General features: G+C 65.5%; 97 protein-coding genes and 4 tRNA genes (2 of these 101 cut by a window edge). 51 read left to right on the top strand and 50 right to left on the bottom strand.

Going from position 1 to position 115343, the window contains the following annotated elements:
• The 9 genes from API01S_RS01105 to API01S_RS01065 form a co-directional block, all read right to left on the bottom strand.
• Positions 1-113: the 5' portion of a CpaF family protein gene (locus tag API01S_RS01105; RefSeq protein ID WP_061302712.1), read on the bottom strand. It extends 1249 nt beyond the left edge of the window; only the first 113 of its 1362 coding nucleotides appear in the window; the start codon lies at positions 111-113; its stop codon lies off the left edge, out of view.
• 34 nt (positions 114-147) lie between these two features.
• Entirely contained in the window at positions 148-1488 is a 1341-nt protein-coding gene (locus API01S_RS01100; protein ID WP_061302710.1) for a MinD/ParA family protein, read from the bottom strand.
• Positions 1485-2861, bottom strand: a complete 1377-nt coding sequence (locus API01S_RS01095) for a type II and III secretion system protein family protein (protein ID WP_061302709.1) — start codon at positions 2859-2861, stop codon at positions 1485-1487. Before API01S_RS01095 ends, API01S_RS01100 begins: the two co-directional genes overlap by 4 nt.
• Positions 2862-2926: 65 nt before the next feature.
• Entirely contained in the window at positions 2927-3889 is a 963-nt protein-coding gene (gene cpaB, locus API01S_RS01090; protein ID WP_061302707.1) for a Flp pilus assembly protein CpaB, read from the bottom strand.
• A complete protein-coding gene (locus tag API01S_RS01085; RefSeq protein ID WP_006220548.1) occupies positions 3886-4368 on the bottom strand; it encodes a TadE/TadG family type IV pilus assembly protein in 483 nt (160 codons plus the stop codon). The genes cpaB and API01S_RS01085 overlap by 4 nt, the downstream gene beginning before the upstream one ends.
• Position 4369: 1 nt before the next feature.
• Positions 4370-4807: a TadE/TadG family type IV pilus assembly protein gene (locus tag API01S_RS01080; RefSeq protein WP_409360594.1), complete on the bottom strand. Its 438-nt coding sequence runs from the start codon at positions 4805-4807 to the stop codon at positions 4370-4372.
• Positions 4777-5298 carry an A24 family peptidase gene (locus API01S_RS01075; protein WP_039883383.1) on the bottom strand — a complete coding sequence of 174 codons (522 nt, stop codon included), beginning with the start codon at positions 5296-5298 and terminating at the stop codon, positions 4777-4779. Before API01S_RS01075 ends, API01S_RS01080 begins: the two co-directional genes overlap by 31 nt.
• Positions 5299-5462: 164 nt before the next feature.
• Positions 5463-5639 (bottom strand): Flp family type IVb pilin, encoded by a 177-nt coding sequence (locus tag API01S_RS01070; RefSeq protein ID WP_006220551.1) that lies wholly within the window; start codon positions 5637-5639, stop codon positions 5463-5465.
• A 116-nt stretch (positions 5640-5755) separates the two neighbouring features.
• A complete protein-coding gene (locus tag API01S_RS01065) occupies positions 5756-6586 on the bottom strand; it encodes an MHYT domain-containing protein (RefSeq protein WP_061302703.1) in 831 nt (276 codons plus the stop codon).
• A gap of 487 nt (positions 6587-7073) precedes the next feature.
• Between API01S_RS01065 and API01S_RS01060 the strand changes: the two genes are divergently transcribed.
• The 3 genes from API01S_RS01060 (at position 7074) to API01S_RS01050 (ending at position 11461) form a co-directional block, all read left to right on the top strand.
• Positions 7074-8783 carry a ShlB/FhaC/HecB family hemolysin secretion/activation protein gene (locus tag API01S_RS01060; RefSeq protein WP_050729940.1) on the top strand — a complete coding sequence of 570 codons (1710 nt, stop codon included), beginning with the start codon at positions 7074-7076 and terminating at the stop codon, positions 8781-8783.
• A gap of 368 nt (positions 8784-9151) precedes the next feature.
• Positions 9152-10888 (top strand): collagen-like triple helix repeat-containing protein, encoded by a 1737-nt coding sequence (locus API01S_RS01055; RefSeq protein WP_061302701.1) that lies wholly within the window; start codon positions 9152-9154, stop codon positions 10886-10888.
• 27 nt (positions 10889-10915) lie between these two features.
• Complete coding sequence (locus API01S_RS01050; protein WP_006220556.1) at positions 10916-11461, top strand: MarR family winged helix-turn-helix transcriptional regulator; 546 nt, start codon at positions 10916-10918, stop codon at positions 11459-11461.
• A 70-nt stretch (positions 11462-11531) separates the two neighbouring features.
• Here API01S_RS01050 and API01S_RS01045 read toward each other — a convergent pair whose 3' ends face one another.
• From API01S_RS01045 to API01S_RS01015, 7 genes are all read right to left on the bottom strand, one after another.
• On the bottom strand, positions 11532-13253 hold the full coding sequence (locus tag API01S_RS01045; protein WP_061302699.1) for an ABC transporter ATP-binding protein: 1722 nt from the start codon (positions 13251-13253) through the stop codon (positions 11532-11534).
• Entirely contained in the window at positions 13250-14758 is a 1509-nt protein-coding gene (locus API01S_RS01040; RefSeq protein WP_050729937.1) for an ABC transporter permease, read from the bottom strand. Before API01S_RS01040 ends, API01S_RS01045 begins: the two co-directional genes overlap by 4 nt.
• Before the next feature lie 5 nt (positions 14759-14763).
• A complete protein-coding gene (locus API01S_RS01035; RefSeq protein WP_006220559.1) occupies positions 14764-15741 on the bottom strand; it encodes an ABC transporter permease in 978 nt (325 codons plus the stop codon).
• A complete protein-coding gene (locus API01S_RS01030) occupies positions 15738-17972 on the bottom strand; it encodes an ABC transporter substrate-binding protein (RefSeq protein ID WP_061302697.1) in 2235 nt (744 codons plus the stop codon). The genes API01S_RS01035 and API01S_RS01030 overlap by 4 nt, the downstream gene beginning before the upstream one ends.
• Before the next feature lie 104 nt (positions 17973-18076).
• On the bottom strand, positions 18077-18778 hold the full coding sequence (locus API01S_RS01025) for a thermonuclease family protein (protein ID WP_061302696.1): 702 nt from the start codon (positions 18776-18778) through the stop codon (positions 18077-18079).
• Positions 18779-18925: 147 nt separating this feature from the next.
• Positions 18926-19954 carry a magnesium and cobalt transport protein CorA gene (locus API01S_RS01020; protein WP_006220562.1) on the bottom strand — a complete coding sequence of 343 codons (1029 nt, stop codon included), beginning with the start codon at positions 19952-19954 and terminating at the stop codon, positions 18926-18928.
• A gap of 67 nt (positions 19955-20021) precedes the next feature.
• A complete protein-coding gene (locus API01S_RS01015) occupies positions 20022-22121 on the bottom strand; it encodes an ATP-dependent helicase (protein WP_061302693.1) in 2100 nt (699 codons plus the stop codon).
• Positions 22122-22213: 92 nt separating this feature from the next.
• On the opposite strand from API01S_RS01015, the gene API01S_RS01010 reads away from it, so the two are divergent.
• Positions 22214-23110, top strand: coding sequence for a DUF72 domain-containing protein (locus API01S_RS01010; protein WP_061302691.1), 897 nt, complete (start codon positions 22214-22216; stop codon positions 23108-23110).
• Positions 23111-23149: 39 nt separating this feature from the next.
• Here API01S_RS01010 and pdxR read toward each other — a convergent pair whose 3' ends face one another.
• The gene (gene pdxR, locus API01S_RS01005; protein WP_006220565.1) at positions 23150-24643 is read right to left on the bottom strand and encodes a MocR-like pyridoxine biosynthesis transcription factor PdxR; all 1494 of its coding nucleotides are present in this window, start codon (positions 24641-24643) and stop codon (positions 23150-23152) included.
• A gap of 96 nt (positions 24644-24739) precedes the next feature.
• On the opposite strand from pdxR, the gene API01S_RS01000 reads away from it, so the two are divergent.
• From API01S_RS01000 to API01S_RS00990, 3 genes are all read left to right on the top strand, one after another.
• Complete coding sequence (locus tag API01S_RS01000) at positions 24740-26002, top strand: 4-aminobutyrate--2-oxoglutarate transaminase (protein WP_006220566.1); 1263 nt, start codon at positions 24740-24742, stop codon at positions 26000-26002.
• Between the two features lie 123 nt (positions 26003-26125).
• Entirely contained in the window at positions 26126-27595 is a 1470-nt protein-coding gene (locus API01S_RS00995) for an NAD-dependent succinate-semialdehyde dehydrogenase (protein WP_006220568.1), read from the top strand.
• A 209-nt stretch (positions 27596-27804) separates the two neighbouring features.
• Positions 27805-28659 (top strand): inositol monophosphatase family protein, encoded by an 855-nt coding sequence (locus tag API01S_RS00990; RefSeq protein WP_061302688.1) that lies wholly within the window; start codon positions 27805-27807, stop codon positions 28657-28659.
• A 141-nt stretch (positions 28660-28800) separates the two neighbouring features.
• On the opposite strand, the gene API01S_RS00985 is transcribed toward API01S_RS00990, so the two are convergent.
• From API01S_RS00985 to API01S_RS00955, 7 genes are all read right to left on the bottom strand, one after another.
• Positions 28801-29619 carry an NAD-dependent protein deacetylase gene (locus API01S_RS00985; RefSeq protein WP_061302685.1) on the bottom strand — a complete coding sequence of 273 codons (819 nt, stop codon included), beginning with the start codon at positions 29617-29619 and terminating at the stop codon, positions 28801-28803.
• A gap of 47 nt (positions 29620-29666) precedes the next feature.
• The gene (gene epsC / locus API01S_RS00980) at positions 29667-30614 is read right to left on the bottom strand and encodes a serine O-acetyltransferase EpsC (protein ID WP_006220571.1); all 948 of its coding nucleotides are present in this window, start codon (positions 30612-30614) and stop codon (positions 29667-29669) included.
• Positions 30615-30762: 148 nt separating this feature from the next.
• On the bottom strand, positions 30763-31827 hold the full coding sequence (gene galE, locus API01S_RS00975; RefSeq protein ID WP_061303785.1) for a UDP-glucose 4-epimerase GalE: 1065 nt from the start codon (positions 31825-31827) through the stop codon (positions 30763-30765).
• Between the two features lie 11 nt (positions 31828-31838).
• A complete protein-coding gene (pgi, locus tag API01S_RS00970) occupies positions 31839-33506 on the bottom strand; it encodes a glucose-6-phosphate isomerase (protein ID WP_006220573.1) in 1668 nt (555 codons plus the stop codon).
• A 13-nt stretch (positions 33507-33519) separates the two neighbouring features.
• Entirely contained in the window at positions 33520-34923 is a 1404-nt protein-coding gene (locus API01S_RS00965; RefSeq protein WP_006220574.1) for a phosphomannomutase/phosphoglucomutase, read from the bottom strand.
• 20 nt (positions 34924-34943) lie between these two features.
• Positions 34944-37205, bottom strand: a complete 2262-nt coding sequence (locus API01S_RS00960; protein ID WP_006220575.1) for a GNVR domain-containing protein — start codon at positions 37203-37205, stop codon at positions 34944-34946.
• Between the two features lie 82 nt (positions 37206-37287).
• The gene (locus tag API01S_RS00955; RefSeq protein ID WP_061302683.1) at positions 37288-38424 is read right to left on the bottom strand and encodes a polysaccharide biosynthesis/export family protein; all 1137 of its coding nucleotides are present in this window, start codon (positions 38422-38424) and stop codon (positions 37288-37290) included.
• Between the two features lie 242 nt (positions 38425-38666).
• Here API01S_RS00955 and API01S_RS00950 point away from each other — a divergent pair, with 242 nt between their 5' ends.
• The 13 genes from API01S_RS00950 (at position 38667) to API01S_RS00890 (ending at position 51953) form a co-directional block, all read left to right on the top strand.
• Positions 38667-40076, top strand: a complete 1410-nt coding sequence (locus tag API01S_RS00950) for an undecaprenyl-phosphate glucose phosphotransferase (RefSeq protein WP_050729929.1) — start codon at positions 38667-38669, stop codon at positions 40074-40076.
• Positions 40077-40167: 91 nt separating this feature from the next.
• A complete protein-coding gene (locus API01S_RS00945; RefSeq protein WP_061303782.1) occupies positions 40168-40584 on the top strand; it encodes a GDP-mannose mannosyl hydrolase in 417 nt (138 codons plus the stop codon).
• 5 nt (positions 40585-40589) lie between these two features.
• Positions 40590-42020, top strand: a complete 1431-nt coding sequence (locus API01S_RS00940) for a mannose-1-phosphate guanylyltransferase/mannose-6-phosphate isomerase (protein WP_006220579.1) — start codon at positions 40590-40592, stop codon at positions 42018-42020.
• Entirely contained in the window at positions 42007-42417 is a 411-nt protein-coding gene (locus API01S_RS00935; protein ID WP_006220580.1) for a VanZ family protein, read from the top strand. Before API01S_RS00940 ends, API01S_RS00935 begins: the two co-directional genes overlap by 14 nt.
• Before the next feature lie 10 nt (positions 42418-42427).
• Positions 42428-43537 carry a GDP-mannose 4,6-dehydratase gene (gmd, locus tag API01S_RS00930; RefSeq protein WP_006220581.1) on the top strand — a complete coding sequence of 370 codons (1110 nt, stop codon included), beginning with the start codon at positions 42428-42430 and terminating at the stop codon, positions 43535-43537.
• A 6-nt stretch (positions 43538-43543) separates the two neighbouring features.
• Positions 43544-44506 (top strand): GDP-L-fucose synthase family protein, encoded by a 963-nt coding sequence (locus API01S_RS00925; RefSeq protein WP_006220582.1) that lies wholly within the window; start codon positions 43544-43546, stop codon positions 44504-44506.
• Positions 44507-44539: 33 nt separating this feature from the next.
• On the top strand, positions 44540-45856 hold the full coding sequence (locus tag API01S_RS00920) for an oligosaccharide flippase family protein (protein WP_050729928.1): 1317 nt from the start codon (positions 44540-44542) through the stop codon (positions 45854-45856).
• Between the two features lie 22 nt (positions 45857-45878).
• Complete coding sequence (locus tag API01S_RS00915) at positions 45879-46781, top strand: glycosyltransferase family 2 protein (protein WP_039883386.1); 903 nt, start codon at positions 45879-45881, stop codon at positions 46779-46781.
• Between the two features lie 12 nt (positions 46782-46793).
• Positions 46794-48098, top strand: coding sequence for an O-antigen ligase family protein (locus API01S_RS00910; RefSeq protein WP_061302681.1), 1305 nt, complete (start codon positions 46794-46796; stop codon positions 48096-48098).
• Positions 48091-49221, top strand: coding sequence for a glycosyltransferase (locus tag API01S_RS00905; RefSeq protein WP_006220586.1), 1131 nt, complete (start codon positions 48091-48093; stop codon positions 49219-49221). Before API01S_RS00910 ends, API01S_RS00905 begins: the two co-directional genes overlap by 8 nt.
• 13 nt (positions 49222-49234) lie before the next feature.
• Entirely contained in the window at positions 49235-50122 is an 888-nt protein-coding gene (locus tag API01S_RS00900) for a glycosyltransferase family 2 protein (RefSeq protein WP_061302679.1), read from the top strand.
• Positions 50119-50679, top strand: coding sequence for a putative colanic acid biosynthesis acetyltransferase (locus API01S_RS00895; RefSeq protein ID WP_006220588.1), 561 nt, complete (start codon positions 50119-50121; stop codon positions 50677-50679). Before API01S_RS00900 ends, API01S_RS00895 begins: the two co-directional genes overlap by 4 nt.
• Complete coding sequence (locus tag API01S_RS00890) at positions 50676-51953, top strand: glycosyltransferase WbuB (RefSeq protein WP_061302678.1); 1278 nt, start codon at positions 50676-50678, stop codon at positions 51951-51953. The genes API01S_RS00895 and API01S_RS00890 overlap by 4 nt, the downstream gene beginning before the upstream one ends.
• Before the next feature lie 113 nt (positions 51954-52066).
• Here API01S_RS00890 and API01S_RS00885 read toward each other — a convergent pair whose 3' ends face one another.
• From API01S_RS00885 to API01S_RS00875, 3 genes are all read right to left on the bottom strand, one after another.
• Positions 52067-52729, bottom strand: coding sequence for a response regulator transcription factor (locus API01S_RS00885; RefSeq protein WP_039883387.1), 663 nt, complete (start codon positions 52727-52729; stop codon positions 52067-52069).
• Positions 52730-53083: 354 nt separating this feature from the next.
• Entirely contained in the window at positions 53084-53833 is a 750-nt protein-coding gene (locus API01S_RS00880; protein ID WP_006220592.1) for a response regulator transcription factor, read from the bottom strand.
• A gap of 562 nt (positions 53834-54395) precedes the next feature.
• A complete protein-coding gene (locus tag API01S_RS00875) occupies positions 54396-56000 on the bottom strand; it encodes a glucosamine inositolphosphorylceramide transferase family protein (protein ID WP_006220593.1) in 1605 nt (534 codons plus the stop codon).
• Between the two features lie 389 nt (positions 56001-56389).
• Here API01S_RS00875 and API01S_RS00870 point away from each other — a divergent pair, with 389 nt between their 5' ends.
• The 10 genes from API01S_RS00870 (at position 56390) to API01S_RS00825 (ending at position 70630) form a co-directional block, all read left to right on the top strand.
• Positions 56390-57061 carry a TetR/AcrR family transcriptional regulator gene (locus tag API01S_RS00870; RefSeq protein WP_039883389.1) on the top strand — a complete coding sequence of 224 codons (672 nt, stop codon included), beginning with the start codon at positions 56390-56392 and terminating at the stop codon, positions 57059-57061.
• Between the two features lie 50 nt (positions 57062-57111).
• Positions 57112-59460 carry an acyl-CoA dehydrogenase gene (locus API01S_RS00865; protein WP_061302676.1) on the top strand — a complete coding sequence of 783 codons (2349 nt, stop codon included), beginning with the start codon at positions 57112-57114 and terminating at the stop codon, positions 59458-59460.
• Positions 59461-59472: 12 nt separating this feature from the next.
• Positions 59473-60768, top strand: a complete 1296-nt coding sequence (locus tag API01S_RS00860) for an acetyl-CoA C-acetyltransferase (protein WP_061302674.1) — start codon at positions 59473-59475, stop codon at positions 60766-60768.
• Entirely contained in the window at positions 60765-62735 is a 1971-nt protein-coding gene (locus tag API01S_RS00855) for a 3-hydroxyacyl-CoA dehydrogenase NAD-binding domain-containing protein (protein WP_061302672.1), read from the top strand. The genes API01S_RS00860 and API01S_RS00855 overlap by 4 nt, the downstream gene beginning before the upstream one ends.
• A gap of 63 nt (positions 62736-62798) precedes the next feature.
• Entirely contained in the window at positions 62799-64121 is a 1323-nt protein-coding gene (locus API01S_RS00850) for an OmpP1/FadL family transporter (RefSeq protein WP_050729922.1), read from the top strand.
• Between the two features lie 56 nt (positions 64122-64177).
• Positions 64178-66568, top strand: coding sequence for a 3-hydroxyacyl-CoA dehydrogenase/enoyl-CoA hydratase family protein (locus API01S_RS00845; protein WP_061302670.1), 2391 nt, complete (start codon positions 64178-64180; stop codon positions 66566-66568).
• Positions 66569-66578: 10 nt separating this feature from the next.
• Complete coding sequence (locus tag API01S_RS00840) at positions 66579-67778, top strand: acetyl-CoA C-acyltransferase (protein WP_061302668.1); 1200 nt, start codon at positions 66579-66581, stop codon at positions 67776-67778.
• Between the two features lie 38 nt (positions 67779-67816).
• Positions 67817-68362, top strand: a complete 546-nt coding sequence (locus API01S_RS00835) for a DUF4442 domain-containing protein (protein ID WP_039884352.1) — start codon at positions 67817-67819, stop codon at positions 68360-68362.
• A complete protein-coding gene (locus tag API01S_RS00830) occupies positions 68326-68916 on the top strand; it encodes a chalcone isomerase family protein (protein WP_061302666.1) in 591 nt (196 codons plus the stop codon). Before API01S_RS00835 ends, API01S_RS00830 begins: the two co-directional genes overlap by 37 nt.
• A gap of 16 nt (positions 68917-68932) precedes the next feature.
• Positions 68933-70630 carry an AMP-binding protein gene (locus API01S_RS00825; RefSeq protein ID WP_061302664.1) on the top strand — a complete coding sequence of 566 codons (1698 nt, stop codon included), beginning with the start codon at positions 68933-68935 and terminating at the stop codon, positions 70628-70630.
• Between the two features lie 33 nt (positions 70631-70663).
• On the opposite strand, the gene API01S_RS00820 is transcribed toward API01S_RS00825, so the two are convergent.
• Positions 70664-72232, bottom strand: a complete 1569-nt coding sequence (locus tag API01S_RS00820; protein WP_061302662.1) for a sulfatase-like hydrolase/transferase — start codon at positions 72230-72232, stop codon at positions 70664-70666.
• Positions 72233-72241: 9 nt separating this feature from the next.
• A complete protein-coding gene (locus API01S_RS00815) occupies positions 72242-73216 on the bottom strand; it encodes a Bug family tripartite tricarboxylate transporter substrate binding protein (protein WP_050729917.1) in 975 nt (324 codons plus the stop codon).
• Between the two features lie 181 nt (positions 73217-73397).
• Here API01S_RS00815 and API01S_RS00810 point away from each other — a divergent pair, with 181 nt between their 5' ends.
• The 6 genes from API01S_RS00810 (at position 73398) to API01S_RS00785 (ending at position 80628) form a co-directional block, all read left to right on the top strand.
• Positions 73398-73922 (top strand): MarR family winged helix-turn-helix transcriptional regulator, encoded by a 525-nt coding sequence (locus API01S_RS00810; RefSeq protein WP_061302660.1) that lies wholly within the window; start codon positions 73398-73400, stop codon positions 73920-73922.
• Positions 73923-74177: 255 nt separating this feature from the next.
• A complete protein-coding gene (locus tag API01S_RS00805) occupies positions 74178-76292 on the top strand; it encodes a TonB-dependent siderophore receptor (RefSeq protein WP_061302659.1) in 2115 nt (704 codons plus the stop codon).
• A 178-nt stretch (positions 76293-76470) separates the two neighbouring features.
• On the top strand, positions 76471-77460 hold the full coding sequence (locus API01S_RS00800; protein WP_050730229.1) for a 2-keto-3-deoxygluconate permease: 990 nt from the start codon (positions 76471-76473) through the stop codon (positions 77458-77460).
• A complete protein-coding gene (gene dtnK, locus API01S_RS00795) occupies positions 77457-78674 on the top strand; it encodes a D-threonate kinase (RefSeq protein WP_061302657.1) in 1218 nt (405 codons plus the stop codon). Before API01S_RS00800 ends, dtnK begins: the two co-directional genes overlap by 4 nt.
• Complete coding sequence (gene pdxA, locus API01S_RS00790) at positions 78671-79723, top strand: 4-hydroxythreonine-4-phosphate dehydrogenase PdxA (RefSeq protein ID WP_050729914.1); 1053 nt, start codon at positions 78671-78673, stop codon at positions 79721-79723. Before dtnK ends, pdxA begins: the two co-directional genes overlap by 4 nt.
• A gap of 5 nt (positions 79724-79728) precedes the next feature.
• A complete protein-coding gene (locus tag API01S_RS00785) occupies positions 79729-80628 on the top strand; it encodes a GntR family transcriptional regulator (protein ID WP_084802331.1) in 900 nt (299 codons plus the stop codon).
• Positions 80629-80648: 20 nt separating this feature from the next.
• Here the strand turns inward: API01S_RS00785 and API01S_RS00780 are convergent, their stop codons facing one another.
• Positions 80649-81251 (bottom strand): TetR/AcrR family transcriptional regulator, encoded by a 603-nt coding sequence (locus tag API01S_RS00780; RefSeq protein ID WP_061302655.1) that lies wholly within the window; start codon positions 81249-81251, stop codon positions 80649-80651.
• Between the two features lie 433 nt (positions 81252-81684).
• On the opposite strand from API01S_RS00780, the gene API01S_RS00775 reads away from it, so the two are divergent.
• The 4 genes from API01S_RS00775 to API01S_RS00760 are packed head-to-tail and all read left to right on the top strand — an operon-like array spanning position 81685 to position 88181.
• Entirely contained in the window at positions 81685-83199 is a 1515-nt protein-coding gene (locus API01S_RS00775) for an efflux transporter outer membrane subunit (protein WP_061302653.1), read from the top strand.
• A 16-nt stretch (positions 83200-83215) separates the two neighbouring features.
• Entirely contained in the window at positions 83216-84283 is a 1068-nt protein-coding gene (locus tag API01S_RS00770; RefSeq protein ID WP_006220615.1) for an HlyD family secretion protein, read from the top strand.
• Positions 84283-87051: a ribosome-associated ATPase/putative transporter RbbA gene (rbbA, locus tag API01S_RS00765; protein WP_457912038.1), complete on the top strand. Its 2769-nt coding sequence runs from the start codon at positions 84283-84285 to the stop codon at positions 87049-87051. The genes API01S_RS00770 and rbbA overlap by 1 nt, the downstream gene beginning before the upstream one ends.
• Before the next feature lie 2 nt (positions 87052-87053).
• Entirely contained in the window at positions 87054-88181 is a 1128-nt protein-coding gene (locus API01S_RS00760) for an ABC transporter permease (protein WP_061302651.1), read from the top strand.
• A gap of 442 nt (positions 88182-88623) precedes the next feature.
• On the opposite strand, the gene API01S_RS00755 is transcribed toward API01S_RS00760, so the two are convergent.
• The 5 genes from API01S_RS00755 to API01S_RS00735 are packed head-to-tail and all read right to left on the bottom strand — an operon-like array spanning position 88624 to position 93650.
• A complete protein-coding gene (locus API01S_RS00755) occupies positions 88624-90159 on the bottom strand; it encodes a class I adenylate-forming enzyme family protein (RefSeq protein WP_061302649.1) in 1536 nt (511 codons plus the stop codon).
• 10 nt (positions 90160-90169) lie between these two features.
• Positions 90170-90904: a CoA-transferase subunit beta gene (locus API01S_RS00750; RefSeq protein ID WP_050729908.1), complete on the bottom strand. Its 735-nt coding sequence runs from the start codon at positions 90902-90904 to the stop codon at positions 90170-90172.
• Positions 90897-91730, bottom strand: a complete 834-nt coding sequence (locus API01S_RS00745) for a CoA transferase subunit A (RefSeq protein ID WP_050729907.1) — start codon at positions 91728-91730, stop codon at positions 90897-90899. The genes API01S_RS00750 and API01S_RS00745 overlap by 8 nt, the downstream gene beginning before the upstream one ends.
• A 31-nt stretch (positions 91731-91761) precedes the next feature.
• Entirely contained in the window at positions 91762-92484 is a 723-nt protein-coding gene (locus API01S_RS00740; RefSeq protein ID WP_061302647.1) for an enoyl-CoA hydratase/isomerase family protein, read from the bottom strand.
• Positions 92481-93650, bottom strand: coding sequence for a CaiB/BaiF CoA transferase family protein (locus API01S_RS00735; protein ID WP_006220622.1), 1170 nt, complete (start codon positions 93648-93650; stop codon positions 92481-92483). Before API01S_RS00735 ends, API01S_RS00740 begins: the two co-directional genes overlap by 4 nt.
• 311 nt (positions 93651-93961) lie before the next feature.
• Between API01S_RS00735 and API01S_RS00730 the strand changes: the two genes are divergently transcribed.
• Together API01S_RS00730 and API01S_RS00725 are read left to right on the top strand one after the other, a co-directional pair.
• Positions 93962-94927 (top strand): Bug family tripartite tricarboxylate transporter substrate binding protein, encoded by a 966-nt coding sequence (locus API01S_RS00730; RefSeq protein WP_050729904.1) that lies wholly within the window; start codon positions 93962-93964, stop codon positions 94925-94927.
• The gene (locus tag API01S_RS00725; RefSeq protein ID WP_061302645.1) at positions 94924-96555 is read left to right on the top strand and encodes an FAD/NAD(P)-binding protein; all 1632 of its coding nucleotides are present in this window, start codon (positions 94924-94926) and stop codon (positions 96553-96555) included. The genes API01S_RS00730 and API01S_RS00725 overlap by 4 nt, the downstream gene beginning before the upstream one ends.
• Here API01S_RS00725 and API01S_RS00720 read toward each other — a convergent pair.
• Positions 96464-97228: an IclR family transcriptional regulator gene (locus API01S_RS00720; protein WP_006220625.1), complete on the bottom strand. Its 765-nt coding sequence runs from the start codon at positions 97226-97228 to the stop codon at positions 96464-96466. The two genes, API01S_RS00725 and API01S_RS00720, sit on opposite strands and share 92 nt — an antisense overlap.
• 79 nt (positions 97229-97307) lie before the next feature.
• A complete protein-coding gene (locus API01S_RS00715) occupies positions 97308-97952 on the bottom strand; it encodes a cysteine dioxygenase family protein (RefSeq protein WP_254598521.1) in 645 nt (214 codons plus the stop codon).
• 176 nt (positions 97953-98128) lie between these two features.
• On the opposite strand from API01S_RS00715, the gene API01S_RS00710 reads away from it, so the two are divergent.
• From API01S_RS00710 to API01S_RS00700, 3 genes are all read left to right on the top strand, one after another.
• Complete coding sequence (locus API01S_RS00710; protein ID WP_061302643.1) at positions 98129-98989, top strand: SIR2 family NAD-dependent protein deacylase; 861 nt, start codon at positions 98129-98131, stop codon at positions 98987-98989.
• 105 nt (positions 98990-99094) lie between these two features.
• The gene (locus API01S_RS28660; RefSeq protein ID WP_084802330.1) at positions 99095-99727 is read left to right on the top strand and encodes a helix-turn-helix domain-containing protein; all 633 of its coding nucleotides are present in this window, start codon (positions 99095-99097) and stop codon (positions 99725-99727) included.
• 96 nt (positions 99728-99823) lie between these two features.
• Positions 99824-100078 (top strand): hypothetical protein, encoded by a 255-nt coding sequence (locus API01S_RS00700; protein ID WP_174544655.1) that lies wholly within the window; start codon positions 99824-99826, stop codon positions 100076-100078.
• Here API01S_RS00700 and API01S_RS00695 read toward each other — a convergent pair.
• The gene (locus tag API01S_RS00695) at positions 100069-100977 is read right to left on the bottom strand and encodes a LysR family transcriptional regulator (protein WP_061302641.1); all 909 of its coding nucleotides are present in this window, start codon (positions 100975-100977) and stop codon (positions 100069-100071) included. The genes API01S_RS00700 and API01S_RS00695 overlap by 10 nt on opposite strands.
• A 145-nt stretch (positions 100978-101122) precedes the next feature.
• Between API01S_RS00695 and API01S_RS00690 the strand changes: the two genes are divergently transcribed.
• Positions 101123-101719 (top strand): short chain dehydrogenase, encoded by a 597-nt coding sequence (locus API01S_RS00690; RefSeq protein WP_061302639.1) that lies wholly within the window; start codon positions 101123-101125, stop codon positions 101717-101719.
• 206 nt (positions 101720-101925) lie between these two features.
• On the opposite strand, the gene API01S_RS00685 is transcribed toward API01S_RS00690, so the two are convergent.
• Positions 101926-102002, bottom strand: a tRNA-Arg gene (locus tag API01S_RS00685).
• 196 nt (positions 102003-102198) lie between these two features.
• Here API01S_RS00685 and API01S_RS00680 point away from each other — a divergent pair.
• The gene (locus API01S_RS00680; RefSeq protein WP_061302637.1) at positions 102199-102414 is read left to right on the top strand and encodes a DUF3079 domain-containing protein; all 216 of its coding nucleotides are present in this window, start codon (positions 102199-102201) and stop codon (positions 102412-102414) included.
• Between the two features lie 127 nt (positions 102415-102541).
• Here the strand turns inward: API01S_RS00680 and API01S_RS00675 are convergent.
• From API01S_RS00675 to API01S_RS00660, 4 genes are all read right to left on the bottom strand, one after another.
• Positions 102542-102618, bottom strand: a tRNA-Arg gene (locus tag API01S_RS00675).
• 123 nt (positions 102619-102741) lie between these two features.
• Positions 102742-102818 (bottom strand) — tRNA-Arg (locus API01S_RS00670).
• A 110-nt stretch (positions 102819-102928) separates the two neighbouring features.
• On the bottom strand, positions 102929-103732 hold the full coding sequence (locus API01S_RS00665; RefSeq protein ID WP_061302635.1) for an ankyrin repeat domain-containing protein: 804 nt from the start codon (positions 103730-103732) through the stop codon (positions 102929-102931).
• Positions 103729-104262 carry a DUF2199 domain-containing protein gene (locus API01S_RS00660; protein WP_061302633.1) on the bottom strand — a complete coding sequence of 178 codons (534 nt, stop codon included), beginning with the start codon at positions 104260-104262 and terminating at the stop codon, positions 103729-103731. The genes API01S_RS00665 and API01S_RS00660 overlap by 4 nt, the downstream gene beginning before the upstream one ends.
• A gap of 119 nt (positions 104263-104381) precedes the next feature.
• On the opposite strand from API01S_RS00660, the gene mnmH reads away from it, so the two are divergent.
• Positions 104382-105428 carry a tRNA 2-selenouridine(34) synthase MnmH gene (gene mnmH / locus API01S_RS00655; protein WP_061302631.1) on the top strand — a complete coding sequence of 349 codons (1047 nt, stop codon included), beginning with the start codon at positions 104382-104384 and terminating at the stop codon, positions 105426-105428.
• A gap of 811 nt (positions 105429-106239) precedes the next feature.
• On the opposite strand, the gene API01S_RS00650 is transcribed toward mnmH, so the two are convergent.
• The 6 genes from API01S_RS00650 to cysS all read right to left on the bottom strand — a co-directional run bounded on the left by API01S_RS00650 (position 106240) and on the right by cysS (position 112115).
• Positions 106240-106332, bottom strand: a tRNA-Ser gene (locus API01S_RS00650).
• Positions 106333-106420: 88 nt separating this feature from the next.
• Complete coding sequence (locus API01S_RS00645) at positions 106421-107686, bottom strand: aspartate kinase (RefSeq protein ID WP_006220637.1); 1266 nt, start codon at positions 107684-107686, stop codon at positions 106421-106423.
• A 145-nt stretch (positions 107687-107831) separates the two neighbouring features.
• Positions 107832-108806 (bottom strand): tRNA lysidine(34) synthetase TilS, encoded by a 975-nt coding sequence (gene tilS, locus API01S_RS00640; RefSeq protein WP_254598536.1) that lies wholly within the window; start codon positions 108804-108806, stop codon positions 107832-107834.
• 187 nt (positions 108807-108993) lie between these two features.
• A complete protein-coding gene (locus tag API01S_RS00635) occupies positions 108994-109959 on the bottom strand; it encodes an acetyl-CoA carboxylase carboxyltransferase subunit alpha (protein WP_006220640.1) in 966 nt (321 codons plus the stop codon).
• Between the two features lie 36 nt (positions 109960-109995).
• The gene (locus tag API01S_RS00630) at positions 109996-110640 is read right to left on the bottom strand and encodes a DNA-3-methyladenine glycosylase family protein (protein WP_039883398.1); all 645 of its coding nucleotides are present in this window, start codon (positions 110638-110640) and stop codon (positions 109996-109998) included.
• A 20-nt stretch (positions 110641-110660) separates the two neighbouring features.
• A complete protein-coding gene (gene cysS, locus API01S_RS00625; protein WP_061302630.1) occupies positions 110661-112115 on the bottom strand; it encodes a cysteine--tRNA ligase in 1455 nt (484 codons plus the stop codon).
• Between the two features lie 432 nt (positions 112116-112547).
• On the opposite strand from cysS, the gene API01S_RS00620 reads away from it, so the two are divergent.
• The 3 genes from API01S_RS00620 (at position 112548) to API01S_RS00610 (ending at position 114641) form a co-directional block, all read left to right on the top strand.
• Positions 112548-113231: a tetratricopeptide repeat protein gene (locus tag API01S_RS00620; RefSeq protein ID WP_006220643.1), complete on the top strand. Its 684-nt coding sequence runs from the start codon at positions 112548-112550 to the stop codon at positions 113229-113231.
• Positions 113232-113365: 134 nt separating this feature from the next.
• Positions 113366-113875, top strand: a complete 510-nt coding sequence (locus tag API01S_RS00615; RefSeq protein ID WP_006225507.1) for a peptidylprolyl isomerase — start codon at positions 113366-113368, stop codon at positions 113873-113875.
• The gene (locus tag API01S_RS00610) at positions 113868-114641 is read left to right on the top strand and encodes a UDP-2,3-diacylglucosamine diphosphatase (protein WP_061302628.1); all 774 of its coding nucleotides are present in this window, start codon (positions 113868-113870) and stop codon (positions 114639-114641) included. The genes API01S_RS00615 and API01S_RS00610 overlap by 8 nt, the downstream gene beginning before the upstream one ends.
• 80 nt (positions 114642-114721) lie before the next feature.
• On the opposite strand, the gene API01S_RS00605 is transcribed toward API01S_RS00610, so the two are convergent.
• Positions 114722-115343, bottom strand: the 3' portion of a protein-coding gene (locus API01S_RS00605) for an undecaprenyl-diphosphate phosphatase (protein ID WP_006220646.1). Its footprint extends 242 nt past the window's final position; the window shows 622 of its 864 coding nt (coding positions 243-864); its start codon lies off the right edge, out of view — the gene reads right to left on this strand; the stop codon is at positions 114722-114724.

Raw genomic sequence — 115343 nt, 5'->3', positions numbered from 1 at the left:
ATGCGCGACAGCAGGTGTTCGTACGCCGCCGTCTTGACTTCCTGGAAGCGGTTGGACGACGCAAAACCGTTGTCGCCCTCGCCGCCGAATTCTATGGTCGCTGTCATGATCATGTCGGATTCCGCCGCCGTCCCGTGAATCTTGCCGTTAACCGACGATCATGCGACGGTGCACGCCGGGCAGCCACGTGGCCAGCCAGCTTGCCCGCCCGCCGGGGGTGTTCTCTTCCGCGCTGAGTTTTTCCGCCAGGGCCTGCACCGCGCGCACGTACACGTCGCGCTCGGCTTCTTCATGCAGCAGGTGGCCCTGGTTCGTACATACCATCAAGGCCAGCGTGCGATCGGGCAAGGTACCCACCAGATCCAGCTGGAAGCGATCGGCGATCTGCTGCGCGGTCATGCCATAACGTTCGTCGTAGCGATTGACGATCAGGCCCAGACTGCGTCGGTCCACATGCAGTTGTTCCAGCTCCTGCAACAGGCCCGCCAGCGAAACCAGCGCCCCGACGCTTTGGTCGGTCACGATCCAGTTCTGTTGAGACGATCGCGCCAGCCCCGCCACGAATTCGGGATTGGTGAAGCCGCCCGCATCCGCCACGACCACGCCGAAGTGTTGGCGCATGCGCTCGAACACCAGCAGGGAATCGGATTGGGACACGTCGCGCATCTGGGACAGGTTGCGCGGCAAGGCCAGCACGCTCAGGCCATTGGCGGTGTGCGCCATGGCCGAACCGAGCAAGGTGGAATCGAGCCGGCGCAGATTGCGCGCGGCCTCGGCAAAGTCGAAGTCGCTGCCGATGTTCAGATAGAGCTGGCAATCGCCCACGGGCCATCCCAGGTCCATCAATGCCACGCGGCTGGACAGCGGCAGCATCGCGCCGGTCTGATCGGCCGGCTTGACGGGCTTGGCGCCGTTGCCGCTGGCGCGGCTGGCATGCATCTGCTTCAAGCGGTCCTGCACCATGCCGGCCAGATGCACGGCCAGCGTGCTGGTGCCCACGCCCGGACGCGCGCCCAGCAGCAGCACGCTGCGCCGCGAGCCATCCATGCGGCCGCCACCGGCTGGCACGTCCAGCAGGCGCAGCACCACTTCCTTGACTTCCTCGGGCGCGACGGTGGGGTCCACGAAATCGCTGACGCCTGCCCGCAGCGCGGCGATCGCGCCTTCGGGCTGGCTCAGGAAACCAACCGCCACGCGCGGCACGGTCGGCGCGATACGCGCCAGCAAGCGCGCCAGTTCGGCGGATTTGAACAGCTTTCCGGGCTCATCTTCACTGAGGGTGAAGTCCAGGAAAACGACCTGCGGTCCGATCTCGGTCAAGCGCCGCGCCAGCTCTTCGATGCCGGGGGATTCCTGGGTCAGCATGCCCATGTCTCCCAAGGCCAGTCCTAGCTGCGCGGCGACGCCATCGCCTTTTGAGCAAAACAGGAACCGCTTGCCGTTTTGCAGGCCAACCCACTCGCTGGCATGTGTCTTCATATTGCTCACCGTGAAAAGCCCGGCATTTGTTGCCCGCCCACCGGGCCCATCAGGTAATAGCCCCAGGCATTGAAAGTTGAATCTGCTGCTTCTTGCCGCCCTCCCGGCAGCGGCAAGGTGACCCCGCGTGCGATCGGGCGCACCAGGCGCGGCGTGACCACGATCACCAGTTCGGTGTCCTCTTGCGAATAGTCCACGCTGCGAAAGAAGGCGCCGATGATCGGCAGGTCGCCCAGCATGGGCACCTTGTTGACCATGGCCTTGGTCTGGCGCGACACCAGACCGCTGATGACGAAGCTTTCGCCATCGCCCAATTCAACAGTGGTATCGGCCCGGCGCGTGCGCAGCGCCGGAATGATGGTGCTGGTGTCTGCGCTGGTATTGATGGCGATGCCGTTGCTGTAGTCCAGTTCGCTGGCTTCAGGCGCCACCTTCAACGAGATGCGGTCGCGCGACAGCACCGTGGGCGTGACCGTCAGGCCGATACCGAAGGGCTTGAAGGTCACGGTCGTGGTGCCCAGGCCGCCCGCCTCGGGAATCGGCAATTCGCCACCCGCCAGGAAGCTGGCGCTTTGGCCGGTCAGCGCCACCAGCGTGGGCTCGGCCAGCACGCGCGCCATGCCATTGCTTTGCAACAGGCGCAGACGCGCCGAGAAGTTGTTCGAGTCGTAGAACAGAGAGAAGCCCGAGGCGATGATGCCGCCCGGCGTGAAGCCCAGTGGTGCGCCCAACCCCGAAGGCGCCGTGGCGCTGGTGCTCGTCCACGGGCCATTGCTGGCCGCGAAGTTGATGCCGGCCTGCTTCATCACGGACCGCGACACTTCCACGACCTTGACCTCGACTTGCACTACCCCGCCCGCGCCGGCCGTGGACACATCGACCACGTTCTTATCGCCGACAGCCGCGGCGGCGGCCTGCGCGGCGGCAATCTGGGCAAGCGGGGTTTCGGCATTGCCGGACAGCACTGCCTTGTCGCCGGCAATGTCCACGTTGGGACCGCCCTGGATGCCCCGGCTGGCCAACGCCGCCTGCACCGAGCCCGCCACGCGCACGTTCCAGATCTGCGGCGTGGGGTTGTTGCCCGTCCAGATCTGCAACTGCGTGGTGCCGGCTTTTTTGCCGTACAGCAGCAGCGAGCCCGCGCGCTTGCCGGAAGCAGGAAGGATCTTCACGTCGGCCACCTCGGGATCGCCGATGGCGATGCGGCTGGGCGCGGCGCCATCAAGCATGAGGGACTGCTGGCCCTTGACGGCCACTGCGATATCTCGCACAGCCGCATTGGCCCCTGGCGCCGTGGTTTGCGCCAGGCTGACGACACCGTATGTCATCGCCACTGCGGCCGACAGGACGCAGATCATGGTGGTGCGGTGATATCTCTTCATTGTGCTGGATCTAGTTGCTTTGAAAGGTCCAGCCGCGGGCGGCACCTGGCCACGCGCAGCCATCGTCAGTAACGAACGCGCTCGGATTTGTCTCCCCGCACGATTTCCACGGTGCGGCCCCCGCCCCCACCGCCGTTGGGCGTCGCGACGCGGCTGGCGGGCGCCCGGGCCGCGGGCGTCGCGCCCTCAAGTTGCACGAGGCTGTCGCCCGCGTAGGCGCGGTTCGGGCCAGTCAGCAGCGCGTCGCGCTGCGCCGGGCTCAAATCAGCGCGCGTGGGCAATACGGTGCCGCGCTTGGCGAACAGCGTGGCGTCGGGCACGGCGTCGTCGCCGACGGGGCGCAACGCCAGTTGCAGACGGCCAGCGCGGCTGGCCAGGATCAGTTCGTTGATCTGTTCGACAGGCACCGCCAACACGGCGGTCCGCGCGGGCTGGCCCGGGCCTTGTTGCAGCACCGATTTTTCTTCGGGGCCGTCCACCGAACTTTTGCCGTAGGCCAGCACCCGCAGTTGCGATTGCAGCAGCCGGGCCTGGCCGCCCGAGATTTCCTGGCCCTTCTCGACCATGAAGAACACGTCCACCAAATCGCCGGGTGCAATGCGGTTGCCGCCGCCGATGACTTCGTCAACGGCGATGGCGACCGCGCGCTCGCCGGGCTTGAGCTGCTTGGCGAGCCCTTGGGCCAAGAGGCTGGGCACGATGGGGTCGCCCGCCGCGATGTCCACGCGCGCCACCGCGCCTTCAAGCGGGTCGGGCGTGTTGAAGCTGTTGGACAAGGCGGCTTGCCATTGCGCCACCGTCAGCATGTTCTGCGCATCGATGCGCGTGCCGGCGGGTATCGCCTGCTTGGCCACCACCACCGGGTGCAGCGTGACCGGCGCAGGGGCCGCAGGCGCGGGCGCGGTGGCCACGGGCGTCGGGCTGGCGGGCGGCGCACTGGAATGCGTGGCCAGCCGCCATGCGAGGAAGGCCAACACCAGCCCTGCCACCAACAAAACGCCCGCGATGATCTTGCTCAGACTGCTCATGGTGTCCCTTGCGATATCTGTACGATGGCTTTCGACGACAACCTGCTGGGCACCCAGTCCTTGTTCGTGCCTGGCAACAGGGCGATGAACGACTGCAAGGTGGCCAGCAGCGGCCAGGATTGGGTGTTGTAGGACATGGCGACGGTGGCGCAATTGGCCACTACGCCGCCCGATCCGGCCCAGGCGCACGGCGCGCGAGTGGTTGCACAAGCCACGGCTGAACCGGTCGAGAAGACGCTCATGGCGGCCGAGCAGGCGTCGCCTTGCACGTTGCTGCTGCCGGTGATCTGCGCGTACACGGCGGCGCGCGCGCCCTCGCCTGCGGCGGAGGCCAGTTGCTGCTGCATCCAGAACAGCACGCCGTAGCCCACCACCGCGCAGAGGAAGATCAACAGCATGGTCAGCGTCAGCGACAGCTCAAGGGCGGCGATGCCGCGTTGGCGCAGCGGGCGAGCGAGACGGCGTCGCGGCAAGTCCATGTCAGCCTCCCACGCCCAGCGTATTGCCCAGGTGGACCGTGGCGCGCGCGCTCAACACACTGCTGGAGGGCATCAGCACGGTCTGCAACAGCGGGAACGATGGAATGAGCGGGTGCGCGCCGTAGGCATACGACACGGTCACTTCGATCTGGTCGGCCGCCAGCGGCTGACCGCTGCACGTGCCGCCCGCGCTGCTGCTCAAGGCGCCGCCGCTGCCGCACACCGCAACCTTGATGGGCGCGGCGGACATCGTCGCCATCCAGGACGCGATATCCAGCGCCGCGTCGCGACCCGCAGCCGCGCGCGCCGGCAGCGATGACGTGCCGGCCTGCCATTGCAGCACCTTGCGAGCGCCATCCTGCGCCGCGAGCGTTACCGAATTCTGTGCAAGAAACACCAGCCCGTAGGTCAGGATGCCGTAGAGCACCAGGAAGAACACCACGAATACAAGGGCGAATTCAAGGGCATAAGCACCACGCTGAGCGCGCCGATTCCCAAGTACATGGCGTACGGAATCTGGCGCAGCCGGTGCGACACGGCCCAATAGTGGGAAGCGACCACATATACCAGCGCGTGCAGGCCGGCCAGCAGGCTCGCCAGCACCAGCACGGGCACGAGCGGCGCCAGGCCCAGCAACAATCCAAGAATCGCGATCGCCTTGACGTCGCCCGCGCCCATCAGGCGCCGGCCCCAAAGCGGCAGAAATAGAAAGGCGGCCAGAAAACCGGCGCCAGACATCAGCCATCCGGTGAAGCGTGGGGGATACATCCATCCAGGCACGAACGCGGCCGCTGCAAGCCAAAGCAGTTGCGCCACAAAGCCCAGCACAATCAACGTGTTGGGTACGCGGCGATAGCGCAGATCGTTGTAGATCAGCACCACATTCCAGCAGGCGAACAACAGCAGCCACAGCACTTCCCCTGGATACAAGGCAGGACCTTCTGATCAATCAGATTCAACGGCAGGTTCGCTCGTCCAGCCGAGCACAACCCCTGTCAAGCAATCGATACCAGCACTTGATGCACGTACCGCGATGACCCGCCACAGGGAGCCATCACGGTACGCGTCAGCACGTCAGGCGTTAACCGCTCGAGTTAAGTACGTGCGGCATCGAGCTTGGCGCCGAGCCCTGTGAACATATTGCTCAGGGCGTCGGTGAAAGTGCCCACGGCCGCGATGAGGGCCACTGCCACCAGGCCGGCGATCAACCCGTATTCCAGGGCGGTAATTCCGTCTTCGTCGTTCCAGAACTGCGCAAGTTTCGCTTTCATGTCGAGCTCCTAACACTCGATTGATAATTGAGCCGATCCGCAATGCGGCGCCGACCCCCTATTCCCGATATACGCGGCAAGATGCAAAAGCATCCTCTTGCGCATAACGGGTCTTGCTAACCCGGCCCCAGGGTGGAGCCCGGCGTCTTGCCTGGTTCGGCGACAGGCGCCGATTCAATGAACGAGTCGATCCGCTGCGCCATGCGCGTGCGGAACCTTGTGGACGCCCGCTGTAATTGCCAACGCATGATCAGCAACATCACGGCGGACAGCACGAATGCGATATAGGGCAACATCACCCCGCCAAGTTGCAGGCTGGTAGCCTCGCGTGGGGTGGAACAGATAACCGTGCCGGCCGCCGCGCCCGTGTAATGCATGCCGCATACGGCGATTGCCATCAAAATGGCTGCGCCGCCGCGCTGAAACTCGTTTTGAGTATTGAACGCGAGCCAGAGTGCGGCTGACGCGGCAATTACGGCGATAAGCACCGATAAAACGACAATCGGCAGATTCCAGAGAAGCACGGCGGGCATCCGCATCGCGCCCATGCCCAGATAATGCATGGCGGCCACGCCGAGACCTGCCGCCATTCCGCCTATCAGGCAGCGGCTGAACGTGAAACGCTCGCGCCCGACATACCAGAAGGCCCAACCGGAAAAGCCGGCGGCGACGATGAAGCTGAGTGCGGTCAAGCCCACCTGATAACCGACGTCGAAGGGCAGGTTCTGCGCCTGCATGCCGATAAAGTGCATGCTCCAGATACCCACGCCGCCCATGGCCACGGCGCCGATGATGATGTAACCGATGCGTATGTCGCCGTCCTCGGTTTCGGTACGGATGCTGGCGGCCGCCAACAGAGCGACGTATGAACCCAGCACCGCCGTGAGAAACGACAGGGCGACAAGCCCGCTATTGAACGACAGCGGAACGACGTCGCCCGGGTTCATGAACGACTCCGCACTAACTGACAAAGGTGAAGCGAGATCGGTTGATCGCGCCATGATGTTTGAGGGTGATGCGTGCCCATCTTGTGGACTCCCGGTGGCTCATAACCGATGTGTTTTCGATACATTTATATAGTCTTATCTATTAACATTTAATACACATCAGGGTTTATACCAATATTCGCAATACTGGCGCGGTAAACATGTAACCAATACGGCAAAACTAAGGTGAACTTAATAAAAAACCCCTAGTTAACCCTTATAAATCTTAAATATTTTCTTTCCTGAGAATTTCCATATGTTGTAATCGCGCCGTGCCCACTCGGTCACAATGAAATAATTTGTTATTAACACCATCCACTGGCACCATACTGCCTACGGCACACTGAAGCACTTTTTACCAATGCTATGTCCCTTTATATATTTGGTATTCCCGCAATATCGAATATTCATCGGATTGGCGTCGGCAGAAACAGAGACACACTAGGCAATGAGACGTACGTACCCGGCAAGTTCGCTCACCCTCGCCCTGATCTGTACCCTTTTCGTCAGCGCCCAGGCGCGCGCGGATGGCCCGCTTCGGGGCAATCCGGTCGATGCCGTGCCGCAGCTGGAAAGACCCCCAAGCGCCACACAACCGCCGCCCGTCGTGCAAACCGCCACGCCTGAGCAATTGGCCTTGCAGGCTCGGCTGGCGCAGCGCATCGTGCCCTTGAATTTCGATGTCAGCGGTGTGCACGCGATCCCCTTCGACGAGGTTTCCGCGATACTCAGCCCGCTGTCGGGCAAGGAAATCAGCCTGGGCGAACTCGTCCAGCAGGTCGATAAAATCACGCAGCTGTACCGTGACAAGGGTTATCCGCTGTCCTTCGCGCTGGTGCAAAACCAGACGTTCGCCAATGGCCTGGTCGTGGTGACCGTGGTCGAGGGCTATATCAGCAACGTGCGCATTGAAGGCGATATCGGCAACGCTCAGGACCGCCTGGACACCCTGGCGGGTCCGTTAAAAGAAGAGCGACCGCTTAAACAGGCCACGCTGGAACGCCAACTGAATTTGATGCGCACCGTGCCGGGCGTGAAGTTCACGCCCAATATGGATCTGCCGCGCCGCGCCGATGGCGCCACGGAATTGGTATTGACGGCGAGCCGGCACCCTTTCAGCCTGACGGGCGGCGTGGCTGACCTGGGCACCGGTATGCAGCCGCTGGTCAATGTGGGGACGAGCAGCCTGACGCCCCTGGGCGAACAGGTGAAACTGACCGCCGCCGTGCCATTCAATACCGACGACGTGAAATACGTCATGGGCGAGATCAGCGTGCCCATCGGGCCCGACGGTCTGGCGATCAAGGTGGACGGCTATCACTACGACGCGAAGCCGAAAGACGACGCCATTGAATATCTGGGTTTTGAACGACGCGTTAAAAACGACCGCATCGGAATTGGGGTCAGCTACCCTATCCTGCTGAATAACACCCGGTCCTTGACGGGCACCGTGGGCATGTACGCGGCCAATTCCAAGGACCGATACGACTCCCGCAACGCGGATCTCTGGCTGCAACAGGACTCCCGCGTGCGCGCTGCGAATATCGAATTACGATATATCCAGATATCTGAAAGCCAAACGACAGATGTGAGCGGCAGCGTATCGAAGGGATTCGACGCCGCCGGCGCCAAGAAGGACATCTCAAGCAATTACGGTTATTCCGCAACGCCCATTCTTGACCTGGATTTCACGCGTTATAACCTGAACGCCAAGCAAACCTTCGCCCTGCCCGCGCAATTTGGCCTGACCTTTTCCGGTGCGGCTCAATATTCGAGCAATATATTGCCCTCATCGGAGCAAGTATCTTTCGGTAGCTGGCGCTATGCCATGGGATACGCCCAGGGCGAGCAAAGCGGGGACAAAGGCGTAGGCGTGTCGGCCGAACTGAATCGCCGCTTCGGCACGGGTTGGGAATACCTGTCGGCTGTACAGCCCTACGCGCTGATCGACTATGCCCGCACTTGGTACAACAACAAGAGCCTCCAGCAATTAAACCAACGGCACCTGTCATCCGTCGCGCTCGGATTGCGCTTTACCGATGACAAATACTATCTGTTCGATTTCAACGTGGCCAAGCCGATCGGGTCGGCGACCGTCAACAATGACCGCGACGTGCGCTTCAACGCTAACTACTCTCTGTTTTACGACGCGTTCTGAAGTCTCGAACCTGACCCCCTTGGCGCCTGTTCCGACAGGCGCTTTTTTTTTGCAACGTGAATCCAACCGCAGCTTGTTTACGTATGTTCAGAACACGGCGTTACGTAACACCGCCCGTAACGTAACGTCGGATAACCGGCCATTCGTAACATTCACAAGGTTTTTATCGTCGCAAAACTGGTCATGTCGCGAGATTCGCGTAAACCCTGGATTTCAATCCAAGTCATTGAAAACAAATGATATTTCAAAGACTGAAATTATCCGATGGATGCAATGCCACGGCTTTTGAAAAATCTTGGCACGGATTATGCATGTGGAGTGGTATCGGGCGGTTTCCCACGCCTGACCTACCAACCCGAGGAGCCGCCATGATTTCCAAGATTGAAGCGAACCGCATCCAACGCATTCTGACCGCCACCGTCATGGCCGCCGCTGTCGTCAGCGCGCTGGCCGCTTGCGGTAGTAGTGGTGGTAGCAAGAAAACCGCCGGCCTGCCCGGCGTAGATATTCCGACCAACCCGGGCGGCACGAACCCCGGTGGCACCGACCCGACCAACCCGGGCGGCACCGACCCCACCAATCCGACCAATCCCACAAACCCCACGAACCCCACCAATCCGGTCACGGCCGGTCTGCTGCAAACGACGCTCGGCAATACCGGCAATGCCGTGGACAACACGCTGCCCCTGAATCTGGGTCCGACGCTGGGCGGCGTGGGCAAAGCGCTGGATCCGACCGTGGCTCCCGTGGTCAATACCGTTGTCGATCTGACGCAGCAAGTGGGCGCCATGACCGGCTTGGGCGCCCCCGTCGACGGCGTCACGACGCAAGTGGGCGGGCTGGTCAGCAATCTGGGCACCACCGTAAAGGGCGCTGGCCTGCCCGGCGGGTTGAGCACTGGCCTGGGCGGACTGGTTGATGGCTTGGGCAAGACCGTAGCTGGCACCGACGACCTGCTCAATGCGGACCCCGCCAACCCCATGCCGCTGACGAGCATGTTGGGCAACGCCACCAACGCCGTGGGCGCGCTGACGGCTGGCCTGTCGGGCCAGGGCGGCCTGCTGAATCCCGTTACCCAACTGGTCGGCGGCGTGACCGGCGGCGTGTTGGACGGCCCCGCCAGCCCCACCATGCAACCGGCGTTGGCCAATGTCGGCAAAACCGTGGACAACGTGTTGCCGCTGGGCCTGCAACCGACGCTGGGCGGCGTTGGCGCCGCGCTGGACATGAATGTGGCCCCGATTGCCGGCACGGTCACCAACCTGACGCAGCAAGTCGGCGCGAAGACGCAGCTGGGCGCGCCGGTCGCCGGCCTGTTGAACAGCCTGGGCGGCACGCTCGCTGGCGCGGGCGGCAATCTGCCGGGCAACGCGGCGGGCCTGAATGGCGTGCTGCAAGGCTTGGGCGGCGCGGTCGCCAGCGCGGGCGGGCTGGTCAATGCGACGCCGGGGAATCCGAACCCGCTGGGCGCGACCTTGACGCATGCGACGGGCGCGGTGGCTTCGGTGACCGGCGCGCTGGGCCTGGGTGGCGTGACGGGCGGAGTGACCGGAGGCAGCACGGGCGGCCTCCTCAGCCCCATCACCGGCATCCTGGGTGGCGTGGGCGGTGTCGGCGGCACGCCGGCGGCGGGCGGCGTGAATGGCCTGTTGGCGCCGGTGACCAGCTTGCTGGGCGGCGTGACGAGCGCAGTGGGTGGCGCAACGGGCGGCGCAACGGGGGGTACGACGGGCGGCGCGGCAAACGGCGGCCTGTTGGGCGGATTGCTGGGTGGCGTCACCGGCGCGGCGGCAGGCGGCACGACGGGCGGCGCTTCGGGCGGTGCTGCCAGTGGCGGGCTGCTGGGCGGCGTGTTGGGTGGCGTGGTCGGCGGTGTATCGGCAGGTGCGACGACGGGAACGGGTGCCAGCGCTGGTGTCAGCGCAGGTGGCGCGGCCGGCGGTGCGGCTGGTGCCGGCACAGCCAGCAACGGGGGTCTGTTGGGCGGGTTGCTGGGGGGGGTTACCAGCGGCGTGACTGGCGGAACGACGGCGGGCGGCACCTCGGGTGGCGCAGCCAACGGCGGGTTGCTGGGCGGTCTGCTCGGCGGTCTGGCCAAGAAGTAAAACATTGATCCGCTAAGGAGCGAAATCATGCTGCAACAAGAAACGATCGCCCACCATGAGCATGTGAACGTGATGCCTGAATCCAGCACGAGTGAATTGCGGCCGGGCATGCTCGACGATATCGCCCTGATGCTGGGCCGGCAGTTCTCGGTGTATAACGCCGCGTGCCAGTCGGCCCTGGCCGAAAAGCTGGGCATCCCCCTGGCGGATCTGAAAGCGTTGGAATTGGTGATGGAGTTCGACGCCCTGCCTACCGGGCAGCTCGCCCAGTTGATGGGCATCAGTTCGGGCGGCGCCACCGCCTTGATCAACCGGCTGGAGGCGGCCGGTTATGTCCAGCGTGGCCGCCACCCGCTGGATCGCCGGATGATCGTGATCCGGCCGGTCGAGGAACAGTGCCAGCACCTGGCGCAGGAACGCCAGTGGGTCGCCGACGCAGTGATGCTGATGGCGCGCCGCTACGACACCGCCGAACTGGAAACCGTGCATGCCTTCCTCGCGCAGTGCGTGCGCACGCTGCGGCACGACACGCTGGTCTGGCTGGAGACGCCTAGCTCGCATCACGACCTCTGACGCGGTTGGCGTCCCACCCGGGACGCCAACCTGCCACGCGCCCTGGATCGTCCGGATCAGGGCGCGCTTTTTATTGCGGCGAGGTAGGCGAATCCTTGTCAGACGTGCCAAATTGCAGGCGCGGCACCGCCGCCAGCAAACGGCGCGTCAAGTCCTGGCGAGGCGCATGCAGGACGGCATCGGCATCGCCCAGCTCGACGATGCGGCCGCCGTCCATCACGGCGATGCGGTCCGCCAGATACTCCACCACGCCGAAGTTGTGCGTGATGAACAGATACGCGATGCCCAATTCGTCCTGCAATTCGCGCAGCAGATCCAGAATCTGCGCCTGTACGGACACGTCCAGCGCCGAGGTGGGTTCGTCGCAGATCAGCACCTTGGGCTCCACCGCCAGCGCGCGCGCAATGGCGATGCGCTGGCGCTGGCCGCCCGAAAATTCGTGCGGATAGCGCGTCAGCGTGTTGGCGGGCAAGCCCACGCGTTCGATCAATTGCGCCGCATGGGCCGCGCGCGCCTGCGCGCTCATTGAGCGCCGTAGCGATGCCAGCCCTTCATCCAGGATGTCGCCCACGCGCATGCGCGGGTCGAGCGATGCGTAAGGGTCCTGGAACACGATCTGGATGTCTTGCCGCAGATCGCGCAGCGTGCGGCGGTCGGCCGTCAGCAGATCCTTGCCTTGCAGCATGGCGCGGCCCGAGATGCGCGCGCCGTCGATCAGCCGCAGCAGCGCCTTGCCGGTGGTGGTCTTGCCGCAGCCGGATTCGCCCAGCAAGGCCAGCGTCTCGCCCGCGCGCAGTGTGAACGTGACGCCGTCCACCGCCTTGACCCACGACACGACGCGCCGCAGCGGGCCCTTGCGCACGGGGTAATGCACTTTCAGGTCCTGCACATCCAGCACCACTTCACCCGCGCCGCGCGCCTCGCGCTGGCTGGCGCGCTTGCCTCCATCAGAGGCGATGGCCTGACGGCCCTGCTCGGTCAGCGGCGCGCCGCGCTTGTCGAAGGTGGGAATGGCTTCGAACAGCTGGCGCGCATACGGATGCTTGGGCGCGCGGAAAAATTCCTCGGCGCTGGCGCTTTCCACGATTTCCCCGCCGCGCATCAGCGCGACGTGATGCGCCACGTTCTTGACCACCGCCAGATCATGCGTGATCAGCATCACGGCCATGCCCATCTCGCGCTGGATATCGGCCAGCAGGTCCAGCACCTGGGCCTGCACCGTGACGTCCAGCGCCGTGGTGGGTTCGTCGGCGATCAGCAGCAGCGGTTCGGCCGCCAAGGCGATGGCGATCATGACGCGCTGCTTCTGCCCGCCCGAAAACTGGAACGGATAGTCGTCTACGCGCCGCTCGGGCTCGGGTATGCCCACGCGACGCAGCCAATCGATGGCGCGCGCCCGCGCCGCCGCGCCGCGCAAGGGCGTATGCGCCGTCAGCGTTTCGATGATCTGGTCGCCCACGCGCATGACGGGGTTCAGGCTGGTCGACGGTTCCTGGAAGATGATGCCGATGCGGCCGCCGCGCACGCCGCGCATCGCGCTTTCGGGCAGGCGGTTCAGGTCCTGGCCGTCCAGGTCGATCTGGCCGCCCACGATACGGCCGGCATCCGGCAGCAGCCGCAGCAGCGCCAGCGCCGTGATGCTCTTGCCGCAGCCCGATTCTCCGACCAGCGCGAAAGTCTGGCGCTGGGAAATGGCCAGCTCCAGCCGCTTGACCGCATGCGTCATGCCGGCTTCGCCGGCGATGTCCACGTCCAGGCCACGGACGTCCAGCAAGGGCGTGTCCTGGCTCATGGCGCGTCTCCCGATTTCGAAGGGCGCGGCTCGGCCACCAGCGTCTGGCGACGGCCGAACCAACCGCCCAGGCGCGCCATGCGGCTGGGCTTGTAGCGGCGCGTGCGCGGATCGAAGGCGTCGCGCACGGCGTCGGCAAACAGGTTGGCCGCCAGCACCAGCGCCAGCATGAAAAGAAAAGCGGTCATGAGGCTCCACCAGATCATCGGATCGCGGGACATTTCCAGGCGCGCCCCGTCAATCATCGAACCAAAGGAATTCATGCTGGGGTCCACGCCGATGCCCAGGTAGGACAGCACGGCTTCATACAGCACCAGCCCCGAGAATTCCAGCACCACCGTGATCAGCACCAGATGCGCCACGTTGGGCAACAGGTGCCGCGTCATGATGCGCCAGTGCGACACGCCGAACGCGCGCGCCGCCTGCACGTATTCCAGCTCGCGCAGCTTCAGTGTTTCGGCGCGCAGCAGGCGGCACAGGCCCGCCCAGCCGGTCAGGCCGAGAATCATGCACAGCAGGAACAGCCGCAGGTCCGCGCGCGCCACCGAGGTGTCGAACAGGTCGGCATGGTTGTCGATGTACACCTGCATCATCAACGCGCACGCCGCCACCAGCAGCACGCCGGGAATCGACGTGATGGTCGTGTACAGGTATTGGATGGCGTCGTCGACCTTGCCCTTGAAGTAGCCGGCGGCAATGCCGAAGATGATGGCAGGCGGCAGCATGGCCAGGGTGGTCAGGCTGCCGATGACGAGCGCCGTGCGGATGCTTTTCAGCGCCTGCCACAACACGTCGTTGCCGATGCGGTCCGTGCCCAGCGCGTGGTAGCCGCTGGACAGGCCGGCCAGCGCGCCCGCCGTCAGGCATAGCAGGGTGAAGGTGACGGCCATGGCGCGCCAGGGCACATCGGAATGTCCGCCCAACAGCATCTGCGCCGCCTGCGACGTCGAGCGCGCGCGGCGCGCCAGGCACGCGCCCAGCGCGACGATGGCCACCAGGGCCACGACCAGCCCGCCCGCCAGGCCCCACCCCAGGCGCTTGAGGACATCGGGCACGTGCTGGGTATCGGGGTCGGTCAGGTGCGTGGCCGCGCCGCGCAGGCGCGGAAAATCGCGTACCGGCTTGTCGTCCACCAGCATGGTTTCCTTCAGGAACAGCTTCACGGCCAGCGGCTGCGAGTAGTTTCTTTCAGGCTGGGTCAGCACCGTGCCGGCCAACAGGCCGTCCAGCGCGGACTTGACCACGGGCGCGTAGATGGGCGGCGCGTCGGCGGCTGCGCCCGGCGCGGGCGGCAACTGCGGCCGATAGTGCACGGAATCGAGCAGGCCCACCACCGTGAACGCGGCCAGAATGACGGCCGAACACATGGCGGGCGTGTCGCGCGCAACCCGCCCCCAGGTGGCGCGCAGGTTCGGGCTGCGGCGCGCGCGCCAGATGTAGGCCAGCGCACCCAGCACCATGAGCCACAGCGCGACGTCGGTCCAAAGCAAGACGATCTTGGGCATGGCGGCTACTCGAATCGGACGCGGGGGTCAGCCAGCGTGTAGGAAATGTCGGCCAGGATCAGCCCCACGATGTAGAGCGCCGCGCCCAGGAACACCATGGCGCGCACCACGGAAAAGTCCTGCGCGTTGATGGCGTCGATGGTGTAGCTGCCCAGGCCCGGAATGCCGAAGAAGGATTCCGCGATCAGGCTGCCCATGAACAGCAGCGGCAGCGCGGCGACGGTGCTGGTCAGGATGGGCAGCATCGCGTTGCGCAGCACGTGCCGAAACAGCACGATGCGTTCGGCCAGTCCCTTGGCGCGCGCGGTGCGCACGTAGTCCTTGCCGATTTCTTCCAGGAACAGCGTGCGGTAAAAGCGCGCCTCGGGCCCCAGGCGCGAGACGATGGCGATCAGCACCGGCAACGCCAGGAACTTGACCACGTCCAGCCCGCCCGCGAATCCCGAGAACGGCACCAGCCGCATCAGCTTGGCGAACACCCATTGGCCCGCGATGATGTAGAACAGGCTGGAGATGGACAGCAGCAGCACGCAGACCACCACGCCCCAGAAGTCCAGCCGCGTGGCGCGAAAATACACCAGCGTCAGTGAAAACACGATGCTGACGAACAGCCCCAGCACGAAGGTCGGCACGGCCAGCGCCAGGCTGGGCCCCATGCGCGTCTGGATCTCGCGGCCGATGTCGCGGCCGCTGTCGGACGCGCCGAACTCCATCGCCAGCAAGGGCACCGAACGCTGATAGAAAATCGTGTCGGTCAGTTGGGCGGTTCCCTGCGCCTGCTTGTTGTAGAACAGCGGCTTGTCGTAGCCGCGTTCGACCTTCCATTTTTCCACCGCGTCCTGGCTGGCGCGCTGCCCGCCGATAGCCAGGCGCGCCATGTCATCGGGCGTGTTGACCGCGAAGAACAGGATGAAGGTGAACAGGTTCACGCCGATCAGAATCAGCACGCCATACAGCAGCCGGCGGATCACGTAGCCGATCATGATTGATCCTCCTTGCGCGCCACCGGGCCAAAGGCGGTCTGGCGTTCGCGGCGCTTGAGCGCGATGTAGGACGGCCAGATCGCCAGCGCCAGCAGCAGCACGAACAGCCCGATCGGCCACCACTTTGGGACGTTCCATTCATCGATCTTCTGCTGCCGCAGGGCTGGATCGATCTTCATGTATTGCAGCGTATTGCGCACCATCTGCGTCGGCTTGGCGTTGCCCACCCACTGCTGATACGCCCCGCCCGACATCGGGAAGTAGCCGAACATCCACGGCGCGTCGCGTTGCACGATCGCTACCATCTTGGCGATCAGCTGCTCTTTCTCGGGACCGTCGTCCAGGAATTTCATTTGCTCGAACAGTTTGTCGAATTCAGGGCTGTCGTAGTTGGCCGCGTTCTCGCCGCCCCCGCGCGCCTTGGCGTTGGGGCCGTAGAGCAGAAACAGGAAGTTCTCGGCGTCGGGGTAATCGGCGTTCCAGCCCCACAGGAAGATCTGCGCGGCGCCGCGCTTCATCTTGTCCTGAAAGCGGTTGTAGTCGGTTGACCGCACATCCAGCTGCACGCCGATCTTGGCCATCTGCCGGCGCATCCAGTCAAAGCGCGGGTTCGATCCGCCACCCTGCATGGCGTCGTAATACAGCACCAGCGGCGCGCCGGTCTTGGCGTTGCGGCCGTCGGGGTAGCCTGCTTCGGCCAACAACCGCTTGGCCACGTCGACGGACTTGCGCACCGGCTTGCCATCGACCAGGTCATAGACCACCGGGTTCACGCCTTCGGGCGGTTCGCGGTAGCCCAGCACGCCGGGCGGCACGGGGCCTTGCGCCACTGATGCCTGATCGTTCTCGAAGACGGTGACGAATTCTTCCCAGTCGAACACGATGCTGATGGCCTGGCGCAGCTTGCGGTTCTTCTCGGCCTGTTCGGGCGTGTCGCCCTTGCCGACCACCGGATCCAGCCAGTTGAAGCCCATATACCAGTTGGCGGTTTCGACCGTAGTGGGCAGGCGGATGCCGTGTTCCCGATATTGCTTGGCCTTGTCCTGGCTATCGCCGGCCGCCACCAGCATCGCCACGCCGTATTCGCCGCGCTCGATCTGCGGCACGTCGTAATAGCCCTGCATGAACTTGCCGATCAGCGGAATGGCTTCTTTTTCCAGGCTGAATACCGCGCGGTCGATGAAGGGCGTGGGCTTGCCGCAATCGGCCAGCAGGCCCGCTTCCTTGTCGCCGGGTTCGCCCTCGCAGGGATAGGTTTCGCCATGGAAGTTGGGGTTGCGCACCAGCACGTGGCGGCGGTTCTGCAAGGACTCGGCCATCATGTACGGGCCGGTGCCGACGGGCCAGGTGTTCAGCGACAGGTCGTGCGCCGCCATACCCGGCTGGCTGTAGAAGCGGTCGGCCTCCCAGGGGATGGGCGCGGTGAACGTCATGGCCAGCCAGTATTTGAACTGGGGGTATTTGCCCTTGACCCGGATGCGCAGCGTGTGCGGGTCCAGGGCCTGGACGCCCGTGAAGCCGTCGGCTTCGCGCAAATCCAGCCAGGGCGCGGCGCCGCCGCCGGGGATATCGCGGCGCAGATCCTGGTCGCGCTTGCGCAGGCGGTCGCCATATTCCTGCATGCCGACCACGTAGTCGGCCATCACGGAATAGATGGGCGATACCACGCGCGGGCTGGCCAGCCGGCGAAACGCGTAGACGTAGTCATCCGCCGTCAGCTCGCGCGTTCCCGTGCGGGGGAAGTCGGGGATGTAGTACTTGTCCTTGAGTTCCTCTTCCTGGAGCGGGAAGTAGTCGTAGCTGCCATCGGTCTTGCGCGCAAACGCGGGGTGCGGCTGAAAGCGCACGCCAGGACGGATCTTGATGTCGTAGACACTTTGCGCGATCTGCTCGCCCGGCGCGTCGGCCGGCAAGGGCTTGCCCTGGGCGTCCAGATACTGCGGCGGGTCGATGGTTTGAGCGGCGCGCGGCACCAGTTCATAGGGCCGCTTCAGGTAGTGATAGCCGTACAGCGGTTCGTAGATGTTGTAGGTATAGGGCGTTTCGTCGCCGGAATACGAGCTTGCCGGATCCAGGTACTTGGGCGAGCGCTGCACGAACGCGGAGTAGAACGTGTTCTGGCTTTCGGCGCCGGACGGATACGGGCTGTTGATGGGGCTTTCTTGCGAGCAGCCCGCCAGCGCCAGCAACATCAGCATGGCTGTCGCCCTGAGCCGCTTCATTGCAAGCATGGAAACCTTCCCTTCAAAACGTTGCGACAGAGGATAGCAAACGCGGAACGCGGCCAGTACCCAGGCATGCCCTAGCGGATGCACGGGGCGGACTCCCCCGCTTGTCACCCGCACTGGCGCTGACGCCAGCAGTCGTAGCGCCACTTCCACGGTTGCACCGCGCCCTCTTGCGCCCATAGCCCACGCCGCGCTTGCTGCGCCTGCCGTTGCAGGCCGGTCATGGCCGTGTCGCGCAGGTAATCGCCGCGCCTGGCGGTGTAGGCCCAGGCGTAGCCGGCCTGCACCTGCATGCGATTGGCCGAGGACCCGTTATCGAGGATCAGCGCGCAGACGTCGCGGCCGTACTGGTCTTGTTCATAGCATTGCGCGGTCAGCGTCTTGCCCGCTACCAGGTCGGCCAGGTTCTTGCGGGACGCCTCGGCAAAGGGTTGGCCGGGTTGGTCGGCGCCATGGCCTTCTTCGGGCGCGTCGATGCTGTCCATGCGGATGCGCCGCTGGCCATCGCGCGCGCGCAGGGTGACGGTGTCGCCGTCCGCCACGTTGACGATCACGCCGGTCAGGGTGTAGCTGCCCTTTGGGACGCCATCGGCCAGCGCGGGGCCGGATTGCGGGGAGGACGGGGCGGAGGACGGCGGGGCCGACGAAGACGACCCGCTGCGGGACGAACCCGGGCGCGACGCGGAGGGCGAGTCACCTTGCCCGGCAGGTTGCAGCCAGTTCACGATGGCGCCCGCCGCCGCGAGGATCACGGCAACGATCAGGGCGGTCAGCTTGCCGCCGCCGCGAAATGGGGGTTTGCCACGCACCGGCCGGCTCCAGATGAGAAACGCGGCAAGTGTGCCACAGGCGACCTGCTTTTTTACAGGGAGCGTGCGGAAAAGGTCACGCCCGAGCCCGGCGCGGAGCCGGCGCGGGGTCGGCCTTATAGCCAGCCGGACTTGCGCGCCCCCTTCCTACAGCCAGCCGGACTTGCGGAAGCGCCAGTACAGGACCGAACAGATCGAGGCGATGACACCCAGCGTGATGGGATAGCCCCAGGGCGATTTCAGCTCCGGCATGAATTCGAAGTTCATGCCATAGATGCCGGCGATGGCCGTGGGCACCGCCAGGATGGCGGCCCAGGACGCCAGCTTGCGCGTCGTGTCGTTCTGCGCGGCCTGGCCGATCATCAGGCTGGCTTCAAAGGCAAACGCCAGCGATTCCCGCAAGGCGTTGAAGAGCTCGTCCACGCGCAGCACGCGGTCAGCGACCTCGCCAAAATACGGTCGAGCGTGTTCGTCCACCGCCGACATTTCAACGCGCGCCAGCCGTCGGCATATCTCAGCCATCGGCGAGACCACGGTGTGTATGCGCAGCAGGTCGCGGCGCTGGCGATACAGCCTGCGGATGTCGGCATCCTTGGCGCCACGGATCAGCAGTTTCTGTTCGGCGCCCTCGACCACGGTTTCGATCTTGCCGGCCGCCGCGACATAGCGGTCGACCAGCCAGTCCAGCACTTCCGAGGCGACGTAGTCGCTGCCCCGCTTGAGCAGGTCGGGCGAGGCTTCCAGCCGTTCGCGCAAGGGGCTGTGCGCCGCGGTCGCGCCGCGCCGCACGGTGACCAGAAAGCCGTCGCCGATCAGCAGCTGGGTTTCGCCGAAGACGGGCCGTTCGGCCTCGACCTCGACCGTGATGGTCACGATCAGGACCATGTTGCCGTAGTCGATGATCTTGGGCCGCCGATGCGGTTCAAGCATTTCTTCCTGGTTCTTGCCGCAGGCGCCAAGCTCGCCCGTGACGCGCGCCAGCAATTCGGGGGTGGGATTGCGCAGGCCGATCCACAACATGCCGGGCGGCTGACCCTGGGCCTGGCTGCTGTATCGGCCGATGTGCTGACCGACTTCATCGATAGGTACTTCGCGGTCGCGACGGCCGTTCACGTAGGCAATCGACGCCACGACCTCGCCTTTGTGGACGTCGGCGAAATTCTCTTCAGTGGACATGAACACCCTTTGGCAATGCGATCCCTACCGAACAACTTATGGCATTCGCCGATGATAGCCCAGCCGCTCAGAACAGGTTGCGCACCCGCCGCGTGACGTCGATGGCGGGCGCTTGCGGCTCTTTGGGCTGGCCGCCCACGGGCAGATCGGCAAGCGCTGGCGGACGCGGCAGGTGCTCGAACAGCGGCAGCATCGCGTTGGTGATGTAGCGCGTGCGCGAGCCGTAGACGTGGCGGTCGCCCATGCCGGTCTGCTGGTGCACGTAGAAGCGCTGCGGCACGATCAGTTGCAGCCGTTCCTTGGCGCGCGTCATGGCCACATACAGCAGCCGCCGTTCTTCTTCGATCTCTTCGGCGGTGCCGGTGCTCATGTCGGAGGGGATGCAGCCATCGACCACATTCAGCACGTAGACAGCCTTCCATTCCTGGCCCTTGGCCGAGTGGATGGTGGACAGGATCATGTAGTCTTCGTCGCGCGAGGGCGCGCCGGATTCGTCGCTGGTGGCGTCGGGCGGGTCCAGCGTCAGTTCGGTCAGGAAGCGCTCGCGCGTGGGGTAGCCGGCCGCCAGCCGCACCAGTTGATCCAGATCCGTCTTGCGCACCCGCGCGTCGTCGTACAGGCGTTCGAGCTGGGCCGCGTACCAGCGCAGCGCCAGGTCCACGTCGGCGGGCCAGCGCAGGCTCGGGTCGCACAGCGCTGCGTAGGTGTCGGCGAACGCGCCCCATTCCTGCTGCGCCGCCGCGCCCGGCTTGAATTCGCGCAGCGCGCGCAAGGGCTCGGGGCTGGCGGCCATGGCGTCCATCAGCTTGCCGGCCGTGGCCGGACCGATGCCCGGCATCAGCTGCGCCACCCGAAAGCCCGCCATGCGGCCGCGCGGGTTCTCGGCCCAGCGCAGCAAGGACAGCAGGTCCTTGACGTGCGCGGCTTCCAGGAAGCGCAGGCCGCCGAATTTCACGAAGGGAATATTGCGCCGGGTCAGCTCAAGTTCCAGCGCGGCGCTATGGCTGGACGTGCGGAACAGCGCGGCCTGCGACTTCAACGTGGCGCCGCCTTCGCGCTGCGCCAACACCTGATCGGCGACCCAGCGCGCCTGCCCTGCTTCATCGCTGACCGTGACCAGTTCGGGCAGTTGCGACGAGGCGCGGTCGGTCCAGAGGTCTTTGGCGAAGCGCTCGGTCGCCAGGCCGATCACCGCGTTGGACGCGGTCAGGATGGGCTGGGTCGAGCGGTAGTTGCGGTCCAGCGTGATGACGCGGGCGGGCTTGGGAAACTGCGCGGGAAAGTCCAGGATGTTGCGCACGGTGGCGGCGCGGAAGGAATAGATGGATTGCGCGTCGTCGCCCACCACGGTCAGGCCACGGCCGTCTGGCTTCATGGCCAGCAGGATGGCGGACTGCAAGCGGTTCGTGTCCTGATATTCGTCGACCAGCACGTGGTCGAAGCGCGCGCCGACATCGGCCGCGATGCCGGTGTCGGTCATCATCTCAGACCAATACAGCAGCAGATCGTCGTAATCGAGCACCTGCTGGTCCTGCTTGGCGGCCACATAGCCCCGAAACAGCGTTTTCAGTTCGTCTTCCCATTGCGCGCACCAGGGGAATGACGTTTTGAGCACGTCGGCCACCGGGCTCTGGCTATTGATGACGCGCGAGTAGATCGCCAGGCAGGTGCCTTTCAGCGGAAAACGCGACTTGGTCGATGACAGACCCTGCTCGTGCCGGACCATGCCCATCAGGTCTTCGGCGTCGCCCCGGTCGTGGATGGTGAAGGCTTCAGACAGCCCGATGCGCAAGGCGCAATCGCGCAGCAGCCGCGCGCCGATGGCGTGGAAGGTGCCCGCCCAGGGTAGCGACGGCGCTTGCTGCGAGCCGCGCAGGTTCATGACCCGTTGCAGCACGCTGCCCACGCGTCGATCCATTTCCTGGGCCGCGCGGCGCGAGAACGTCAGCAGCAGCATGCGTTGGGGGTCGGCGCCATTGAGGATCAGGTGCGCCACCCGATGCGCCAGCGTATTGGTCTTGCCCGAGCCGGCCCCGGCTATCACCAGCAAGGGGCCGTCGTCGCCCGCCGTCGCGCCCACGCCGAATTCGGCGGCTTCGCGCTGGGCGGGGTTCAGATCGGCTAGGGGATCGGGGCGGGTGTTGGGGGTGGATTCGTGGTCGGGCATGACGGCAAGTACGCCAAATGACTGGCTATTTATCCAGCTATCATAGCAGCGTAGCCGCCCCGCCCCGCGCGCCCCAATCTTGTCTTGTCGCCATGCGTATCCTGACCGGCACCGCCTCCTGGACCGATCCCACCCTGCTTGCCTGCGGGCGTTTTTACCCGCCCGATGCGCGCAGCGCCGAAGCGCGGCTGCGCTTTTATGCTTCGCGTTTTTCGCTGGCGGAAGTCGATTCCAGCTACTACGCCCTGCCCTCGGCCACCAACGCCTATGCCTGGGCGCAGCGCACGCCCGATGACTTCGTCTTCAACATCAAGGCCTTTCGCCTGTTCACGGGCCACCAGACGCCGCTGGCAGCGCTGCCCCAGGACATTGCGCGCGAACTCGAAGATTGGCCCGATCCCGTCATCTATCACCGCCAGATGCCCGAGGACCTGCGCGACGAACTCTGGCGCCGCTATCAACTGGCCCTGGAGCCGCTGCGCATGCCGGGCAAGCTGGGCGCGGTGCATTTCCAGTTTCCGCCCTGGATCCGGCGCGATGCGCGCGGGCGCGCCCATGTCGCCGACTGCGCGCAGCGCATGCAAGAGCATTTGATATCCGTGGAATTTCGCCATCGCAGCTGGTTCGACAGCCCCGCCGCCATCGCCGACACACTGGCCTTCGAACGCGATCTTGGCGTGGTGCATACGGTGGTCGACGCGCCGCAGGGCTTCGAGAACACGGTGCCCGCCATCTGGGAAAGCACGCATCCCGACCTGACGCTGCTGCGCCTGCACGGCCGCAATGCGGCCACGTGGAATGCATCGGGCAGCGCCTCGTCCGGGCGCTTCCAATATGAATACTCCGAACAGGAACTGGCCGAATTGGTTGAACGGTTTACGCGGCTGGCCGGGCAAAGCGCGCAGGCCCATGCCGTGTTCAACACCAATTTCGAAGACCAGGGTATGCGCAACGCCGCCGCGTTCGCCACGGCGCTGCTGCCCTTTTAGCTGCTGCCCTTTTAGCTGCTGCCCTTTTAATTGCCGGCATCAAGCCGCGGCGGGCTTGCGCGCCACTTCGGCCAGGCTTTCCAGCAGCACCTCGAATTTGCGCGCGATATCGTGTTCGGGCACGCAGGCGTATCCCAGCAGCAGCCCCGGCCGCCGCCCTTCGGCATTGACGTAGTAGCGCGACAACGCACGGGTCAGCACGCCCTTGCTGCGCGCCACGTCCACGACGCGCAGGTCGTCCATGTTCAGCGGCAAGGTCAGCACCAGATGCAGCCCCGCCATGCTGGCATCGCGGTGCAGCCATTCCGGGCCCAGCCGGCGTTCGATCAGGTTGACCAGCATCGCGCGGCGGCGTCCGTACAGCATACGCATGCGACGGATGTGCGCGGCGTAATGCCCTTCTGAAATGAACGTGGCCAGCGCCGCGTGCGTCATCAGGTGGCCTTCGCGATAAAGCTCCGCGTGCGCTGCCTGAAAAGCGGCGGTCAGCGGCTTGGGCAGCACCAGGTAGCCCACGCGCAGTCCGGGATACAGGGTCTTGCTGAAGGTGCCCATATAGATGACGGGCGCGTCGGGCTCCAGGCCCAGCAGGGAAGCGATGGGGCGGCCCGAGAAACGGAATTCGCTGTCGTAATCGTCTTCGATGATCCAGCTGCCGCTTTGCCGCGCCACGGCCAGCAACTGGCGCCGCCGCGCCAGCGACATCACCGGCCCCAGCGGATATTGGTGCGAGGGCGTGACGAAGATGAAGCGCGGCGGCGTGCCGCCCGGTTCGGGCAGCCGCATGCCCTCTTCGTCCACCGGCAGGTGCACCGTGTGCAGGCCATTGGCTTGCAGGATGGTGCGCGCGCCCCAGTAGCCGGGGTCTTCGACCCAGGCGGTTTCGCCAGCTTCGCCCAGGATGCGCGTGGTCAGGTCGATGGCCTGGTGCGAACCTTCGGTGATGATGATCTGGTCGGGGTCGCAATCGATGGAACGGGTCAACGCCAGATGTTGGGCGAGCGCTTCGCGCAGCGCCGGCAGGCCGCCGCCGTAGGCATAGGTCAGCAGGTCGGGCGACGGATTGCGCCACAGGTTGCTGACGATGCGGCCAAATTTCTTATGGGGGAATTCGGTCAGGTCGGGCACGCCGGGCATGAACGCGCCCCATTGATAGGGCGAAGCCGATACGCCGTCCACGATGGCCGCGCCGCGCGCCGACAGGGCTGCGCCGGGCTGGGCCGGCGCGGGCTGGCGCAGGCGTCGGCCGCTGGCCAGATAAGAGTCGGGAACCGAGGCGTTGACGAAGGTGCCATTGCCTTGCCGGCTGCGTGTATAGCCTTCGGCGAGCAGCTGGCTATAGACGTGAACCACGGTGTTGCGGGCAATGCCCAGCTCGGTGGCCAGGTCGCGCGTGGCGGGCAAACGCGAGTCGGCGGCGATGGCGCCATCCAGGATCGCTTCGCGGATTCCGCGATACAGCCGCTTGTTCATGGGCTCGCTGGATCCGTCGGCCAGACGCAGCAGCAGCAAGTCACCTACAATGGACCGCAATTGGTTCTACCTGTTTTATCAAAGTGGTTCCCACAAATGGGGCCATCGTAGCATTAAATAAGGTTTTTCCCGCCCACCCTGTTCATCGAGGCTGAGATGAAGAATCAAGACCTGAATACCCGCCGTTCCCTGGCCACGCCGCGCGGCGTTGGCGTCATGTGCGACTTCTATGCAGTGCGCGCCGAGAACGCCACGCTGTGGGACGCCAACGGCAAGGAATACATCGATTTCGCGGGCGGTATTGCAGTGCTCAATACCGGCCACCTGCACCCCAAGGTCAAGGCCGCCGTCGCCGCCCAGCTCGACAACTTCACGCACACGGCCTACCAGATCGTTCCCTACGAAAGCTATATTTCGCTGGCCGAACGCATCAACCGCCTGGCCCCCATCGACGGCCTGAAGAAGACCGCCTTCTTCACCACCGGCGTCGAAGCCGTTGAAAACGCAATCAAGATCGCGCGCTCGGCCACCGGCCGTTCGGGCGTCATCGCCTTCTCGGGTTCGTTCCACGGCCGCACCATGCTGGGCATGGCGCTGACCGGCAAGGTCGCCCCGTACAAGCTGTCCTTCGGCCCGATGCCGGGCGACATCTATCACGTGCCGTTCCCCAACGCCACGCAGTCGATCAGCATCGCCGATTCGCTCAAGGCGATTGATCTGCTGTTCAAGTGCGACATCGATCCCAAGCGCGTCGCCGCGATCATCATCGAACCGGTGCAAGGCGAAGGCGGCTTCAACATCACCCCGCCCGAACTGATGAGCGCGCTGCGCAAGATCTGCGACGAGCACGGCATCCTGTTGATCGCCGACGAAGTGCAGACGGGCTTTGGCCGCACCGGCAAGCTCTACGCCATGGAACACCATTCGGTGCAGGCCGACCTCATCACCATGGCCAAGAGCCTGGGCGGCGGCTTCCCGATTTCGGGCGTGGTCGGCCGCGCCGACGTCATGGACGGCCCGGCTGCTGGCGGCCTGGGCGGCACCTACGCCGGCAACCCGCTGGCGGTCGCCGCGGCCCATGCCGTGCTGGACGTGATCGCTGAAGAAAAGCTGTGCGATCGCGCCAACGTGCTGGGCGAGAAGCTGCGCAACCACCTGGAAGGCCTGCGCGCCAAGGTGCCGGGCATCGCCGACGTGCGCGGCCTGGGTTCGATGGTGGCGCTGGAACTGAACGACGCCAATGGCCGTCCGGACGCCGACGCGGTCAAGCGTGTTCAGGCCCGCGCGCTGGAACAAGGGCTTATCCTGTTGAGCTGCGGCGTCTATGGCAACGTGCTGCGTTTCCTGTACCCGCTGACCATCCCCGACGCGCAATTCGATCGCGCGCTGGCGATTCTGTCCGACGCACTGGCAGCGTAAGGTTCACGGCCTGAACCCTGTTCAAGGGCCACGGGCACGGAGTTTGCGGGCGTCGCGGATCTTTCCGCCGCGCCCGCAGCCGCTTCCTGGCCCCGCTGGAATCCATTCAAGGAGACTTCAATAATGACCGCTTTGACTCATCCCCTGTCGCGCCCCGAACTGCTGCGCGACGCCTGCTACATCGACGGCAAGTGGGTTGGCGCCGGCAACGGCGCCTCGATCCCCGTGGATAACCCGTCCACCGGCAAGACCATCGTGTCCGTGCCCAAGCTGGGCCGCAAGGAAACCGAACAGGCCATCGCCAGCGCGCAAGCCGCGTTGCCCGCCTGGAGCGCCAAGACGGGCAAGGAACGCGCCGCGATCCTGCTGAAGTGGTCGCAGCTGATGATGCAGAACCAGCAAGACCTGGCCGCCATCATGACGTCGGAACAAGGCAAGCCGGTCACCGAGGCCGCGGGTGAAATCGCCTACGCCGCCTCGTTCCTGGAATGGTTCGCCGAAGAAGCCAAGCGCATCGACGGCGACGTGCTGCAAAGCCCGAAGGCCGGCCAACGCCTGCTGGCGCTCAAGCAGCCCATCGGCGTCACCGCCGCCATCACGCCGTGGAACTTCCCGGCCGCCATGATCACCCGCAAGGTCGGCCCGGCGCTGGCCGCAGGCTGCACCATGGTCGTCAAGCCCGCCCAGCAGACCCCGCTGACCGCGCTGGCGCTGGCCGTGCTGGCCGAAGAAGCCGGCGTGCCGGCTGGCGTGTTCCACGTCATCACCGGCAGCTCGCGCGACATCGGCGCCGCGCTGTGCGAAAGCGACGTCGTGCGCAAGTTGAGCTTCACCGGCTCGACCGAAGTGGGCCGCACGCTGATGGAGCAATGCGCCCCCACCATCAAGAAGCTGTCGCTGGAACTGGGCGGCAACGCGCCGTTCATCGTGTTCGACGACGCCGACCTGGACCGCGCCGTTGACGGCATCCTGGCCTCGAAGTACCGCAATGCCGGCCAGACCTGCGTGTGCGCCAACCGCATCTACGTGCAAGCCGGCGTCTACGAAGAAATCGCCAAGCGCCTGGTCGCCAAGGTCAACGCCATGAAGGTCGGCGACGGCTTCGAAGACGGCGTGACGCAGGGCCCGCTGATCGACAAGAACGCGATCGAGAAGGTGCAGGAGCACATTGCCGACGCCACCTCGCATGGCGCCAAGGTCATTGCCGGCGGCAAGCCGCATGCGCTGGGCGGCACGTTCTTCGAACCGACCGTCGTGCGCGACGTGACGCAATCGATGCGTTTCGCCACCGAAGAAACCTTCGGCCCGGTCGCCCCGCTGTTCCGCTTCGAATCGGAAGAAGAAGTCATCCGCATGGCCAACGACACCATCTTCGGTCTGGCCGCGTACTTCTTCACGCGCGACTACGCCCGCATCTGGCGCGTGTCCGAATCGCTGGAATACGGCATCGTCGGCATCAACACCGGCCTGATCTCCAACGAAGTCGGCCCGTTCGGCGGCGTCAAGCAATCGGGCCTGGGCCGCGAAGGCTCCAAGTACGGCATCGAGGAATACCTCGAAATCAAGTACCTGTGCGTGGACCTGGGCGCTTAAGCCCTGCCCGGCGCGCGGCCCTCGCCGCGCGCCGCTTGCAGCACATGGGGACAAGCGGTTTTCAACGCCGCTTATCCCCAACTATTGTGGACAACCCGGCAGATAAGTCCTGCACAGCCCGGAAAAGTCCTTTCAAACCAGTCACTTGCGAAACGCGATCAAATGCCGCCCAGGCATGATAGATTTGCGCGTTCCCTGATTGGATGCGTATGAGCCGAACCTTTACCCTTGAGGACACCCGCAAGCTTGCCGCCGTGCTGGCCGAAACGGCCCAGGTGGAAGTCATGCCGCGCTTTCGCAACCTGCCCGAAGGCGCCGTGCGCGGCAAGAGCTCGCCGCGCGACCTCGTCACCGACGCGGACGAAGCCGCCGAACGCATGATCGGCGCCCGCCTGGCCAAGCTGCACCCCGGCGCCGTGCTCATCGGCGAAGAAGCCTCCGCGCGCAACCCCTCGCTGCTGAACATGCTGGTCGACGCGGACCTGGCCTTTCTGATCGATCCTATCGACGGCACGCGCAACTACGTGGCGGGCCTGCCCCTGTTCGGCATGATGATCGCGGCCTGTCATCGCGGCGATGTCATCGCCGGCGTCATCTACGACCCCGTCAACCGCGACAGCGCGCTGGCGGTGCGCGGCGAAGGGGCATGGATGGAATACGAGAACGGCCGACGCGTGCCCCTTTCCGTGGCCAGCCCCGCGCCCCTCGAAGACATGGACGGCCTGATCTCCACGGGCGCGCTGCCCGAGCCGCAGCGCACCACCGTCAACAGCCACCTGTCGCGCCTGGGCAGCACCGCGTCGCTGCGCTGCGCCGCGCATGAATACCGCATGCTGGCCGCGGGCCACTGCCACATCGCGCTGTACAACCAGCTGACCGCCTGGGACCACGCCGCCGGCTGGCTGCTGCACCGCGAAGCCGGCGGCTACGCCGCGCGCTTTGACGGATCGCCCTACAAGCCCACGCACCGCACGGGCGGCCTGTTGTACGCGCCCGACGCGGGCAGCTGGCATGCCGCTCGCAAGGCCCTGCTGGGAGAAGCGCTGGAAATCGCCGACGCCTGAGCGAAATACAGGGGTAATCCCTAGGAATTATCCACAGTTCCTGTGGACAACCCTATGGAAAGGTCTGTAACAGCGCAAAAAAACCCTGACAGGGCAAGCACTTGCTTAAACCGGTCAAAAACCGGCCGGTGAAAAGCGGTGTTACAGCGCCTCCAACGCCACCGCACAAGGCTGTTCCACCTTCAGGGTCAGAAGGTTGTCGGCGCGGGTCCGGCCCAGGTTGATGGCGGCGATCGGCATGCCGTTGCGCGACGCGGCGGTCACGAAGCGGTAACCCGAATACACCATCAGCGACGAGCCCACCACCAGCACCGCATCGGCGCTGGCTAGCCCGGCATTGGCGCGGTCCACGCGCTCGCGCGGCACCGTCTCGCCAAAGAACACCACATCCGGTTTAACGATGCCGCCGCAACGCGGGCACGGCGGCACCATGAATTGCGAGAAGTCTTCGCCCTCCAGGTCGGCGTCGCCGTCAGGGGCGTCGGTGGCATCCAGCAATACCCAGGCGGGGTTGCCGTTCTGCAATTGATCCTGCCAATCGGCACGCCCGCCCCGCCAGTCGCAATTCATGCAGCGCACCTGGTCCAGCCGGCCGTGCAGGTCCACCACATCGCGGCTGCCAGCAGCTTCGTGCAGGCCATCCACGTTCTGCGTGACCAGCACCGAGACCAGGCCGCGCGCCTGCATGCGCGCCAGGGCCAGATGCGACTCGTTGGGCTGGACCTGGCCAAAGCGGCGCCATCCCACCATGCTGCGCGCCCAATAGCGGGCGCGCGACAGCTCGTTGCCCATGAACGTCTGCAACGTCATGGGCGGGCTGCGCTTCCATTCGCCGTCGGTGTCGCGGTAGTCGGGGATGCCGGAATCGGTGCTGACACCCGCCCCCGTCAAGACGAACAGCCGCGGGTGGCGGTCCACGAAGCCGCGCAACGCGGCCAGATCCGAGACTTGGGTGTCCATCCTGGTTCCTATCGCCTGTAGCGGAGATTGGGGCGGGTGGCTGGCGTTCAGCCGCCCAGCCCGCAGTCGGGCATGTCGCTGACCAGGCTGGCCTGCGTGACGTTGCTGCCCGGCGGCACGCTGCGCGTAAGCCAGACGTTGCCGCCGATAGTCGAGCCCTTGCCGATCGTGACGCGGCCAAGAATTGTCGCGCCCGCGTAGATGACGACGTCGTCCTCGATCAGCGGATGGCGCGGCAAGCCTTTCTTGAGCTCGCCGTTTTCGCCGGGCGGGAAGCGCTTGGCGCCCAGCGTCACCATCTGATAGAGCCGCACGCGGTCGCCGATGATGGCGGTTTCGCCGATGACCACGCCCGTGCCGTGATCGATGAAAAAGCTGCGGCCGATGGTCGCGCCGGGATGGATGTCGATGCCGGTATCGGCGTGCGCGATTTCCGCCACGATGCGAGCCAGCATCGGCACGTTCAGCCGATACAGGACGTTGGCCAGCCGGTGGTGGATCATCGCGGCCACGCCCGGATAGCACAGCAGCACTTCGTCCACGCTATGGGCCGCCGGATCGCCCTGGTAGGCGGCGGTCACGTCGAGGTCAAGCGCTGCGCGCACGCGCGGAAGTTCGGCGCCGAACTGGCGCACGATCTCGATGGCGCGCCGCTGGGTGTCGGCCGGGTCGGCATGTTCATGCCGGCCCACGTATTGAAGTTCAAGACAGACCTGATGCAGCAGCGCATCCAGCGCGGCGCCGATGGTATGGCCGACGTAGAAGTCTTCGACTTCTTCGCGCAGGTCGATGGGACCCAGCCGCATCGGGAACAAGGCGCCACAGAGATCCTTGATGATCTGGCGCAGGCTTTCCTGGGACGGGAATTCACGCAGGCCCGCATCTTCGCGCAGGCGGCCGCGCGGGCCGCGCCAGGCGACGCGCGCTTCGCGCAGGCCGGACACGATGCTGTCCAGGTTCCAGTGGGCGGGCGGGATGTAGGTGGGCCCGCTCATTGCCGCTGCCCCTGGGCGGGGCGGGTAGGCCCGGGCTGAGTATGGATGTCGAACATGGGAGTGCCTCACAGACGGTGCTACGCAAAAGTCCCGTCAACTGTAACCGCTGGCGCCCCGTTTTCAATCCGCCTCCGACACGGCATAGGGGTTATGCGGCCACGGCGTGCTCGGCAGCGTCTGCCTCGTAGCCCTGGGGGTTGCCCTGCTGCCAGCGCCAGCCGTCGGCGCACATGGCGGCCACGTCGTAGGTGCTGCGCCAGCCCAGCAGCGACTCGGCCAGCGACGGGTCCGCCCAGGTACGCGCCACATCGCCCGGGCGGCGCGGCACGATCTGCACAGGGATGCGCAGGCCGCTGGCCTGCTCGAACGCGCGCACCAGCTCCAGCACGCTGGTGCCCCTGCCCGTGCCCAGATTCACCGCGACGAAGCCCGGATGGTCCGCGCCATACGTCAGGGCCCGCACATGGCCTTGCGCAAGATCCATGACGTGCAGGTAGTCGCGCACGCCCGTGCCATCGACCGTGTCGTAATCATCGCCAAACACCCGCAGATGCGGCTGCCGGCCCACCGCCACCTGGGTCAGGTACGGGAAAAGATTATTGGGCAGGTCGCGCGGGCTTTCGCCGATCTGCCCGCTGGGATGCGCGCCGATCGGGTTGAAGTAGCGCAACGTGACCGCGCTGAAGCCGGGCTGCGCCGTGCATACATCGCGCAGCATCTCCTCGACCATCAGCTTGGTGCGGCCATAGGGGTTGGCCGGCGCCAGCGGGTGCGTCTCGGTGAAGGGCAGGCATTGCGGCTCGCCGTAGACCGTGGCCGACGAGCTGAACACCAGCCGCGCCACGCCCGCCTCCTGCATGGCGCGCAGCAGCACCATCGAACCCGTGACGTTGTTGTCGTAGTACTTGAGCGGGTCGGCCACGGATTCACCGACCGCCTTGCAGCCCGCCAGATGCAGCACCGCCTGCACGGGCTCGCCGCGCCGGGCCGCGTCCGACAGCACGCGCTCGATCAGGCCGGGGGTGCGGATATCGCCTTCGATCAGCGCTATCGGTACGCCGCAAAGCTGCTCGACGCGGCGCACGGCCTCGCGGCTGCCGTTGCTGAAATTGTCCAGCACCAGCGGCCGCTGGCCGGCCGCCAGCATCGCAATCAGCGTGTGCGTGCCGATATAGCCGGCCCCGCCCGTCACCAGCACGTGCATGTCTGGCATCTCCATCCCCGTCAAAGATGCGCCGCCACGCCCGGCACCCACGCATGGCGCGGACGCGGCGCCTGCGTGTGGCTGCGATAGCGGTCGATCCAATACGAGGTGGACGCGTCATGGCCCCAATCGACCACGCCCGCCGACACCGGCACCGCCAGCTCACGCTCGATGCCCGAGGCCAGCCGCTTGCCCAGCTCAACGCCGAACTGGTCGAACGGGTTGATGCCCCAGACGACGCTTTGCACGAACACCTTGTGTTCATACAGGGCCAGCAATGCGCCCAGGCCGCGCGGATCCAGCTGGCGCAACACGATCAGCGTGGAAGGACGCCCGCCCGGATGCACCATGTGCTGCGCGAGACTGAGCGCGCGTTCCTGGTCATCGATGTGCGCGACGTCCTGCAGGGCTTGCTCCAGGCACTTGCCACGCAGCAGCGCCTGGCGCTGCGCCAGGCAGTTCGCCAGCAGCAGGCGATGGGCGTCAGGGCTGTCCGCATGGCCTTGCAGGCTGGCGATGAAATCGACCGGCGCGCCTTCCTCGCTTTGATGCAGCCATTGGAAGAAGGTGTGCTGGCCGTCGGTGCCCGGCATGCCCCAGATGATGGGCGCGGTAGGTACGCCCACCGACGTGCCATCGCCCGCGACGCGCTTGCCCAGCGATTCCATTTCCAGCTGCTGCAGGTACGTCACCAGATGCAGCAGACGCGCGCTGTAGGCGGCGACGTTCAGCGAGTTGTAGCCCAGCACGCTGCAATTGACCAAGCCGGCCAGGGCCAGCTGGATCGGTGCGTTCGCCGCGAAAGGCGCGTTCTGGAAATGCTGGTCCATGGCCTCGGCGCCCGCCCGCATGCCGATCAGCACGTCCGCGCCCACGGTCAGCGCGATCGACAAGCCGGCCACCGACCAGACGGAATAACGTCCGCCCACCCAGTCGCACATCTTGAAGGTCTGGCTGGCCGGCACGCCAAAGGCGCGCGCGGCCGACACGTTGGCGGTCACCGCCGCCAGGTGCTCGGACACGTCCGCCACCCCGCCCTGCTTGAGCCAGGCAACAGCGGCGCGCGCGTTGTGCAGCGTTTCCGTCGTCGTGAAGGACTTGGACGAAATCACCACCAGGCAACGGCGCGGGTCCAGGCCCGCGACCGCGTCATGGAATGCGTGGCCGTCGATGTTGGCGACGAAACGGATCTGGCGGCGTTGCGACGGACCGCCGAACGCCTGCACGGCCAGGCGCGGGCCCCAGTCGCTGCCGCCGATGCCGATATGAAGCACCGTTGAAAAATCTGCCGTCTGGTCCACCCGGCGCACGAAGTCGCTCATGCGCGAATATTCGCAGACCGAATCGGCGTCCAGGCCGTCCGGCTGCTCGGGCGTGCGCCCTGCGCGCACCGCCGTGTGCCAGGCGGGGCGGCCTTCCGTCCAATTGACGGGGTCGCCCGCGAACAGCGAGTGGCGGGCGTCCGCCAGCCCGCGCGCTTGCAGCAGGTTCAGCGCCGCCGCTTCCAGCGCGGGGGATTGGCGCTGCATGGTCAAGTCCACACACAAGCCGGCTGCTTCAATGACTTTCAGCGTATCGGCGTTCAGCTGGGCGGCTTCGGCCGCCTGCGCGAACGCCTGCCACTCAGGGCTCTGCGCAAGGCCGGAATCCGCCCTCAACGCCTCAATCGCATAATTGGCCTTTCCCATCGCGTGATGCTCCTTAGAACGGTAAACGAACGAGAGGTGCAATGCGCCGGAACGCGTTGCGGAAGTCCTCCTCGATACGGGCCAATGCGGCCACGGTGTCTCCTTCAAAACGCAAAACCACCGTCGGCGTCGTGTTCGATGGACGCGCCAGGCCAAAGCCATCGGCGTAGTCCACGCGTACGCCGTCCAGGTCGTTGATGGAGACCGCGCTGGGGAATTCCCCTTGTTCGCGCAGCAGCTTCACCAGTTCGAACTGTTCGCCTTCGGCGGTGTCCAGCTTGATTTCGGGGGTCGCGCAGGACTGCGGCAAGCCTTCAAGAAGCGCCGACGGGTCCGGCGCGGCGGAAAGGATCTCCAGCAGCCGGGCGGCGGCGTAGATCCCATCGTCGAAGCCGTACCAGCGCTCCTTGAAAAACATATGCCCACTCATCTCTCCAGCAAGTAGCGCTCCCGACTCGCGCATCTTGGCCTTGATGAGGGAATGCCCGGTCTTGCACATGGTCGGTTTGCCGCCCGCCTCGAAGATGGCGCGGGCCACGTGGCGGCTGCATTTGACGTCGTAGAGGATCTCGGCGCCCGGGTTGCGGGACAGCACATCGCGGGCGAACAGGATCAGTTGCCGATCCGGCCAGATGATCTGTCCCGATTTTGTGACCACGCCCAGCCGGTCTCCGTCCCCGTCGAATGCCAGGCCGACCTCGCAGTCGGAATAGCGCAGGCAATAGATCAGGTCTTGCAGGTTCTGAGGGTCGGCCGGGTCGGGATGGTGGCCGGGAAACGAACCGTCCACCTCGCAGAACAATTCGGTCACCTCGCATCCCAACGCGCGAAACAGCGCCGGCGCCACCGCACCGGCCACGCCGCTGCCGCAGTCGATGGCGATCTTCATCGGCCGCGCCATGCGGATGTCGCCCACCAGGCGCGCCGCGTAGCACGGCTGGATCTGCATCTGCGTGCGGCCGCCCGCCACGCTGGCCGATTCGATGGGCAGGCGCATGGCGTCGCGCAGCGCCGTAATGCCCTCGCCGTACAGCGAAGCGCCGTCCAGCACGATCTTGAAGCCGTTGTGGGCCGGCGGGTTGTGGCTGCCGGTGACCGCAATGCCCGCGCCTGTGTCCATCAGGCGCGTAGCGAAATACACCATCGGCGTGGTGGCCATGCCGATATCGATGACGTGCATGCCGGCCGAGCGCAGCCCGGCCTGCAATGCCGCCGCCAGTTCCACGCTGCTCAGGCGGCCGTCGCGTCCCACCACCATCGACCGGGCGCCCTGCTCGCGCGCCTTGGTGCCGGCCGCCATGCCCAGGCTGTGCGCGAATCGCGCGTCTATCTCGTCCGGCACGGTGCCGCGTATGTCGTAAGCCTTGAAAACCGCATCCAGAATTTGCGGGGTATCCCAGCCAAAAGTTCCGTGCATGCCAGTTTCTCCGGGTGGCGTTACTTGGGACCGTTCTGTTTGAAATCGCCGTAATACGCCGCGCGGGAGTATCGATAATTGCCATACTTGGAGCGGAAGCCGAAGCGTTCCGGCATCAGCTTCAGGCCGTTGAACAGCACGCCATCGACCGGCGCGCCGGCCTGGATCAGGCGCTTGGCCGTCTCGCGGATCTCGCCCACCGTGTTCATGCCTGAACGCACCACCACCATGACGGCGGCGGCGTGCGTGCCGACCACCGCGGCGTCCGGCGACGACAGCACGGGCGCCGTGTCCAGGATGACCATGTCGTACTGCGAGGACAGCTCGCGCAAGGTGGCGCCGAACACGGGCGAGGCCAGCAATTCGGAAGGATCGAAGGTGACCGCGCCGGTGGCGATGAAGTCCACGCCTTCGGACACGCTGTGCTTTCTGACGCGCTCAAGCGGAATCGTGCCCGACAGCACTTCGAACAGGCCGTCTTCCTTGGGCACGCCGAAATAGCGGTTCAACTGGCCCTTGCGGAAGTCGGCATCGATCAGCAGCACGCGCTTGCCCACGCCGCCTTGGATGAAGGCAAAGTTGGCCGACAGGAACGACTTGCCCACGCCCGCCACCGGGCCGGTGAACATGACCATGTTGTTGGCCGACTGGCGCAGCGATGCTTGCAGCACGTTGCGGAACGAACGCAAGCTCTCGATGGGTGGCGCGTTGCCCTGGCTTTGCGCCAGCAGCGCGGGCACGGTAGCGTTCTTGCGGCGGCTGCGGCGCCACAGCTTGTCCTGCATGTCGCTGTACGGAATGGCCGCCAGCACCGGCAGGCCCGTGTAGCGTTCCACGTCGTCCGGTTCCGACAAACCGCCGAACAGGGCGTTGCGCACGAACGCGCACAGCATGCCGAAGATCAGGCCGATGGCCGTGGCCACGCCGATGATGATCGCGGCCTTCGGACGCACGGGGCGGTCCGGCTGCACGGCGGCGTCCAGGATGCGCACGTTGCCCACCTTGCCGGCGCGGATCAGGCGCAGTTGCTGGGCGTTGTTGAGCAGGCCCGTGTACAGCTCGGTGTTCACGCGCACGTCACGCACCAGGCGCACCACGTCCTGCTCCAGGTCGGGCAGCGCCTTGATGTTGTTGCCGATGCGATTGACGTCGCCGGTCAGCGATGCAATCTGCCGATCGATCGCCACGATGCTCGGGTGCGTCGGCGCAAAGCGCGTGATCAGTTCCTGGCGCTTGGAACGCAGCTCCATCACCTTGGTCTGCGCATCCACGGACTGCGCCAAAATCAGCTTGGCTTCTTCGGACAAATCGATGGTGCCGCGCTTGTTGCGCAAGGCGTTGTACTTGGTTTCGGCCGCGTCCAGTTCGCCTTTCAGGATAGGCAGCTGCTGCTCAAGAAAGCCCAGCGACTTCTCCGCCTGCGCCGCCTTGCGATTCACGTTCTGCTGCACGTACTCCTGGCCGATCTGGTTGAGCACGGCCGTGGTCAGCGCCGGATCGTTGCCTTCCAGCGTGACGCCGATCACACCCGATGCGCGGCCTCGCTCGAAGATGCCCAGGTGCGATTGCACGTCTTCGATTGCCGCCAGGCGCGAGCTGCGCGAGATCGTGAACTCGGTGCCCGGGCGCCCCGTCAGCGCGTCGATGTGCACGTCCATCGCGCCGCCGCCCGGCAACAGGAAGCGTTCGGGCTTGCCCACCGCGCCGCTGAACGTGGCGCCGGTGAACTTGTCGGTCAGCGTGTAGCGCCCTTCGCCTTGCGTGGTCACGCGAAACGGCTTGCCCAGCCATTCGTTGGGCACGTCCAATTGCGAGATCGCAATGCGTTCGCCGCCCCACGCATAGCCGCCGCGCGGCAGGCTGGACGGATACGGCAGCGCCTCATAGCGCTGCGCGAGCCATTCGCCCACCACCGGGAAATAACGCGGCTTGGCGTGGATGTACAACAGGAATTTGTCGACGGCCGGCCCCACCACCATGCGCGAACGCAGCACTTCCATTTCGCCCGAGGTCTCTGCCTTGGTGTCGAACATGGCGGACACGTCGCCCAGCAGGCTGCGCGCCTGGCCGTTCGGCATTTCCTCTTCGACCTGCACGATGATGTCGGCCGAATACACGGACGGGGTCACCATCACATACGCAAGCGCGCCGAGGAAGGCGAACAAGGTGATCGCAAGAATCATCCAACGGTTTGAAATGATGGCGTCCACGTGCGAGGACAACGGGGTTTCCTGCTGGCGAGCCGGGACACTGGGCTCGAATGATTCGATGGGCAACGACATGCAGCTCTCCAGACGTGGGCGCCGCGCCGGATGCGGCGCCCCCAAAGGCGTTGTTTTGGGCCCGAGGGCCCGGAAAGGCGGACTAGTTGATCGACTTGACGGTCTGCACCGTTTGCGCGCTCGGGAACAGGTTGCTGATGAAGCGGTTCCACCGCACCAGCGCGGCCGTATCCACGAACACGACGTCTTTGGGTTCCAACTCAAACTTCGCGCCAACTGCCAGAGCCTGCGGCGACTTGGAGTTCAGATGGAACACCTGCGGCGTCGCTTGCTCGGTACTGCGCACCACAAACACCTGCGAGGCGTCGGCCGTCAACTGGTTCGGGCCTCCCGCCATGCCCAGCGCCTCGGTCAGCGACATGCGGCCATCGCGCATCACGACCGTGGTGGGCAGGAACACTTCACCCATCACGAAGACCTTGCTGTCGTCGCGCGGCGTGACACGCACGATGTCGCCCGACTTCAGCATGACCTGATTCAAGTCCTGGCCACGTTCGATCAGCGCGGGCAAGTTCACACGGGTGCGGCGGCCATCGCGAATGACATAGACGGCGCTGCGGTCGGCGGTGGGCAGCAAGCCACCCGCGCGGTTGACCGCTTCGAGCAGAGTCATCGGAATGTCGTTGATGGCAACCGTGCCCGGCAATTTCACTTCGCCTTCGACGTAGACACGCTTGCTTCGATAGCCCAGCACGCGCACCGTGATCTGCGGATCCTGGATGTACTTGCCGGAACTATTGACTATGAGATTGCGCGCCTGAAGTTCCGTCAACCCCGCCACTTTCAGCAGTCCGGTATAGGGAAATTGGATGTATCCAGTGGATGAGACGGTATACCCCGGTATGCCCGAGGCGGTATCCCCCATGATTAGTTCGGTGACCCCAGTCCCGATGGCATAGGTTTGCGTCGGAAGGACGAGTTCGGGGTGATCCCAAACGACGATGGAGAGAATGTCGCCTGGCCCGATGCGGTAGGGCTCGACGCTGCCGACGAGCTTTTCTACGCCATCGTTGTTGATCAACGCCTGGCGTGCGCGCAAGTCATCGACCACCAGCGACGGCGTGATTTCCTTGATCGGCGCCACGGAATTCGGATCCAGGGGATCGACGAGGTGGCTGGCATTAAAGGTCATACCGGGAGACAGGGCGCAAGCGCCCAGCGAGGACACGAGCGCGATAGCGGCGATGGCTCGGCTCAACGTTCCGAAAAATGTCGTCATGGCAAATCCACTGTGAATGACTTCGTTGCTTGGAATGGAGCCCGATGCGTAACGGGTTGCGACATTCCACTCTCTTTTCGAAGCCCCGCACATTCGACGGATGCCCTAAGCCTTCTCCTACATCGTTTGGAGGTTTCGGGTACGCCACGCACTCAATAAGATTTCGTCGGTAGCCACATGTTTTGCGGCAGTGCATCGTTTTTTTTTGCCGCAAGAAGACTCCCCCCGAACAGGAGTGCGCGATGGACCCGTCCCACTCGGACACGTCGGCAAGATTCAGTGGAGCAAGCTATCTATACCGCCTGCTCGATGCCGCGATCGTGATCGCCTGCGGCTTGACTGCCACCGGCTTGAAATTCTCGGAAGATGCATTGGCGGATCCACCGCAGATTCATCTGTTCCTGATCTATCTATGCGGCCTGGGCGTGATCGCCCTGTTCCCCGCATTCCGGCTGTATGTATCGTGGCGCGGACGGCTCCTGACCGATCTGGTCGTGCGCAGCCTGGCGGCGTGGGCGACGGTGTTCGCACTGGGCATCCTCGTCAGTTTTCTCATGCATCAGACCGCCGCGATATCGCGCATGTGGGCTGCTACCTGGTTTGGGATGACGGCGCTGGCGCTGGCGGGCGTGCGCCTGGCGGTCTACGCCGCGCTGGGCGCCGCGCGCGATCGCGGGCTGAACAAGAAGCACGTCCTGCTGGTGGGTTTTGGCGCGCTGGGCCATGACCTGTGGCGCCGCGTCGAACGCTACCGGGGCGCGGGCTACGAGGTCGCGGGCATCTACGCCGAGCCGCACGAGAGCCTGCCGCCGCAAGTGCGCCGCCTGCATGACCTGGATAACCTGCATGCCTTCGTGCACGAACACAACGTGCGCGAGATCTGGATCGTCCTTCCGATGGAGGCGGGGCAGGAATTGCGCGAGGTGCTGTATCACCTGCGCAACGACTTGGTGGATATCCGCTGGATTCCGGATGTGATGTCGATCCAGCTGCTGGGCCATCGCATCGGCGAATTCCTGGGGCTGCCCGCCATCCAGCTCAATAGCCTGCCCGCCGCCGGCGTGCGCGGCTGGGCCAAGGAAGTGTTCGACCGCAGCTTCGCGTTCTGCGCGCTGATCGGGCTGGCGCCGCTGATGTTGTCCATTGCGCTGGCGATCAAGCTGACTTCGCGCGGCCCCGTGTTCTTCACGCAGCCCCGCCTGGGCGTGGATGGCAAGGTCTTTCACGTCTACAAGTTCCGCACCATGACCGTGCATCAGGAACATGGCACGGTCACGCAGGCCACGCGCAACGATTCCCGCATTACGCGCATCGGCGGCTTCCTGCGGCGCACCAGCCTGGACGAGCTGCCGCAGTTCCTGAATGTATTGATGGGCGACATGTCGGTGGTGGGGCCGCGCCCGCACGCGCTGGAACACAACGAGATGTACAAGGACCTGGTGCAGCGCTACATGATGCGCCACCGCGTCAAGCCGGGCATCACGGGCTGGGCGCAGGTCAACGGTTTTCGTGGGCAGACGGACACGCTGCGCAAGATGAGCGACCGAGTCGAGCACGACATCTATTACATCCAGCACTGGACGTTCCGGATGGACCTGCTGATCATCGCCCGCACGGCCGTGTCGGGATGGACGGGCCGAAATGTCTACTAGCCCCTTGGGATGGCCCGCCGCCGCCACGGCCCCCGCCAGCAACGCGCCGGCAGGCGTATTGCCGCGCGCCGATTTCCGCCAGGCGGTCGAGATGCTGCCGCTGGTTTCCATCGACCTGTTGCTGCGCGATGGCGCCGGCCGCTACCTGACCGGGCTGCGCACGAACCCGCCGGCGCGCGGCGCCTGGTTCGTGCCGGGCGGACGCATCCGCAAGAACGAAGCGCTGCGCACCGCGCTGGACCGCATCGCCCGCGAGGAACTGGGGCTGGCCATCGCCCCCGACGCGTGGACGCCGCGCGGCGTGTACGAACACTTCTATGGCACCAATTTCGCGGGTGAAGCGGGACGCTCCACCCACTATGTCGTCCTCGCCTACGAGGCCGAGCTTTCGTTGGATACCGCAACCCTTCCGCGCGGCCAGCACCATGACTACCGCTGGCTGCAAGCGGAAGAGATCGCCGCCGATCCCGGCGTGCATCCGTACACCCAGGCCTACTTCAAGGAGTGAGCGCCATGACGAATCCCCCTCCCGCCTACCGGGCAGTCATTCTTTGCGGCGGTTCCGGCTCGCGCCTGTGGCCGCTGTCGCGCGAACTGTTGCCCAAGCAGTTCATCCGTTTGACCGATTCCCGCAGCCTGTTGCAGAACACGCTGCTGCGCCTTGGGTCGGCAGGCGCCAAGGCCAAGCCGATGCTGGTCTGCAACGATGCGCACCAGTACATCGCCGCCGAGCAGGCGCAGGAGCTGGGCATCAAGGACGCGGAAGTCATTCTTGAGCCCCACGCGCGCAACACCGCGCCGGCCATCGCCGCCGCCACGCTGCGCGCCATGCGCGATGGCGAAGACCCGATCATGCTGATCATGCCGTCGGACCACGTGCTGGAAGACGGCCCGGTGTTGCAGGAAGCGTTCGCCCAGGCCTACGAGGCAGCGCGTCAAGGCGCGCTGGTCACCTTCGGCATCACGCCTACTGCGCCGCTCAGTGGCTATGGCTACATCCAGTCGGACGAGCCCGGCGTGATGGCTCCGGCGCGCCGCGTGCGCCGCTTCGTGGAAAAGCCCTCGCCCGAGGTGGCGCAACGCCTGATCGACGACGGCGGCTACTACTGGAACAGCGGCATGTTCGCGTTCCAGGCGTCGGTGTTCCTGTCTGAAATGGCGCGGCTGGCGCCCAAGATGCTTGAGCAGGTGCAGGCGGCGGTAGCGACCGGCCATGGCGAGGACGGGCTGTTCCATCTGGATGCCCCCTCGTTCGAGGCCTGCCCCAGCGATTCGATGGACTACGCCATCATGGAGCGCACGGACAGCGCGGTGGTCATTCCGCTGGCGGCCTCGTGGAGCGACGTGGGCGCCTGGGACGCGGTCTGGGGCATCGCCCAGAAGACGGTGGAAGGCAATTCCACCACGGGCGATGTGATGGTGGAGGACTCGCGCAATTGCCTGATCCATTCCACCAGCCGGCTGGTGGCCTCGGTGGGGCTGGACGACATCGTGGTGATCGAGACCGCCGACGCGGTGCTGGTGGCGCACAAGTCGCGCTCGCAGGACGTCAAGCGGCTGGTCGAGATCTTCAAGACCCAGCATCGGTCGGAGCTGAATCATCACCGCGAGGTGCAACGCCCCTGGGGGTCGTATGACTCGGTAGGCCATGGCCCGCGCTATCAGGTCAAGCGGATCACGGTCAAGCCGGGCGCACGGCTGTCTTCGCAGATGCATCATCACCGCGCGGAGCACTGGATCGTGGTGTCGGGCACGGCGCGCATCTACAACGGCGACAAGCAATACCTGTTGACGGAGAACCAGTCGACCTACATCCCGCTGGGCGAAACCCATAGCCTGGAAAACCCGGGGAAGATCCCGCTGGAAATCATCGAAGTGCAGTCTGGCGCCTATTTGGGCGAAGACGACATCGTCCGCTTCCAGGATATGTATGGAAGGGTCTGAATCGTTTGATTCCGCCCCATTTTGGCGGCCCCGCTTCGCGCGTCTGTGCCTGCCTGCCGCGGGCGTGTTCTTCCTGGTGCTCGTCACCGTGGGGAACCTGCCCGGCCTGGCGGCCCAGATGTCCGACGCTTTCGGGGACAAGCGGCTGCATCTTGTGGCCTACGCCGTATTGACGGGATTGATCTACCTGTCGGTCAACCGGCGCCCTGCCCTGGTGGCCATGCTGGCCATCACCGCCCTGGGTGCGCTGGACGAATCAATCCAATCCCTTTTTCCCTATCGACAGGCTGAACTCTTAGACCTTTTGGCCGATATCTTGGCGGCGGGTGCAACAGTAATCTCATTGCAAATTGGTTCCGCAGCCTTCGGCTCCTTTCGTGCAGTCACTAAGTCTTAAGGATACAACCATGCCAAAACGGGCACTGATTACCGGCGTTACCGGACAAGACGGGGCCTATCTGGCCGAGTTCCTGTTGGCCAAGGGCTATGAGGTCCATGGCATCAAGCGACGCGCTTCGCTGTTCAACACCGCCCGCATCGACCATCTGTACCAGGATCCGCATGACAAGCCGCGCAACTTCGTGCTGCATCACGGCGACATGACCGACTCTTGCAGCCTGATCCGTATCGTGCAATCGGTGCAGCCGGACGAAATCTACAACCTGGCCGCGCAGAGCCACGTGGGGGTCTCGTTCGAAGAACCGGAATACACCGCCAATGCCGACGGCCTGGGCACCTTGCGCCTGCTGGAAGCGATCCGCATCCTGAAGCTGGAAAACAAGGCGCGCTTCTATCAGGCGTCCACATCGGAGCTGTACGGCCTGGTGCAAGAGACGCCGCAGAAGGAAACCACCCCCTTCTATCCGCGCAGCCCTTACGCCGCCGCCAAGCTCTACGCCTACTGGATCAGCGTGAACTACCGCGAAGCGTATGGGATGTACGCCTGCAACGGCATCCTGTTCAACCACGAATCGCCCAAGCGCGGCGAAACCTTCGTCACGCGCAAGATCACGCGCGGCCTGGCGCGCATCGTGCTGGGTTTGCAGGAATGCCTGTACCTGGGCAACCTGTCCGCGCTGCGCGATTGGGGTCATGCGCGCGACTACGTCGAAATGCAGTGGCTGATGCTGCAACAGGACACGCCGGAGGATTACGTCATCGCCACCGGCTTGCAGTACAGCGTGCGCGAATTCATCAATACGGCGGCCCGCGAGCTGGGCATCCTGCTGGCGTGGGAAGGCGAAGGCCTGGAAGAAACGGCCACCGTGCTGTTCTCGCCGGTGCATGACGTCAAGCCCGGCCAGGTCATCGTGCGTGTGGACCCGCGCTACTTCCGTCCGACCGAAGTGGAAACCCTGTTGGGCGACCCCACCAAGGCGCGCGAAAAGCTGGGCTGGTCGCCGCGCACCACGTTCGCGCAGCTGGTCAAGGAAATGGTGGAAGCCGACCTGAAGGATGCGCGCCGCGACGCGCTGGTCGAACAGAACGGCTACGAAATCTACGCCTACAAGGAGTAGCGCGCCATGACCCATCAGGACCAACGCGTATTCGTGGCGGGCCATCGCGGCATGGTGGGCGCCGCGATCACCCGCGAACTGCAACGCCGCGGCTATCCCGACGTGCTGACGCGCACCCGTGCCGAGCTGGACCTGGAAAACCAGAACCAGGTGCACCGCTTCTTCTCGACCACGCCGGTCGATGTGGTGTACCTGGCCGCCGCCAAAGTGGGCGGCATCCTGGCCAACCAGAACCATCCGGTCGACTTCCTCTACAAGAACCTGATGATCCAGTGCAACGTGATCCGCGCCGCGTATGCGGCCGGCGTGCGCAAGCTGCTGTTCCTGGGTTCGTCGTGCATCTACCCGCGCGAGGCGCCCCAGCCGATCCGCGAAGACGCGCTGCTGACCGGGCCGCTGGAAGCCACCAACGAGCCCTACGCCATCGCCAAGATCGCCGGCCTGAAGCTGTGCGAAGCCTACCAGCGGGAGTATGGCGCGCGCTTCATCTGCGCCATGCCCACCAACCTGTACGGCCCGCACGACAACTACGACCTGCATAGCAGCCACGTGCTGCCGGCGCTGATCCGCAAATTCCATGAAGGCCGCGAAGCCGGTCAGGAAAGCGTGACGATCTGGGGCACGGGCACGCCGCTGCGCGAATTCCTGTACGTGGATGATCTGGCCAAGGCCTGCGTCATGCTGATGGAGCATCCAGACGCCGAGGGCATCTACAACATCGGCGCGGGCAAGGACATCAGCATTGCGGACCTGGCGGCGCTGGTGGCGCGCGTGGTCGGCTACCAGGGACGCATCGTCTACGACACGGCCAAGCCGGACGGCACGCCGCGCAAGCTGATGGATTCGTCGCGGGTGACGGCGCTGGGCTGGCAGCCCGCCGTGTCGTTGACCGACGGCATCGCGCTGGCCTACCAGCACTTCCTGCGTGAACGCGCGGATCAATCCCAATCGGCGCTGCCCGTGGCCTGACGGCCGCGCCAGCACTAACCACAGGCTTCCCCGATGCTTGGATTCGTCAGGAAACACATCGCCGGCAATGCCTCCTTTTGGGGGCTGGTGGAATACGGCATCGGCCCGGTCGCGGCGCTGGTGGCCCTGCCCATTCTGTTCCGGCAGTTGGGCACGGTGGGCTTCGGCCAGTATTCGATGATCATCGCGCTGGCCGGGTTCGGCAACGCCGCCAACCTGGGCGCGGCCGTGACCGCCACCAAGCTGGTGTCCGAAAGGATGCACGAACCGGGCGGCGCTTACCGCGCGGCCGGCGTCAGCATGTCGCTGATCGGCTGCGCGCTGGGCGTGGTGACGCTGGCCGCCGTATTGCTGTGGGCCGTGGTGGGCCTGGCCTGGCCGGCCGCCACCTTTGGTGGCGTGGCGGTGACGCTGCTGGCGCTGCCCGCCCTGGCCATTTACCTGACGCAGCAATACGACCAATTGTTCTCGGGCTGCCTGAAAGGCCGAGAGGATTTTCGCGCCACCGCGCTGTGCGAGGTCTTCAGCCGCAGCGGCACCATGGCGCTGGCCTGCGCGACCGCCTGGATGACCGCCTCGCCCACCTACACGGGGCTGGCGCAGGCGCTGGGCCTGCTGGTGGCCGGCAGCGTCAAGATGCGTGTGTTCTCGCGCACCTATGGCCATGTGCTGGTGCGTCCGGTGCGCGACCGTGGCGCGATGATGGACGCCTTCAAATTTTCGCGCTGGTCGTGGCTGAACAGCCTGAGCGCGCTGGCTTTCGGATCGGTGGACCGCGTGCTGGTGGGCAGCATGATGGGCCCGGCCGCGCTGGCGATCTACACGGTAGGCGTGCAGGTCGGGCAGATCATCCACACCGCCGCCGTCGCCATCTTCCAGAAGGCGATGCCGCGCGTGACCCGCCTGTCGGTGTCGCCGCCCTACGCGGGGGCTGTCGAACGCGAGATCCGCCGCATGATGACGTGGAACCTGGCGCTGTCCGCGACCGCCACGCTGGCCGTGCTGGCCGTCAGCCACCCGCTGTTGAACCTGCTGCTGGGCGACAACGTGGCGGCGGGCCACCTGGGCACCTTCCAATTGTTGATCGTGGCCTCCGGGCTGCTGTCGTTGAACGCCGCGGCCCACTTTTCATTGCTGGGGCTGGGCAATTCGCGCGCCGTCGCCATCCTGAACGGGTTGGGCGGACTGGCGATGCTGTGTGTCATGGCGGGCCTGGTGCACGCGGCGGGCGAACACGCCGCGGCCTGGGGCCGCATGGCGTATGCGGCGATCACGCTTGCCGGCGTGGCGCTGGCCATCCGCCAATCCCGCCCCGAGTTTCCGGGCGCGCTGCCTGCGGCCACCCGATAACACCAACATGCTGAGGTCTTACATGCGCAAGCGTCATAACGAGTACTCACGTCAGCTCATCGACTTCGTCCGCGAGCTGCGTCCGCCCGCGCCGATCGCCAGCGGCCTGTTGCCGAAGGTGACCATCGTGACCCCCTCGTTCAACCAGGCCAAGTTCCTGGAGCGCACCATCCTGTCGGTGCTGAACCAGGGCTATCCGCGTCTGGAGTACATCATCATCGATGGCGGCTCGACCGATGGCAGCGTGGACATCATCCGCAAGTACGAGCGTTACCTGACGTATTGGGAAAGCACTCCAGACCGGGGTCAGTCCCACGCCATCAACAAGGGCTTCGAACGCGCCACGGGCGATTACGTCGGCTGGCAGAATTCGGATGACCTGTACTTCCCCGGCGCCCTGCGCAAGCTGGGCACGGCCGCCGCCCGAGGCCGCGCGCCGATCGTCAGCGGCAACCTGTTCGTGGCCGACGCCGACAACCACATCTTCCGCAAGATCCACTACACGCCGGTCAACCGGGGCACGCTGACGGTGGTGAAGGCGTCCATCCCGAACCAGTCCGCCATCTTCCGCCGCGACCTGCTGCGCAAGTATGGCCTGCTGCAAGAGAGCATGCGCTATTGCATGGACCTGGAACTGTGGAGCCGGCTGCTGCGCGAGGGCAAGAACCTGATCGTGCCCGATGCACTGGGCGTGTACACCGCGCACGACGAAACCAAGACGGCGCTGATGCAGGACGTGCTGCTCGAAGAGCGCGAGCAGATCGTCACGCGCATCCGCCGCACCGAGCCCGGCCTGGGCAAGCTGTTCGAACTGTCATGCCGCGCGTCCAAGGTGGCCGCCCACGCACGCCAGGGCGACCTGTCCTACCTGTTCGAGAAGCTGACCACGAAGATCTTCGGACGCGACGACTGGGCCGCTCACTAGGATGACGCCGACATGAGCACGCACCGCCGACTATCCACCCTGCATCTGCTGGGCCTGTTCGCCTTCACCGCGCTGGCCCTGAACGATGACCGCTTCATCCTGGGCGTGGGCAGCTTCAAGCTGTCGCCGTTCGACGTGCTGTTCGTGGCCATGCTGGCCGTGAAGGCGTTGCGGCTGGCCGAGCCCAGCGCCTACGCCCTGCCGCGCGGCCTGCTGGGTGCGCTGCTGGGCTTGCAGGCCATGTCGGTGATCTATCTGCTGCTGGTGTCCATGCACCATCCCGGCATCGAAACGGGCGACGTGGCGCGCGACCTGCGCATCGTCTTCTACTTTCTGTGCACGCCCTTCCTTTGCTACAAGGACATCGACAGCCCCGCCGCCTACGCCGTGCTGCAAAAGTACATCGTGGCGGCCTGCCTGGCGGTGGCCACGCTGATGCTGCTGGAACAGTTGCAGGGATTCAGCGTGTCCAACCCGCTGCGCAACGTGCGGCTGGGGGTGTGGGCCATTCCATTCGGCGTGGTGTCGCTACTGACCTTCCGGCGCACGCTGAACGTGTCGGGCCCCAAGGCCTATGCGTTGACGCTGTACATGCTGCTGGCGCTGGTGTTTTCGCTGAACCGCAGCCAGTACCTGCAACTGGCGGTCTCGGTGGTGATTGCGGTGCTGCTGGGCACGGGGCCGGAAATCCGCCGCCGCGCGGTGCTGATCTTCGCGCCGGCCGCCGTCGCGGGCGTGCTGGTGTTCGCCAGCATCGGCTACCTGGACGTCCTGACCAACCGCATCTTCAGCGTCGAAAAGCTGGACGAAGACTCCAGCTACGGCGCGCGCATCCAGGAGATGCAGGGGCAGATGGATTCCTTTGCCGAAAGCCCCGTGTTCGGCAAAGGCGCGGGATTCCGCAGCTGGGTGATGGGCGAGAACGGCTTTGAACTGAGCACCTTCGCGCACAATTCCTGGGCGTTCTACCTGATGAAGTTCGGCGTGGTCGGCACCTTCATGATCATGCTGCCGCCCTTGCTGATCCTGCTGCTGACGCTGCTGCGACGATACGCGCACCCCGGCCTGGAGATGCACCGACGCTACCTGCTGGCCACGGCGCCCATCTACATCTTCATCGATTCGCTGTCCGGCGGACTGGCGTATGCGCCCAAGACCGCGTTCACCGGATTCCTGTTGTGCTATTGCCTGTCGCTGATGCGCAATGCGCAGATCATGCCCGTGCCCAGGGCAGACACGCCACGCGCGCCGCTAACCCCCAGCCACCGTCCGGATGCCGTGCGCCGGTCGCCACCGCGAGTAATCCCACATGCCTGATGTCTTGTTTGTCGCGCCAGACTTGCACGGCGGCGTCGGAAGATGCGTTGCCTTCATCGTGGATGCCCTGCCGGAACAGGGCGTCGATTCGGCCCTGTTCCTGCTGCGCTCGCGCAATCGGGAGTATCCCGTCGCCAACCCGAAGGTGACGCGCGCGCTGCCCATCCTGGAATCGCCCACCCAGTTGCGGCTGATGCTGCCCGTGGCCTTCATGCGCCTGATGGCGCAGATCCGCCGCGACAAGCCGGCCATCGTGTGTTCGCATGGCCTGCTGTGCAACATGCTGGTCATCCTGGCCAAGAAGCTGTTGCGCGGCAAGTTCCGGACCGTGGCGTTCGAACACAGCAGCCCGGCCATCCACTACGGCGCATCGAAGATGCGGCGCCTGAAGTGCTGGCTGGTCAGCCAGACCTATCGCCGGCATGACGCCGTGGTGGGCGTGTCGCGCGGGGTCAAGGAAGACCTGGTCAGCATGTTTCCGCCGCTGCGCGGCAAGGTGCATACGATTTACAACGGCGTACCGCTGGACAACGTGCGCCGCCAGGGCGCGCAGCAGCGCCCGGCCCGCGACGGCGCGGCGCCGTATCACGTCGTAGCGGTCGGCCGGCTGGAAGCCGTGAAGGACTACGCCACCCTGGTGGACGCGGCCGCGCTGGTGGACGACCCCGGCATCACCTTCACCATCCTGGGCGAAGGCTCGGAACACGCCGCCTTGCAAAAGCGTATCGACGAGCGCCCCTCGCGCAGCCCCGTCACGCTGGCCGGCCACATCGACAACCCGTTTCCCGTCATCGCCAGCGCGGGCGCGTTCGTGTTGACGTCCATACGCGAGAGCTTTGGCAACGTACTGGTCGAAGCGCTGTGCCTGGGCGTGCCGGTGATTTCCACCGACTGTCCGCATGGTCCAGCCGAAATTCTCGATGCCGGCCGCTACGGCCTGCTGGTGCCGGTGGGCGACGCGGCGGCGTTGGCCGACGCAGTGCGCCGGCTGGCCTACGACGCGCAGATGCGCGAGCAACTGGCCGCGCAAGGCCCCGAGCGCGCAGACGCATTTTCCCTAGAGCGGCATTGCCGCAACGTCATCGCGCTATTCAAGCCGTTGATGCAACGCGGCACGCCCTGAACAGGACAGCATCATGCAGAAAATACCGGTTTCCGTGGTCGTCATGACGAAGAACGAAGAGCGCAACATCGCCAAGTGCCTGAAGGCGCTGGTGGAGTTCGACGAAGTCTTCGTGGTCGATTCAAACAGTACCGACGCCACCTGCGCGATGGCGATGGCGCTGGGCGCCCGCGTTTCCAACTTCCAATGGAATGGCAAGTATCCGAAGAAGAAGCAATGGTGCCTGGAACAACTGCCCTTCTCGCATCCGGTCGTGCTGTACGTGGACGCCGACGAAGAAATGACGCCGGCGCTGGCGGCCGAGATCCGCGAAGTGCTGCCGCGCTTTGCCGCGGGCGCGGGCGGCGCGTTCGTGCCCTTCGACTACGTGTTCTGCGGCAAGAAGCTGGAACACGGCCATCGCGTCTACAAGCTGGCGCTGCTGGCGCGCGACCAATCGCGCTTCCTGGACTACGACGACCTGGACGTGGCGCACATGTGGGAAGTGGAAGGCCACTACCAGCCGCAGGTCAAGGGCGAGACGTTCGCGCTGCGCCAGCGCATGGTGCACAACGATCACGATTCGCTGTTCCATTACTTCGACAAGCACAACCGCTATTCGGATTGGGAAGCCAACCTGCGCACCAAGGGCCTGATGAACGATCCGCGCGAAGCCAACGTGGGCGCGCGCGCCTTGCTCAAGCGCATCTTCCAGGCCATGCCGTTCAAGGCGCCGATCTCGTTCCTGCATTCCTATGTCTTCCGGCTGGGCTTTCTGGACGGCAAGGCCGGCTATGACTACGCGGTGGCGCGCGCCATGTATTACTGGCAGATCCGCATCAAGACCGAAGAATTGCAGAAGGCCCGGCTGGCGCGCGCCAGCGAATCGGAAGCTAGCGCCGTGACGGGGGCCGTCAAATGAGCGCGCTTCAGCAACTGGATCGATTTGCGCTGGCGCCTGGTCAGCGTGGCCGCTCCGCGCTGACGGTGCAGCTGTGGTGGATGGTGCAGGCCACGCTGTTTCGCTGGTCGCCCCAGGTGGCGTATGGCTTTCGGCGTTGGCTGTTGCGCTGCTTTGGCGCGCAGGTGGGCAAGAAGGTGTTGATCCGGCCGTCGGCCACGGTGACCTATCCGTGGAAAGTGCAGATTGGTGACTACGCCTGGATCGGTGACGACGCCGTCCTGTACAGCCTGGGACCCATCCATATCGGCGCGCACGCCGTGGTGTCGCAGCGCAGCTATCTGTGCGCGGCCGACCACGACGCGGGCCAGCCCGACTTTCCGCTGCGCGAACGCGCGGTGAGGGTCGAGGACGGAGCCTGGGTCGCCACCGATGTCTTTGTCGGACCGGGCGTGACCATCGGCCGCGAAGCCGTGGTGGGCGCGCGCAGTTCCGTGTTTCGCAACATGCCGGCGGCGATGGTCTGCCATGGCAATCCCTGCCGCCCGGTGCGCCCGCGCATGGCGACGGCGCCATGAAGATTCTGATCTACGGCATCAACTACGCGCCCGAGTTGACCGGTATCGGCAAGTACAGCGCCGAGCTGGCCGAGTGGCTGGCCGCGCATGGCCATCAGGTCAGCGTGGTGACCGCCCCGCCCTACTACCCGCAATGGCAGGTGCACGAGGGCTATCGCGCGGGACGCTATCGACGCGAGGAACGGCGCGGCGTCACCGTGCGCCGCGCGCCGCTGTGGGTGCCGAAGCGCCCGGGCGGGCTCAAGCGCCTGATCCACCTGGCCAGCTTCGCGGTATCCAGCCTGCCTTCCTTGCTGCGCGCGGCCGCGAGCCGGCCCGATCTGATCCTGGTCGTGGAACCGGCGCTGTTCTGCGCGCCCGCGGCCTGGCTCACGGCGCGTCTGTGCGGCGCGCGCGCGTGGCTGCACATCCAGGACTACGAGGTCGACGCGGCGTTCGAACTGGGCCTGCTCAAGGGAGCCGGCCTGCGGTCGATGGTCAAGCGGGCCGAGCGCTGGCTGATGCGCCGCTTCGATCGCGTGTCGACGATTTCGCATCGCATGCTGGACCTGGCCATCGCCAAGGGCGTGGAGCCCGAGCGCGCGGTGCTGCTGCCCAACTGGATCGACGTCAACGCCATCACGCCGCGCGCCGATGGCGGCGATTACCGCGCGGAACTGGGCATCCCGGACAACGCGATCGTGGCGCTGTACTCGGGCAACATGGGCGGCAAGCAAGGCTTGCAGACGCTGGCGGAAGTGGCGCGGCGACTGAGCCGCGAGAGCCGGCTATGGTTCGTGTTCTGTGGGCAGGGCCCCGAACGCGCGCCCCTGCAAGCGGCATGCCAGGGACTGGACCGCGTGGTGTTCCTGGACTTGCAGCCAGCCGATCGGCTGGGCGCCTTGCTCAACACCGCCGACATCCATCTGCTGCCGCAGCGCGCCGGCGCGGCCGACCTGGTCATGCCGTCCAAGCTGACCGGCATGCTGGCCAGCGGCCGGCCGGTAGTGTGCGGCGCGGCCCCTGGCACCGAGCTTGCCGGCGTCGTGGCGCGCTGCGGCCTGTTGACGCCGCCGGAAGACGCCGAGGCCATGGCCGAGGCCGTGCGCAAACTGAGCTACAACGCGCAGATCCGCGAAACGCTGGGCGCCGCCGCGCGCCTGTACGCCTTGAACAACCTGCACGTGGACGCCGTGCTGGCCGCGGCCGAACGGGAGTTCGCCAAGGTGATCGGCAGCCGCGCGACGCCCCCGGCCCCCGCCGTCGACGCCCGTCCGCGCGAAGGCGAACGCTAGCGCTCGTTGATCGTTGAGTCCTGGCGGCAAAAAAAACGGTAGAGATTTCTCTCTACCGTTTTTTTTTGGCGCGGCGGCGCCAAGCGCCGTCGTTGGATTCGGGGCAGGCGGCGTCAAGCGCCGTCCTTCTTGACGGGTGGCAGCGGGCCGCCTCCACGCACCAGACCCATCTGCACAGCGATATAAGCCGCCTCGGCCTGATTGCGCGCGTTCAGCTTCCAGTACAGCGTGCGCGCGTGGCTCTTGACCGTGGCGACCGATATGCCGACGTGCTGGCCGATTTCGCGCATGGTCTTGCCTTGCACCAGCAGTTGCAGGATCTCTTCCTGGCGCTGCGTCAGCTCACGCAGTTCCTGCATGGGCGCATGCGCCGCGCCTTGCGGCCGCCCTGCCGGTTGTGGATAGCATTCTCCGCCCGCCACCACCAGGCTTACGGCAGCGGCCAGCGCATCGGGACTGGACGCCTTGGGCAGATAGCCCGCCACGCCGGCGCGCGCGCACGCGCCCATGACGGCGGGGTCCAGCACCGAATACAGCACCAGCACCAGCCTGGGCATGAAGAAGGCCATGGCTTGCGAAACAAGCCCGATGTCCTGTTCCGCGATGCCGCTGCAACCAATCACCAGCAACTCAACTGGACGGTTGATCGAACTGGACATGTTAAGGAGATGAGCTGGCGAAATTGCCAGGATGTCGTCGGCGTTCCGTACACGCTCCAGCACATGCTGGATCGCGACGCGAAGCAGAGCGTAGTCTTCGATCAGTACGGTTGTCATCCCGGGGAGAACCTTGTGACACATGGCCCATTCACGGTTCCCATGACGTCGGCGCATCACGCTGCAATGGCAGGTTATGTGCGGCGCCAGCCCCAAGGGAATCTTGCCCGCGCTATTGGGTCACGGCGGCGAGCCGTTGTAATTCGCGCTCTTGACCCATGCTTGCGGACACAACCCATGCTATCAGCGGCTACGTTCGCTGAATCTCGTTCAGGAGGATGATTGGTGGAGGAAAGCCGCATCCGAATTGACTGCGGTTACTGATATAGATGACTTAGGCGGGATGGTGGTGGGGCGAACCCGGCACCAGAACAGACCTGTTCCTGGCAGCCGGGCAGGCGGCGCGCCTTGTTTCTACCCCAGCTTGCGCCCATAGATCTGCCCGGCGTCCGATTCCCTGCCATTGGGCTCATGCCATTCCAAGGTCGCACCGCGTTGCAGGGCCGCGTAGACGGCTTCTCCCTTGTTCTTGACATGCAGACGCTGGTAGAGCGTGCACGCATGCGTCTTCGCGGTAGCTACCGAGATGTTCAGCATGCGACTGACGGTCTTGATCGGATATCCCCTTGCCAGCAGCACCAGTACTTCGTATTGGCGCGGCGTGATCTGAAGCAGCTGCGCACCGGCGCTGACCGGCATGGAGCCCTTGCTGGAAGCGTCATCGCCATCGCGTGCCGGCAACGCGCAGACCGTGGAGGCAGGCGCTTGCAATGCCTGCTCGCTGGGAAAACACTGACCGCCGGCCATGACCAGGCGAATCGCCGCTTCGAGGATTTCGACCGAGGCCGTCTTCATCAAGCAGCCATACACACTGGCGCCAGGCAAGCCCTGCACCGGCATCGGCAAGGGCATCACATCCGTCAACAGCAGAATCCGCTTGGGCGTCAGAACGCGCTGAATTTCGTGCAGCGCGCTCCATGCTTCATCGGTATCCACCGGCAATCCGTAGATCAAGAGATCGGCGCCAGCGTGCGCGCCATCGGCCTTGGACAAATCTGCCAAGCCCATACCCTCGATTTCCCACACATCGTCCAACTTGCTGAGTATCTGCCACAACCCCAACCGCAGTAGCGGATGGGCTTCAATCAGGACCATCTTGGCCATGGTGTCCTCCCGGTTTTTCGACGGGCCTAGAAGGGATCTTCGCTGTGCTGAAGACTATTTTTTTTCCAGCTCCGCGGGGGTGGTCCGCAATATCCCGGAATATCTAATGACGCTGGACCGGGGCATTTGGGCTGGGCAACTTTGGTAGCCAACATAACGGATGGCATGGACCCATCTTATGGTTCGAAACCTTCAAAATCAAGACGTTTCAGGGCGATATAATCCGACAAAAACAGAAATCATTCGTTAGCCTTAAACAGCCTCGTAAATAAGGATGAGAACGTCGTCTCACCCTTTTTACCGCTAGGGTTTACACCAGCTTCCCCAGGGGCCAAGGGCATTCTCTCCTAGGGCGGCCTCGCCCAAGAGGCTTGATCCGTAACGATATCGAACGAACCACGGGCGAAAAAAAGCCGCGGTGCGGCGCTAGCCGTTCGCGGCGAAATGAGCCGAAATGTGGCCGAAAAACTTTCGATATGTTTCCGCGGACACACCGTGCCCGGGCGCGGTTCGCTCATAAGCAATATAGGTAACATTTTTATTTTGTCGCTTGAGCCTTCATTTACTCCATATAGGCGAAGTCAAATACGGTATGACCGCCCTGATGGTGCCAATGGTGCATTGAAGCATGACGCTTGCGCAAAAAGCTGGCGTAGTGGATTTCGCCATCCGTTTCCACATAAGTGGACGGCGTGAGCTCTTCAATGCGGTTCAGCGACACGCCCTTGCCGTAGTGGCAGAAGCCCTGGTACTGGGCACAGCGGATCACCTCTCCCCCAGGCGACACAACGATTCCCGCGTTGCGGGCGCGCATCGGGTTGCGCACGATGGGGTTGCAGGCATGGGGCGTCCATTCGGTCGAGCGCGGCGAATCCGAAAAAAACGCAAATAATTCATCGCAATGACTTTGGCCGTCCGTACGATCAATATTTGTTAATAGCCACCAATATTCGCCGTGTTTAAAAATAATGGTATCTACGGCGGATATATTCGTCATCAGCGTGACGTCCAGCTCCCATTTCAGCGGAAATTCGGTGCATTTCCACAACTCTATACTGCGATTTCCGCACGTCTCCGGAACCATGTAGGTCACGCCTTCGTGTTCAAAAATATACGGAAAAGATAAATGATAGGGCAGGTTCAGCGCCGTGCCCAACAGCCGGAAAGCCCCGTCGGAGTAGGTCGCGACGGAAATTGTGCCCTTGCGGGAAGTGAAGTCGTAATCTTCAAAAAATATATAGGGTTTTTTATCGTGCGTATAAACAAACGGATCTGCGAAGAACCTACCTTTGGGAGGTTGTAAAACCATGGCCTCCGAAACCACCGCCTGTTGCCTAGATGAGGGAAACATACCGATCCGCCATCGGATATTCCGCTTCATGATGCGCCGCACAATCAAATCCGAAATTAACCACGCCTGACGCGCGATATATGCGGCGCTATCCCACTGCCCAGGGTCGGCGCGGCGCGGGCCGCTCATGATCTGCATGTCGGGCGCCGGCTCGTTCTGGCGCGCACGCGCCAGGGCCTGCAAGGCGTCGTAGACCATGAAGTTGCCCAGGCTGAACGCGCGCGCCTGATTCTTCAACCAGAACACTTCGGTATTGAAACTGCGCTGGTCCAGCAATTCATCCTGCTCGGCCTTCTCGCCCACGCGCCAGAGTTTTACGGTGGTGTGGTCCTCGCGTTGAAAGACTTCCCAGAAACCCGCGTAGCGGCTGGTCGACACGGCGATATCGGAATAGCTCAACTGCCAGACGCCCAGGCGTGCCCAGCCGCTCATCTGCGCGCGCGAAGCACACGGAGCGCCCAGCGTGATGACCAGGTCCAGGCCCAACGCCGTCACCGCGTCCTGCGCGCCGGGAGTCGACTCGCCCGAGTCCAGGGGCAGCACCGGCACCGATGGCGACGGCATGCTTTTGCGCAGATCGGCGCACGCCAGCGTCTGACGTTGCTTGGCCGGCAGCATACGGGCTTCGAAGCGCGACAACGTGCCGAACAAAGCCTTCACGCCCAGTCGCGGCGCTTTCTCGCCGCCCTCGCCGCTCATCACCAGTAAGGCGGAGATGTCGAAGTCCTGACTATGGACGAGCCAATCCACCATCTCATGCATCCAGCCGGGTTGCTCATACCCGTCAACCAGCAGTCCTACTCGGTAGGTTTTCATATGTCCCGCTCCTGTGTCAGGGCGTCTAGGGCGAGCGCACCGGCCTGGCGCGCGGGCTTGCCTCTCTCATCGCCGGTACAACGCAATTAGGTCCTCGCGCTGATACTGCGGCGTTTTCTCCGCGGCTTCCAGACCGCAGACAACCTAGGCCGGCCGCCCGAGGACGAACGGCTCAAACTCCTGCTGGTGGGCGAGTTGCTGTCGTGCATCTGCGTGCGCGGGCTCATCCTTCTGGTCTAGCTGACCCGGTATAGCGAGCCCGCCGCCTAGTACTCAAGGGATGTTGCGTCCGTACGTTAGGGGTAAACCCTGTTGGGGATAGCCGAGGCTCGCTTCTCCTCCTGCCCTCACGCATAATGGCTTTTAAACGAACGTTTGAATTCAACACTATGCAAGAAATCAGAACTCCCACTACCCGCGAATCCATCCTGGACACCGCCGAAGCGCTTTTCGCGCAACAAGGCCACGAAGGCACATCGATGCGTCAAATCACCGGCGCGGCCGGTGTCAATCTGGCGTCGGTGAACTATCACTTCGGATCGAAAGAGTCACTCGTCCAGGCGGTGCTGAAACGGCGGCTGGAAGTCCTGAACCGCGAACGCATGCGCCTGTTGGACGAACTTGAGGCGCAATCCGAAGGCAAGCCCTTGAAGCCCTCCCAGATCGTCGACGCCTTCTTCGGCACGCTGCTGCGTTTGGCCGCTGACCCTGCCCAGGCCGGCAGCACCTTTCTGCCTCTGCTGGAACGCACCATGACGGACCCGTCGGATTTCATCCGCGCGCTGTTCGCCGAGGAATACGCCGACGTGCTGGAGCGTTACCGCAACGCCCTGTTCGCCGCCCTGCCCGACGTGCCCAAAGCCGAAATCGTCTGGCGTTTCCAATTCATGCTGGGCGCGACGTCCTACGCCATCATCGGCACCGACCTGCTGCGCTCCGTGACGGGCTGGCAGATCGACGAAGCCGAACAACCCGACAACCCCGAGCTGCTCTTGCCGCGCCTGATGAGCTTCCTGCTAGGCGGCCTGCGAGCGCCGCTGCCGCCCGTGGCCGGCGCCTGACCGGTATCCCGCCAGATCAGAACAAAACAGATTCCTACGGAGACAAAGACATGAACGCAGTCATCCTCACGCTCGTCGTCATCGCGGTGCTTGCCGCCATCGTGCTGGGCGTGCGGCCGCTGCGGCGGGCGCTGTTGTCGGCGCCCATCTTCAATCTGTATCGCAAGGTGCTGCCGCAGATGTCGGACACCGAACGCGACGCGCTCGAAGCCGGCACCGTCTGGTGGGAAGGCGAACTGTTTCGCGGCCGTCCCGACTGGAGCCGCCTGCTGGCCTACCCCCGCCCGCGCCTGACCGATGCCGAGCAACAGTTCCTGGACAACCAGGCCGAACAAGCGTGCCGCATGGTCAACGACTGGAGCGTCACGCAGGAACGCCATGATTTGCCGGCCGAGGTCTGGACCTACCTGAAGACCCAGGGCTTTCTGGGCATGATCATTCCGAAGGAATACGGCGGCCTGGGGTTCTCGGCCTACGCCCATTCCGAAATCGTGACCAAGCTGTCGACCCGTTCGTCCGCGCTGGCCGTCTCGGTCATGGTGCCCAACTCGCTGGGCCCCGCCGAACTGCTGCTGCACTACGGCACCGACGAACAGAAGAACCACTATCTGCCGCGACTGGCCCGAGGCGACGAAGTACCGGCCTTTGCGCTGACCAGCCCCTGGGCCGGCTCCGATGCTGCCGCCATTCCCGATAGCGGCATCGTGTGCAAGGGCGAATGGCAAGGCCGCGAAGTGATCGGCATGCGCGTCACCTGGGACAAGCGCTATATCACGCTGGCGCCTGTCTGCACGCTGCTTGGCTTGGCGTTCCGGCTGTACGATCCCGACGGCCTGCTGGGCGGCAAGAAAGACCTGGGCATCACCTGCGCGCTGGTGCCGCACGATCATCCCGGCGTGGACACCGGCCGCCGCCACTTCCCGCTGAACGCGATGTTCATGAACGGCCCCACGCGTGGCGAGGACGTCTTCATGCCGCTGGACTTCATCATCGGCGGCCCCGCCATGGCGGGCCAGGGCTGGCGCATGCTGATGGAATGCCTGGCCGCCGGCCGCTCCATTTCACTGCCCTCGTCCAACACCGGCATGTCCAAGCTGACGGCACGCGCCGTCGGCGGCTATGCACGCGTGCGCAGCCAGTTCCGCATGCCCGTGGGCAAGTTCGAAGGCGTTGAAGAAGCGCTGGCCCGCATCGGCGGCCACACCTACATGATGGACGCCGCGCGCAGCATGACGGCGGGCGCGGTGGACCTGGGCGAGAAGCCGTCTGTCGTATCCGCGATCGTCAAATACCACGTGACCGAACGCGCGCGCCAGGTCGTCAATGACGGCATGGACGTGATCGGCGGCAAGGGCATCTGCCTGGGCCCCAACAACTTCCTGGGCCGCGCCTACCAACAGATTCCCATCGGCATTACGGTCGAAGGCGCCAACATCCTGACGCGCAGCCTGATCATCTTCGGGCAGGGCGCGATCCGCTGCCATCCCTACGTGCTGGCCGAAATGCAGGCCGCCCAATCGCCCGACGCCAAGCAGGGGCTGGACGATTTCGACCGCGCATTCTGGGGCCACGTGCGCTTTGTGGCCAAGAACAAGCTGCGCACCCTGGGCACGGCCTTGACCGGCGCACGCTGGGTGAACGTCAACGCCGACGTCGCCCCCGACATGAAGCGCTATTACCAGCTGGTCAGCCGCTACTGCGCCGCCTTCGCGCTGCTGGCCGACACGTCGATGCTGGTGCTGGGCGGCAGCCTGAAACGTCGCGAACGGCTGTCGGCGCGGCTGGGCGACGTGCTCTCGCAGCTGTACCTGATCAGCGCCACGCTCAAGCGTTTCGAGGACGAAGGCCGTCAGGCCGCCGATGCGCCGCTGGCGCACTGGTCGATCCAGGACGCGCTGTTCAAGTTGCAGGAAGCGTTCGACGGCGTGCTGGCGAACTATCCGAACCGTTTCGTGGCCTGGAGCCTGGCGCGCCTGATCTTCCCCTGGGGCCGCACGCAGGCGCAACCGTCGGACAAGCTGGGCCAGGATGTGGCCCGGCTGTTGATCAACCCCAGCGCCACGCGCGACCGCCTGACCTCGGGCTGCCACCTGCCCGCCACCGCCGATGAACCGGTGGGAGCCATCGAACTGGCGCTGGCCGCCACGCTGGAGGCAGAACCCATCGAAGCCAAGATCCGCGAACTTGAAAAGCGCGGCGCGCTGCAAGGCAATCCGCAAGCCAACGTGCGCGACATCGCGGATGCGGCCTACGCGGTTGGCGGCATCACGGCGGAAGAATACGCGGTGGTCAAGCACCGCAACGACTTGCGCGATACGGTGGTGAAAGTAGATGATTTCCCCTTTGACCTGGGCGCGGCGCAGGCCGACCGGCCCGCCGCCGAACGCAAGGTCGCCTGACGGAGGGAACCGATGGCATTCAAACCGGTTTATGTAGTCGACGGCGCCCGCACGCCCTTCCTGAAAGCGCGCACGGGCCCGGGGCCATTCTCGGCGGGCGATCTGGCCGTACAGTCCGGCCGCGCCCTGTTGCTGCGCCAGCCCTATGCTCCTTCCGACCTGGACGAGGTGATCATCGGCTGCGCCGCCCCCTCGCCGGATGAAGTCAACATCGGCCGCGTGATCGCACTGCGGCTGGGTTGCGGCGACAAGGTGCCCGGCTGGACCGTGATGCGCAATTGCGCGTCGGGCATGCAGGCCTTGGATTCCGCCATCGCCAACATTCAGACCGGCCGATCGCAACTGGTGCTGGCGGGCGGCACGGACGCCCTGTCCCGCGCACCGCTATTGTTCTCCGACGACATGGTGCGCTGGCTGTCCGGCTGGTACGCCGCGCGCGGCCTGGGCGCCAAGCTGGCCGCGTTGCGCGGCTTCAAGCTCAAGAACCTGGCGCCCGTCATCGGGCTGCTCAAGGGCCTGACGGATCCGGTGGTGGGCCTGTCGATGGGCCAAACAGCGGAAAACGTCGCCACGCGCTTTGGCATCGACCGCGCCGCCATGGATGCCTACGCGGCCGGCAGCCACCAGCGCGTGCTGGCAGCGCGCGCGGCGGGTGCGCTAAACGAAATCACGCCGCTGATCGATCCGCAAGGCAAGCTCTACCCCGACGATGACGGCGTGCGCACCGACTCCACGCCCGAAAAACTCGCCAAGCTGCGACCCGTGTTCGACAAGCCCTGGGGCAACATCACGGCGGGCAACAGCTCGCAGGTAACGGACGGCGCGGCCATGCTGGTGCTGGCGTCCGAAGAAGCGGTGGCGCGATGGAACCTGCGTCCGCTCGGCCGCATCGTCGACAGCCAGTGGGCCGGCCTGGACCCGGCGCAGATGGGCCTGGGCCCCGTACACGCGGCCACGCCCATCCTGCAACGCCACGGCTTGGGCTTGAATGACATGGACTTGTGGGAGATCAACGAAGCCTTCGCCGCGCAGGTGCTAGGGTGCCTGGCGGCATGGCGCGACGATGCCTATTGCCAAGCGCACTTCGGCACGCCAGCATGGGGGCCGCTGGACCCGGACAAGCTCAACGTGGATGGCGGCGCCATCGCGATCGGCCACCCCGTGGGCGCATCCGGCGCCCGCATCGTGCTGCATCTGCTTGAAGCCCTGAAGCGCCGTGGCGCCAGGCGCGGCATGGCGGCCATCTGCATCGGCGGCGGCCAAGGCGGCGCGATGCTGGTTGAAACCCTGGACGAGGACCGCCCATGACGACAATGGACACGCTGTCCCACTGGCGCCTGGACCGCGAACCCGACGGTCTGGCCCGCCTGACCTTCGACCGCGCCGGCAGCGCGGTCAATGCGCTGTCGGCGGACACCATGGCCGAATTGGCGGTGGTGCTGGATGCGCTGGACGCCGCGCCCCCTGCGGGCCTCATCATCCAGTCCGGCAAGAGCACGGGCTTCATCGTGGGCGCGGACGTCAACGAATTCGCCAGCCTGGACACTCCCGAGCAGGCGCGCGGGCTGATCGCACGTGGCTGGAATCTGTTCAATCGCCTGGCGGCCGTGCGTTACCCCACGCTGGCGCTGATCCAGGGCCACTGCCTGGGCGGCGGCCTGGAACTGGCGCTGGCGTGCCGCTACCGGCTGGTCGCCGATCAACCCGGCACGTCGCTGGCGCTGCCCGAAGTCATGCTGGGCATTTTCCCCGGCTGGGGCGGCATGCTGCGCCTGCCAAAACTGATCGGCGCGCCCGCCGCGCTGGACATGATGCTGACCGGCCGAGGCGCGGATGCACGACGCGCTGCCGCGCTGGGGCTGGCCGACGCGCGCGTGCCGCCGCGTCTGCTGCAAGCCGCCGCGCGCCAATTGGTGTTGTCGAAAAAGCCGCCACGCCGCGCGCGCGGCGTGGGCGCATTGGCCAACCTCTGGCCATTCAAATTGCTGGTCGCCAAGCGCGCCCGCAAGCAGATCGCCGCCAAGGACCCGCTCGGCCACTACCCGGCCGCACCCGCCATCGTCACGTTATGGGAAAAGCACGGCGGCAACGCCCTGCAAGCGCCGGACCTGATCGACGCGATCATCTCGTCCGACACCGCACGCAACCTGTTGCGCGTGTTCCGCCTGCAGGAGCGGCTGAAGGCCAATGGCAAGCAGACCAGCGTCATGCCCGCGCGCCACGTGCACGTGGTCGGGGCGGGCACCATGGGCGGCGACATCGCCGCATGGTGCGCCTACAAGGGCCTGACCGTGACGTTGCAGGACCAGGACATGGCGCGCATCGCCCCCGCCATCGGCCGCGCCGCCGCGCTGTATGCGCGCCGCCTGAAAGATCCGCGCCTGGCGCGCGCCGCGCTGGACCGCTTGATTCCCGACCCTGACGGCGGCGGCGTCCCCCGCGCCGACATCATCATCGAAGCCATCAGCGAGCAGCCCGAAGCCAAACGCGCGCTCTACCAAGCGCTTGAACCTCGCATGAAGGCCGATGCCCTGCTCGCCACGAACACCTCCAGCCTGTCGCTGGAAACGCTGCGCAGCGGGCTCGCGCGGCCCGAGCGGCTGGTCGGCATCCACTTCTTCAACCCGGTGGCCAAGATGCCGCTGGTGGAAGTGGTGCATGCCGAGGGCGACGCGGACGAGGCTACCGCGCGCGCCTGCGCGTTCGTGGGCCAGATCGACAAGCTGGCGCTGCCCGTCAAGAGCGCGCCGGGATTTCTCGTGAACGCGGTGCTGGCGCCCTATATGCTGCAAGCCATGCGCAGCGTCGACGAAGGTATGTCGCCGGAAACCGTGGATGCCGCCATGGTCGCATTCGGCATGCCGATGGGTCCGCTGGAACTGGCCGATACCGTCGGGCTGGACATCGCCCGCGCGGCGGGCGAGGAACTTGCTGGCGGGGCCGAACCGCCACGCTGCCTGGCCGAGCGCCTGGCGCGCGGCGAGCTGGGTAAGAAAAGCGGCAAGGGCTTCTACACCTGGCGCGACGGCAAGCCCGTCAGGCAAGGCAAGAGCGGCGAGTCACACGCCACCGCTCCCGCCGGCCTGGCGCAACGCCTGATTCAACCCTTGGTGGACGCCACGCAGGGACGCGTGCAGTCGGGCGTGGTGGCCGATGCGGATTCGGCCGACGCCGGCGTGATTTTTGGAACGGGGTTCGCGCCATTCACGGGCGGACCCTTGCATTACCAGGCCAGCAATGCCTGGCGCAGCAGCAAACCGGCTCAGGCCGATTAGACCGGGTCACACGCAAGACCGGCAGTGCAAGAGAGACATACATCAACTCGAGGAGGCAGTACCATGCGCAGACGTTCATTGTCCCTGAGCACCTTGTCGGCCCTTGTGGTCGGCCTGGGCGCATCCGCAACGTCCTACGCCGCCGGCTTTCAGCTCTTGGAGCAGAACGCCAGTGGCCTGGGCAACGCTTATGCAGGCTCGGCGGCAAATCCGGAAAACGCCAGCATCATCTATTTCAACCCGGCAGGCATGACGTATTTGCCGGGTGTGAATTTTTCGGGCGGGGTCAACCTGATCAAGCCCTCGTTCAAGTTCAAGGACAACGGCGACAGCCGCAACCCCTCCGCTCCCGGCCTGCCCGGCTCCGGCCTGAACGGTTCAGTCCCCACGGGCGGCAATGGCGGCGACGCCGGCAACCTGGGCGTCGTGCCCAACCTGTACGCCTCCTGGCAGTTGAATGAGCAGTGGTACATCGGCCTGGGCGTCGGCGCGCCGTTCGGCCTGATGACGGAATACGACGACGGCTGGGTGGGCCAGTACCATTCCAACAAGTTCGAGATCAAGACGATCAACGTAAACCCGTCTATCGCCTACAAGGTCAACGAGAAGTTCTCGATGGGCTTCGGGCTGAACTGGCAGCACATCGACGCCAACTACAAAAAGAAGGCCGTGGTGCCAATCGCCGGCCTGCCGGTCGCCACCAACGGCGACGCGGACCTGAACCTGAAGGGCGACGCCTGGGGCTGGAACGTCGGCTTCATGCTGCAACCCACCGAAGACACGCGCATCGGCCTGTCGTATCGCTCGAAGATCAAGCACACCGCCAAGGGCGACACCGACATCACCAGCATCGGCCCGACCAAGCAGTCGGTATCGTTCGACGCCAAGGCCTCGGTGGACCTGCCCGATACGCTGATCCTGAGCGCCGCGCACCAGTTGAACGAACGCTGGGAACTGCTGGGCGATGTGTCGTGGACCGGCTGGAGCAGCATTCCCGACCTGAAGATCCGCAACTCGGGCCCCGGCGCGCGCGACGACGATCTGCCGCTGAACTTCCGCGACACCTGGCGCTTTGCGCTGGGCGCGAACTACAAGTTCGCCCCCGACTGGAAGTGGAAGTTCGGCCTGGCCTACGACCAATCGCCCGTGCACAAGGCGTCCGACCGCCCGACCTCCCTGCCCGACAACAACCGCTACTGGTTCTCGACGGGCGTGCAGTGGGCCGCCACCAAGAGCACCACGCTGGACCTGGGCTACACCTATCTGTACCTGCGCAAGACCGACATCGATACGACGTCCGGCAGCCAGGCGACCAAGGGCCGCGTGGCGGGCACCTATGACAGCAGCGGCCACATCCTGGGCCTGCAACTGTCGTCCCGCTTCTAGCCTTGCGCGGGCGGGCGGCCGCAAGCCGCACCGCCCGCTTTTTTAAGGAGAATCCCTTGAGCAAGTTCGTCGTCAAACACGTCGCCGTCCTGGGCGCCGGCGTCATGGGCGCGCAGATCGCCGCCCACCTGGCCAATGCCGGCGTGCCGGTCACGCTGTTCGATCTGGCCGCCCGCGAAGGCGACCGCAACGGCATCGTCAACAAGGCGCTGGCCGGACTGAAAAAGCTGGAACCCGCGCCGCTGGCCGGCGCCGCCCGCCTGGCGCTCATCACCCCCGCGAACTACGACGACCACCTGGACGCGCTGCGTGGCTGCGACCTGATCATCGAAGCCATCGCCGAACGCATGGACTGGAAGACGGCGCTCTACGAGCGCATCGCCCCGCATGTGTCGCCCGATGCCATCATCGCCTCGAATACGTCCGGGTTGTCGATCGACGCCCTGGCCAACGCCCTGCCTGACAGCCTGCGCGAGCGCTTCTGCGGCATCCATTTCTTCAATCCGCCCCGCTACATGCGGCTGGTGGAAATCATCGCCACGTCACATACGCAGCCGGCCGTGCTGGACCAGGTGGAAACCTGGCTGACGTCCACGCTGGGCAAGGGCGTGATCCGCGCGCTGGACACGCCCAACTTCGTGGCCAACCGCATCGGCGTGTTCTCCATCCTGGCCGCCATGCACCACACCGCACGGCTGGGCCTGGGCTTTGACGAGGTCGACGCGCTGACCGGTCCGAAGATCGGCCGCCCCAAGAGCGCCACCTACCGCACGGCGGACGTGGTCGGGCTGGATACGCTGGCGCACGTGGTCGGCACCATGGAAAAGAATCTGCCGGACGACCCCTGGCACCGCTATTTCGCGTTGCCCGAGTGGCTGTCGGCGCTGATCCAGAAGGGTGCGCTGGGCCAGAAGACGGGCGCGGGCGTCTACCGCAAGCAAGGCCGCGACATCCTGGTGCTGGACCTGAAGGCGCAAGACTACCGCCCCAGCGCCGGCAAGCTGGCCGATGAAGTGGCCGCGCTGTTGAAGGAACGCGATCCGGCCAAGCGCTTTGCCGCCTTGCGCGCCAGCGACCATCCGCAGGCGCAATTCCTGTGGAGCCTGTTCCGCGACATCTTCCACTACAGCGCCGTCCAGCTGGAACACGTCGCCGACAACGCGCGCGACCTGGACCTGGCCATGCGCTGGGGCTTTGGCTGGTCGCAAGGCCCGTTCGAAACCTGGCAAGCCGCTGGCTGGCAGGCGATTGCCGCCGCCGTGGCCGAGGACATCGCCGCTGGCCGCGCCATGAGTGACGCCCCCCTGCCCGCCTGGGCACTGGAACCCGAGCGCCAGGGCGTGCACGCGCCGCAGGGCTCGTATTCGGCGCGCACGGGCACGCTGCATCCGCGTTCGTCGCTGCCGGTCTATCGACGCCAGCAGTTCCCTGAACGCGTGTTTGGCGAAGGCCCCGATGACCGTGGCGTGACCGTCTGGGAAAACGAAGGCGTGCGCTTGTGGAACTTGCCGGACGTGGACGCGGGCATCGCCATCCTGTCTGTCACCTCGAAGAACCACACGCTGGGCGGCGAAGTGCTGGAAGGCGTGCTGCAAGCCGTGGCGCGCGCCGAACGCGATTTCGACGGGCTGGTCATCTGGCACGAACCGCCCTTCGCGGTGGGCGCCAACCTGCAACAGGTGGTGCAGGCTTGCGCCGACGGCAAGTTCGACATGCTGGAGGCCATGGTTGAGAAATTCCAGCGCACCTCGCAGTCGTTCAAGTACGCGCACATTCCTACCGTCGCCGCCGTGCAGGGCATGGCGCTGGGCGGCGGGTGCGAATTTTTGATGCACACCTCGCACCGCGTGCTGGCGCTGGAAAGCTATATCGGCCTGGTGGAAGCCGGCGTGGGCCTGATCCCCGCAGGCGGCGGCAGCAAGGAATTTGCCGGCCGCGCGGCCGCGCTGGCAGCCAAGACGGCAACGCCTGGCGAAGTGTTCCCCTACCTGCAACCGGTGTTCCAGACCATCGCCATGGCGCAGGTGGCCAAGAGCGCGCTGGAAGCCATCGACGCCGGCTTTGCGCGCGAGCACGACATCGTCCTGTTCCACCCCGACGAGCTGCTGTTCGTGGCCATCGGCCAGGCCCGCGCGGCCGCCGAAGCCGGCTACACGCCGCCGCCCCGCCTGGCCAACATTCCGGTCGCGGGCCGCAACGGCATCGCCAACTTCGAAATGGTGCTGGTCAACATGCGCGAAGGCGGCATGATCAGCGCGCACGATTATCGCGTGGCGCGCAGCGCCGCCGTGGCCTTGTGCGGCGGCGAAGTCGAAACCGGCACGAAGGTGGACGAAGAATGGCTGCTGGCCGTGGAGCGCCGCGAATTCGTGGCGCTGCTGCGCACGCCTGAAACCCAGGCCCGCATTCGCCACACGCTGGAAACCGGCAAGCCGCTGCGCAACTGAGGAAACGATCATGACCAAGCAGATTCAAGACGCTTACATCGTCGCCGCCACGCGCCTGCCGGTGGGCAAGCGCAACGGCGCCTACATCACCACGCGGCCCGACGACATGCTGGCCGCCGCGCTGAACGGCGCGCTGGCGCAGGTTCCCACGCTGGACGCCGTGCGCATCGAAGACGTGATTGCCGGCTGCGCCATGCCCGAAGCCGAACAGGGCATGAACGTGGCGCGCATCGGCCTGTTGCTGGCCGGCCTGCCGCAAAGCGTGGCGGGCGTCACCGTCAACCGCTTCTGCGCATCGGGCTTGCAGGCGGTGGCGGACGCCGCCGCGCGCATCCGCGTGGGCGAGGCCGACATCATGATCGGCGCGGGCACCGAATCCATGAGCGCGATGCCGCAGATCATGGGCAACAAGGTGTCGATGAACCCGGAAATATTCGCGCACGAAGAGAACATCGGCATGGCCTTCGGCATGGGGCTGACCGGCGAAAAAGTGGCCGAACGCTGGAAAGTGTCGCGCGAAGACCAGGACGCGTTTGCCCTCGCCTCGCACCAGAAGGCATGCGCCGCCATCGCGGCCGGCCACTTCCGCGCCGAGACCACGCCCTACGAAGTGGTGTCCCATCTGCCCGATGGCGCCAGCGGCGCGGTGCGCGTGGTGCGCCGCCTGGTTGAAGTGGACGAGGGCCCGCGCCCCGACAGCAGCGCCGAGGCCCTGGCGCGGCTGCGCCCCGTGTTCTCGACGCGCGGCAGCGTGACCGCCGGCAACAGTTCGCAGATGTCCGATGGCGCGGCCGCCGTGGTGCTGGTGTCCGACCGCATCCTGCGCGAATTCAATCTCAGCCCGCTGGCGCGCTTCGTCAGCTTCGCGGTGGCCGGCGTGCCGCCCGAAGTGATGGGCATCGGCCCCGTGGCCGCGATACCCAAGGTGCTGGAACGCGCCGGCATCACGCAGGACGCGCTGGACTGGATCGAACTGAACGAAGCATTCGCGGCGCAGTCGCTGGCCGTCATCCGCGAACTGAAGCTGGATCCGGCCAAGGTCAACCCGCTGGGTGGCGCCATCGCGCTGGGCCATCCGCTGGGCGCCACCGGGGCCATCCGCACCGCCACCATCACGCACGGCCTGCGCCGCACGGGCGGCAAGTACGGGCTGGTCACGATGTGCATCGGCACCGGCATGGGCGCGGCCGGCCTGTTCGAAGCCATGTAGAACGGCGCCACTTTGCGAAACGATCCGGCATGCCCAGCATGAAGCCCTATTGGTTCAAAAGCCTGTCGCCGCAATGGCGCGCGCGCCTGATGCGGGTGGGCTTCAACCTGCATCCGGCGTTTCGCGCCACCGGCGGCCGCGTGTTGTACGTGTCGCCGGATTTCCTGCACATCCGCATCAAGCTGCCGCTGTTGCGCCGCACCCGCAATATCGTGGGGTCGATGTATGGCGGGTCGCTGTTCGCCGTGACGGACGGCGCGCATCCCACGATGCTGATGTCCGCGCTGGGCCCCGATCACATCGTGTGGGACAAGGCGGCCTCGATCCGCTACCGCAAGCCCGCCTACACGACGCTTTACGTGGACTTCCGCCTGCCGCCCGACGAAATCGCGGACATCCGGCGCGTGCTCGCGCGCGAGCACGAAACCACCCGCAGCTATACGGTCGAATTGAAGGACAAGGACGGCGTGGTCTATGCCGTGGTCGAACGCACGATCTATATCGCAGACAAGAAGTTCTACAAGCGAAAAAACTCAGGAGGAGACACATGCAATGCATCCCTGGAGGGCGATCCACCGCCCTGAGCCTTATGCTTGTCGCCGCCCTGGCCGGCGCGCCGGTGCTCGCCGCCGACCGGGAAGTGGCGGGCACGCGCGTGCCGGAACAGCTGTCCGAAGGCGGCCACGCGCTGGTGCTCAATGGCGCCGGCCTGCGCACGAAATTCGTTGTGAAGGTGTACGTCGCCGCGCTGTACGTCACACACAAAAGCCATGATGCCGCCACGCTCGTCAACAGCACGGAACCTAGCCGCCTGCGCCTGCAATTGCTGCGCGACGTCGACAGCAAGAGCCTGGACGAAGCGTTGCAGGACGGCTTGCGCGACAATACGCCCAAATCTGAACTGGCTGCCATGAAAGCGCCCACCGACCAGCTGACCCGCCTGATGGCCGCTATCGGCACGGCCAAAGAAGGCGATGTGATCGATCTGTATTTCGACGCTGGCGGCGTCACCGGGACGCACAATGGCGTGCAACGGGGCCGCATCGACAACCCCGACTTCGCGCGCGCGCTGCTCCGCGTCTGGCTGGGCGACAAGCCGGCACAGGCCTCCCTGAAAAATGCCCTGCTGGGCAACTAGGCGGAACCCCGAGACGATGGAACCAATCTGGCACAAGAGCTACCCCGCTGGCGTTCCCGCGCGGATCGAGATGGATGGCGTGACCACGCTGGTGTCGGTCGTGCGCGAAAGCTGCCGCCGCTATGCGGACAAGACGGCGTACATCAGCATGGGCAAAGCGATGAGCTACGCCGAGCTGGACGCGCTGACGCGCGACTTCGCCGCGTGGCTGAACGCCCGCGGCCTGGGCCGTGGCGACCGTATCGCGCTCATGATGCCGAACCTGCTGCAATACCCCGTCTGCCTGTTCGGCGCCTTGCGCGCCGGTTGCGTCGTGGTCAATTGCAATCCGCTCTATACCTCGCACGAGCTCGAACACCAGTTGGTGGATTCGGGCGCGCGCGCCATCGTGGTCGCGGACAACTTCGCGGCCACGGTGCAAAAGGCCTTGCCCAAGAGCGCGGTGGAACAGGTGTTGGTCACGTCCATCGGCCAGATGCTGGGGCCGGTCAAGGGCCGGCTGGTGGACCTGGTGATCCGGCACGTCAAGCGCATGGTGCCGGCCTGGTCCCTGCCTGGCCACGTCAATCTGGCCGACGCGCTGCTCGCCGGCAGGCGCGAACCGTTCACCGAAGCGCAGTTGGACCAGCGCGACCTGGCCTGCCTGCAATACACGGGTGGCACCACGGGCGTCGCCAAAGCCGCGATGCTTTCGCATGGCAACCTGGTGGCCAACCTGAGCCAGGCGCACGCGTGGATCAAGCCGCTGGTCGCCGACGGGCAGGAATGCATCGTGACGGCCTTGCCGCTTTATCACATCTTCGCGCTGACGGCGAACTGCCTGACGTTCATGAAGATCGGCGCCAGCAACCTGCTCATCATCAACCCCCGCGACATTCCGGGCTTGATCAAGGAAATGAGCAAGGTGCCGTTTTCGGCCTTCACCGGCGTCAACACCTTGTTCAACGCGCTGCTGAACCATCCCGACTTCGCCAAGCTGGACTTCTCGCGCCTGCGCCTGACGATGGGCGGTGGCATGGCGGTGCAACGCGCCGTGGCCGACCGCTGGCGCGCCGTGACCGGCAAGTCGCTGGCGCAGGCCTACGGGCTGACCGAGACCTCGCCCGCCGTCACCGTCAACCCGCTGGACGTCAAGGTATTCACCGGCTCGGTCGGCCTGCCCGTGCCGTCCACGGAAATATCCATACGCAACGATGAGGGCGTGGAACAAGGCATCGGAGAAAGCGGGGAAATCTGCGTGCGCGGGCCGCAGGTCACGCAAGGCTATTGGAACCGGCCGGACGAAACGGCGCTGGTGATGTACCCCGACGGCTTTCTGCGCACGGGCGACATCGGCTACGTGGACGAAGACGGCTACGTGTTCCTTATCGACCGCAAGAAAGACATGATCCTCGTGTCGGGCTTCAACGTGTATCCCAACGAAGTCGAGGACGTCGCCGCGCTGCATCCTGGCGTGCGCGAAGTGGCGGCGGTCGGCGTACCGGACGAACGCTCGGGCGAAGCGGTCAAGCTGTATGTGATCCGCAAGGATCCGACGCTGGACGCCGACACGCTGATCGCCCATTGCCGCACGCAGCTGACGGGCTACAAGGTGCCGCGCTACGTGGAATTTCGCGATGACCTGCCGCGCACGAACGTGGGCAAGATCCTGCGGCGCGAACTGAAACCCGACGCCGCCGCGCCGCTTGAAAAACATAGCGCCGACCACGCGTGAACGTTGCTGGCGGGGCGCTGCCGCCCCGACCGGTTACCACTGTCCGAAGAAAACCCCTGCCCGCTTGTGCGCGTTCGTGGCCTTTTCGACCGCCTCGTCGCTCATGGTGGTGCGGCGCTTGCCGCGCAGCATCCAGTCCAGCAGGCGCTCGCGCAGTTCTTGCCGGATCGCGGCATGCGTCGCGCTGGTGCCCAGGTCCTGGAATTCGTCGGGGTCCGCATGCAGGTCGTACAGCTGTTCGGGCTCGTCCAGCCAGTACACATAGCGCCAGCGGTCCGTGCGCACGGACCAGGCGCGCGCGTTCTGCGGCGTCTTGCCGCGCAGGATGCGGGCCTGGCGGAAGCTGTAGTCCAACTCTGAGTACACGCAGTCGCGCCACGGCGTGGCGGCGTCGCGGCCATGCAGCAGCGTTTGCAATTCGCGGCCTTCGAGCCGATGCGCCGGTCCCGGCGTGCCCAGCGCGCGCAGCACGGTCGGCACGACGTCCACGCTTTCCACCATGTCGTCCAGCGCCTGCCCGCGCGTGGCGTCCGCCGCCGCCGACGGGTCCATCACGATGAACGGCACGCGTTGCACGGTGTCGTAGAACAGTTCCTTCTCGCCCAGCCAGTGGTCGCCCAGGAAATCACCGTGATCAGCCGTGAACACGATCAGCGTGTTCTTCATCAGTCCCGCGCCTTCCATGTAGTCGAACAACCGGCCCAGGTGGTCGTCCAGCTGCTGGATCAGGCCCTGGTAGGCGGGGCGCACGACGCGCACGCATTCATCGGTCGAGAAGCTCACGCTTTCTTCCTGCTGACGATACGCGGCCACCACGGGGTGCGCGCCGCGCAGCTCTTCGCGGTTGCGCCGCACGGGCAGGCATTGATCGGCGCGGTAGCGCTGGTGGTAAGGGGCGGGCGCCATGTACGGCCAGTGCGGCTTGACGTAGCTCAGGTGCAGCACCCAGGGCTGGCTGCCGCGCCGCTTCATGAAGTCCAGCGCTTGATCCGTCATGTAGGCGGTTTCGGAATGCGGCTCGGCCACGCGTGCAGGCAGATGGACGTTGCGCATGTTCCAGCCGCTTGCGATCTGTCCGTTCGCGTCCACGCCCGAAATGACGAAATCGGTCCAGGGGTCGGCGCTGTCGTATCCCTGGCGGCGCAGGTAGGCCGGGTAACCGCTTTCTTCGCCGGGCGGGTGGTGGCCGTCGTAGCGGTCCAGTTCAGTGAAGCCGCCTCGTTCAAGCAGCACGCCCAGCTCGGATGCGCCATCGATCGCCAGGCGCTCCATGCCGGCCTTGTCGGGGATGATGTGGGTCTTGCCCGCCAGCGCCAGATCGCGCCCCTGCCCCGCCAGGTATTCGCCCAGCGTGATCTCGTTGATGGACAGCGGCACGCGGTTCCAGGTCGCGCCATGCCGCGACGGATAGCGGCCGGTGTAGTAGCTCATGCGCGACGGGCCGCACACGCCGGAATTCACGAACGCGCGATCAAAGCGCACGCCGCGTGCGGCCAGCGCATCCAGGTTGGACGTTTGCAGATAGGGGTGGCCATAGCAGCTCAAGTGATCGGCACGCAGTTGATCCGCCATGATGAACAACACATTTTGCACGGTACTCATTGCCGCCCCTTATTGCGTGGCAGTGAAGCCGGAATCGCGCACGACGGGCTCCCATTGCTTGCGGTACGCGGCCAGCGCCTGGCCGGTGGCGGGCGCGTCCAGCGACACCGGTTCCAGGAACGCGTCGCGCACGGCTTGCTGCATGGCGGGTTCTTGCAGGATGGCGGCGATGTCGGCGCCCAGCCGGCGGATCTTGGCCTCGGGCATCGCGGCGGGCGCGAAAAAGGCGTTCCAGCCGTCCGCCGCAAGGTTCACGCCCCCTTCGCGGAAGGTGGGCACGTCTTTCAACTCGGCATCGCGCGCCTCGCCCGAGATGGCCAGGATGCGGATCTTGCCGGCGCGATGCTGCGGCAGCAAGGTGTCCAGCGTGTCGATGCCCTGCGGCAGGATGCCGCCAATCAGTTCCGTGATCAGCGGGGCCGATCCGCGATAGCCGACCACTTCGGGCTCCTGGCCGATTTCCCGGCCCAGCATCAACGCGAAAAAGTGCGGCAGGCTGCCGGTGGCCGGCACGCCTACGGTGAATTGTTTGGGATGGGCGCGCAGCCACTGGCGCAGGCCGGCCACGTCCTTGATGGACGAATCGGCCGGCACGGCCAGCGCAAACTTGTACTGGCTGACCAGCGACACCGGCTTGAAGTCGCGCTGGGCATCGTAGCCGGGCTGGGCATAGACCAGCGGCGCCACCACCATCACGGCGGGATTGGCCAGCATCAGCACATTCTGCGAGGCGGGCGCGGCGTGCAGGCCCTGCGCCGCGATACGGCCGCCTGCCCCCGTCTTGTTTTCGACGACGACCGGCACGCCCACCCGGTCTTTCAAGCGATCGGCGACCAGGCGCGCGATGCGGTCGGAACTGCCGCCCGGCGGATAGCCCACCACGATCGTCAACGCGCTATCAAGCGGCGGCTGCTGCGCCCCGGCCAGCGGCGCGGCCCCCGCCAAGGCGGCGACCAAGGCGGCGCCCGTCATCCATTTACGCATGGTGTTCTCCTGTCGACAGTGGCCCGCTGTCGGTTATGGTTCTTGCTGCCTGGCCGCACCGCAAATAGGCGGATTGAATGTAGCAACGGGGCCATTGCTTGATCTAATCCAGGACTTTCCATAACGATATGCAGACGCACCGCGCGCGACGCGGCAGGCGCTGCGGCAAGGAGGAGACGCCATGCCAACCGAATCATCCCCGGCCTCGCCGCATCTGGACGACATGCTGATGTATCGGCTGTACCAGGCGTGGTCGCAGTCCAACCCGGTCTTCGTGCGCTTGTGCGAGGGCCGCTTCGGCATCACGCGGCGTGAATGGCGGATCCTGGCCTGTGCCATCGAAGGCGGCATCATGAGCTCCGCCGAGCTGGCGGCGGCCGCCAAGCTGGATCTGGCGCGCACGTCTCGCACGCTGGGCGCGCTATGCGAAAAGGGCTGGCTGCGCCGCCTGCACGACAGCGCCGACCGCCGGGTCGTGCGCATCGAGGCCACCGCCGACGGCCTGGCCCGCTATCAGGCGCTGCTGCCCGAGGTCTCGCGGCTGAACGAGCTGCTGGTGCAGGATCTGAGCGCCGCCGAAATCACACAGCTGCGTGACTTCCTGGGCCGCATCGAACGGCGCGGCCGGCAGATGGGTCAGGACAACATCGTGGCCGACAAGGCCAGCCGGCGTGAAGGCGGAACGCGGCGGGCGCAGTACGCCTGATCCGGCCGGTGTCGCGTGGGCCCAACAGCGCCACATCTGCCGGGCCACGGGCGCGGACCGCGCGAGACGCGCGCCAAGCTGCTGAAAAAAAAGAAATTTGCATGGCCGCCTGCCCTCGCGCCTGCGTCGGCCGCAGGGCTTTTTTACATCTGGGATGGCTGCTGCGGCTAGGCGAAGCGCAGCAACGCAATTAATAATAATTATCGTTGCCATTTCTATATGTAATCAGCGGCCGCAGCGCCGCAGGGGACCCACTTGAAACGCCATCCGATCCGCACCGCCCGTCAGGCGCGGCCGCAGACCTTGTTGCCCGCCGCCGCGCTGGCCGCCTGCCTGGGCGCCGCCGCGCACGCACAAACCGCCGAACCCACCACCGTCCTGCCCGCCGTGCAGGTGACGGGCACGGGTGAAACCGCGACCGGCCCGGTAGACGGCTACGTCGCCACGCGCAGCGCCACGGGCACCAAGACCGACACGCCGCTGTCCGAAACGCCGCAGGCCATCACGGTCATTCCGCGCGATCAGATCGTGGACCAGGGCGCGCAGAACGTGCAGGACGCCATGAACTACGCGGCCGGCGTGCGGCCCAACGCGTATGGCGTGGACAACCGGGGGGACTACGTGCGGATACGCGGCGTGGAGCCCGCGCAATACCTGGATGGCTTGCGTCAGTTCTTCAACTACAACAACCCGCGTACCGAGATCTACGGCATGGAGCGCGTGGAAGTGCTGCGCGGCCCCTCGTCCATGCTGTACGGACAGGGCAGCACGGGCGGCATCGTCAACCTGGTCAGCAAGCGCCCGCAAGCCGAGGCGCAACGCGAGATCGGCGTGGTGCTGGGCAATGACAACCGGCGCGAGATCCAGGCCGACCTGACCGGGCCGGTCACGGAAGACGGCCAATGGCTGTACCGCGTGGTGGCCGTGGGCCGCGACAGCGATACCCAGGTGCAACACGCGCCGGACGACCGCCTGATGCTGGCGCCGTCGCTGACCTGGCGGCCCAGCGCCGCCACGTCGCTGACATTCCAGGCGCTGTGGCAAAAGGACAAAGCCGGCACCACGCAATCGTTCCTGCCCTGGAACGGATCGGTACAAGAGAACCCGAACGGCCGCATCCCCACGCGCCGCTTCGTCAGCGAACCCGGTTTTGACGCCTACGACACCGAGCAATTCAGCGTGGGCTGGCTGTTCGAACACCAGTTCAACGACACCTGGAAATTCCGTCAGAACGTGCGCAACACGGTCAGCCGCGTCGATTACCAGTCCCTGTACCCGAACGTGTATGGCGCGCGGCGCGGCGATTCATACATCGACGCCGATCAAACCACCACCGACCGCTACTTCTACGTCAACAAGCCACGCATGCGCACGCTGCTTGCCGACCAGAACCTGGAAGGCAAGCTGCACTGGGGCCGCACCGAGCACACGGTGATCTTCGGGATGGATTATTCGCACTACCGCGAAACCAGCCAGACGGCCTCGGGCCTGGGCGCGCCGCTGAACCTGTATCACCCCGTCTACGGCAACCGGCCGGAATATGAACTGTCCGACACGCCCAAGCAAAAGCAGCAGCAACTGGGCTTCTACGCGCAGGACCAGATCAAGTTCGACAAGAACTGGATCTTCCTGGCGGGCATCCGCCGCGACCGCGCCGACAATCGCATCGAGGGCCAGGACAAGGAAACGGACTACGCCACCACCAAGCGCTTCGGCCTGATGTACGCGGCCGACAATGGCTGGTCGCCGTACCTGAGCTACAGCGAATCGTTCACGCCCATCGCGGGCTCGAACTTCTACAACGAACGCTACAAGCCGATGCGGGGCAAGCAGGTCGAAGCCGGCATCAAGTACATGCCGCGCGACGCCGACATCGAATTCACCGCCGCCGCCTACGACCTGCGCGAAAAGAACCGGCAGACCAACGATCCCGAGAACCCGAACAACCAGCTACAGGCCGGCAAGACGCGCACGCGCGGTGTTGAATTGGAATTGCGCGGCCGCGTCACCAAGAACGTGGACGTGATCGCCAACTACATCTACACCGATCCCGATCCGCAGCTCGAAGCGCTGCCCAAGCACATGGCCTCGGTGTGGGGTAAATACCGCTTCGCGCTGGCGGGCCAGCCCGGCTTCGCGGTGGGCGCGGGGGTGCGCTACCTGACGGCGTTCACGGACGGCGGCGCGCCGCAGACGCCCGCGGTCACCTTGTTCGACGCCATGGTCAGCTACGACAATGGCCCGTGGCGCTACGCCCTGAACGTCAACAACATTGCCGACCGCACCTACGAGGTGGTCTGCCTGGACCGTGGCGACTGCTTCTACGGCGCGCGCCGGACGGTCATGTTGAGCGGCGCATACCGCTTCTAGCGGCGGGCTCCGGGATGGGAAAACCTGTACGTACAGGCAGTACGTACAGGTGTACACTAGCGGTTTTCAACCCCCGCTGACAGACGCATCAACGAACGTCTGCAACCCAACAGAACCGTCCTGGAGACTCACGCAAGTGTCGACCGCCGCAACTTCCCGTTCGCCTTTTTTTGGCACCATGCAGAAAATCCCTGGTGGATTGATGCTCGTGCCGCTGATCCTGGGTTCCCTGATCGGCACCTTCGCCCCTGATGCCCTGGCCATCGGCGGCTTCACCACCGCGCTGTTCAAGAACAGCGCCCTGCCGCTGATCGCCCTGCTGATCTTCGCCACCGGCACCCAAGTGAACGCCCGCACGGGCGGCCCCATCCTGGCCACCGCCGGCACCATCCTGCTGATGAAGACGCTGGTGCCCGCCACGCTGATCATCATCCTGGGTAGCTACGTGGGCCTGGACGGCGTGCTGGGCGTGTCGATCCTGGCCTTGCTGGCTGCGTTCGACAACAGCAACGGCGGCCTGTGGCTGGCCTACACCGGCCAGTACGGCGATGCACGCGACCGTGGCGCCTACGTCGCCAGCGCGGTCAATGACGGCCCCTTCTTCAGCCTGCTGTTCCTGGGCGCTTCGGGCCTGGCCGACATCCCCATGATTGCCCTGGTGGCGGCGCTGGTGCCGTTCCTGCTGGGCGTGGTGGTCGGCAACCTGGACCCCAAGTGGCGCGACGTGCTCAAGCCCGTGCCCAACATCGTCATCCCCTTCTTCGCCTTCGCGCTGGGCACCGGCATCAATCTGGGTGCGGTCGTCAGCGGCGGCGTCAGCGGCCTGATCCTGGGCCTGATCATCAGCCCCATCACCGGCGGCCTGGTCTACCTGGGCTATCGCATGATCCTGCGCCGTGGCGGCAAGAGCGGCCTGGGCTTCGCAGCCGGCACGACGGCAGGCAACGCCATCGCCACGCCGGCCGTGGTCGCCGCCGCCGACCCCAACTTCCAGCAGTACGTGTCCACCGCCACCGCGCAAGTGGCCGCCTGCGTGTTGATCAGTTCGATCCTGGCTCCGATGCTGGCGTCGTACTTCCTCAAGCGCGCGGGTGAGCTGAAGTCCGAGGACGCAGACGTCAGCAACGCCACGCCCACCTTGGGCGAGGCGCGCGGAGAGGCGCTTTGACTCCGACGATCGCCATCGTCGCCGATGACCTGACCGGTTCGGGCGACACCGCGGTGCAGTTCGTGCGCGCCGGCTGGAGCACGCACCTGTCCATCGGCGGCGCCGACGAGGCGCTGTCCGGCCCGGCCACGGCCGGCGTCGAAGTGCTGGCCGTCACGACCCACAGCCGCGCCCTGCCCGCCGCCGACGCCGCGCGCGTCATCGACGAGAACGTGCGTCAACTGCGCGCGGCCGGCGTGTCGCGCCTGTACAAGAAGGTGGACTCCACCTTGCGCGGCGCCTTCAAGGCCGAGATCGACGCGGCGCGCGAGGCCTGGGGCCCGGACACGATCGCGGTGATCTGCCCGGCCTTCCCGGCCACCGGCCGCACCGTCGAGCAAGGCATCCTGTACGTGAACGGCAAGCCGGTCACGGAGACTTCCGCCGCGACCGACCCGGTCACCCCCGTCACCGAAAGCCATATCCCCACCCTGCTCGGCTGCGCCCACGTGGCCACGCAGGACGGCGACACGGCCGAGACGCTGGCCGCCCGCATCCGCCAGGCGGGCCACACCGTGGTGGTCGATGCCGCCACGGACGCGGACCTGGAACGGCTGGCGCGCGCCATCGGCTTGCTGGGCGAACACGCCCTGCCCGTGGGCGCGGGCGGCCTGGCCGTGCCGCTGGCGCGCGTCTGGGCCGGTGCTGATCAGACGGCGCCCGTCGTCGTCGTGGTCACCTCGCAGCACAGCGCGGCGCGCGCACAAGCCGCCGCGCTGCAAGCCACGGGCGCGGATACCTGGACGCCCTCGCTGGTGCAATTGGCCGATGACGCGGCGTGGCAGGCATGGAGCCAGCCGCTGCTGCAAGCGCACGCCACGGCCCCGGCGCACGCCGGCACCGTGCTGCTGCTGGCGCCCGAAGGCCAGATGGATGGGCTGGATTCCGAAAAAGTCGCCGACCGGCTGGGCAGCCTGGCGGCGCAACTGATTACCACCTCGCGCGCCGCCGGCGTGGTCGCCACAGGCGGCGACGGCGCACGCAGCGTGCTCGTGGCGCTGGCCGCGCGCGGCATTGCGCTGGTGGACGAAGTGATGGGCGGCGTGCCCCTGGGCACGCTGACCGGGGGCACGGCCGCGGGCCTGCCCGTGGTGACCAAGGCCGGCGGCTTTGGCACCGAAGACGTATTGGTTCGCGCCGTGCGCGCGATCCGCGACAGGAGATTCAAGCGATGACACAACCCCAACCTAACAAGCTGCCGCTGCTGGCCGTCACCCTGGGCGACGTGGCCGGCATCGGCCCGGAAATCACGGCCAAGATGCTGATGGGCCATGACGAACTGCGCCAGAAGGCGCGCCTGTTGGTGGTGGGCGACGTGGACGTGATGGTCAACGCCGTGCGCAGCCTGGGCGGCGACCCCGCCATCGTGCGCAAGCTGGACCGCGCGGCCGACTGTACCAACACTCCCGGCACCATCGAAGTGCTGCAAGCCGGCCCGTCGCTGGCTCACGTCAAGCTGGGCGAAATCAGCGCCGATGCGGGCGACGGTTCGGTGCGTTTCGTCACCACGGCCTGCGCCCTGGCGCGCGCCGGCGAAGTCGACGGCATCGTCACCGCGCCGCTGAACAAGGCCGCGATGCACGCCGCCGGCCACAAGTGGCCCGGCCACACCGAATTGCTGGCCCATGAATTCGGCGTCAAGACGTTCTCGCTGGTGCTGTCGGCGGGTGATCTCTACATCTTCCACGCGACCACCCACGTGTCGCTGCGCCAGGCCATCGAAGACCTGACCCCCACGCGCATGCGCGCCGTGCTGCGTCTGGCGGGCTCGTTCGCCAAGGCGCTGGGCCGTGGCGATCAGCCGGTCGCCGTGTCGGGCCTGAACCCGCACGCCGGCGAAAACGGCATCTTCGGCAGCGAAGACGCCGACATCCTGGCGCCCGCCGTGGCCGAAGCCAATGCGGCCGGCATCCTGGCCGCCGGCCCCATCCCGGCCGACGCCCTGTTCCCGCAAGCCGTGCGCGGCAAGTGGCAATTCGTGATCGCTTGCTACCACGACCAGGGCCACGCGCCCTTCAAGGCCGTGTATGGCGATGACGGCGTCAACATCACGGTCGGCCTGCCCGTCGTGCGCGTGTCCGTGGACCACGGCACCGCCTTCGACATCGCCGGCCGCGGCATCGCGCGCGAAGACAGCCTGATCCTGGCTGCCGAACGCGCCGCGCATCTGGCTCCGGGCTGGACGCATGTGTGGGAAACTGCGCGGGCACAAACCGGAGGTTGATTTCCATGGCGCCCGCCACGCACGACGCATTGCCCATTCTTGATCGCTCCGGCGATATCCCGCTGCACGCCCAGGTGGCGACCCTGTTGCGGGGCTTCATCCGAACGAACAAGCTGGCGGCGGGCGCCGTGCTGCCTAGCGAGGCCGCGCTGTGCGAGCGCTTCGGCGTGGCGCGCAGCGTGGTGCGCCAGGCGCTTGCGGCGCTGGCCACCGAAGGGCTGATCCAACGCGAAAGCGGACGCCCGGCGACGGTTGCCGCGCCGCAGGAACATCGCCGGCTGGTGCAGCGTTCCACGGGCTTGTACGAGCAGTTCGCGCAGTCCGGCGTGGCCTTGCAGACTCGCGTGCTGGCCTTCGCGCGCGCCGAACCGCCGGCCGACGTCGCGGCGTTTTTCGGCACCACGCAATTGCTGATGCTGGAACGCCTGCGCCACGTGGCCGACGCGCCGCTGGCCTACGTGCGCACCTGGCTGCCGGCCGATGCCGTACCCGGTCTGCGCGCCGAAGACCTGGCGGACGCGTCGCTGCATGGCGTGCTGACGCGCCGCTTCGGTTTGCGTCCCGGGGCCGGCCGCAATCAGATCCGCGCCGTGGCGGCAGACGCCAGGCTGGCGGGCCTGCTCGACACGCAGGCGGGCACGCCCCTGTTGATGCTGCAAGGCCAGGGCATGGACCAGCACGGCCGTCCGCTGGAATGGTTCACCACCTGGCATCGCGCCGAACAACTGGTGTTCGATGTGGACGTCAGCATGGGTCACGAAAGCGTGCATCCGCGTTTGCAGGAAACACCTGTCGAAGCCTCACCCACCGCTCCCGCCGCTGTGCAGGACGATCCGCTGGCGCGCGCCCAGGCATTGGTCGCCGAGCTGTCCGCCGAGCTGGCCCGGCTACGCGCCTCGACGTAAGGTTGCGGGCCCCGTGCCCGCTACAGCAGACCGCAGATCAGCGCGACATGCGCATCGCGCCGCGCCGCCAGATTCGCGCCGTCCTCGGGACCCAGCAACATCGCCATGACAATGGCATGCACCACCGGCGAGAGCAGCAGCTCGGGATGCCGGGCCGCCACGCCCGCCTTGCACAGGCCGCGTTCGCGGGCCAGCGCCAGCAGGCGCGCAATATCTTCCAGATGGACGTCGGCGGTCTCTTGCCGCCAGCGCCGCGCCAGGTGCGGCACCCTCGCGCTTTCCGCCAGCAGCAAGCGCATCATGGCGATCATGGCGGGATTGGCCAGGCTGGCATAGAGATGATCGACCAGGCATTCGGCCAGCTCCCGTGGCGTGCCCGACGCTTGCACCATGGCCTGCGCGTCCAGGCGGGGCGGACAGAGATGCCGCTCCAGCAGCGCCTGGAAAACGTCTTCTTTGCTTGAAAAATGCGCGTACAGGCCGCCCTTGGACAAGCCGGCGCGCAGCGCGATGTCATCCATGCGCGCGCCCGCGTATCCGGACGCCGAAAATTCCTGTAGCGCAGCGTCCAGGATCTGCCCCATACGCACGGTAGGAGGCAGACGCCGGCGTTGCGTGCTCATCCGTGTCTCCTTGCAAACCGGCGCGCCACAACGAAGGCCGCGCGCCGCCCGACGGCCTCATTAAAAACCGACTGGTCAGTCGTTACCTTGATTTCGATCAAAGAAAGATAGTCCCTTGGCGGGCAAAATCAGTTCCAGATATTCCAAGCCGATCGACCCGGCGCCGGCCCTGAAACCGGTCGCTGCGACGATCTTTCCCTTGGATGCGGCAAGGACGCCACGGGCCGTAAAACCGGCCTTGGCATCGGCGGCAAAGGCCGCCGCGACCGAGCCGCTGGAAGGCGCAACACCGGGGCAATCGCCCCATGGCGGGACAGGCGGCAGTGGCCGCGTACGCACTGGCCGCCCTGCCCCTCAGCCGCCCCGCGTGCGACGCGCCACGGTAACCCCGCCGGGCGTTACGTCCGGCACCAACGCGATGGAGAACCGACACATGACTCGCCGTCCGCTTCCGGCCTGGCACGCTGCCCGCCTGGCGCCGGCCGCCCTGGCCGTGCTGCTGATGCAGGGTTGCGTGTCGATGGCCCCGACCTACGAGCGCCCCGCCCTGCCGGTGGCCAGCACCTATTCGGAGCCGTCCCAGGCCGAGGCGGGCATCAACGCCGCCCGCGTGGGTTGGCGCAGCTATTTCACCGACCCCGTGCTGCAGGGCCTCATCACCGAAGCGCTGGCCAACAACCGCGATCTGCGCCAAGCCCTGCTGCGCGTCGAAGAGGCCCGCGCGCTGTACGGCATCCAGCGCGCCGACCAATTCCCCACGATCGGCGTGCAGGCCGAAGGCGCGCGCAGCCGCACCCCCGGCGACCTGAACCTGACCGGCCAGCCGATGGTCGGCAGCCAGTATCAGGCCGGGGTCGGCATGGCTTCCTGGGAGCTGGATTTCTGGGGCCGCGTGCGCAGCCTGAAAGACGCCGCGCTGGAGAACTACCTGGCGTCCGACGCCGCCGCGCGGGCCGCCACGTTGAGCCTGATCGCGCAGGTGGCCGACAGCTATTTGACGCTGCGCGAACTGGACGAACGACTGGCGCTTACCCGCGAAACCATCGCCTCGCGCGGCGAATCGCTACGCATCTTCCGCCGCCGCTACGAGGTGGGCTCGATCTCCAAGCTGGATCTGACGCAGGTGGAAACGCTGTGGCAGCAAGCCCGCGCGCTGGGCGCGGAACTGGAACAGGCGCGCGCCACGCAGGCGCATGCGCTGGAACAGCTGGTGGGCAAGCCGCTGGACCTGCCCTTGCCCAAGGCTGGCCTGGATGACGACGCCGTGATGCTGGACCTGCCGGCCGGGCTGCCGTCCGACCTGCTGACCCAACGCCCCGACATCGTGGCCGCCGAACACCAGTTGCGCGCCGCCAATGCCAACATCGGCGCGGCGCGCGCAGCCTTCTTCCCGCGCATCACGCTGACGGGCGCATTCGGCACCGCCAGCGCCGAACTGAACGGCCTGTTCGGCAGCGGCAGCGGCGCGTGGAGCTTCGCGCCCAGCCTGGACCTGCCGATCTTCGACGCCGGCCGGCGCAGCGCCACTCTGGACTTGGCCGACGTGCGCCGCGACCAGGCCGTGGCCCGCTACGAACAAAGCATCCAGAGCGCGTTCAAGGACGTTTCCGATGCGCTGGCCGCGCGTCACTGGCTGGCCGAACAGGTGCAGGTGCTGCGCGCCACCGTCGCCGCGCAGAGCGAACGCGCGCGGCTGGCCAAGCTGCGCTATGACCATGGCGCATCGCCCTATCTGGAAGTGCTGGACGCGCAGCGCGACCTGCTCACCGCGCAGCAGGCGCTGGTGCAGACGCGCCGGGCGCTGCTGTCCGCGCGTGTGGGCCTGTATGCCGCGCTCGGTGGCGGCACGCAGGCCGACGCCCCGCTCCCGACACAGAGCGCGTCGGACGTGACTACAGCGCCGCACCCCGCGCCCGACGCCATGCAAGTGCCTACCTCGACCCGATAGATCCAGGACCAGAACCATGAAGCTGCCCACTCGAAAACTGATCCCCGCTCTTGTCGTGCTGGCCGTGGCCGCTGCCGCGTTCACGGGTTGGCGCATGCTGTCCGACACCGGCCCCGGCGAAGGCTTCATCAGCGGCAATGGCCGCATCGAGGCCACCGAAATCGACGTCGCCACCAAACTGCCCGGCCGCATCCAGGACGTACTGGTGGCCGAAGGTGACTTCGTCAGCGCCGGCCAGCCGCTGGCGCGCATGCAGATCGACACCCTGAACGCGCAGCGCGAAGAAGCGCGCGCCCAGCACCAGCAGGCCGTCAACAACGCAGCCAGCGCCAGCGCCCAGATCGCGCAGCGCGAAAGCGACAAGCTGGCCGCCGAGGCCGTGGTGTTGCAGCGCGAAAGCGAGCTGGATGCGGCCCAACGGCGGCTCGCGCGGTCGGAAGCCTTGTCCAAGGAAGGCGCCTCGTCCATCCAGGAACTGGACGATGACCGCGCCCGGGTCCGCAGCGCGCAGGCAGCCGTCACCGCCTCGCGTGCGCAGGTGAAGGCGGCGGAAGCGGCCATCCAGGCCGCGCGCGCCGCCCAGGTTGGCGCGCAGTCGGCCGTGAACGCGGCCTTGGCCACCATCGCCCGCATCGATGCCGATATCGCCGACAGCGAACTGCGCGCGCCGCGCGCCGGCCGCGTGCAGTACCGCGTGGCCCAGGCCGGTGAAGTGCTGGGTGCGGGGGGCAAGGTGCTCAACATGGTCGACCTGACCGACGTCTACATGACGTTCTTCCTGCCCGAACAGGCGGCTGGCCGCGTGGCGCTGGGGCAGGACGTGCGCATCATCCTGGACGCCGCGCCGCAATACGTCATCCCCGCCAAGGTGTCCTTCGTGGCCAGCACCGCGCAGTTCACTCCCAAGACCGTCGAAACCGCCAGCGAGCGGCAAAAGCTGATGTTCCGCGTCAAGGCGCAGATCGATCCGCTGCTGCTGCAACAGCACTTGCAGCAGGTCAAGACCGGCTTGCCCGGCGTGGCCTGGCTGAAGCTGGACAGCCAGGCAGCCTGGCCCGCCAACCTTGAAGTGAAGGTGCCGTGATGGACACGACCACGATGGCCGCGTCCGTGCCGCCGGTGGTCAAGCTGTCGGACGTGACGCTGCGCTACGGCAAGACGGTCGCGCTGGATGGGATCACGCTGGACATTCCCGCCGGCCGCATGGTGGGCTTGATCGGCCCCGACGGCGTGGGCAAGTCCAGCCTGCTGGCGCTCATCGCCGGTTCGCGCGCGGTGCAGCAAGGTTCGGTCGACGTGCTCGATGGCGACATGGGCAGCAAGCGCCACCGCGACGCGGTCTGCCCGCGCATCGCCTACATGCCGCAGGGCCTGGGCAAGAATCTGTACCCGACGCTATCGGTCGAAGAGAATCTTCAGTTTTTCGGCCGCCTGTTCGGCCATAGCGCCGCCGAGCGCCGCCGCCGCATCGACACGCTGACGCGTAGCACCGGGCTGGCGCCGTTCCTGTCGCGTCCGGCCGGCAAGCTGTCTGGCGGCATGAAGCAGAAGCTGGGCCTGTGCTGCGCGCTGATCCACGATCCGGACCTGCTGATCCTGGACGAACCGACTACGGGCGTGGACCCGCTGGCGCGCGCGCAGTTCTGGGACCTGATCAACGACATCCGGCGCGAACGCAGCGGCATGAGCGTCATCGTCGCCACCGCCTACATGGACGAGGCCCAGCGCTTTGACTGGCTGATCGCCATGGACGAAGGCCGCGTGCTGGCCACCGGCACGCCTGCCGAGCTGCAACAACGCACCGGCGCCGATACGCTGGAGTCCGCCTTCATCGCGCTGTTGCCACCCGAGAAGCGGCGCGGCCACCAGCCCGTACACATCACGCCGCTGGCGCTGGACGATGATGCGCCCATCGCCATCGAGGCGCGCGACCTGACCATGCGCTTTGGCGATTTCGTCGCCGTGGACCACGTCAACTTCCGCATCCGCCGAGGCGAGATCTTCGGCTTCCTGGGTTCCAACGGCTGCGGCAAGTCCACCACGATGAAGATGCTGACCGGCCTCTTGCCGGCCAGCGAAGGCCAAGCCTGGCTGTTCGGCGTCGAGGTCGATCCCCGCAACATCGATACGCGGCGGCGCGTGGGGTATATGTCGCAGGCGTTCTCGCTCTATGGCGAACTGACCGTGCGCCAGAACCTGGTGCTGCACGCACGCCTGTTCCACGTGCCCGAGGCCGACATCGCCGCTCGCGTGGACGAAATGGCGTCGCGCTTCGACCTGGGCGACGTGCTGGACGAACTGCCCGAAAACCTGCCGATGGGCGTGCGCCAGCGCCTGTCGCTGGCGGTGGCCATGGTGCACAAGCCCGAGCTGCTGATCCTGGACGAACCGACTTCGGGCGTGGACCCCGTGGCCCGCGACAATTTCTGGCGCCTTCTGATTTCGCTGGCGCGGCAAGACCAGGTCACCATCTTCATTTCCACGCACTTCATGAACGAGGCGCAGCGCTGCGATCGGATGTCGCTGATGCACGCAGGCAAGGTGCTGGTCAGCGCCTCGCCTGACGAGATCGTGCGGCAGCGCGGCGCCAAGACGCTGGAAGAGGCGTTCATCGCCTACCTGATCGATGCCGGCGCGGGCACGCAGCCCGCATCGACGGCCGATGCGCCCCAGGACGAACGCGAGCCGCAGCGCCCCGCCCCTCACGCGGCCGAGACGCGACCCGGCGGCTTCCAGCTGCAACGGATGATCAGCTACCTGTGGCGCGAGACGCTGGAATTGCGCCGCGACCCCGTGCGTGCAACGCTCGCGCTGGCCGGCTCGCTGCTGTTGATGTTCGTGATCGGCTTTGGCATCAGCCTGGATGTGGAAGACCTGCGCTACGCCGTCATGGACCGCGACCAGACCAGCCTGAGCCAGAACTACAGCCTGAATCTGGCCGGCTCGCGCTACTTCGTCGAACGGCCGCCGATTACCGATTACCAGGACATGGATGCCCGCATGCGCAGCGGCGAGCTGTCGCTGGCCATCGAGATCCCGCAAGGCTTTGCGCGCGACGCCGAACGCGGACGCCCCGCGCAGATCGGCGTGTGGATCGACGGCGCCATGCCGCAGCGCGCGGAAACCATACGCGGCTATGTGCAGGGCATGCACCAGGGCTGGCTGCAACAACAGGCGCGCGAACGGCTGGGCGACAGCGCCGCGCAGCAGATCGGCATCGAAACGCGCTTTCGCTACAACCCCGACGTGCGCAGCCTGCCCGCGATGGTGCCGGCCGTGATCCCGCTGCTGCTGCTGATGATGCCGGCGATGCTGACGGCGCTGGCGGTGGTGCGGGAAAAAGAGCTGGGCTCGATCATCAACCTGTACGTCACGCCCGTCACGCGGCTGGAGTTCCTGCTGGGCAAGCAGGCTCCCTACGTCGCGCTGGCGATGCTTAATTTCCTGCTGATGACGCTGCTGGCCGTGACCGTGTTCGACGTGCCCATCACCGGCAGCTTCGTCACGCTGCTGGCCGCCGCGCTGATCTACAACGTGGTCGCCACCGCCATCGGCCTGTTGGCCTCGACTTTCACGCGCAGCCAGATCGCCGCGCTGTTCTTCACCATGATCGGCACGCTGGTGCCGGCGGTGCAGTTCGCCGGCCTGCTCAACCCCGTGTCATCGCTGGAAGGCGTGGGGCGCATGATCGGCCAGATCTACCCCGCCACCCACATGCTGACCATCAGCCGGGGCGTGTTCAGCAAGGCGCTGGACTTCTCCGACCTGCAAGCCTCGTTCTGGCCGTTGCTGGTGGCCATCCCGATCATCCTGGGCGCATCGGTGCTGCTCTTGAAAAAGCAGGAGACCTGATCATGCAGCGACATCTTGCCAATATCTTCCGGCTGGGCGTCAAGGAATTGTGGAGCCTGGCGCGCGATCCCATGATGCTGGTGCTGATCTTCGTGTCGTTCACGCTGATGATCTACACCGCCGCCACCGCCGTACCCGAATCGCTGCACAACGCGGCCATCGCAGTGGTGGACGAGGACGTCTCGCCGCTGTCCTCGCGCATCACCTCGGCCTTCTATCCGCCGCACTTCACGCAGCCGCAGATCGTCACGGCCACCGAGGCCGACGCGGGCATGGACGCCGGGCGCTATACGTTCTCGGTCAACATCCCGCCCAATTTCCAGCGCGACGTGCTGGCCGGCAAGCCCGCGCAGATCCAGCTGAACGTAGACGCCACGCGCATGAGCCAGGCGTTCACGGGCAGCAACTACATCCAGCAGATCGTCAGCGACGAGATCAACGAATTCGTGCGGCGCTACCGCAAGCCCACCGAGCTGCCGGTGGACCTTGCCGTGCGCATGCGCTTCAACCCCAACCTTACCCAGGCGTGGTTCGGCAGCCTGATGGAGATCATCAACAACGTCACCATGCTGTCCATCATCCTGACCGGCGCGGCGCTGATCCGCGAGCGCGAACACGGCACCATCGAACACCTGCTCGTCATGCCGGTCACGCCCACCGAAATCATGGTGGCGAAAGTGTGGTCGATGGGGCTGGTGGTGCTGGTGTCGGCGGGCCTGTCCCTGACCTTCGTGGTGCGCGGGCTGCTGCACGTACCCGTCGAAGGCTCGGTGACGCTGTTCCTGGCGGGCGTGGCGCTGCATCTGTTCGCCACCACGTCCATGGGCATCTTCATGGCCACGCTGGCGCGCAGCATGCCGCAGTTCGGCATGCTGCTGGTGCTGGTGCTGCTGCCGTTGCAGATGCTGTCTGGCGGCACCACGCCGCGCGAGAGCATGCCCGAGTTCGTGCAGCACATCATGCTGGCTGCGCCCACCACCCATTTCGTGGAATTGGGCCAGGCCATCCTGTTTCGCGGCGCGGGCCTCTCTGTCGTCTGGCAGCCGTTCCTGGCGTTGGCGCTGATCGGCAGCGTGCTGTTCGCCTTCTCGTTGAAGCGTTTTCGCAAGACCCTCAGCCAGATGGCCTGAGGCCAGTGCATTTCTTGCCCCTTACCACTTCTATAAAAGGACGCATGATGAACAAGACCACCGCCCCCCTGACCCTGGATCTGGCAAGCGCCAGCACCGCGTATTGCCAGCGACTGGCCGACCTGGCCCGCGAAAGCCAGCAGCGCTGGCTGGCATTGGGGCAACGGCTGGCCAGCAACAGCACCAACCAATGCCTGTCCACGCTGGCGCCGCTGAAGTTCGACGGCAACTGGCAGCAGATTGCGCCGGCGCTGGGTGAACTCACCCGCAAGCAGTGGCAATGCCAACTGGACGCCGCGCAGGCGATCAGCCACGCGGCGCTGCAAGATCAGGCGACGCTGGCCGCGGGCGTCAGCGAGGCGGGCAAAGCCTGGCTGCGCAGCGCATCGGCGGCCGCCGTCGGCAACCCTGCCGCTTCGCCCTTGACCCGGATCTGGTCTACCTACTTCGACGAGATGGCCTCGGCATGCTCGGCCGCGCGCGAAGCGAGTTTGGCCAGCGCCTTGCGGTCCACCTTGCCCACCGCGTTCTCCGGCAAGCGGTCCAGCCAGAGCACCTCGCGCGGCACGTAGATCCGGCCCAGCCGCGCCAGCACCTCGGCCTGGATCACGGCCGCCTCGCTCGCATCCGACTTCGCATCGGCCTTGGGCTGCACGAAGACGACCGGCACTTCGCCCAGGTCTTCGTCCGCCGCGCCAACCACGCAGCATGCGGCCACGAACGGCAGCCCCGTCACGACGCCTTCGATCAGAGCGGGCGAGATGTTTTCGCCGCCACGGATGATGACGTCCTTGATGCGGCCCGTGATGCTGAGATAGCCCGCCTCGTCGAAGCGGCCCAGGTCGCCCGTGCGCAGCAAGGCCGGCGCGGCATCGCCGCCGTTGTCCACGCCCAGGTAGCCCAGCATCAGGCTGTCGCCCTCGATGCAGATTTCACCCTCGCCGCCCGGCTCGGCCTCGGCGCCGTCGGGCAGGCGCAGCGTGACGCGCTGGCCCGCCAGCACGGTGCCTACCGAACCGATGCGGCGCGCCTCGGGTGGATTCATCGTGGACGTGCAGGTGGCTTCGGACAAGCCGTAGGACACGACCAGCGGGCAGCCCAGGAAGGCTTCGATGCGACGGTGCAGCGCTTCGGTGATCGGCGCGGATCCGCAGCGCGCAAAGCGCAGGCCCGCCAGGCTTTGCGGGTCGAATTCCAGTTCCAGCATGCGCGCATACATGGTGGGCACGCCGGTGATGATGGTGGGACGGAAGTCGCGCAACAGGCCCGGCATGTCATCGGCGCGAAAGCGGCCCGCCAACGCCACGCAAGCGCCGGCGAGCAGCGGCGCGAAGATCTGGTTGTTCAGCGCGTTGGTGTGATGCAGCGGCATCACGTGCAGCAGCCGGTCCTGGTCCGTCAAACCGGTATGCGCCAGCACGCCGCGCGCATTGTTGGCCAGCCCCCGGTGACTGAGCAGCACGCCCTTGGGGTTGCCGGTGCTGCCGGAGGTGAACAGCAACAGGCCGGGCGCATCGGGCGAAATGTCGTCGATGCGGAGTTCGCTGGCGCCGGGCGCTTGCGCCGCGCCAGCCAGTGTCGCCGCATCCAGCACTCGGGATGCGGCCAGCCCGCTGCCCGCCGCCGTCGCCAGATTGGCTTCATCGCGCAACATCCAGGTCAGCCCTACCGCCGCCACGCGCCGCGCTGTTTCCTCGGCGGACAGCCGGGGCTCCAACGGACAAGGGCAAGCGCCGGCCGCCATCACGCCCAGTATCGTCAGCACCTGATCCAGCGAACGCTCCATCGCGATGGCGACAAAGCTGCCGGGCGCAACGCCGGCCGCGCGCAGGCCGCCAGCAATGTGCGCCACGCGGCGGTGCAGGTCGGCATACGTCAGCGTGGCGTCGGCCGTCACGATGGCGGCGCGCGCCGCCCATTCAGGCTGGCGCCACGCGCGCGCGAACGCCGCGACCAGCGTCGGTTCGGCAAGGGTCATGGAAGTCTCCCTAGCGCAACGCGACCGCGGCGTCGCGTTCGAACTGGCCGTCGGCGTCCAGCTCGCGCAGCGCGCGCGCTTCAGACGCCGTCGGCGGTTCGGTCGGGCCCGCGCCAGTGGCGTCGAATTCAAAGCCCGTGCGCTCGCGCACTTCCGACAGGCTGGATTCGGGATGCCAGGACTGCAAGGCCAGCCGGCCGTCGCGCTTGATGAACACGGCAATCGGCGTCACCACGCCGTGGAATCCGCCCCACGACGTCATGAAGTCGAGCTTGGACACGAAGGTGCGGCGCGAATGCTCGGTGCGCCACGTGCAGGCGCGCTTGGCGGTGGGCAGCATCACCGCGCCGCCGCCGCCGCCCGGCAGCCGCACCTTGGGTTCGTGCCAGTCGCCGATGCAGGAATTGTTGGCGCAGCCCGCGCCGTCGATCTGGGCCGCGCCCAGGAAGGTCAGGTCCATGCGGCCGCGCGTGCACAGGTCGTAGAAATCCTCGTTCGAGAAGATCGATGCGGTGTGTTCGGCCAGCACGGGATCGGAACTGGAAATGGGAATCTGCGAGGGCCGCGGATTCACGCCGCCCGCCACGTTGATGTAGACGAAGTCCCAGTCGTAGGCGCGCTTGGCCAACAGGCAGGCCAGCATCGGCATGGTGGAATTGACGCCGCTGAACGTGATTTCATCGGGCCGGATGAAGCGCGCCAGATTCGTGACGATGTACGAAAAGCCCGACCATTGATCAGCCATGATTGCCCCCTTTTGCTTCAGGCGCGGCGGCCAGATGTGCTTGCAGATCGCTGTTCTTGTCCATGTAGGCCTCGACGGCCGGGTAGTCGATGGCGTAGTCCGGCCAGCATGATCCGGGCCATGCGCTGCCGGGCGCCACGGCATAGGCCTGCACCATGAAGTACGGCACCAGCGTCGATTCCGGTTGCGCCTCGAACACGGCGCTGTCCACGAGTTTTTCCGCCACCACCAGCACGCTGCCCGCCGCGCGCGACATGATGCGGTCCCAATGCGCCGTGCCATGCACGCGCACATTGCCCAGCGCATCCACCTCGGAGGCCTGGATCACGGCGAAGTCCGGACGGATGGCCGGCACGACATAGGTTTTCTGGCCGCTGCCGTAAGGGTCGTCCAGGCAGGCCCAGCCGTTCAGTTCCGGCAGGCCGCTGCCGTGCAGTCCGCCGCAAGGCTGGAACGGCACGCCGAACGCGGCGGCGCGCAAGCCGGCCGTGAGGCTGGCGCAGGCGTGTTCCTCCAGTTCGATCTCGCGCCGTTCGACGGCGCGGCGATACCAGGGCGCCAGGCCGAAGTTGCCTTCCATGGCGACAATGCCGGCGCGCACGCGGCGCAGCACGCCCGCGCGGCAAAGTATGTCCACGTCATAACCAGGCGACTGCTTGACCAGTTCCAGGTCGCGCTTGCCCTGCCGGATCAGTTCGCGCACGAACGCGAACGGGCCACGATGCAAGAAGCTGCCGCCCAGCGCGATGGACGCGCCATCGGGCACCAGCGCGGCCAGCTCGGCCACCGTGCACTGCTTGTTCTTTTGGTTGAATCCCGAAGCCATCGTCTTCCTCTCCCTGCTGATTCTTGTGCCGTTAGCGCGCTTGCAGATAGGCGGCCACGCGGTCCTTCAATCCCGGCGCTGCCGCCGAACGCACCAGGCGCGCCAGGTCGGTATCGGGCGTTTCCTGCGATAGCGCGGCGTACAGCTGGATGCGGCTGGCGTCCGTCAGGGCCGTGGCCGTTTCCAGCGCCTGCTGCTCAAGCTCGGGCCATTCCTCGGTCACGGCCAGCCGCGTTGCGAAGCCATCACGCAAGGCTTCTTCCGCACTGAAGGTTGCGGCCTGTTCCAGCACGGCGCGCGCACGCTCGGCGCCCACCAGCGCGGCAAAGCGCCGCGTGCCCAGCACCAAACCGAATTTCAGGCCGGGCATGCGGAACGTGGCGTCCGGCGCGCTGATACGCCATTTGCACGCGCCGAACACGTCCACGCCCGCGCCGAAGTTGCGCCCGTGCGCCAGCCCCACGGTCAGGCAGGGCGAGGCGGCCAGGCGTTGCAGCAGCGTTTCAATGCGCACGAAACGCAGCAAAAGGTCGCCTTCGCTTTGCGCCTGCCAGTCGCCAAAATCAAAGCCCGCGCTGAAGTTCTTGCCCTCGCCTTTCAGGACGATCAGCTTGGCGCCTTGCGCTTCGGCGTCGTCCAGCGCGGCCAGCAGCGCGTCCACCAATTCGGCGGACAGCGCGTTCATCTTGTCCGGGCGCGTGAGCGTCAGCGTATGGCGCACGCCCTGTTTGTTGATATGCAGCACGCCGCTCATGCCGGCACTCCCTTCTTGGCCGCGCGCAGCGCGCCCAGCACTTCGTCGTTGTGTTCGCCCAAGGCCGGCGGACGCAGGCGCAGCGCCGTGGTCTGGCCGTCAAAGCGCACGGGCAGGCCGAAGGTGCGGGTCTCGACGCCGTTGGGCAGTTGCACCGGCTGCACCCAGCCCATGTGTTCCACCTGCGGGTCGGCCAGTACTTCGGAATAGGTGTTGATCGGCGCGCAAGGCACGCCCGCCGCGCGAAAACGCGTCAGCCAGGTCTGCGCGTCGTCGGCCGCAAAAATGGCTTCCAGGATGTCACGCAGATCCGTCTGGTGACGGGCGCGCGCGCTGGTGTCGGTAAAGCGCGGGTCGGCCAGCAGGTCCTCGCGTCCGACGGTGGCGCAGACGCTCTTCCACAGCGCCTGATTGCCCGCCGCCATGCCGAAGTAGCCGCCCTTGCAACGGAATGCCTGATAAGGCGCGTTGCGCGGATGCGCCGAGCCGAGCTTCACGGGGTCTTTGCCGCTGCCGAAGAATTCCGAGGTCTGCAAGGCAGCAATACCCAGCGTCGCGCCCAGCATCGGCACATCGATGTGCGTGCCCTGGCCGCTGGCCTGCGCTGCGCGCAGCGCCGAGGCGATAGCGAACGCGCCATACAGGCCGGCCGAAAAATCGGCCACCGGCACGCCGCATTTGACCGGTTCGCCGCCGGCCTCGCCCGTCACGCTCATGATGCCGCTCATGGCCTGGATGGTCAGGTCAAAGCCGCCCTCTTGCGAACGCGGACCCGATTGGCCATAGGCCGAGATCGAGCAATAGACAAGTTTGGGATTGGCCTCGCGCAGTTGCGCGTAGCCCAGTCCCAGGCGATCCATCACGCCGGGCCGGTTGTTCTCGATCAGCACGTCCACGGTCTGCGCCAATTCGCGCGCCAAGGCCAGGTCGCCGGGGTCTTTCAGATTCAGCGTCACCGACTTCTTGTTGCGGTTCAACGAAGCGAAGTTCTCGCTGTAGCCGTCCGAAATGGGCGGCCAGCTGCGCAGCGTGTCGCCGCCATCCGGGTTCTCGACCTTGATGACGTCGGCGCCCATATCCGCCAACAACATGCCGCAAAACGGTCCCGCCGCGACGTTGCAAATTTCCAGCACGGTGATGCCGGCCAGTGCCGAACTGGGTGTCATGTCTGACCTCTCATTATGAAAATTCAATATTTAGGATGCGGAAAATATTCTAAGTGCGCCGCTTTTGCAGATGGCATCATGCCTGTCGCCCGAAGTTTCCGGGAGAAGTTCCGCACGATTCCTAGTGCAATCCCTAGGTGCCGCGCTTAATTGTTGACCAGCATATCACCGTGTGGAATTCTACGTAAACCATCTTTTGGAATACGAGTCCTAAATATTAGGATTTATAAAAACAGGCCGCAGCCGGTCGGGTCGACGTAGAACTTCCCTATCCGCGCATGACGGCCTGATCACACCAAGGAGAGACATTCATGAAGCAGACGTGGCGCATTGCCCTGGCGGGCGCGGTTCTGGCGTTGGCCACCGGCCCCGCTTTGGCGCAGTCCTGGCCGACCAAACCGGTACGCATGGTCGTACCCTTTCCGCCCGGCGGCGCGACCGACGCCGCCGCGCGCATCTATGCGCAGCACCTGGGGGACTTCCTGGGGCAAGGCGTGGTGGTCGAGAACAAGGCAGGCGCGGGCGGCGAGATCGGCGCGGAATATGTCGCCAAATCCGCCCCCGACGGCTACACGCTGCTGATGGGCGCAGTGGGCAGCCACGCGATCCACGCGGCCATGCCGGACAAACCGGGCTATGACTTCGCCACCGCCTTCGTGGGCGTGTCGATGGCCACCAGCATGCCGATGGCGGTGGCCGTCAACAGCAAGGTGCCGGCCAACAACGTGCAGGAATTGATCGCGCTGGCCAAGAGCAAGCCCGGCACCATCACATTCGGATCGGCGGGGCCCGGCACGTCGCAGCACATGGCGGGCGAGCTGTTCCAGGTCGTGACCGGCACGCGGCTGATGCATGTGCCGTATCGCGGCAGCGGCCCGGCCATTACCGACCTGCTGGGCGGCCAGATCGACATGGTCATCGAAACGCTGCCCGCACTGTTGCCGCAAGTGGCCAGCGGCAAGATCCGCCTGCTGGGCGTGACCACCGCCAAGCGCGCCACCGCGTTGCCCGATCTGCCCACGCTGATGGAACAAGGGGTGAAGGATTATTCCGTCGCCACCGCCTACGCGTTGCTGGCGCCCGCGGGGACGCCGCCCGAAGTCGTGGACAAGCTTTCTGCCGGCATGCAGAAGGCCGCCTCCATGGCATCGGTGCAGCAGGCCGCGCTCAAGCTGGGCGCGGATGCGGTGGCGACCTCGCCGGCCGACACCAGCCGCGTGCTGAAGCAGGAAGTCGCGCGCTGGGGCGACGTGGTCCGCATGTCGTCCGCCAAATGAGCGGGCGCCACGCCGACGTCGCCATCGTGGGCGGCGGCTCGGTCGCCGTCAGCTTCCTGTATCAGTTGCTGCTGTGCTGGCAGACGCAGGGCGCGGCGCGTCCGCTGTCCATCGCGCTGTTCGAACCGCAGGCAGAACCGGGGCCGGGCGGGGCCTATCAGGAGGATCTGCCCAGCAACCTGCTCAACATTCCGGCCGGCAATATGTCGGCGCGGGCGGACCATCGGCTGGACTTCGTGGAGTGGCTGCGCGAGCAGGATCCCGTCTGGCTGCGCGGCTATGGCGTTAACGACATCGCGCCGTCTGACTTCCTTCCGCGCCCGCTGTTCGGCGCCTATATGCGCGCGGTCTATGCGCGCTGCCGCGAGTTGGCTCAGGCGCAAGGTATCGAACTGGTCCACGTGCCCAGCCGGGTGCGGCGCGTGGCGCCCTTGCCGGACGGCAGCGTCCTCATCGATGCCGACGCTGCGCAGTCCTGCGTCGCCCGCCATGCGGTGCTGTGCAACGGCAACCTGCCGTCGCAGGCTTTCCCAACCCTGGAAGACGCGCCCGGCTATTTCAACAGCCCCTACCCCGTGGCCGAACTAGCCAATGGCATCGCGCCGGATGCGTCCGTCTGCATCGTCGGCACGAGCCTGAGCGCCGTGGATGCGGTGGCGGCCTTGCAGCAATCGGGCCATCGCGGACCCTTGCTGTGCGTCTCGCGCAACGGCCGCCTGCCGTCGGTGCGCAGTCCGCACAACCAGAGCCCGTCGGCACTGTGCCACCTTAGCCGCGACGGCGCGGCGGCGCTTGCCGCGCGCCACGACGGCTCGCTGTCGCTGGAGGTGATCGCAGAAGCCCTGCAAGACGAGGTACGGGCGCTGGACGGCGCGCTCGACGCGGACGAAATATTTGGCCTGGCCACCGATGCCGCACGCGCGCTGGACGAGGAAATACACCGATCTTCAAAAGCCGCGCGGCCATGGCAGGCGGTCGCGGCCGCGACGAATTCGGCGGTCGACCTGATCTGGCGCCTGATGCCGGACGCCGAACGCCAGCGGTTCCAATCGCGCTGGCGCGCATTGTGGATGGCGCGCCGCGCCACGTTCCCAATGCGCAACGCCTTGAAGCTGCAAGCGCTGTTCGGCACGGGCCAGTTGCAGGTTCGAGCGGGCTTCATCGACAGCCGCCATGACGTGGCCAGCGGCCAGTTCCATACCCGCCTGAGCGGGCCCGACGGTATGGCCGAGCATCGCAGCCACGTGCTGATCAACGCCACGAGCTTTTCGGTCGACGTGGCGCGCACCGAGGACGCGCTGATAGCGGGCTTGCTGCGCGAAGGCCATGCGAAGCCGGATCCCTTTGGCGGGCTGGCGCTGGACTTCGACACGGGCTGCCTGAAAGACGCGCAGGGCGCGATCCAGGAACCGATATCGGTGCTGGGCAGCCTGGCGGGCGGCACCTATTTCTGGACTACGTCCATGGATGTGAATGCGCGCCTGGCGCGCGACCAGGCGCTGCGTATCGCCAGCGCCTTATCGCAACGCGCCCCGGCTATTGATCCAGATAGCCGCGCCGATAGCCCATCCCTTGCGAAATGGACTGCGCACAGGCCGACACATCCGGCGCCAGCTGCTTCATCCTAGCGGCGCTCAGGCGGTCGAGCGGGCCGGAAATGCCGACGGCCGCCACCGCCTGATCCAGACTGTTGAACAGGGTCACAGCCAGGCCGCCCACGCCCTCGCGCCATTCGCCGCGATTCACGGCGTAGCCGGCGCGCGCGATCTTGCGCAGTTCGTCCTTGAGCAAGGGCATCGACACGATCGTGGACGGCGTGTGGCGAACCAGCTTGTCCTCATAGCGCTCGACATAGCCTTCGGGCTGATAGGCCAGCAGCGCCTTGCCGGTGGCCACTGCGTAGGCGGGCGCTCGGCCGCCCACCATCGAGTAGGCGCGGATCGGTTGCGGGCTGTCGATCTTGTCGACGTAAACCACATCGAACCCGTCCAGCACTGACAGGTGCACCGTCTCGCCCGTCTGGTCCGCCAGCTTGCGCATGAACGGGCCGGCCAGCTTGCGCACGTCCAACTGCGCCAGTTGGCGCGCGGCCAATTCAAACAGCCGCACGGCGCCCCGATAGCCGCCGCCGTCGTCATCCTTGATGACGTAGCCGGCGTGTATCAGCGTTTGCAGCGTGCGGTGAGTATTGCTGCGGGTCAGACCGACCCGCGCGGCCAGCGCGTCGATGGTGCGCGGCGGATTGTCCACATCGGTCACCGCTTCCAACACCATCAAGCCCTTGAGCAGCGTCTTGTCCATCTTTGTACTTCCTAATATTTAGGACGCGAACATAGCACGGGACGCCGCCGCCCAACAACGGCGGCACGCTTTGCCGGAGTCAGCGCTGAAGCGCCGGAATCGACGCGCGCACGGCGGCCGATCGGTCCCATAGATTGGGCATGCTGGCTGAGGAATATCCCGACACGAAGGGCTTGGGTTGGCCGGATGCCGGGTCATAGACGTGGCGCGACACCGCGCCGATGTTGCCGCCGTACAGGTGCACGCTGATGGACACGCGATCCGCGTGGGCGTTGGACACCCGGTGGATGTCGCCTTCGGCGGGATCCAGCCGTTCGACGTCGCCGGGGTGCAAGGTGGAGGGCTCGCCCAGGGTTTCAATCCGTCCGTCGGCGTGGCGCACGTAACGCTGGTTGACCTCCGCGCCGCGCAGCATGCCGACGTAGCCCCAGACTTCGTGGTCGTGCACGGGGGTGGACTGGCCCGGGCCCCACACGAAGCTCACGAGTGAAAACCGTTCCAAGGGGTCGCAATGCAGCAGATATTGCTGGTAGTACTGCGGATGCGGTGCGGTACAGGCTTCCGGCAACCAATCATCATGCCGCACCAGATCGGCAAAAGCCTCTTGCAGCGCGGGCGTCTGCGCCAGGGCATCGGCGCTGGCCAGGCGGGTGGCGGTGGCGATAAAACGACGAAGCCGGTCCAAACCGGTGTTCGATTCAGGCACGGTGTTTGATGCGGGCATGACGGCCTCCGGCAGATAGCGAAATCCTAGATGAGAAAAGCAGTATCCATCATTCGGGATGCTTGCGCACGCGCGCCCCGGAAGTGAGCGGCGCACGCGTGCAATTGCGGGGCACAACGCGCTTGACAGGGCGGCGTGCCCGCGCGCAGCGTATCGGACTGTCTTGAAGGTTTGAAATGCAAAATTCGCATCACGATATTCCGCCCAGTCTGGTTCAGGCGCTGCGCAGCGCGCAGCGTGTCGTCGTGTTCACCGGCGCCGGCGTCTCGGCGGAAAGCGGCATCGCCACCTTCCGCGATGCGTTGACGGGCTTGTGGTCGCGCTTCGATGCGCAGGCGCTGGCCACGCCCGAGGCGTTTCGCGCGCATCCGGACGTCGTCTGGGGCTGGTATGAATGGCGGCGTGCGCAGGCCCTGCGCGCCTCGCCCAACGCCGCGCACGAGGCCATCGCGGCCTTGCATCGCCACGTGCCGGACCTGACGGTGATTACGCAGAACGTGGACGACCTGCACGAGCGCGCGGGCAGCACGCAGGTGGTGCACCTGCATGGCAGCCTGCACGCGCCGCGCTGCTCGCGCTGCGGCGCGCCCCAGGCGGTGGGCGACACGGGGTGTACAGACAAGCGAAGTGCCGACGATTTACATGCAGGGGCGTCAAATACAGACTCCCCGAATGCAGACGGACCAGACCCAGGCCAGCCCGACGAAGGCCGGCGCATTGACCCTCCGTCATGCACGCAATGCGGCGCCCCCGTGCGGCCCGGCGTCGTGTGGTTTGGCGAAAGCCTGCCGTCGGACGCCTGGAGCACCGCGTTGCGCGCCGCGCAGCAATGCGACCTGCTCTTTAGCATCGGCACATCGGCGCTGGTGTATCCGGCCGCCGAACTGCCGCAACGGGCGTTGGCGGCGGGCGCCACGGTGGTGCAGGTCAATCCCAACCCGACCCCGCTGGACGCGCATGCGCATTGCAATCTGCACGGGGCGGCGGCCGAGGTCATGCCGCGCGTACTGGCGGCCGCTTTCGGCCAGCCCGTGTAATTCGCACATGCTCCGTGAACATTTGTGAAGATCTTTACGGTCTAGATCGAGTAGAAACGAACTAGCCGCAATGGCCGAGGGGAAACCCCAAATTTCGCCGTTTTGATGGCGGGCTACAGTGGCGGCACTGGCTCAGACCCGGAGATCATCATCCCTTTTTCCTGGCGACTTCCCGACGTATTCGTGCGTTCATCGGACGGTGCTCTGCATCGTGTGGTTCGCCACGCCACGACCACGGAAACTATCGCCAAACTTGAGAGCGTTCCCAGCAATTACCACCTGGATTGCGAATGCATGCTCGATAACGGCGAGGCAATCGCCTGGATCGGCAATGGGCAGTATCGCCAAATCAACGGCGGCGCTATATTCACCGCTGAATCCAATGTCACGACGCCCCGAGGCGATGCCCGCAAAAGCGGCTCGGCCCGGCGCAACGTGCATAGCGCCGATCCGGCAGGCTCGCACAAGAATCGAGCCACCGGAAACAATACGCTACCCCTGGCTGTCGTCAACTTGAAAACCGGCAACGATTGGAGCTTGATACGCGCATGGCGCGAGCATCTGAATATCTCTACTGCGGATATGGCTGCTCGGCTCGGTGTGGATCATTCCATTTACATTGAATTGGAAAGGCCACGGCCCCGCCCCCGGCAAGTAGCTCTGGACCGCATTTCCGAGGCGCTGGGCGTGTCACCCGAACAACTCGATGATTCATTGTTTGGAGGCCGTATTCTGTAGTGCCGTGGGTGCGCCACGCTTGGTGAATCCGCGACCCGAAGAGACGTCCACAAGAATTTGGCGCCGCAACACTGACGGCCCGTGGAGGTACTGAGTATGCTCGGCACCGCAAGACGATTGACCGATGTGCTCGTCACATCACCCGATGGCACCCTGTACCGCATCGAACGCTTCGTTGCGGATCTGGAGGCATATTCCGCGTTGGGCACCTCCCGTTTCGATCCCAAAACGCATTGCATCTGCCGCACCAGCTCCGGCGAAATGGTCACGTGGCTGGGCGGCCAGGCGTATCGGATGATCAAGAACGGCCTTTCGTTGACGGCGGTGGACCGCCGACGAGGTCACGCGTGAACAGGCCCTGCGGGCTGGCGCGTATAGCTTTCGACCAGGAAGTCCACGAAGGTGGTCAGCTTGGGTAAGGCCTGCCTGTCCTTCTGGTACAGCAGCGTAACGGGCCGCGCGACCGGCCAGAACGATTGCAGGATGGGCACCAGGCGGCCCGCGCGCATATCCTCGCCCAGCAGCAGCTCGGGCTGCAACACCACGCCAAAGCCCGCCAGCGCGGCTTGCCGCAACGCCTGGCCATTGTTGGACACGAAGCGCCCCGTCGGGTAGCCCGCCTGGCTGCCGTCGTCTCCCGTCAGCTGCCAGCCGGTGCGACGGCTCCAGTACGAAAAATCCAGACATTGATGCTGCATCAGGTCGTCGGGCGTGGCCGGCGTGCCGTAGCGTTCCAGGTAGGCGGGCGCGGCGCAGATCACCATCTGGTAGCGCCCGATCGTGCGCGCGACCAGGCCCGAATCGGCAGGCTCACCAATACGCACCGCGACGTCATAGCGGGCGGCCACGATGTCTTCGACCACGTCACTGAGCACCAGCTCGACGCTGACGTCGGGATAGACGGACAGATAGTCGGCAATGGCCGGCGCGAGTTCAAAGGACCCGAAGGTCACCGACGAGGTGACGCGCAGATGCCCGCGCGGCGTCAGGCGCAAGGCTTCGGCCCCCTGCTCCGCGTCGCGGATGTCTCCCAGGATGGTCTTGCAGCGCGCGTAATACGCCTGCCCCGCTTCGGTCAGGCTTTGGCGGCGCGTGGTGCGGTTCATCAGGCGCAGGCCCAAGCGCGTTTCCAAAGCCTTGATGTGCTTGGCCGCCATGGCCGTGGACATCTCATGCCGGGTCGCGGCGGCCGTCAGGCTGCCCTGTTCCACGACCGCGACGAAGACTTCCATACTGAGCAAGCGATCCATGTATTACGCACCCCGAGTGTGAAGTGTTTCCACCATGCGCGGATTTTTCCACGGATATCGAACGGCGAGAATGCCTCTATGCATTGGCGTCAGGCCAGCGCTTGCCAAACCCTTATCAAACATCGGACACATCCCGGAGGCTTACATGAAAATCATCCTTATCGGCGCGACCGGCACCATTGGCCGCGCAGTCACCGAAGAACTCGGCCAGCGCCACGACATCATCACCGTCGGCAAGACGAACGGCCAGCATCAGGTTGACGTGACGCGCAGCGACAGCATCCGCGCCCTGTTCGAACGGGTCGGCAAGGTGGACGCAATTGTCTCCACCACCGGCGCGCTGCACTTCGGCCCCCTGGCCGAAATGAATGCCGAACAGTTCAAGATCGGCCTGCATAACAAGCTGCTGGGCCAGGTGGACCTGGCGTTGATCGGACAACACTATCTGAACGCGGGCGGATCCATCACGCTGACCAGCGGCATCGTCAGCGACGAACCGATCCGCTTTGGTGCGAACGCGTCGGCGGTCAACTCCGCCATCGACGGCTTCGTGCGCGGCGCAGCCGTCGAGCTGCAAGGCCTGCGCATCAATGCGGTCAGCCCCACCGTGCTTGAAGAATCGATGCCGTCCTACGGCCCCTACTTCCCCGGCTTCGAAGCCGCGCCCGCAGCCCGCGTGGCGCTGGCCTACCGCCGCAGCGTCGAAGGCGCGCAGACGGGTCGGGTTATACGGGTGTGGTGATGCGCGTGTCGTGATGCGCGTGCGGTGATGCGCAGCGCTGCGTGATGCGCCGGGTTGACCGCGCATCCAAAGCGCGGACAAGCGCAGACAAAACAAAAGCGGCTTGATGGATGACCATCAAGCCGCTTTCTTTTGCTGCATTGCCCAAGCGTTTTAGCGCTTTGGCGGAACCGCGATGGCGTGGCCATCGCGTGTTCAATATAAGTTGGTGCGCCCGGCAGGATTCGAACCTACGACCCCCTGGTTCGTAGCCAGGTACTCTATCCAGCTGAGCTACGGGCGCCCCGAAAGAGGCGTGTTTATAACATGAAAAAAGCAGATCGCGCAAATCGGCAGGCAAAGATGCACGGATTTTTGGGTTGCGGCGCGGGTTGCGCCATATCAAAGAGCGGTGGGCGTGCCGCGCAGTACGCTGGTTCTATCGCCCAAGCTCCATGTCACCACCCTTCGGCACCCGAGATCACCATCCAGGCATCGCCATGGCCAAGAAATTTCCGATGCATCCCAAGCACCCCGAGCGCGTCTGCTGGGGCTGCGACCAATATTGTGCGTCCGATTCCATGAAGTGCGGCAATGGCTCGAACCGCACCATGCACCCGGCCGAACTGCTGGGCGACGATTGGGCAAGTGTTGGAGACTGGGGGTTTGAAGACGACAATGAGAAAGCCAAAGCCGCAGAGCATGAGACTCACTAGCCGGCGCCACAGCAAATCACCAAATCAAAACGCCGCCGCAAAACAAAAAAGCCTTCGATCAATGATCAAAGGCTTTTTCATTTTCTTGCAGTGTCTTTGTCGCGTTGTTTCAGTGTGACCTGAAACTTGGTGCGCCCGGCAGGATTCGAACCTACGACCCCCTGGTTCGTAGCCAGGTACTCTATCCAGCTGAGCTACGGGCGCTCCGACAAAGAGGCAAAATTATATCAGAACAATTTCACCGTTTTTACTGCTTTTGCTTTTTTTTCTAAACTTTTTTCGATCCGCAGATAAGGCTGATGCCATAACCATTGATCTTGAAAAGCTTGGTGCGCCCGGCAGGATTCGAACCTACGACCCCCTGGTTCGTAGCCAGGTACTCTATCCAGCTGAGCTACGGGCGCGTCAAAAAGCAAGCCTTGAATAATAGCGTTGTTTCAGAAAACGTGCAAGTCGGGATGAGGAAAACATCCCATTGCATCGAGGCGTCGATGCCTCGCTTTCCGCGACCTGATCAGTACAGGATCAACGTCGGCCGTCTTCCCGCACTGCCATTCCACGTCGCCGGCAAGCCCGCCGCTTCGGCCGCTCGCACGATCAGTTCGCCCACGCGCAGCATGTCCGCATCCGCGCCTTCGGGTGCGCCCCAGAACGCCAGGTCCAACCGGCCTTCCCGCTTCGCGCGGTGGCGATCCTGCCGCGTGTAGAAACAGAAGCCGTGCAAGCCGGCCGCCACGCCGCCGCGCTCGTGAAAGACTTCGCTGCAATCCGAGAAAGCGTCCGACTGCGTCATGCCCGCGTCCTGCAAGGCGACAAGGCCTGCCTGCGTCAACGCGGCGAACAAGACATCCAGACGGCTTTGCGCCGCACGCCACGCTGTGGCGCTCAGTTTCACCGGCTTGGGCTCCGGCTCGGGTTCCACCAGCTCCACGCCCGTGAGCGAGGACAGCAATTCCTGCACCTGCGGCATCATTGCGTTCGCGGTGATGTGGTTGCCGTGACCGTCTTTAATATCGAACTGCGCCCCTGCGTCGATCAGCAGTTGCACCGCATCGGTACTTGGCGCGAACTCGGCCGCCAGATAGAGCGCGGTGCGGCCGTCGCGCTGATACTCCAAGGGGCTGCCCGCCTCGATCAGCAGTGTCAGCACGGCGAGGTTCGCGGCGATGTCCGCTTCATTGGCGCCCATGGCCGCCGACTGCAACGCCGTGAACCCATAGTCGTTGATCGCGCTTACATCCGCGCCGGCGGCCAGGCAGGCGCGCACGCGATCGGCATCGCCCGCGCGCGCAGCCTGGAAGATATCGTCAGCATTCAAGATGCGCCCTCCTCGGCTTGCGCGCCATCGGCGCCATGCACCAGCATCGCGTAGATTTGCGCGACGCGTTCCACTGCAATTCCTTCGCGCTGCTCGACCGCTAGCGGATGGTCGGTAGGTTCCAGTTGAATCGACGGCCGGATGCCGCCATCGCGCAGATGCACGTGCGTCTTCAGGCTCAGCGTTTCGGGATAAGGCGCCAGCCGTGTGTTCAGCCAACCGAACAGCGGCGGCGTTTGCGCGCGTTCGGGCGCATCGAAGGTACGCACCCAGGTCTCATAGCTGGCCAGGCTGATCGACACCCACACACCCCAGACAAAGGGCTCGGCATGCCCATGGATAGGAATCTCGATGCAGCCGCGTATGAAGAAATACTGTTCGTCGATTACGCAGTCGTCGCTACCCAGGTCGCCGCGTTGCGAGCGTTCGTCGGGCGCAAGGCGGTAATAGCTTTCGGGCGCCTCCGCGCCGAAGCTCGGCAGCCCGTGATGAACCTGACCGCAGGTGGCGCAATTGAAGGAAAAATCCATGTCCGAAGCCGATGATGATGCGGAGAAACCAAGGCAACCCGCGATATTGAACCCGCGCTGCGGGAAAGCATTATTCTAGTGGCCGCCTTCATCGCATCGACCCTTCTTCGGCCCTCATCGTGAAACACCTGCTGGTATCCCTGGACAAGCTGCACGAGTTCGATGAAATCATCGACGTGCGCTCGCCGCTTGAATATGCCGATGACCACATCCCCGGCGCGATCAATGCTCCCGTGCTCAACAACGAAGAGCGCGTGCGGGTCGGCACGCTCTACCGCCAGGTCTCGCCCTTCGAGGCCTCGCGCATCGGCGCGGCGCTGGTCGCCCGCAACATTGCCCTGCACCTGGAGACCACCTTCGCCCACCGGCCGCAAGCGTGGCGGCCGCTGATCTACTGCTGGCGCGGCGGCAAGCGGTCCGGCTCCATGACGCTGATGTTCAACATGATCGGCTGGCGCGCGCGGCAACTGGACGGCGGCTACAAGACCTACCGTGGCGCTACCCTGGCAGCGCTGGCAAGCCTGCCGCCCGCGTTGCGCTGCGTAGTGCTGGTGGGCCCTACCGGCAGCGGCAAGACCCGTCTGCTCCACGCCCTGGCGCAAGCCGGCGCGCAGACGCTGGACCTGGAACAGCTGGCCTCGCATCGGGGTTCGTTGCTGGGCGCGCTGCCCGGCGTCGCACAGCCTTCGCAAAAGCATTTCGACACGCTGCTGGCGGCGCGGCTGCGCGAGCTCGATACCACGCAGCCCGTGTTCGTAGAAGCCGAGAGCCGCAAGATCGGCGCCATCGAATTGCCTCCTGCCTTGCTGAACGCCATGCATCAAGGTGCATGCGTCAACGTGATGTCCACGCGCGAGGACCGCGCCGCATTTCTGCAACAGGATTACGCGGCGCTGTTTGACGACCCGGATGGGCTGAAGGCGCAGTTGCAGCGCATGCTTGGCCTGCACAGCCGCGAGGTGATCCAGGGCTGGCAGCAATTGGTCGATGCCGGGCGCCGTATCGATCTGGCGCGCGAACTGATCGACCGCCATTACGACCCCGCCTACGCCCGCAGCAGCAATGCCCAATACCAGCACCTGCCGCAAGCCGTGGACATGCCGTTCAGGCCAAACGATGCGGACGTCGTGCAGCAAGCGCGGGCGCTGCTCGCTACGCTGGAATAAAAATACCCGCAGTCGCAGATGCGATTGCGGGTGATTAAAGAGGCGCCGATTTCCGGGTGGCGCCTTGAATCGTCCCAAAATGACGCTGAACGAATTCAAACGAATATCGAAGGCGTGGTGCGACTAGCGCCGAGCAGCCCAGCTGCATTACCAGCTAATCCCGTCATCGGCATAATGCAACTCGGGCGCGAACTCATATTATTGTCCGGAGCGCAGATCGGTTCAGCGCCGACAAACAAAAAAAGCAACGATCAGCATTCCTATTAAGGTGCCTCCAATAGCGAGCGCGGCTCGTTCGGCACGCTCCGAGCCGTGGAAATACAAAATACAGGATGCTAACGCAGTCAGCGCAATAAGAAGCCCAAGAAGAAAGGGACGCCAATGCGCCCGACACGCGCAGCCTAGCCCGCTCAAGGCAAATCTGTGTTTGCTCATGGCTTCCGCGAGAAAATGACCGGGATTTAATTTTGCCAAATATTCCGGAGGTGGAATAGTCTTTTCCGGGGATAAGGATAATCACGTATACCCGTATTGCCACCATTCCAATGCAGATTCCAGGCAAGCTCGCGCAGAGAGTGAAACGCGGCGCTCAAGGCAACCAGTGCATATTCGGTGATTGCGGTGCCCAGCGCTTCACTTGAATTGGAAATACTCGGTGCGCGCTTGGTCAATATGCGTGGACGCATTAACCGGGGCGTGAGTACTACGCGCGCGGAAGTAGAAGCCTGTTTGGCGAGCACAAATGAAAAACCCGCAGAGCGTTAGCTTCTGCGGGTTTTAAGACATCGCGGTTTAACGCGGTATCTGTATTTGGCGGAGACGGTGGGATTCGAACCCACGATGCAGTTTTTAGCCACATACTCCCTTAGCAGGGGAGCCCCTTCAGCCTCTCGGGCACGTCTCCGAAAAGAGAACGAGATTCTAGCACGAATTTTTTGGTCTTTGCCCGCAACCGGGGCCATCAATCAAAAAAAGTGCCAGACCCGTCAACTTTATTCCTTGGCAGCCGGCGCCTGGTCCAGGCCGAAGGCCTTGTGCAGCGCGCGCACGCCCAATTCCATGTACTTGTCGTCGATGATGACCGACGTCTTGATTTCGCTGGTGCTGATCATCTGGATGTTGATGCCTTCTTGCGAAAGCGTCTGGAACATCAAGCTGGCCACGCCCACGTGCGAGCGCATGCCGATGCCGACGATCGAGACCTTGGCGACCTTCTCGTCGGTGGACAGCTCACGCGCGCCCACGGCGGGAATGACTTCGCGCTTGAGCAGGTCGACGGCACGGGCGAACTCGTTGCGGTTCACGGTGAACGAGAAGTCGGTGGTGCCTGCCACGGACTGGTTCTGCACGATCATGTCGACGTCGATATTGGCGGCGGCGACCGGACCCAGGATGGAGAAAGCGATACCCGGTTTGTCGGGGACCGCCAGCAAGGTGATTTTGGCTTCGTCGCGGCTGAAGGCGATGCCGGAGACAACGGCGGCTTCCATTTTTTCGTCTTCCTCAAAAGTAATCAGCGTGCCCGAGACCATTTCTTCGTCGAGCGGAATGAGCGGGTCGGTCAGCGAGGACAGGACCCGGACCGGTACACGGTATTTGCCGGCGAATTCCACCGAGCGGATCTGCAGCACCTTGGAACCCAGCGAGGCCATTTCCAGCATTTCCTCGAAGGAAACGACGGCCATGCGGCGCGCTTCGGGCACCACGCGCGGATCGGTCGTGTAGACGCCGTCCACATCGGTGTAGATCAGGCATTCGTCGGCCTTGATGGCGGCAGCCACGGCCACGGCCGAGGTATCCGAACCACCACGGCCCAGCGTCGTGATGTGGCCTTCGGGGTCGATGCCCTGGAAGCCGGTCACGATCACCACGCGGCCCGCGTCGAGGTCGCCGCGGATGCGGGCGTCGTCAATCGAGCTGATGCGCGCTTTGGTGAAGGACGAATCGGTGCGCACAGGCACCTGCCAACCGGCATAACTGCGCGCCGGCACGCCTTCGGCCTGCAACGCAATAGCCAGCAAACCGCTGCTGGCCTGCTCGCCGGTGGCGGCGATCATATCGAGTTCGCGGGGGTCGGGCTGAGGCGCAATTTCGCGCGCCAGACCAAGCAGGCGATTCGTTTCGCCCGCCATCGCCGACGGCACAACTACAACCTGGTGGCCGGCGGCGTGCCACTTCGCGACGCGACGCGCCACGTTTCGGATGCGCTCGACCGAGCCCATCGAAGTACCGCCATATTTGTGAACGATCAGGGACATCTCGTACTCTGGCTGGAAACCCGCCGCAAAGTGGTGACGGGCAAAACCATATATTCTAGCGCGACGGTAAAAATTTGCTCATCCGAGGAAATTTCTGTTCATTGCGCGGCGAATTTTTCGAGGATTCTTTCCAGAACGCCGGTTTTCATCCCTGCGGTTCGACCCAGACGCGGCCGCGATGGCAGCGCACGACGTGGCCGGCCTGCACGACCCGCAACTGCCGGTCATGGCCCAGGCTGTGCAGCTCGCGCAGTTGGCGCAGCAGATCGCGCAGGCGCGCATCCGTGGGCATGCGCGCGCCGTTCAGGTGCAGCCAGAAGCGCAGCACCTGCGCCTGGCGCGCGGGCGAAAGCTCTCGCCACGCCTTCAATGAAAAGCTGACGCCATCCGCGCTGGGTTCCAGCCGCGCGAAATCTTCGCGCGCCACTTCGTCCAGGATCTGCACGGCTTCGGCCATATGCGCCGCATGCCGCGCGACGATCGCGCGCCAGCCGGGCCATCGTCCATCCAGCACGGGCGCCAGCAATTCGCGCACGGCGGCGCGCGTGTAGCGCGGGTCCGCGTTGGTGGGGTCCTGCACGGCTTGCCAACCCGACGCTTGCCGCACGGCGTCCGCGGCCGCAAGGATCGTCGCGCGGTCCTGCCCCAGCCACGGGCGCAGATACGTGATGCCATCGCGCTGCGCCACCTCGGACATCGCGGCCATGCCCAGCACCCCCGCGCCGCGCAGCAGCCGCAGCAGGACGGTTTCAGCCTGGTCGTCGCGGTGATGCGCAAGCAGCACGAGGCTTGCCCCGTCGTCTTGCGCCAGCCGTGCCAGCGCCGCGTAGCGGGCGTCGCGCGCGGCGGCCTCGATGCCCTTGCCCGTCGCGTGTTCGACTTGCACGCGTGCCTGCCGCACCGGCAGCGTCAGCAGCGCGCCCAGCGCATGCACCTGCCGTTCCCATTCATCCGCCGCGTCCTGCAAGCCGTGATGCACGTGCAAAAGCGACAGCTCGACGCCCAGCTCGCGCGCGACCGCCGCCGCGTGCACGGCCAGCATGGCCGAGTCGGCCCCGCCGCTCAGGGCCACCGCGATGCGGACCGGGCGCGTCGGCAAGGCCGGCAGCGCGCGCCGCAACGCGGCCGACAGCGCAGCCACGAGCGGCGGCGAGGTCGGCAGCGCGGCGGGCGCGCAATGCGACACGCCCGACCCGTCCTGGGAGGACGCGTCGGGCGTGTCGGGTGTGGGGTGCTGCGCGGTCATGATGGGGAGCGCGGGCAGCGCGGCGTGGGCGTTGGCTATCGCGGCCAGCGCCCTTGCCGGGTCAGGCGCGCACTTCCTGATAGGCGCCGTAGGACAGCAGGCGTTGCACGCGCTGCTCGACCAGCTGCTCGGGCGTCATGCCTTGCAGTTGGCGCAGGGCGTCCGCCAGCGCGCGGCGCAAGAGGCGCGCCATGACGCGCGGGTCGCGATGCGCGCCGCCGACCGGCTCGTTGACCACGCGGTCAACCAGGCCCAGGTCTTTCAGGCGCGGGGCGATGATGGCCAGGGCCTCGGCGGCTTCCGGCGCTTTGTCGGCGCTGCGCCACAGGATGGACGCGCAGCCTTCGGGGGAAATCACCGCGTAGGTGGCGTATTGCAGCATCAGCACGGCGTTGCCCACGGCAATCGCCAGCGCGCCGCCCGAGCCGCCCTCACCGATGATCGTGCAGATCACGGGGACCTTGAGCTCGGCCATGGCGTACAGGTTGTGGCCGATGGCTTCGGATTGGCCGCGCTCTTCAGCGCCGATGCCGGGATAGGCGCCCGGGGTGTCCACAAAGGTGAACACGGGGATGCCGAATTTTTCAGCCAGGCGCATCAGGCGCAGCGCCTTGCGATAGCCCTCGGGACGCGGCATGCCGAAATTGCGCGCGGCGCGTTCCTTGGTGTCGCGGCCCTTCTGATGCCCGATCACCATGCAGGGCGTACCGTTGAAGCGCGCCAGGCCACCAATGATGGACTGGTCGTCGGCGTACATGCGGTCGCCGTGCAGTTCATGGAAATCGGTGAACATTTCGCGCACGTAGTCCAGCGTGTAGGGACGCTGGGGGTGGCGGGCGACAAGCGCCGTCTGCCACGGCGTGAGCTTGGCGTAGATCTCCTTGGCCAAGGTCTGGCTCTTTTGCTGTAGACGTCCGATCTCATCGGAGATGTCTACCGCAGAATCGGCCTGCACATAGCGCAGCTGTTCGATCTTGTTTTCAAGTTCGGCCAGCGGCTGTTCAAATTCCAGAAATGTATTGCGCATGTAGTGTGGTTCCGTAGATGGGCTGTCTGGTGTGCATCAGTACTGGACCGGTGTCGGTTCCAGACTGCGCCATAGATACCAGGTCGCCACGGTACGCCAGGGCTGCCACGCCAGCGAGACTTCGCGAGCCTCGAAGCGCGAGACAGGCTCGCCACTGAAATAGTGGAGCGAGATTGCCTTGAGCAACCCTGGATCATCCAGCGGCAGGACGTCAGGCCGCTGTAGATTGAAAATCAAAAACATCTCCGCCGTCCAGCGCCCAATGCCCCGGATGGCGACCAACTCAGAAATAACGGCTTCGTCGTCCATGGCCGCCCATTTTTCAGGGTGGACGCGACGTTCGCCGAAGTGGACGGCAAGGTCAAGCACATATTCGGCCTTGCGCTGCGACAAGCCGGCCTTGCGCAAGCCATCGACGCCGACGCGCAGCACGGCCACGGGCGTGGGGCGCTTGCCGACGGCTTCGATGAATTTGGTCCAGGCGGCATCGGCCGCCTTGGCAGACACCTGCTGCCCGATGATGGCGCGCGCCAGCGTCACGAACGGCGTGCCGCGCGACGTCAGCCACACTTCGGGATGCTGGGGGATGACCTTTTTCAGGATGCGGTCGCGCCGCATCAGATGGGCGACGGCAGCTTCCCAATACTCAGGCTTGGGAATGTCGAGATCGGCGGTGGACATATCAGGCGTATCCACTGGGCTCACGCCCGTCGCCATTGCGTCAAGCCACCCGGCTTGTCGTCGAGTTCGATCCCGGCATCGCGCAATTCGGCGCGGATGCGGTCGGCTTCGGCGAAATCACGAGCCGCCTTGGCGGCCGCGCGCGCGTCGATCAGGGTCTGAATGGCGGCCGCGTCGAGCGTGGCGCGCTGGCCCTGCTCGATGGCGGCTGCCGAATAGCGGGTGGGCGACTGGAAGTACGCAGCCGGATCCTGTTGCAACAAGCCCAGCACCGCGGCCAGCGCCTTCAACTGGCCGGCCGCGCGCGCGCTCTTGCTTCGATTGGCTTCAGAGGCCAGTTCGAACAAGGCCGCCACGGCGCCCGAGCTGTTGAAGTCGTCGTCCATGGCCGCCTTGAAGGCCTGGGCCTGCGGCTCGTTCCAGTCGATGCCCTGGTCGTCGGCGGGCACGTTCTGCAAGGCCTGGTACAGGCGATCCAGTGCGTTCTGCGCATCGACCAGGTTGTCGGGCGTGTAGTTCTGCGAGCTGCGATAGTGATTGCGCACGATGAAGAAGCGCACCATTTCGGCTTCGCGCGGGTTGACGCGGTAGTTGGCGTCGTCCGCCGCGGGTTCGCCCAGCGCAATGGTCTGGCGGATGGTGCGGAAGTTGCCCAGCGACTTGGACATCTTGTCCGAATCGACCATGAGCGGGCCGCAATGCATCCAGATATTGGCCAGCGTGCCGCCGAACGCGCCTTCGGTCTGCGCGATTTCGTTTTCGTGGTGCGGGAACTTCAGGTCGGGACCGCCGCCGTGGATATCCAGCGGCAGGCCCAGCAGCGATTTGCTCATGGCCGAGCATTCGATGTGCCAGCCCGGGCGGCCCATGCCGTAGGGCGATTCCCACTTGGTGTCGGCGGGTTCGTCGGCCTTGGCCGACTTCCACAGCACGAAGTCCAGCGGGTCGCGCTTGGACGAGCCCACCGCGACGCGTTCGCCGGCGCGCAGGTCGTCCAGGGTCTTGCCCGAGAGCTTGCCGTAGCCGGGAAAGCCGCGCACGGCGTAGTTCACGTCGCCGTCATCGGCCTGATAGGCCAAGCCGTTCTGTTCCAACTTGCCGATGATGTCCAGCATCTCGCCCACGTATTGCGTGGCGCGCGGCTCGCGGTCGGGCGATTCGACACCCAGCGCCTGCTCGTCCGCATGCATGGCGGCGATGTAGAAGTCGGTCACGTCACCGATGCGGCGGCCGGTTTCGACGGCGCGGCGGATGATCTTGTCATCGATGTCGGTGATGTTGCGCACGTAGTCGACGGCCAGACCGCTGGCCCGCAGCCAGCGCTGCACGACGTCGAACGAGACCAGCATGCGGGCATGGCCCAGGTGGCAGAAGTCGTACACCGTCATGCCACACACGTACATGCGCACCTGACCAGCCTGGGCCGGTTTGAACGGTTCTTTGGTACGCGATAACGTGTTGTAGATTTGCAGCATGGCGCTTATGAATTCGTCTAATTGCTTTCCGAGGCGGAATCGGAAAAAGTTGCTTGCGCGGGACGATACCCGCGCAGCGTGCCGCCCACCGCCACCTTGCGCTTCGGCCTGTACGGCGTCACGCGGCGGCTTGCCACCGGGCTTGTCCGGCGGCCCACTTGTCGCCGGCATTGCTACCGCTGTTGCCCACGCTGTTGCCGTCCCAGCTGCCCTTGCAACCCAAGTTGCCATGGCAGCCGGCGTTTCAGCCACGCGGTTTCAGCCGCAGTTTCAGCCTCTCTTTCAGCCCGCGGCTTCCGGTTCTATAACCCTTCAGGGCTATTGGCCGAAACAAAAACGCAACCGGGGCTAAAATGGCGGTCGTCAAGTATAGCAAGCGGCCCGGTCGCACGCGTAAGTGCTGCCCGGCCTCGACTTTTAACGGATACCCACGTGACGATCAAGCCGCGTTTTTGTGTCGCCCTGCTCGCGCTGGCCCTTGCCGGCTTGCCGGCGGGTAGCGCCCTTGCCCAGTCGATGGCTGGCGGCGGCGGAGCCAGCCCCAACGCCACGCGCACCACCCTGGATCCCATCCCGCCCGAAGGCGGCTGGGACAGCCTGGCCAAACTGCTGGAAGCGGCAAAGCCCGGCGTCGACACACGGCTGACGCCGTCGGCCTCGCAGATCACCACCCGCATCGAAACGCTGCTGAACCGTGGCGACAACGAAGAAGCGCTGGCGATGATCGAAAAGCGCGAAGCCGAAATCAAGGACCAGCGCGGCACCGACGTGCAACTGATGTTCCAGCACGCGCGCGCGCTGGCGGCCTTGAAGCGCACGGGCGAAGCCATCGACCTCTACACCGAAATGACCACGCGTTTCCCGGAGCTGCCGGAACCTTGGAACAACCTGGCCGCTCTATATGCCAGCCGTGGAGAACTTGAAAAAGCGCAAGACGCCCTGCAAATGGCCTTACGCGCTGATCCCGGCTATGCCGCCGCCCGAGCCAACCTGGGCGATCTGCAACTTCTGCAGGCTATGCGTACCTATAAGAAGGCCGCCAGCGATGGCGTGCCGGGCATGCAGGAAAAGGCCCGCGAAGTCGAAACCATGCTGAAGGATAAACAAGGCAAATGATGTCCCGTTACTCCCCCTTCCACCTGCTGCGCCTGACGGCGTGCTCGTTCGCGCTGGCCGCATTTGCCCCAGCGCTTGTCAGCGCCGCCCCAGCGGCCTCATCCACCACCACTACTTCTGAAGGCACAAAAGCCATGAGCACCAACCCGCGCGTCAAGCTTGTTACGAACCAAGGCGATATGGTCATCACCCTGGATGCCGCCAAGGCGCCCAAGACCGTCGAAAACTTCCTGACCTACGTGAAGGAAGGCTTCTACAACGGCACGGTGTTCCATCGCGTGATCGATGGCTTCATGATCCAGGGCGGCGGTTTCGAACCCGGCATGAAGCAGAAGCAAACGCATGCTCCCATCGAAAACGAAGCCAACAACGGCTTGAAGAACGACAAGTACACCCTGGCGATGGCCCGCACCAGCGACCCGCACTCGGCCACCGCGCAGTTCTTCATCAACGTGTCCAACAATGACTTCCTGAACTTCACGTCGCCCACGCCGAACGGCTGGGGCTACGCCGTGTTCGGCACGATCACCGAAGGCACCGACGTGGTCGAGAAGATCAAGGGCGTGAAGACCGGCAACAAGGGCTTCCACCAGAACGTCCCCAACGAAGACGTGATCATCGAGAAGGCCGAAATTCTTGAATAAGATTGCCCTGCCCGGCCCGATCTGGCTGGCGTCCGACCTGCACCTGGGGCCGGCCACGCCGGCCACCTCCGAGGCATTCCTGGCGTTTCTGGAAGCCGCGCGGCAGGAAGCCGCCGCGCTGCTGTTGCCGGGCGACATCTTTGACGCGTGGATTGGCGATGACGTCATCCGCGCGGCGCCGCCGTGGCTCGCCACGGTGCTGACGGCGCTGCGCGAGACCGCCGCGCACATCCCGGTATGGCTGGGCCGTGGCAACCGCGACTTCCTCATCGGGGAAGAACTGGCCAATGCCGTGGGCGCCAAGCTCTTGCCCGAGCCGGCCCTGCTGGAAACGGACGCCGGCCCGGTCCTGCTGACGCACGGCGACGAGTTCTGTACGGACGACGCCGCGTATCAGCAGTTCCGCCAGATGGTCCGCAACCCGCAATGGCAGGCCGAGTTCCTGGCCAAGACCATCCCTGAGCGGCTGGCCATGGCGCAGCAGGCGCGCGGCGAAAGCCAGGCGGCCAACCAGACGAAATCCATGGAAATCATGGACGTCAATGCCCAGGCCATCGAGGCGTCCTTCCGCGAAAGCGGCGTGCCCGTGCTGGTGCATGGCCACACCCATCGCCCGGCCCGCCACGTGCTGGACGTCGATGGCAAGAAGCGCGAACGCTGGGTGCTGCCCGACTGGGATTGCGACCACGTGTCGCCCCCGCGCGGCGGCTGGCTGACGATCGACCGCGACGGCCTGGCGTTCTACGACCTGGAAACAGAAGCCTGAGACGCCCGCAGGCAATCCGCCCGCCCAACAAAATGGCCTCGCTATCGCGAGGCCATTTTTTATTCATGCACGACAAGGACTTAGCGCGTGAAGATCCACGCCGCGACCACCGCGCCGAACACGATGCGATACCAGGCAAACACCCGGTACGTGTGATTGGCGACGAAGCGCAGCACCGCGCGCACGACCACCATTGCACTGAGGAACGCCGCGATGAAGCCCACGGCGATGCCGGACAGATCGTGCTGGGTCAGCGCGCCGAAGTTCTTGTACATGTCGAACACGGCGGCGCCCAGCATCGTCGGCATGGCCAGGAAGAACGAAAACTCGGTCGCCGTCTTGCGCTGGATGCCGGCGATCATGCCGCCGATGATGGTGGCGCCCGAACGCGACGTGCCCGGGATCATGGCGAAGCACTGCGCCACGCCCACGCCCAGCGCCTGCTTCCAAGTGATCTGCTCCAGCGTGTGCGCGGACGCGCGCTCATCCGAAGCCGTGTCATCCGCGGCGCCCGGTGCGTCGCCCGGTGTGTGATGGGTCTTGCGCTCGACATACAGCATGATCAGCCCGCCCAGCACCAGCGTCACCACCACCACGCCGGGGTGATAGAACACCGACTTGATCGTCTTGATGAAGATGGCGCCGATGACGGCGGCGGGCAGGAACGCGATGATCAGGTTGCGGGCGAAAGCGACCTCGCTG

This window comes from Achromobacter piechaudii NBRC 102461, assembly GCF_001571245.1.
In the GTDB taxonomy this organism is placed as follows: domain Bacteria; phylum Pseudomonadota; class Gammaproteobacteria; order Burkholderiales; family Burkholderiaceae_B; genus Achromobacter; species Achromobacter piechaudii.
The sequence above is the reverse complement of the archived record's forward strand: the minus strand, read 5'-3'. Positions and strand labels throughout refer to the sequence as shown.

What these genes read in the sequence shown, in the direction of transcription:
- API01S_RS01095 (WP_061302709.1), bottom strand. Translation starts at nt 2,861, where the DNA reads ATGAAGAGATATCACCGCACCACCATGATCTGCGTCCTGTCGGCCGCA.
- cpaB (WP_061302707.1), bottom strand. Translation starts at nt 3,889, where the DNA reads ATGAGCAGTCTGAGCAAGATCATCGCGGGCGTTTTGTTGGTGGCAGGG.
- API01S_RS01085 (WP_006220548.1), bottom strand. Translation starts at nt 4,368, where the DNA reads ATGGACTTGCCGCGACGCCGTCTCGCTCGCCCGCTGCGCCAACGCGGC.
- API01S_RS01070 (WP_006220551.1), bottom strand. Translation starts at nt 5,639, where the DNA reads ATGAAAGCGAAACTTGCGCAGTTCTGGAACGACGAAGACGGAATTACC.
- API01S_RS01065 (WP_061302703.1), bottom strand. Translation starts at nt 6,586, where the DNA reads ATGAACCCGGGCGACGTCGTTCCGCTGTCGTTCAATAGCGGGCTTGTC.
- API01S_RS01060 (WP_050729940.1), top strand. Translation starts at nt 7,074, where the DNA reads ATGAGACGTACGTACCCGGCAAGTTCGCTCACCCTCGCCCTGATCTGT.
- API01S_RS01055 (WP_061302701.1), top strand. Translation starts at nt 9,152, where the DNA reads ATGATTTCCAAGATTGAAGCGAACCGCATCCAACGCATTCTGACCGCC.
- API01S_RS01050 (WP_006220556.1), top strand. Translation starts at nt 10,916, where the DNA reads ATGCTGCAACAAGAAACGATCGCCCACCATGAGCATGTGAACGTGATG.
- API01S_RS01045 (WP_061302699.1), bottom strand. Translation starts at nt 13,253, where the DNA reads ATGAGCCAGGACACGCCCTTGCTGGACGTCCGTGGCCTGGACGTGGAC.
- API01S_RS01040 (WP_050729937.1), bottom strand. Translation starts at nt 14,758, where the DNA reads ATGCCCAAGATCGTCTTGCTTTGGACCGACGTCGCGCTGTGGCTCATG.
- API01S_RS01035 (WP_006220559.1), bottom strand. Translation starts at nt 15,741, where the DNA reads ATGATCGGCTACGTGATCCGCCGGCTGCTGTATGGCGTGCTGATTCTG.
- API01S_RS01030 (WP_061302697.1), bottom strand. Translation starts at nt 17,972, where the DNA reads ATGCTTGCAATGAAGCGGCTCAGGGCGACAGCCATGCTGATGTTGCTG.
- API01S_RS01020 (WP_006220562.1), bottom strand. Translation starts at nt 19,954, where the DNA reads ATGTCCACTGAAGAGAATTTCGCCGACGTCCACAAAGGCGAGGTCGTG.
- API01S_RS01015 (WP_061302693.1), bottom strand. Translation starts at nt 22,121, where the DNA reads ATGCCCGACCACGAATCCACCCCCAACACCCGCCCCGATCCCCTAGCC.
- API01S_RS01010 (WP_061302691.1), top strand. Translation starts at nt 22,214, where the DNA reads ATGCGTATCCTGACCGGCACCGCCTCCTGGACCGATCCCACCCTGCTT.
- API01S_RS01000 (WP_006220566.1), top strand. Translation starts at nt 24,740, where the DNA reads ATGAAGAATCAAGACCTGAATACCCGCCGTTCCCTGGCCACGCCGCGC.
- API01S_RS00995 (WP_006220568.1), top strand. Translation starts at nt 26,126, where the DNA reads ATGACCGCTTTGACTCATCCCCTGTCGCGCCCCGAACTGCTGCGCGAC.
- API01S_RS00990 (WP_061302688.1), top strand. Translation starts at nt 27,805, where the DNA reads ATGAGCCGAACCTTTACCCTTGAGGACACCCGCAAGCTTGCCGCCGTG.
- API01S_RS00985 (WP_061302685.1), bottom strand. Translation starts at nt 29,619, where the DNA reads ATGGACACCCAAGTCTCGGATCTGGCCGCGTTGCGCGGCTTCGTGGAC.
- epsC (WP_006220571.1), bottom strand. Translation starts at nt 30,614, where the DNA reads ATGAGCGGGCCCACCTACATCCCGCCCGCCCACTGGAACCTGGACAGC.
- galE (WP_061303785.1), bottom strand. Translation starts at nt 31,827, where the DNA reads ATGCCAGACATGCACGTGCTGGTGACGGGCGGGGCCGGCTATATCGGC.
- pgi (WP_006220573.1), bottom strand. Translation starts at nt 33,506, where the DNA reads ATGGGAAAGGCCAATTATGCGATTGAGGCGTTGAGGGCGGATTCCGGC.
- API01S_RS00965 (WP_006220574.1), bottom strand. Translation starts at nt 34,923, where the DNA reads ATGCACGGAACTTTTGGCTGGGATACCCCGCAAATTCTGGATGCGGTT.
- API01S_RS00960 (WP_006220575.1), bottom strand. Translation starts at nt 37,205, where the DNA reads ATGTCGTTGCCCATCGAATCATTCGAGCCCAGTGTCCCGGCTCGCCAG.
- API01S_RS00955 (WP_061302683.1), bottom strand. Translation starts at nt 38,424, where the DNA reads ATGACGACATTTTTCGGAACGTTGAGCCGAGCCATCGCCGCTATCGCG.
- API01S_RS00950 (WP_050729929.1), top strand. Translation starts at nt 38,667, where the DNA reads ATGGACCCGTCCCACTCGGACACGTCGGCAAGATTCAGTGGAGCAAGC.
- API01S_RS00945 (WP_061303782.1), top strand. Translation starts at nt 40,168, where the DNA reads ATGCTGCCGCTGGTTTCCATCGACCTGTTGCTGCGCGATGGCGCCGGC.
- API01S_RS00940 (WP_006220579.1), top strand. Translation starts at nt 40,590, where the DNA reads ATGACGAATCCCCCTCCCGCCTACCGGGCAGTCATTCTTTGCGGCGGT.
- API01S_RS00935 (WP_006220580.1), top strand. Translation starts at nt 42,007, where the DNA reads ATGGAAGGGTCTGAATCGTTTGATTCCGCCCCATTTTGGCGGCCCCGC.
- gmd (WP_006220581.1), top strand. Translation starts at nt 42,428, where the DNA reads ATGCCAAAACGGGCACTGATTACCGGCGTTACCGGACAAGACGGGGCC.
- API01S_RS00925 (WP_006220582.1), top strand. Translation starts at nt 43,544, where the DNA reads ATGACCCATCAGGACCAACGCGTATTCGTGGCGGGCCATCGCGGCATG.
- API01S_RS00920 (WP_050729928.1), top strand. Translation starts at nt 44,540, where the DNA reads ATGCTTGGATTCGTCAGGAAACACATCGCCGGCAATGCCTCCTTTTGG.
- API01S_RS00915 (WP_039883386.1), top strand. Translation starts at nt 45,879, where the DNA reads ATGCGCAAGCGTCATAACGAGTACTCACGTCAGCTCATCGACTTCGTC.
- API01S_RS00910 (WP_061302681.1), top strand. Translation starts at nt 46,794, where the DNA reads ATGAGCACGCACCGCCGACTATCCACCCTGCATCTGCTGGGCCTGTTC.
- API01S_RS00905 (WP_006220586.1), top strand. Translation starts at nt 48,091, where the DNA reads ATGCCTGATGTCTTGTTTGTCGCGCCAGACTTGCACGGCGGCGTCGGA.
- API01S_RS00900 (WP_061302679.1), top strand. Translation starts at nt 49,235, where the DNA reads ATGCAGAAAATACCGGTTTCCGTGGTCGTCATGACGAAGAACGAAGAG.
- API01S_RS00895 (WP_006220588.1), top strand. Translation starts at nt 50,119, where the DNA reads ATGAGCGCGCTTCAGCAACTGGATCGATTTGCGCTGGCGCCTGGTCAG.
- API01S_RS00890 (WP_061302678.1), top strand. Translation starts at nt 50,676, where the DNA reads ATGAAGATTCTGATCTACGGCATCAACTACGCGCCCGAGTTGACCGGT.
- API01S_RS00885 (WP_039883387.1), bottom strand. Translation starts at nt 52,729, where the DNA reads ATGACAACCGTACTGATCGAAGACTACGCTCTGCTTCGCGTCGCGATC.
- API01S_RS00880 (WP_006220592.1), bottom strand. Translation starts at nt 53,833, where the DNA reads ATGGCCAAGATGGTCCTGATTGAAGCCCATCCGCTACTGCGGTTGGGG.
- API01S_RS00875 (WP_006220593.1), bottom strand. Translation starts at nt 56,000, where the DNA reads ATGAAAACCTACCGAGTAGGACTGCTGGTTGACGGGTATGAGCAACCC.
- API01S_RS00870 (WP_039883389.1), top strand. Translation starts at nt 56,390, where the DNA reads ATGCAAGAAATCAGAACTCCCACTACCCGCGAATCCATCCTGGACACC.
- API01S_RS00865 (WP_061302676.1), top strand. Translation starts at nt 57,112, where the DNA reads ATGAACGCAGTCATCCTCACGCTCGTCGTCATCGCGGTGCTTGCCGCC.
- API01S_RS00860 (WP_061302674.1), top strand. Translation starts at nt 59,473, where the DNA reads ATGGCATTCAAACCGGTTTATGTAGTCGACGGCGCCCGCACGCCCTTC.
- API01S_RS00855 (WP_061302672.1), top strand. Translation starts at nt 60,765, where the DNA reads ATGACGACAATGGACACGCTGTCCCACTGGCGCCTGGACCGCGAACCC.
- API01S_RS00850 (WP_050729922.1), top strand. Translation starts at nt 62,799, where the DNA reads ATGCGCAGACGTTCATTGTCCCTGAGCACCTTGTCGGCCCTTGTGGTC.
- API01S_RS00840 (WP_061302668.1), top strand. Translation starts at nt 66,579, where the DNA reads ATGACCAAGCAGATTCAAGACGCTTACATCGTCGCCGCCACGCGCCTG.
- API01S_RS00835 (WP_039884352.1), top strand. Translation starts at nt 67,817, where the DNA reads ATGAAGCCCTATTGGTTCAAAAGCCTGTCGCCGCAATGGCGCGCGCGC.
- API01S_RS00830 (WP_061302666.1), top strand. Translation starts at nt 68,326, where the DNA reads ATGCAATGCATCCCTGGAGGGCGATCCACCGCCCTGAGCCTTATGCTT.
- API01S_RS00825 (WP_061302664.1), top strand. Translation starts at nt 68,933, where the DNA reads ATGGAACCAATCTGGCACAAGAGCTACCCCGCTGGCGTTCCCGCGCGG.
- API01S_RS00820 (WP_061302662.1), bottom strand. Translation starts at nt 72,232, where the DNA reads ATGAGTACCGTGCAAAATGTGTTGTTCATCATGGCGGATCAACTGCGT.
- API01S_RS00815 (WP_050729917.1), bottom strand. Translation starts at nt 73,216, where the DNA reads ATGCGTAAATGGATGACGGGCGCCGCCTTGGTCGCCGCCTTGGCGGGG.
- API01S_RS00810 (WP_061302660.1), top strand. Translation starts at nt 73,398, where the DNA reads ATGCCAACCGAATCATCCCCGGCCTCGCCGCATCTGGACGACATGCTG.
- API01S_RS00800 (WP_050730229.1), top strand. Translation starts at nt 76,471, where the DNA reads ATGCAGAAAATCCCTGGTGGATTGATGCTCGTGCCGCTGATCCTGGGT.
- pdxA (WP_050729914.1), top strand. Translation starts at nt 78,671, where the DNA reads ATGACACAACCCCAACCTAACAAGCTGCCGCTGCTGGCCGTCACCCTG.
- API01S_RS00785 (WP_084802331.1), top strand. Translation starts at nt 79,729, where the DNA reads ATGGCGCCCGCCACGCACGACGCATTGCCCATTCTTGATCGCTCCGGC.
- API01S_RS00780 (WP_061302655.1), bottom strand. Translation starts at nt 81,251, where the DNA reads ATGAGCACGCAACGCCGGCGTCTGCCTCCTACCGTGCGTATGGGGCAG.
- API01S_RS00775 (WP_061302653.1), top strand. Translation starts at nt 81,685, where the DNA reads ATGACTCGCCGTCCGCTTCCGGCCTGGCACGCTGCCCGCCTGGCGCCG.
- API01S_RS00770 (WP_006220615.1), top strand. Translation starts at nt 83,216, where the DNA reads ATGAAGCTGCCCACTCGAAAACTGATCCCCGCTCTTGTCGTGCTGGCC.
- rbbA (WP_457912038.1), top strand. Translation starts at nt 84,283, where the DNA reads ATGGACACGACCACGATGGCCGCGTCCGTGCCGCCGGTGGTCAAGCTG.
- API01S_RS00760 (WP_061302651.1), top strand. Translation starts at nt 87,054, where the DNA reads ATGCAGCGACATCTTGCCAATATCTTCCGGCTGGGCGTCAAGGAATTG.
- API01S_RS00755 (WP_061302649.1), bottom strand. Translation starts at nt 90,159, where the DNA reads ATGACCCTTGCCGAACCGACGCTGGTCGCGGCGTTCGCGCGCGCGTGG.
- API01S_RS00750 (WP_050729908.1), bottom strand. Translation starts at nt 90,904, where the DNA reads ATGGCTGATCAATGGTCGGGCTTTTCGTACATCGTCACGAATCTGGCG.
- API01S_RS00745 (WP_050729907.1), bottom strand. Translation starts at nt 91,730, where the DNA reads ATGGCTTCGGGATTCAACCAAAAGAACAAGCAGTGCACGGTGGCCGAG.
- API01S_RS00740 (WP_061302647.1), bottom strand. Translation starts at nt 92,484, where the DNA reads ATGAGCGGCGTGCTGCATATCAACAAACAGGGCGTGCGCCATACGCTG.
- API01S_RS00735 (WP_006220622.1), bottom strand. Translation starts at nt 93,650, where the DNA reads ATGACACCCAGTTCGGCACTGGCCGGCATCACCGTGCTGGAAATTTGC.
- API01S_RS00730 (WP_050729904.1), top strand. Translation starts at nt 93,962, where the DNA reads ATGAAGCAGACGTGGCGCATTGCCCTGGCGGGCGCGGTTCTGGCGTTG.
- API01S_RS00725 (WP_061302645.1), top strand. Translation starts at nt 94,924, where the DNA reads ATGAGCGGGCGCCACGCCGACGTCGCCATCGTGGGCGGCGGCTCGGTC.
- API01S_RS00720 (WP_006220625.1), bottom strand. Translation starts at nt 97,228, where the DNA reads ATGGACAAGACGCTGCTCAAGGGCTTGATGGTGTTGGAAGCGGTGACC.
- API01S_RS00715 (WP_254598521.1), bottom strand. Translation starts at nt 97,952, where the DNA reads ATGCCCGCATCAAACACCGTGCCTGAATCGAACACCGGTTTGGACCGG.
- API01S_RS00710 (WP_061302643.1), top strand. Translation starts at nt 98,129, where the DNA reads ATGCAAAATTCGCATCACGATATTCCGCCCAGTCTGGTTCAGGCGCTG.
- API01S_RS28660 (WP_084802330.1), top strand. Translation starts at nt 99,095, where the DNA reads ATGGCGGGCTACAGTGGCGGCACTGGCTCAGACCCGGAGATCATCATC.
- API01S_RS00700 (WP_174544655.1), top strand. Translation starts at nt 99,824, where the DNA reads ATGCTCGGCACCGCAAGACGATTGACCGATGTGCTCGTCACATCACCC.
- API01S_RS00695 (WP_061302641.1), bottom strand. Translation starts at nt 100,977, where the DNA reads ATGGATCGCTTGCTCAGTATGGAAGTCTTCGTCGCGGTCGTGGAACAG.
- API01S_RS00690 (WP_061302639.1), top strand. Translation starts at nt 101,123, where the DNA reads ATGAAAATCATCCTTATCGGCGCGACCGGCACCATTGGCCGCGCAGTC.
- API01S_RS00680 (WP_061302637.1), top strand. Translation starts at nt 102,199, where the DNA reads ATGGCCAAGAAATTTCCGATGCATCCCAAGCACCCCGAGCGCGTCTGC.
- API01S_RS00660 (WP_061302633.1), bottom strand. Translation starts at nt 104,262, where the DNA reads ATGGATTTTTCCTTCAATTGCGCCACCTGCGGTCAGGTTCATCACGGG.
- API01S_RS00645 (WP_006220637.1), bottom strand. Translation starts at nt 107,686, where the DNA reads ATGTCCCTGATCGTTCACAAATATGGCGGTACTTCGATGGGCTCGGTC.
- API01S_RS00635 (WP_006220640.1), bottom strand. Translation starts at nt 109,959, where the DNA reads ATGCGCAATACATTTCTGGAATTTGAACAGCCGCTGGCCGAACTTGAA.
- API01S_RS00630 (WP_039883398.1), bottom strand. Translation starts at nt 110,640, where the DNA reads ATGTCCACCGCCGATCTCGACATTCCCAAGCCTGAGTATTGGGAAGCT.
- cysS (WP_061302630.1), bottom strand. Translation starts at nt 112,115, where the DNA reads ATGCTGCAAATCTACAACACGTTATCGCGTACCAAAGAACCGTTCAAA.
- API01S_RS00615 (WP_006225507.1), top strand. Translation starts at nt 113,366, where the DNA reads ATGAGCACCAACCCGCGCGTCAAGCTTGTTACGAACCAAGGCGATATG.